At 70.1% G+C, this 113,788-nt stretch carries 110 protein-coding genes, 1 rRNA gene and 1 pseudogene (1 of these 112 cut by a window edge); 78 read left to right on the top strand and 34 right to left on the bottom strand.

Going from position 1 to position 113,788, the window contains the following annotated elements:
• A 5S ribosomal RNA gene (rrf, locus tag AB0J16_RS18010) occupies window positions 1–91 on the top strand; the annotation flags it as partial.
• Window positions 92–315: 224 nt separating this feature from the next.
• Here rrf and AB0J16_RS18015 read toward each other — a convergent pair.
• Together AB0J16_RS18015 and AB0J16_RS18020 are read right to left on the bottom strand one after the other, a co-directional pair.
• Entirely contained in the window at window positions 316–1,053 is a 738-nt protein-coding gene (locus tag AB0J16_RS18015) for a class I SAM-dependent methyltransferase (RefSeq protein ID WP_358540367.1), read from the bottom strand.
• A gap of 170 nt (window positions 1,054–1,223) precedes the next feature.
• Window positions 1,224–3,173: a hypothetical protein gene (locus AB0J16_RS18020; protein ID WP_358540369.1), complete on the bottom strand. Its 1,950-nt coding sequence runs from the start codon at window positions 3,171–3,173 to the stop codon at window positions 1,224–1,226.
• Between AB0J16_RS18020 and AB0J16_RS18025 the strand changes: the two genes are divergently transcribed.
• Window positions 3,123–4,358: a hypothetical protein gene (locus AB0J16_RS18025; protein WP_358540371.1), complete on the top strand. Its 1,236-nt coding sequence runs from the start codon at window positions 3,123–3,125 to the stop codon at window positions 4,356–4,358. The two genes, AB0J16_RS18020 and AB0J16_RS18025, sit on opposite strands and share 51 nt — an antisense overlap.
• A gap of 85 nt (window positions 4,359–4,443) precedes the next feature.
• On the opposite strand, the gene AB0J16_RS18030 is transcribed toward AB0J16_RS18025, so the two are convergent.
• Window positions 4,444–5,370, bottom strand: coding sequence for an MBL fold metallo-hydrolase (locus tag AB0J16_RS18030; RefSeq protein ID WP_358540373.1), 927 nt, complete (start codon window positions 5,368–5,370; stop codon window positions 4,444–4,446).
• Between the two features lie 108 nt (window positions 5,371–5,478).
• Here AB0J16_RS18030 and AB0J16_RS18035 point away from each other — a divergent pair, with 108 nt between their 5' ends.
• Complete coding sequence (locus AB0J16_RS18035; RefSeq protein WP_358540375.1) at window positions 5,479–6,024, top strand: single-stranded DNA-binding protein; 546 nt, start codon at window positions 5,479–5,481, stop codon at window positions 6,022–6,024.
• 391 nt (window positions 6,025–6,415) lie between these two features.
• Here AB0J16_RS18035 and cpt read toward each other — a convergent pair whose 3' ends face one another.
• From cpt to AB0J16_RS18055, 4 genes are all read right to left on the bottom strand, one after another.
• Entirely contained in the window at window positions 6,416–6,973 is a 558-nt protein-coding gene (gene cpt, locus AB0J16_RS18040; protein ID WP_358540377.1) for a chloramphenicol phosphotransferase CPT, read from the bottom strand.
• An 88-nt stretch (window positions 6,974–7,061) separates the two neighbouring features.
• Window positions 7,062–9,086, bottom strand: a complete 2,025-nt coding sequence (locus AB0J16_RS18045; protein ID WP_358540379.1) for a transposase — start codon at window positions 9,084–9,086, stop codon at window positions 7,062–7,064.
• Window positions 9,087–9,141: 55 nt separating this feature from the next.
• Entirely contained in the window at window positions 9,142–9,768 is a 627-nt protein-coding gene (locus AB0J16_RS18050) for an IS607 family transposase (RefSeq protein ID WP_358540381.1), read from the bottom strand.
• Window positions 9,769–9,982: 214 nt separating this feature from the next.
• Window positions 9,983–12,493 carry a DUF1015 family protein gene (locus AB0J16_RS18055; RefSeq protein ID WP_358540383.1) on the bottom strand — a complete coding sequence of 837 codons (2,511 nt, stop codon included), beginning with the start codon at window positions 12,491–12,493 and terminating at the stop codon, window positions 9,983–9,985.
• A 118-nt stretch (window positions 12,494–12,611) separates the two neighbouring features.
• Between AB0J16_RS18055 and AB0J16_RS18060 the strand changes: the two genes are divergently transcribed.
• The 3 genes from AB0J16_RS18060 to AB0J16_RS18070 all read left to right on the top strand — a co-directional run bounded on the left by AB0J16_RS18060 (window position 12,612) and on the right by AB0J16_RS18070 (window position 13,737).
• Window positions 12,612–13,034 carry a tetratricopeptide repeat protein gene (locus AB0J16_RS18060; RefSeq protein WP_357958326.1) on the top strand — a complete coding sequence of 141 codons (423 nt, stop codon included), beginning with the start codon at window positions 12,612–12,614 and terminating at the stop codon, window positions 13,032–13,034.
• A 50-nt stretch (window positions 13,035–13,084) separates the two neighbouring features.
• Window positions 13,085–13,234, top strand: coding sequence for a hypothetical protein (locus AB0J16_RS18065; protein WP_358540386.1), 150 nt, complete (start codon window positions 13,085–13,087; stop codon window positions 13,232–13,234).
• A 290-nt stretch (window positions 13,235–13,524) separates the two neighbouring features.
• A complete protein-coding gene (locus AB0J16_RS18070; protein WP_358540388.1) occupies window positions 13,525–13,737 on the top strand; it encodes a hypothetical protein in 213 nt (70 codons plus the stop codon).
• A gap of 62 nt (window positions 13,738–13,799) precedes the next feature.
• On the opposite strand, the gene AB0J16_RS18075 is transcribed toward AB0J16_RS18070, so the two are convergent.
• Entirely contained in the window at window positions 13,800–14,390 is a 591-nt protein-coding gene (locus AB0J16_RS18075) for a plasmid pRiA4b ORF-3 family protein (RefSeq protein WP_358540390.1), read from the bottom strand.
• 570 nt (window positions 14,391–14,960) lie between these two features.
• On the opposite strand from AB0J16_RS18075, the gene AB0J16_RS18080 reads away from it, so the two are divergent.
• Window positions 14,961–15,932 carry an HAD-IIA family hydrolase gene (locus AB0J16_RS18080; protein WP_358540392.1) on the top strand — a complete coding sequence of 324 codons (972 nt, stop codon included), beginning with the start codon at window positions 14,961–14,963 and terminating at the stop codon, window positions 15,930–15,932.
• Window positions 15,933–16,038: 106 nt separating this feature from the next.
• Here AB0J16_RS18080 and AB0J16_RS18085 read toward each other — a convergent pair whose 3' ends face one another.
• Window positions 16,039–16,386: an SCP2 sterol-binding domain-containing protein gene (locus tag AB0J16_RS18085; protein WP_358540395.1), complete on the bottom strand. Its 348-nt coding sequence runs from the start codon at window positions 16,384–16,386 to the stop codon at window positions 16,039–16,041.
• 127 nt (window positions 16,387–16,513) lie between these two features.
• Here AB0J16_RS18085 and AB0J16_RS18090 point away from each other — a divergent pair, with 127 nt between their 5' ends.
• From AB0J16_RS18090 to AB0J16_RS18150, 13 genes are all read left to right on the top strand, one after another.
• Entirely contained in the window at window positions 16,514–16,708 is a 195-nt protein-coding gene (locus AB0J16_RS18090) for a hypothetical protein (RefSeq protein WP_358540397.1), read from the top strand.
• On the top strand, window positions 16,705–17,517 hold the full coding sequence (locus tag AB0J16_RS18095) for a TlyA family RNA methyltransferase (protein ID WP_358540399.1): 813 nt from the start codon (window positions 16,705–16,707) through the stop codon (window positions 17,515–17,517). Before AB0J16_RS18090 ends, AB0J16_RS18095 begins: the two co-directional genes overlap by 4 nt.
• Window positions 17,514–18,413 carry an NAD kinase gene (locus tag AB0J16_RS18100; RefSeq protein ID WP_358540401.1) on the top strand — a complete coding sequence of 300 codons (900 nt, stop codon included), beginning with the start codon at window positions 17,514–17,516 and terminating at the stop codon, window positions 18,411–18,413. Before AB0J16_RS18095 ends, AB0J16_RS18100 begins: the two co-directional genes overlap by 4 nt.
• Before the next feature lie 64 nt (window positions 18,414–18,477).
• A complete protein-coding gene (gene recN, locus AB0J16_RS18105) occupies window positions 18,478–20,187 on the top strand; it encodes a DNA repair protein RecN (RefSeq protein ID WP_358540403.1) in 1,710 nt (569 codons plus the stop codon).
• A 73-nt stretch (window positions 20,188–20,260) separates the two neighbouring features.
• Window positions 20,261–21,457: a putative cytokinetic ring protein SteA gene (steA, locus tag AB0J16_RS18110; RefSeq protein WP_358540405.1), complete on the top strand. Its 1,197-nt coding sequence runs from the start codon at window positions 20,261–20,263 to the stop codon at window positions 21,455–21,457.
• Window positions 21,454–22,428: a copper transporter gene (locus tag AB0J16_RS18115; RefSeq protein ID WP_358540407.1), complete on the top strand. Its 975-nt coding sequence runs from the start codon at window positions 21,454–21,456 to the stop codon at window positions 22,426–22,428. The genes steA and AB0J16_RS18115 overlap by 4 nt, the downstream gene beginning before the upstream one ends.
• A 1-nt stretch (window position 22,429) precedes the next feature.
• Window positions 22,430–23,290, top strand: coding sequence for a hypothetical protein (locus AB0J16_RS18120; RefSeq protein WP_358540409.1), 861 nt, complete (start codon window positions 22,430–22,432; stop codon window positions 23,288–23,290).
• 143 nt (window positions 23,291–23,433) lie between these two features.
• Window positions 23,434–25,062, top strand: coding sequence for a lipid II flippase MurJ (locus AB0J16_RS18125; protein WP_358540412.1), 1,629 nt, complete (start codon window positions 23,434–23,436; stop codon window positions 25,060–25,062).
• A gap of 3 nt (window positions 25,063–25,065) precedes the next feature.
• On the top strand, window positions 25,066–26,157 hold the full coding sequence (locus tag AB0J16_RS18130; protein ID WP_358540415.1) for a glycosyltransferase family 4 protein: 1,092 nt from the start codon (window positions 25,066–25,068) through the stop codon (window positions 26,155–26,157).
• 181 nt (window positions 26,158–26,338) lie between these two features.
• Entirely contained in the window at window positions 26,339–27,319 is a 981-nt protein-coding gene (locus tag AB0J16_RS18135) for a TerC family protein (RefSeq protein WP_358447821.1), read from the top strand.
• Between the two features lie 104 nt (window positions 27,320–27,423).
• The gene (locus AB0J16_RS18140) at window positions 27,424–28,065 is read left to right on the top strand and encodes a phosphatidylserine decarboxylase (RefSeq protein WP_357958355.1); all 642 of its coding nucleotides are present in this window, start codon (window positions 27,424–27,426) and stop codon (window positions 28,063–28,065) included.
• Window positions 28,052–28,873 carry a CDP-diacylglycerol--serine O-phosphatidyltransferase gene (pssA, locus tag AB0J16_RS18145; RefSeq protein WP_357958358.1) on the top strand — a complete coding sequence of 274 codons (822 nt, stop codon included), beginning with the start codon at window positions 28,052–28,054 and terminating at the stop codon, window positions 28,871–28,873. Before AB0J16_RS18140 ends, pssA begins: the two co-directional genes overlap by 14 nt.
• A 38-nt stretch (window positions 28,874–28,911) precedes the next feature.
• Complete coding sequence (locus tag AB0J16_RS18150) at window positions 28,912–29,184, top strand: hypothetical protein (protein WP_357958360.1); 273 nt, start codon at window positions 28,912–28,914, stop codon at window positions 29,182–29,184.
• Window positions 29,185–29,196: 12 nt separating this feature from the next.
• On the opposite strand, the gene AB0J16_RS18155 is transcribed toward AB0J16_RS18150, so the two are convergent.
• Window positions 29,197–29,853 carry an MBL fold metallo-hydrolase gene (locus AB0J16_RS18155; protein WP_357958362.1) on the bottom strand — a complete coding sequence of 219 codons (657 nt, stop codon included), beginning with the start codon at window positions 29,851–29,853 and terminating at the stop codon, window positions 29,197–29,199.
• On the bottom strand, window positions 29,850–30,617 hold the full coding sequence (locus tag AB0J16_RS18160) for a maleylpyruvate isomerase family mycothiol-dependent enzyme (RefSeq protein WP_358540418.1): 768 nt from the start codon (window positions 30,615–30,617) through the stop codon (window positions 29,850–29,852). The genes AB0J16_RS18155 and AB0J16_RS18160 overlap by 4 nt, the downstream gene beginning before the upstream one ends.
• Window positions 30,618–30,835: 218 nt before the next feature.
• Between AB0J16_RS18160 and uvrA the strand changes: the two genes are divergently transcribed.
• The 8 genes from uvrA (at window position 30,836) to whiA (ending at window position 40,631) form a co-directional block, all read left to right on the top strand.
• Window positions 30,836–33,676 (top strand): excinuclease ABC subunit UvrA, encoded by a 2,841-nt coding sequence (uvrA, locus tag AB0J16_RS18165; protein ID WP_358540421.1) that lies wholly within the window; start codon window positions 30,836–30,838, stop codon window positions 33,674–33,676.
• A 523-nt stretch (window positions 33,677–34,199) separates the two neighbouring features.
• Window positions 34,200–34,625 carry a Rieske (2Fe-2S) protein gene (locus tag AB0J16_RS18170; RefSeq protein WP_358540424.1) on the top strand — a complete coding sequence of 142 codons (426 nt, stop codon included), beginning with the start codon at window positions 34,200–34,202 and terminating at the stop codon, window positions 34,623–34,625.
• Between the two features lie 104 nt (window positions 34,626–34,729).
• On the top strand, window positions 34,730–35,185 hold the full coding sequence (locus AB0J16_RS18175) for a Rieske (2Fe-2S) protein (protein WP_358540427.1): 456 nt from the start codon (window positions 34,730–34,732) through the stop codon (window positions 35,183–35,185).
• A gap of 44 nt (window positions 35,186–35,229) precedes the next feature.
• Window positions 35,230–35,670, top strand: coding sequence for a Rieske (2Fe-2S) protein (locus AB0J16_RS18180; RefSeq protein ID WP_358540430.1), 441 nt, complete (start codon window positions 35,230–35,232; stop codon window positions 35,668–35,670).
• Between the two features lie 96 nt (window positions 35,671–35,766).
• Window positions 35,767–37,677, top strand: coding sequence for an excinuclease ABC subunit UvrC (gene uvrC / locus AB0J16_RS18185; protein ID WP_358541384.1), 1,911 nt, complete (start codon window positions 35,767–35,769; stop codon window positions 37,675–37,677).
• 22 nt (window positions 37,678–37,699) lie between these two features.
• Window positions 37,700–38,566 carry an RNase adapter RapZ gene (rapZ, locus tag AB0J16_RS18190; RefSeq protein ID WP_357958376.1) on the top strand — a complete coding sequence of 289 codons (867 nt, stop codon included), beginning with the start codon at window positions 37,700–37,702 and terminating at the stop codon, window positions 38,564–38,566.
• A 95-nt stretch (window positions 38,567–38,661) separates the two neighbouring features.
• A complete protein-coding gene (yvcK, locus tag AB0J16_RS18195) occupies window positions 38,662–39,579 on the top strand; it encodes a uridine diphosphate-N-acetylglucosamine-binding protein YvcK (protein WP_357958576.1) in 918 nt (305 codons plus the stop codon).
• Window positions 39,580–39,650: 71 nt separating this feature from the next.
• Complete coding sequence (gene whiA / locus AB0J16_RS18200; protein ID WP_357656688.1) at window positions 39,651–40,631, top strand: DNA-binding protein WhiA; 981 nt, start codon at window positions 39,651–39,653, stop codon at window positions 40,629–40,631.
• Window positions 40,632–40,981: 350 nt separating this feature from the next.
• Here the strand turns inward: whiA and AB0J16_RS18205 are convergent, their stop codons facing one another.
• Window positions 40,982–41,593, bottom strand: coding sequence for a hypothetical protein (locus tag AB0J16_RS18205; protein ID WP_358540433.1), 612 nt, complete (start codon window positions 41,591–41,593; stop codon window positions 40,982–40,984).
• 186 nt (window positions 41,594–41,779) lie between these two features.
• Between AB0J16_RS18205 and gap the strand changes: the two genes are divergently transcribed.
• The 5 genes from gap to AB0J16_RS18230 all read left to right on the top strand — a co-directional run bounded on the left by gap (window position 41,780) and on the right by AB0J16_RS18230 (window position 45,493).
• Window positions 41,780–42,784, top strand: a complete 1,005-nt coding sequence (gap, locus tag AB0J16_RS18210; protein ID WP_358540436.1) for a type I glyceraldehyde-3-phosphate dehydrogenase — start codon at window positions 41,780–41,782, stop codon at window positions 42,782–42,784.
• Window positions 42,784–43,971 carry a phosphoglycerate kinase gene (locus AB0J16_RS18215; protein WP_358540439.1) on the top strand — a complete coding sequence of 396 codons (1,188 nt, stop codon included), beginning with the start codon at window positions 42,784–42,786 and terminating at the stop codon, window positions 43,969–43,971. Before gap ends, AB0J16_RS18215 begins: the two co-directional genes overlap by 1 nt.
• Window positions 43,968–44,750, top strand: coding sequence for a triose-phosphate isomerase (gene tpiA, locus AB0J16_RS18220; protein ID WP_358541387.1), 783 nt, complete (start codon window positions 43,968–43,970; stop codon window positions 44,748–44,750). The genes AB0J16_RS18215 and tpiA overlap by 4 nt, the downstream gene beginning before the upstream one ends.
• Before the next feature lie 99 nt (window positions 44,751–44,849).
• The gene (secG, locus tag AB0J16_RS18225; RefSeq protein ID WP_214636246.1) at window positions 44,850–45,080 is read left to right on the top strand and encodes a preprotein translocase subunit SecG; all 231 of its coding nucleotides are present in this window, start codon (window positions 44,850–44,852) and stop codon (window positions 45,078–45,080) included.
• 68 nt (window positions 45,081–45,148) lie between these two features.
• Complete coding sequence (locus tag AB0J16_RS18230; RefSeq protein ID WP_214636247.1) at window positions 45,149–45,493, top strand: RNA polymerase-binding protein RbpA; 345 nt, start codon at window positions 45,149–45,151, stop codon at window positions 45,491–45,493.
• A gap of 319 nt (window positions 45,494–45,812) precedes the next feature.
• Here AB0J16_RS18230 and AB0J16_RS18235 read toward each other — a convergent pair whose 3' ends face one another.
• The 5 genes from AB0J16_RS18235 to AB0J16_RS18255 all read right to left on the bottom strand — a co-directional run bounded on the left by AB0J16_RS18235 (window position 45,813) and on the right by AB0J16_RS18255 (window position 52,281).
• Complete coding sequence (locus tag AB0J16_RS18235; protein ID WP_358540442.1) at window positions 45,813–47,516, bottom strand: hypothetical protein; 1,704 nt, start codon at window positions 47,514–47,516, stop codon at window positions 45,813–45,815.
• Window positions 47,509–48,309 (bottom strand): hypothetical protein, encoded by an 801-nt coding sequence (locus AB0J16_RS18240; RefSeq protein ID WP_358540445.1) that lies wholly within the window; start codon window positions 48,307–48,309, stop codon window positions 47,509–47,511. Before AB0J16_RS18240 ends, AB0J16_RS18235 begins: the two co-directional genes overlap by 8 nt.
• A 27-nt stretch (window positions 48,310–48,336) precedes the next feature.
• The gene (locus AB0J16_RS18245; protein WP_358540448.1) at window positions 48,337–48,786 is read right to left on the bottom strand and encodes a hypothetical protein; all 450 of its coding nucleotides are present in this window, start codon (window positions 48,784–48,786) and stop codon (window positions 48,337–48,339) included.
• A 482-nt stretch (window positions 48,787–49,268) separates the two neighbouring features.
• Complete coding sequence (locus AB0J16_RS18250; protein ID WP_358540450.1) at window positions 49,269–50,873, bottom strand: amidohydrolase; 1,605 nt, start codon at window positions 50,871–50,873, stop codon at window positions 49,269–49,271.
• 16 nt (window positions 50,874–50,889) lie between these two features.
• Window positions 50,890–52,281 (bottom strand): FAD-dependent oxidoreductase, encoded by a 1,392-nt coding sequence (locus tag AB0J16_RS18255; RefSeq protein ID WP_358540453.1) that lies wholly within the window; start codon window positions 52,279–52,281, stop codon window positions 50,890–50,892.
• A 96-nt stretch (window positions 52,282–52,377) separates the two neighbouring features.
• On the opposite strand from AB0J16_RS18255, the gene AB0J16_RS18260 reads away from it, so the two are divergent.
• Window positions 52,378–53,400, top strand: coding sequence for a GNAT family N-acetyltransferase (locus AB0J16_RS18260; protein WP_358540456.1), 1,023 nt, complete (start codon window positions 52,378–52,380; stop codon window positions 53,398–53,400).
• A gap of 291 nt (window positions 53,401–53,691) precedes the next feature.
• Here AB0J16_RS18260 and AB0J16_RS18265 read toward each other — a convergent pair.
• A pseudogene (locus AB0J16_RS18265) lies at window positions 53,692–54,108 on the bottom strand (Clp protease N-terminal domain-containing protein); the annotation flags it as partial.
• A gap of 72 nt (window positions 54,109–54,180) precedes the next feature.
• Here AB0J16_RS18265 and AB0J16_RS18270 point away from each other — a divergent pair.
• The 4 genes from AB0J16_RS18270 (at window position 54,181) to add (ending at window position 57,634) form a co-directional block, all read left to right on the top strand.
• Window positions 54,181–55,047, top strand: coding sequence for a hypothetical protein (locus tag AB0J16_RS18270; protein WP_358540459.1), 867 nt, complete (start codon window positions 54,181–54,183; stop codon window positions 55,045–55,047).
• A gap of 40 nt (window positions 55,048–55,087) precedes the next feature.
• Window positions 55,088–55,957: an oxidoreductase gene (locus tag AB0J16_RS18275; RefSeq protein WP_358540462.1), complete on the top strand. Its 870-nt coding sequence runs from the start codon at window positions 55,088–55,090 to the stop codon at window positions 55,955–55,957.
• 11 nt (window positions 55,958–55,968) lie between these two features.
• Window positions 55,969–56,541: a TetR/AcrR family transcriptional regulator gene (locus AB0J16_RS18280; RefSeq protein ID WP_358540466.1), complete on the top strand. Its 573-nt coding sequence runs from the start codon at window positions 55,969–55,971 to the stop codon at window positions 56,539–56,541.
• Between the two features lie 73 nt (window positions 56,542–56,614).
• Complete coding sequence (gene add, locus AB0J16_RS18285; RefSeq protein ID WP_358540469.1) at window positions 56,615–57,634, top strand: adenosine deaminase; 1,020 nt, start codon at window positions 56,615–56,617, stop codon at window positions 57,632–57,634.
• Window positions 57,635–57,693: 59 nt separating this feature from the next.
• Here add and pgl read toward each other — a convergent pair whose 3' ends face one another.
• From pgl to tkt, 6 genes are all read right to left on the bottom strand, one after another.
• Window positions 57,694–58,467 (bottom strand): 6-phosphogluconolactonase, encoded by a 774-nt coding sequence (gene pgl / locus AB0J16_RS18290; protein WP_358540472.1) that lies wholly within the window; start codon window positions 58,465–58,467, stop codon window positions 57,694–57,696.
• 87 nt (window positions 58,468–58,554) lie between these two features.
• A complete protein-coding gene (locus AB0J16_RS18295; RefSeq protein WP_358540475.1) occupies window positions 58,555–59,469 on the bottom strand; it encodes a glucose-6-phosphate dehydrogenase assembly protein OpcA in 915 nt (304 codons plus the stop codon).
• Complete coding sequence (gene zwf / locus AB0J16_RS18300; RefSeq protein ID WP_358540478.1) at window positions 59,469–61,091, bottom strand: glucose-6-phosphate dehydrogenase; 1,623 nt, start codon at window positions 61,089–61,091, stop codon at window positions 59,469–59,471. The genes AB0J16_RS18295 and zwf overlap by 1 nt, the downstream gene beginning before the upstream one ends.
• 1 nt (window position 61,092) lies before the next feature.
• A complete protein-coding gene (locus AB0J16_RS18305) occupies window positions 61,093–62,706 on the bottom strand; it encodes a glucose-6-phosphate isomerase (protein ID WP_358540481.1) in 1,614 nt (537 codons plus the stop codon).
• The gene (gene tal / locus AB0J16_RS18310) at window positions 62,706–63,797 is read right to left on the bottom strand and encodes a transaldolase (protein ID WP_358540484.1); all 1,092 of its coding nucleotides are present in this window, start codon (window positions 63,795–63,797) and stop codon (window positions 62,706–62,708) included. Before tal ends, AB0J16_RS18305 begins: the two co-directional genes overlap by 1 nt.
• 5 nt (window positions 63,798–63,802) lie before the next feature.
• Window positions 63,803–65,833 (bottom strand): transketolase, encoded by a 2,031-nt coding sequence (gene tkt / locus AB0J16_RS18315; RefSeq protein ID WP_358540487.1) that lies wholly within the window; start codon window positions 65,831–65,833, stop codon window positions 63,803–63,805.
• A 334-nt stretch (window positions 65,834–66,167) separates the two neighbouring features.
• Here tkt and AB0J16_RS18320 point away from each other — a divergent pair, with 334 nt between their 5' ends.
• From AB0J16_RS18320 to AB0J16_RS18335, 4 genes are read left to right on the top strand one after another with little or no spacing between them, the layout of a single operon-like run.
• Window positions 66,168–67,112: a heme o synthase gene (locus AB0J16_RS18320; RefSeq protein WP_358540489.1), complete on the top strand. Its 945-nt coding sequence runs from the start codon at window positions 66,168–66,170 to the stop codon at window positions 67,110–67,112.
• A 48-nt stretch (window positions 67,113–67,160) separates the two neighbouring features.
• Complete coding sequence (locus AB0J16_RS18325) at window positions 67,161–67,544, top strand: metalloregulator ArsR/SmtB family transcription factor (RefSeq protein WP_357958414.1); 384 nt, start codon at window positions 67,161–67,163, stop codon at window positions 67,542–67,544.
• Window positions 67,544–68,479 carry a cation diffusion facilitator family transporter gene (locus tag AB0J16_RS18330; protein ID WP_358540492.1) on the top strand — a complete coding sequence of 312 codons (936 nt, stop codon included), beginning with the start codon at window positions 67,544–67,546 and terminating at the stop codon, window positions 68,477–68,479. Before AB0J16_RS18325 ends, AB0J16_RS18330 begins: the two co-directional genes overlap by 1 nt.
• A gap of 17 nt (window positions 68,480–68,496) precedes the next feature.
• Entirely contained in the window at window positions 68,497–69,678 is a 1,182-nt protein-coding gene (locus tag AB0J16_RS18335; protein WP_358540495.1) for a PrsW family intramembrane metalloprotease, read from the top strand.
• Here AB0J16_RS18335 and AB0J16_RS18340 read toward each other — a convergent pair.
• Both AB0J16_RS18340 and AB0J16_RS18345 read right to left on the bottom strand, forming a co-directional pair.
• Window positions 69,663–70,304 (bottom strand): ElyC/SanA/YdcF family protein, encoded by a 642-nt coding sequence (locus AB0J16_RS18340; protein ID WP_358540498.1) that lies wholly within the window; start codon window positions 70,302–70,304, stop codon window positions 69,663–69,665. The two genes, AB0J16_RS18335 and AB0J16_RS18340, sit on opposite strands and share 16 nt — an antisense overlap.
• Window positions 70,305–70,533: 229 nt before the next feature.
• The gene (locus AB0J16_RS18345) at window positions 70,534–71,535 is read right to left on the bottom strand and encodes a COX15/CtaA family protein (RefSeq protein WP_358540501.1); all 1,002 of its coding nucleotides are present in this window, start codon (window positions 71,533–71,535) and stop codon (window positions 70,534–70,536) included.
• A gap of 97 nt (window positions 71,536–71,632) precedes the next feature.
• Between AB0J16_RS18345 and AB0J16_RS18350 the strand changes: the two genes are divergently transcribed.
• From AB0J16_RS18350 to AB0J16_RS18385, 8 genes are read left to right on the top strand one after another with little or no spacing between them, the layout of a single operon-like run.
• Complete coding sequence (locus AB0J16_RS18350; protein ID WP_358540504.1) at window positions 71,633–72,874, top strand: FAD-binding oxidoreductase; 1,242 nt, start codon at window positions 71,633–71,635, stop codon at window positions 72,872–72,874.
• A complete protein-coding gene (locus AB0J16_RS18355) occupies window positions 72,871–73,113 on the top strand; it encodes a (2Fe-2S)-binding protein (RefSeq protein WP_225291383.1) in 243 nt (80 codons plus the stop codon). Before AB0J16_RS18350 ends, AB0J16_RS18355 begins: the two co-directional genes overlap by 4 nt.
• Complete coding sequence (locus AB0J16_RS18360; protein ID WP_358540506.1) at window positions 73,110–74,612, top strand: NAD(P)/FAD-dependent oxidoreductase; 1,503 nt, start codon at window positions 73,110–73,112, stop codon at window positions 74,610–74,612. The genes AB0J16_RS18355 and AB0J16_RS18360 overlap by 4 nt, the downstream gene beginning before the upstream one ends.
• Before the next feature lie 16 nt (window positions 74,613–74,628).
• Window positions 74,629–75,522, top strand: a complete 894-nt coding sequence (locus tag AB0J16_RS18365) for a dihydrodipicolinate synthase family protein (protein ID WP_358540509.1) — start codon at window positions 74,629–74,631, stop codon at window positions 75,520–75,522.
• Window positions 75,519–76,535: a proline racemase family protein gene (locus AB0J16_RS18370; RefSeq protein ID WP_358540512.1), complete on the top strand. Its 1,017-nt coding sequence runs from the start codon at window positions 75,519–75,521 to the stop codon at window positions 76,533–76,535. The genes AB0J16_RS18365 and AB0J16_RS18370 overlap by 4 nt, the downstream gene beginning before the upstream one ends.
• Complete coding sequence (locus AB0J16_RS18375) at window positions 76,532–77,497, top strand: proline racemase family protein (protein ID WP_358540515.1); 966 nt, start codon at window positions 76,532–76,534, stop codon at window positions 77,495–77,497. Before AB0J16_RS18370 ends, AB0J16_RS18375 begins: the two co-directional genes overlap by 4 nt.
• The gene (locus AB0J16_RS18380) at window positions 77,494–78,432 is read left to right on the top strand and encodes an ornithine cyclodeaminase family protein (protein ID WP_358540518.1); all 939 of its coding nucleotides are present in this window, start codon (window positions 77,494–77,496) and stop codon (window positions 78,430–78,432) included. Before AB0J16_RS18375 ends, AB0J16_RS18380 begins: the two co-directional genes overlap by 4 nt.
• 58 nt (window positions 78,433–78,490) lie before the next feature.
• Complete coding sequence (locus AB0J16_RS18385; protein WP_225291377.1) at window positions 78,491–79,162, top strand: GntR family transcriptional regulator; 672 nt, start codon at window positions 78,491–78,493, stop codon at window positions 79,160–79,162.
• A gap of 76 nt (window positions 79,163–79,238) precedes the next feature.
• On the opposite strand, the gene AB0J16_RS18390 is transcribed toward AB0J16_RS18385, so the two are convergent.
• A complete protein-coding gene (locus tag AB0J16_RS18390) occupies window positions 79,239–80,156 on the bottom strand; it encodes an EamA family transporter (protein ID WP_358540520.1) in 918 nt (305 codons plus the stop codon).
• 135 nt (window positions 80,157–80,291) lie between these two features.
• On the opposite strand from AB0J16_RS18390, the gene AB0J16_RS18395 reads away from it, so the two are divergent.
• Window positions 80,292–81,461, top strand: a complete 1,170-nt coding sequence (locus tag AB0J16_RS18395) for an MFS transporter (protein ID WP_358540523.1) — start codon at window positions 80,292–80,294, stop codon at window positions 81,459–81,461.
• A 66-nt stretch (window positions 81,462–81,527) separates the two neighbouring features.
• Here the strand turns inward: AB0J16_RS18395 and AB0J16_RS18400 are convergent, their stop codons facing one another.
• Both AB0J16_RS18400 and AB0J16_RS18405 read right to left on the bottom strand, forming a co-directional pair.
• Complete coding sequence (locus AB0J16_RS18400) at window positions 81,528–82,295, bottom strand: ABC transporter permease (protein ID WP_358447901.1); 768 nt, start codon at window positions 82,293–82,295, stop codon at window positions 81,528–81,530.
• On the bottom strand, window positions 82,292–83,200 hold the full coding sequence (locus AB0J16_RS18405) for an ABC transporter ATP-binding protein (RefSeq protein WP_358540525.1): 909 nt from the start codon (window positions 83,198–83,200) through the stop codon (window positions 82,292–82,294). The genes AB0J16_RS18400 and AB0J16_RS18405 overlap by 4 nt, the downstream gene beginning before the upstream one ends.
• A 181-nt stretch (window positions 83,201–83,381) precedes the next feature.
• Here AB0J16_RS18405 and AB0J16_RS18410 point away from each other — a divergent pair, with 181 nt between their 5' ends.
• The 11 genes from AB0J16_RS18410 (at window position 83,382) to AB0J16_RS18460 (ending at window position 94,197) form a co-directional block, all read left to right on the top strand.
• On the top strand, window positions 83,382–84,158 hold the full coding sequence (locus tag AB0J16_RS18410; RefSeq protein WP_358540528.1) for a VOC family protein: 777 nt from the start codon (window positions 83,382–83,384) through the stop codon (window positions 84,156–84,158).
• A 92-nt stretch (window positions 84,159–84,250) separates the two neighbouring features.
• The gene (locus tag AB0J16_RS18415) at window positions 84,251–85,471 is read left to right on the top strand and encodes a multidrug effflux MFS transporter (RefSeq protein WP_358540530.1); all 1,221 of its coding nucleotides are present in this window, start codon (window positions 84,251–84,253) and stop codon (window positions 85,469–85,471) included.
• Between the two features lie 91 nt (window positions 85,472–85,562).
• A complete protein-coding gene (locus AB0J16_RS18420) occupies window positions 85,563–86,276 on the top strand; it encodes a metalloregulator ArsR/SmtB family transcription factor (RefSeq protein WP_225291448.1) in 714 nt (237 codons plus the stop codon).
• On the top strand, window positions 86,273–87,685 hold the full coding sequence (gene sufB / locus AB0J16_RS18425) for a Fe-S cluster assembly protein SufB (protein ID WP_357958449.1): 1,413 nt from the start codon (window positions 86,273–86,275) through the stop codon (window positions 87,683–87,685). Before AB0J16_RS18420 ends, sufB begins: the two co-directional genes overlap by 4 nt.
• Complete coding sequence (gene sufD, locus AB0J16_RS18430; RefSeq protein WP_357958451.1) at window positions 87,685–88,809, top strand: Fe-S cluster assembly protein SufD; 1,125 nt, start codon at window positions 87,685–87,687, stop codon at window positions 88,807–88,809. Before sufB ends, sufD begins: the two co-directional genes overlap by 1 nt.
• Window positions 88,806–89,123 carry a non-heme iron oxygenase ferredoxin subunit gene (locus tag AB0J16_RS18435; protein ID WP_358540532.1) on the top strand — a complete coding sequence of 106 codons (318 nt, stop codon included), beginning with the start codon at window positions 88,806–88,808 and terminating at the stop codon, window positions 89,121–89,123. Before sufD ends, AB0J16_RS18435 begins: the two co-directional genes overlap by 4 nt.
• A 4-nt stretch (window positions 89,124–89,127) precedes the next feature.
• Window positions 89,128–89,874 carry a Fe-S cluster assembly ATPase SufC gene (gene sufC, locus AB0J16_RS18440; protein ID WP_358540534.1) on the top strand — a complete coding sequence of 249 codons (747 nt, stop codon included), beginning with the start codon at window positions 89,128–89,130 and terminating at the stop codon, window positions 89,872–89,874.
• Window positions 89,871–91,133, top strand: a complete 1,263-nt coding sequence (locus AB0J16_RS18445) for a cysteine desulfurase (RefSeq protein WP_358540536.1) — start codon at window positions 89,871–89,873, stop codon at window positions 91,131–91,133. The genes sufC and AB0J16_RS18445 overlap by 4 nt, the downstream gene beginning before the upstream one ends.
• A gap of 2 nt (window positions 91,134–91,135) precedes the next feature.
• Entirely contained in the window at window positions 91,136–91,576 is a 441-nt protein-coding gene (gene sufU, locus AB0J16_RS18450) for a Fe-S cluster assembly sulfur transfer protein SufU (protein ID WP_225291366.1), read from the top strand.
• On the top strand, window positions 91,573–91,932 hold the full coding sequence (locus AB0J16_RS18455) for a metal-sulfur cluster assembly factor (protein WP_357656615.1): 360 nt from the start codon (window positions 91,573–91,575) through the stop codon (window positions 91,930–91,932). The genes sufU and AB0J16_RS18455 overlap by 4 nt, the downstream gene beginning before the upstream one ends.
• A gap of 315 nt (window positions 91,933–92,247) precedes the next feature.
• On the top strand, window positions 92,248–94,197 hold the full coding sequence (locus tag AB0J16_RS18460) for a DEAD/DEAH box helicase (protein ID WP_358540538.1): 1,950 nt from the start codon (window positions 92,248–92,250) through the stop codon (window positions 94,195–94,197).
• A gap of 145 nt (window positions 94,198–94,342) precedes the next feature.
• On the opposite strand, the gene AB0J16_RS18465 is transcribed toward AB0J16_RS18460, so the two are convergent.
• The 4 genes from AB0J16_RS18465 to AB0J16_RS18480 all read right to left on the bottom strand — a co-directional run bounded on the left by AB0J16_RS18465 (window position 94,343) and on the right by AB0J16_RS18480 (window position 98,636).
• Window positions 94,343–95,188 carry a hypothetical protein gene (locus AB0J16_RS18465; RefSeq protein ID WP_358541390.1) on the bottom strand — a complete coding sequence of 282 codons (846 nt, stop codon included), beginning with the start codon at window positions 95,186–95,188 and terminating at the stop codon, window positions 94,343–94,345.
• A complete protein-coding gene (locus AB0J16_RS18470) occupies window positions 95,188–95,976 on the bottom strand; it encodes a MerR family transcriptional regulator (RefSeq protein ID WP_358540540.1) in 789 nt (262 codons plus the stop codon). Before AB0J16_RS18470 ends, AB0J16_RS18465 begins: the two co-directional genes overlap by 1 nt.
• Window positions 95,977–96,328: 352 nt before the next feature.
• Complete coding sequence (locus AB0J16_RS18475; protein WP_358540543.1) at window positions 96,329–97,519, bottom strand: MFS transporter; 1,191 nt, start codon at window positions 97,517–97,519, stop codon at window positions 96,329–96,331.
• 85 nt (window positions 97,520–97,604) lie between these two features.
• The gene (locus AB0J16_RS18480) at window positions 97,605–98,636 is read right to left on the bottom strand and encodes a cytochrome P450 (protein ID WP_358540545.1); all 1,032 of its coding nucleotides are present in this window, start codon (window positions 98,634–98,636) and stop codon (window positions 97,605–97,607) included.
• A 323-nt stretch (window positions 98,637–98,959) separates the two neighbouring features.
• On the opposite strand from AB0J16_RS18480, the gene AB0J16_RS18485 reads away from it, so the two are divergent.
• The 7 genes from AB0J16_RS18485 (at window position 98,960) to AB0J16_RS18515 (ending at window position 104,242) form a co-directional block, all read left to right on the top strand.
• Window positions 98,960–99,223 (top strand): phosphoribosyl-ATP diphosphatase, encoded by a 264-nt coding sequence (locus tag AB0J16_RS18485; protein WP_357958461.1) that lies wholly within the window; start codon window positions 98,960–98,962, stop codon window positions 99,221–99,223.
• Between the two features lie 62 nt (window positions 99,224–99,285).
• Window positions 99,286–100,131, top strand: a complete 846-nt coding sequence (gene hisG / locus AB0J16_RS18490) for an ATP phosphoribosyltransferase (RefSeq protein WP_358540548.1) — start codon at window positions 99,286–99,288, stop codon at window positions 100,129–100,131.
• Window positions 100,132–100,174: 43 nt separating this feature from the next.
• Entirely contained in the window at window positions 100,175–100,822 is a 648-nt protein-coding gene (locus AB0J16_RS18495) for a carbonic anhydrase (RefSeq protein WP_358540550.1), read from the top strand.
• Between the two features lie 69 nt (window positions 100,823–100,891).
• Window positions 100,892–101,776, top strand: coding sequence for an ABC transporter ATP-binding protein (locus tag AB0J16_RS18500; protein WP_358540552.1), 885 nt, complete (start codon window positions 100,892–100,894; stop codon window positions 101,774–101,776).
• Complete coding sequence (locus AB0J16_RS18505) at window positions 101,776–102,510, top strand: ABC transporter permease (protein WP_358540553.1); 735 nt, start codon at window positions 101,776–101,778, stop codon at window positions 102,508–102,510. The genes AB0J16_RS18500 and AB0J16_RS18505 overlap by 1 nt, the downstream gene beginning before the upstream one ends.
• Window positions 102,507–103,640 carry a sensor histidine kinase gene (locus AB0J16_RS18510; protein WP_358540556.1) on the top strand — a complete coding sequence of 378 codons (1,134 nt, stop codon included), beginning with the start codon at window positions 102,507–102,509 and terminating at the stop codon, window positions 103,638–103,640. Before AB0J16_RS18505 ends, AB0J16_RS18510 begins: the two co-directional genes overlap by 4 nt.
• A complete protein-coding gene (locus AB0J16_RS18515; protein WP_358540559.1) occupies window positions 103,637–104,242 on the top strand; it encodes a response regulator transcription factor in 606 nt (201 codons plus the stop codon). Before AB0J16_RS18510 ends, AB0J16_RS18515 begins: the two co-directional genes overlap by 4 nt.
• Before the next feature lie 15 nt (window positions 104,243–104,257).
• On the opposite strand, the gene AB0J16_RS18520 is transcribed toward AB0J16_RS18515, so the two are convergent.
• Entirely contained in the window at window positions 104,258–105,280 is a 1,023-nt protein-coding gene (locus tag AB0J16_RS18520) for an EAL domain-containing protein (RefSeq protein ID WP_358540561.1), read from the bottom strand.
• Window positions 105,281–105,526: 246 nt separating this feature from the next.
• Between AB0J16_RS18520 and AB0J16_RS18525 the strand changes: the two genes are divergently transcribed.
• From AB0J16_RS18525 to AB0J16_RS18565, 9 genes are all read left to right on the top strand, one after another.
• A complete protein-coding gene (locus AB0J16_RS18525; protein WP_358540563.1) occupies window positions 105,527–106,198 on the top strand; it encodes an acVLRF1 family peptidyl-tRNA hydrolase in 672 nt (223 codons plus the stop codon).
• 162 nt (window positions 106,199–106,360) lie between these two features.
• Window positions 106,361–107,428: a LacI family DNA-binding transcriptional regulator gene (locus AB0J16_RS18530; RefSeq protein WP_357958489.1), complete on the top strand. Its 1,068-nt coding sequence runs from the start codon at window positions 106,361–106,363 to the stop codon at window positions 107,426–107,428.
• Window positions 107,429–107,479: 51 nt separating this feature from the next.
• Entirely contained in the window at window positions 107,480–108,136 is a 657-nt protein-coding gene (locus tag AB0J16_RS18535) for a DUF1961 family protein (RefSeq protein ID WP_358540566.1), read from the top strand.
• A 123-nt stretch (window positions 108,137–108,259) separates the two neighbouring features.
• A complete protein-coding gene (locus AB0J16_RS18540; protein WP_358540568.1) occupies window positions 108,260–108,889 on the top strand; it encodes a DUF624 domain-containing protein in 630 nt (209 codons plus the stop codon).
• A complete protein-coding gene (locus tag AB0J16_RS18545; protein WP_358540571.1) occupies window positions 108,886–110,433 on the top strand; it encodes an extracellular solute-binding protein in 1,548 nt (515 codons plus the stop codon). Before AB0J16_RS18540 ends, AB0J16_RS18545 begins: the two co-directional genes overlap by 4 nt.
• 55 nt (window positions 110,434–110,488) lie before the next feature.
• Window positions 110,489–111,460, top strand: coding sequence for an ABC transporter permease subunit (locus AB0J16_RS18550; RefSeq protein ID WP_358540574.1), 972 nt, complete (start codon window positions 110,489–110,491; stop codon window positions 111,458–111,460).
• 11 nt (window positions 111,461–111,471) lie between these two features.
• A complete protein-coding gene (locus tag AB0J16_RS18555; protein WP_225291347.1) occupies window positions 111,472–112,356 on the top strand; it encodes a carbohydrate ABC transporter permease in 885 nt (294 codons plus the stop codon).
• Complete coding sequence (locus tag AB0J16_RS18560; protein ID WP_358540576.1) at window positions 112,353–112,988, top strand: rhamnogalacturonan acetylesterase; 636 nt, start codon at window positions 112,353–112,355, stop codon at window positions 112,986–112,988. Before AB0J16_RS18555 ends, AB0J16_RS18560 begins: the two co-directional genes overlap by 4 nt.
• Window positions 112,985–113,788 carry the start of a Tat pathway signal sequence domain protein gene (locus AB0J16_RS18565; protein WP_358540579.1) on the top strand. Its footprint extends 1,860 nt past the window's final position, so the window shows 804 of its 2,664 coding nt (coding positions 1–804); it begins with the start codon at window positions 112,985–112,987; the stop codon falls past the right edge of the window. The genes AB0J16_RS18560 and AB0J16_RS18565 overlap by 4 nt, the downstream gene beginning before the upstream one ends.

Below are 113,788 nucleotides of genomic sequence, written 5' to 3' on the forward strand. Positions count from 1 at the left end.
ACCCGGTTACATTCCGAACCCGGAAGTTAAGCTTCCCAGCGCCGATGGTACTGCACTCGGGAGGGTGTGGGAGAGTAGGTCACCGCCGGACAATCTTTGGTTGCAGAAAGGGCTCCACGCATGACGCGTGGGGCCCTTTCTGCGTTATCGGCTCTGGTGCAAGCAGTAGCGGGCTCTGCTCTACGGGACGTGGCCTGTTCGCGGCCAGGAGGCGTACAACTTTCGGATTGCAGTCCTGAACCGGAGTGGCCGATTCAGGACTGAGCCGACCGCACTGCCGAGCAGTCGCAGGCGCCGAATCGTACAATCAACGGCTTATCCGCGAAGAACGAAGACACCCCAGCCCATGTAGTCCCTGCCGTACTCGAGATAAGAGTCGCGCGCATGGTCCAGGAATTGCCGCAAGGCCGGCGCATCGGGGTCGTCCGGATTTTCGCGTAGCCATTCGCTCAGCGTCCACCATTGAGCGGCGACGTACCTGTCCCAGGTGTCGTGGTTCGCCAGGACCATTTCCACTAACTCATAGCCGGCGTCTTCGATGAGCTTGGCCGTACCGGACAGCGAAGCGAAAGAATCTTTCGGTACTTGGAGCGATGTACAGGCTTCGGGCGGTGGCGGGCTGATCCAGTAGCAGTCGCCGACCAGGGCGAGTCCGCCGGGGCGGAGCAGACGGCGCATCAGGGTGAGGGTGCCGGTGAGGCCGTCGCCGATCCACGTGGCGCCTATGCACGAGACGATGTCGTACGAGTGCGGCTCGTCCTCATAGGTTCCGGCGTCCGCCTCGATGAAGCGTACCTGGTCGGCCACATCGAGCTCGTCCGCGCGATCTCTGGCGGCGGTGAGAAAGACCTTGCTGATGTCCACACCTACCCCGTACGAGCCGTAACGGGCGGCCCATTGGGTGAACATTTCCCCCTTCCCACAGGCGAGATCCAGATGGCGCGTGCCTGGTGTGATGCGGCAGATTTCGCCGAGGAGGTGCAATTTTTCGTCAGTGATGGGGTTCAGAATGCGGTGCTGGGACTCGGCGATCTCATGGAAGCGGAGTGACATGTCGAGCAGTTTTCCCGAAGTGGTCAATCACCGCGACCGAATATGCGGGCCGGGCCAGGCTCGGTGACATGCTGCGGCTTGCTAGGCTGGTGGTACCGGGCCATCCCACCGCGGGTGGCCTTCGTCGCGTAAGGCCCGAAAATCGGGCGGCGACCTGCCACGGCGGACCGTCATGTGACGCACGGGTCTGCTGAGTGAGCCAACGAAATGGACCAGAAGTGAACAGTGATAACGGATCGGACGGCGGACAGCGCGAACGGGGCGACGGCGGAGACAAGCGTCCCCAGGGCGGCGACAGGAGCGGCGGGTATGGCTCCCGCGGGCGCGACCAGCGCGACTCCAGGGGCGACCGTCCGTTCCGTTCCGACGACAGGCCGCGCTCCGGCGACCGAGAGCCACGACGCGACGGCGGCGACCGAGGGGCGTCGCGGGATCGCGGATACGGCGAGCGTTCCGGATACCAGGGGCGCGGCGACCGGGGCACCGGGCGCGACGGCGGAGGATATCGCGGCCCGCGTCGTGAGGGTGCGTCCGGCGATGACCGGGGACCTCGTCGCGAAGGCGGGTTCAGTAGTGACCGCGGCCCCCGCCGCGAAGGTGGTTACGGCGGTCCGCGCCGTGAAGGCGGATTCAGCGGTGACCGCCGTGAAGGCGGTTACAGTGGCGGCCCGCGCCGTGAGGGCGGATTCAGTGGCGATCGTGGCCCGCGTGGCGAGGGGGGTTACCGCGGCGGCGACCGGGGTCCGCGTCGCGAGGGTGGCTTCCGTGATGACCGGGGCGGGCGCGGTGGCGATGACCGACGTCCCTTCCGTGACCGTGACGACCGGGGCCCGCGTCGTGACGCCGGCTCCGGCGATGACCGTGGCCCTCGTCGCGAGGGTGGTTACGCTGGTCCGCGCCGCGAAGGTGGTTACGGTGGCGGGCCGCGCCGTGAGGGCGGGTTCGGTGGCGATCGTGGTCCGCGTGGCGAGGGGGGTTACCGCGGCGGCGACCGGGGTCCGCGTCGCGAAGGTGGGTACGGCGGCCCGCGCCGTGAGGGTGGCTTCCGCGACCGTGATGATCACCGGCCGGGTGGGTTCCGTGATGATCGGGGTCCGCGTTCCGAGGGTGGCGACGATCGTCGTTCCTTCCGGGATCGTGACGACCGTGGCCCTCGTCGTGAGGGCGGATACGGTGGCGGTCCGCGCCGTGAGGGCGGATACAGCGGCCCCCGTCGCGAGGGCGGCTTCCGCGACCGTGACGGCGGCGGGGATCGTCGTGGTTTCCGTGACCGTGACGACCAGCGCCCGGGTGGGTTCCGCAGCGACCGGGGTCCGCGTCCCGAGGGTGGCGGTGACCGAGGTCCCCGCCGTGAGGGCGGCTTTGACCGGGGTTCGCGTGGCGGCGACGACCGCCGTCCGTTCCGGGACCGCGACGACCGTGGCCCCCGTCACGAAGGTGGGTACAGCGGCCCGCCCCGTGAAGGTGGGTTCCGCGACGACCGCGGCTCGCGTCCTGGGGGTGGCGACGATCGTCGTTCGTACCGGGATCGTGACGACCGTGGCCCTCGTCGCGAGGGCGGGTACGGCGGCGGTCCGCGCCGTGAGGGCGGTTACGGTGGTCCGCGCCGCGAGGGTGGCTTCCGTGACGATCGGGGTCCCCGGCGCGAGGGTGGCTTCCGCGACCGTGACGATCATCGGCCGGGTGGGTTCCGTGAGCGTTCTGAGGGTGGCGACGATCGTCGTTCCTTCCGGGACCGTGATGACCGTGGCCCTCGCCGCGAGGGCGGTTACGGCGGTCCGCGCCGTGAGGGCGGTTCCCGTGACGATCGGGGTCCCCGTGAGGGTGGTTACCGCGACGACCGGGGCCCGCGTGGCGATGACCGTTCCCGCCCGTTCTCGCGCGATTCTCGTGACGACCGGGCGTCCAGCGGCACCCGTGCCAGGTTCGGCCGTCCCGAGGACGACGCTCCGAAGCGCGAGCCGCTGCCTGAGGTCGCGCCCGACATCACCGCCGAAGAGCTCGACAAGGAAGTACGCGACGAGCTGCGCTCCCTCCCCGGCGACCTCGCCGAGCTGGTGGGCAGGCACATGGTCGCCGCCGAGCGTGCGCTGGAGGAGGACGACCCCGATCAGGCTCACGAGCACACCAAGGTGGCCCGCAGGTTCGCGGCCCGCATCGGTGTCGTACGTGAGGCGGCGGGAATCGTCGCCTATCGGGCTGGGCACTTCTCCGAGGCCCTCAGCGACCTGCGCGCGGCGAGGCGGATGACCGGTTCGGACGCCTACCTCGCGGTCATGGCCGACTGCGAACGCGGCCTCGGCCGTCCGGAACGCGCCCTCGACCTGGTCCGCTCGCCCGAAGCCGAACGCCTCGACAGGGCGGGACGCATCGAGCTCTCCATCGTCGAGTCGGGCGCCCGCCGCGACCTGGGCCAGAACGACGCCGCCGTCATCACCCTGCAACGCCTGCCCGAGCTGCGCGACCCGCAGGCCAAGCCCTGGTCGGCTCGTCTCGCGTTCGCGTACGCCGACGCGCTGGCCGACGCGGGTCATCAGGAGGCCGCGACCGACTGGTTCGCCAAGGCGATGGCCTTCGACGAGGACGGTGAGACGGATGCCGCCGAACGGTACGCCGAGCTGACGGGTGCCGTCATCGAGGACGTCGAAGAAGAGTTCGACGACGATGACTACGAGGACGACTCCGACGACGCGGGTACGGCCGGTCAGGCCGACGCCATGATCGAGGTGGACGAGGACGTCGACGAGGACGAGGCCCTCGCTGAGGCAGACGACCTTCTCGACGACTCCGAGCCCACCGACGATCAGGCTACGGAAGCCGAGCCGGTGGACCAGGAGGACGAGCCGGTCGGCCGGCAGGATGCCGGTGATGAGCAGGACGGCGCCGCGGACCGGCAGGGCGCCATCCGTGAGCAGGACGGCTCTGCCGACCGGGCGGACGCCGACGACGAGCAGGACGGGCCTGCCGGCGAGACGGAATCCACTCCTGAGCAGGCGGAATCCGCTTCCGAGCAGGAGGCCGCCGAGTCCGGCGACCTCCGGGACGGTTCGGCGAACGCCTCGAAGGACGTCCCGAAGGATGCTTCGAAGGACGGCTCGAAGGATGCCGAGCCCGACGAGCCGCAGGACGACGACTCCGGCACGGCAGAGTCGAGCGTCCCGGAGTCCAAGGCCCCTGCGGTGGAGACCCCGATGACGCTAGGCATCACTCCGGCGTTCATCGAGCCGAACTTCGGCGACATCCTGGACCAGCCCGACGAACCAGCCGACGACGCCGCCAAGCGCGACTCCAAGCGCGAAGACTGACGTCCTGCTCCGCCGTACACCTTCCACGGTGTACGGCGGAGTTCTGGTACGGCATTTCGTACCGGAAGCTATTTCGTACCAGAAGTCAGGGTGAGACGCGGTCGAGCCAGTGGTAGATGCCCGCGACGTTAGACGGAGCGCCACTAAGCAGCTCGAACTGCTCCGCTGTGTCATCGTCCGCCTTGAGCGCTTGGTACCGTTCCATGGTCCGGTCCCTGACCATGGCGACGGCGTGGTCGAGGTCGAGGCCCTCCGTGTGTACCTGGCGGGTGAGATCGACCCAGACGCGAAGTTCCTCCGCAGAGCGTTCGAGCGTCTCCTGTACGGCGCCGACCGGTCCGTAGTGGCTGAACAGCAGTCGCTGCGGGCCGAGTGCCTTGAACAGCGAGATCGAGTCGAGCGCCGTCTCCAGGTCGAAGTCCGGAGGCGGGGTGGCCGGGCGGAGATCCCCGGTCTGAGGCAGGTACACGCCAGCGGCGTCGCCTACGTACAGATCGCCAGTGGCGGAATCGATGAGACCCACATGGTGCTTGGCGTGGCCGGGGGAGTAATGGCTGTTCAGCGTCCTTCCGTTGCCCAGGTCGATGGATCCGGTGTCTCCGAGTGCGACGATGCGGTCGGCCTCGGTCGGCGATAGTTCACCAAATAGCGTGTCAAGGCGGTCACCCCACACCATCCTCGCGCTGGCCATCAATCTGGACGGATCGGCCAGGTGCCTGGCTCCCTTCTCATGCACCACGATCTGGGCGGATGGGAAGTACCTCGCCATGTCCCCAGCGCCGCCGGCATGATCTAGATGGATGTGCGTGACCACGACCGTGGCAAGGTCCTCCGGGCCCACGCCGAGCGAGGCGAGTGCGTCACGGACCACGGGCGCCGAGGTCGAGGTGCCGGTCTCGACCAGGCATGGGCGGTCACCCAGGATCAGATATCCAGCCGTGATGCCCGAATAGCCGGCCATCTTCGTATCGATCTCATAGACGTCGCCGCCCAGGGCGGTGATGTTGTCCACAGTCACTCCTGATCCGCTGCCGTTATCCCCAGAATGGCGTTCGAGCCGATCCGGCGTACCCCTCATCGTAAAGAGTGATCTCACCAGAACCCCGATGGGAGGACGACAGTGGACCGCAACGAGGTCGTACTGGTGGGAAGGCTGTCCGCGACGCCAGAGGAAAAACCCCTGCCGAGCGGCGACATCCTCACGAAATGGCGCCTGATCGTGCGCCGCCCGGAAAACAGACGTGGCCAAACGATGACGGACAGCGTGCCATGCGCGACCTTCGATCCCGAGGCGGCCGCCTTCGTCCGCAACCTCAGACCCCGCGACACCATGGAGATCAAGGGCGCTTTCCGCTGCCACGTCTACGGCCCGACCGCCGCCAAGATCTGGCGCTACGAAGTCGAGGTCACGATGGCGAAGGCAGCCCCACCTGACCCAGCTGACCGGCCGAGGCCGTCCCGACCGTGCCGAAAGCCTTTCCCACTCGCACAGAGCCGACGGCTCGGCAACGACCCGGAACCGCCGGACGCTCAGGAGTGCCGACGCGGGCCGGCCCCTCCGCCCACCCCAAAGCCATCCGGAAACGCGATGGCCGACGACAGACACGACATCCTCCTGTCCATCCCCTCGCCACGCCCGGCTCCGGACCTGGCCCCGGCCGGCTAGCTCGCTGTTCGGGTGTGGCACCTCGTGGAAGTGTCCGGCGATCGCCTGTCGATCGCCGGACGATCGACAACGGGGGTCCCGGGGTCAGGGACAGGGGAGCGCGCCCAGTCGCTCCGGTCCAACAGGTAGTCGCGCTGCGCGCGGCCCGCGCATTGCTCACTACCTGCGCATTGCTCGCTGCCCGCGCACTGCTCGCCACCAGTGCGCTGATGACATCCCGCAGACTGGTGTAGTTGCCTCAGCCACTCGGCCGTATTCATCCCTGGTAGAAGCCATACAGCGAGATCGTGGATCCACCACTCAGCGGGACACAAGCGTGCAGATCGGTGCAGGTAGCTCGTGGGGCGGCACAACTCAGGAGGTCGGCATCGTTATTGCTCGTCTAGTGCGGTCACCGGAAACGTTCGTCGGCTTGCGACATGTAATCGGCGATGGTCTTCGCGCACACCAGCGACTCGGTACGCGTGGTATCCACTTCCAGGTCATAGACCATACCGTCGTGTACCGCCTCCGCCTGGGCCACGGCCATGCCCGGGATGCGGTCTCCCCGAGCCCGCTCGCGCTCGGCGGCGACCGCGCTGTCACACCTGACGCCGACCCACAGGATGTCGAGCCCGCCAAGAACTCTCTGCCACTGCTGCTGGGACTCCGCGCCCCTGAGAAGGACGTCATCGATGATGACCCGGGCTCTGGCACGGGCCATCGTGGCGATGCCTTCCCGCCACGCCGTCTGCAGTTGCAGGAACTCCGGCCCGACGGTCACACCTCCGTCGGAGGCGATCTTGAGTCCCGTGTCCGATGTCATCATGGATTCGGGCATCGCCTGGATCATCGAGTCGACACCCCCGATGGCAAGCCAGGGCTGCGGCAGTATGGCCTGCAGGTTCCGGACGATCGAGGATTTGCCGGCGCTGGATCCGCCATTGAGCACGATCAACTGCGTTGTCACGGCGTACACAGTAGGGGCGCCGCCTCAAGGAAGTGAAACCATTTTCGGTCGACGGGCCCTGCTGCTGTGATTCGGTGAACGTTGCCGGTCACCGCACCAGCCGGGCCGTTGAGTCGCCGATCAGCGGCGGTACACGAGGACGGAGCAGTATGCTCTGGCCGCTCCGCCATTTCTCGTACTTGCAGCGTCTCTGATCAGCTGAGCGATCCCACGTCAGGCATGGTGTCTGGCGGGGGTTGTGCCCACCGTGGAGGGGGGCGTGAGCGTGGAGGTGGAATCCCGCGCCCAGGGCTGCCCCGCGTGGCCGGTGGCCGGTGGTGGGTGTGCTGATCGTGGTCACGTCCTGGTTCCGGTGGGCTGCGCGGGGCAGCCGGGCCCGGTCCGTGGGTGCGTGTCCCTCCGGACGCTTACCCGCCGAACCCTGGGGGCCGGTGGGGGAGGGTGCCCTGCGTCGCCTGGGCGCGGGGCGTGTTGGCCTGTGCCGAGTCGGTCCGGTCTTGGACCGGTCGCTGCGGCTGATGGTGGTGGTCGCGACGAGCACGGCTTTGGTTTCGAGTTTGTCCACGATGGTGCGGATGAGCATGGTTGCGCTGGCGCGGTCGATGACGGTCTTGGCCTGATGGGCCAGTCCGCGGGCGGCGATGCGGCGCCAGGCGCCCATGTCACGGTCGCCCTGCCAGCCGCAGGATGGGTTGGGGCAGATGGCCCACTTCCAGCCCGCGACCGTGGGGCGGTCGGGTGCCTTGCGGTGGCGCAGCGGCGTGAGGCAGTGGGGGCAGTGTTTGGAGGTGTTGCGGGCAGGGACGCTCACCACGGCGATGCCGGTCTCGGCGGCCAGGTGCCGCATGCGGTCGGTGATCTGCCCGCGCACCTGCTGGGACATGCGCGTGTTGTGCGTGCGGCCCATGCCCTTGGCCTCCATCGAGCGCAGGTCTTCCAGGTAGATGACGCCGGCGCCGGCGGCGATGGCCTGGTCCACGGCCCAGCGGGCGGCGGCCCAGGACAGGGCGTCGTTGAGGTTGGAGCGGCGGGCGCAGACGCGCTGGATCTCTTGCGACAGGAGCGTGTGGTTGGCTGCCAGAGCCGGATCGGGGGCGCGGCCGTCGATGAGCCGCTGGTAGTGGTCGATCTTGGCGTGCAGACGCTCTGACAGACGCCGGAGCCGGTGCTGCTTGGCCAGCACTCCAGCAGCCCGGAACTGCCCCCCGGCCCCTAGCGCGGTGATCTGCCCGTCGCTGTACAGCCGTAGCGCGCCCGCGCTCAGCAGCGTGTTGAGGCCCCAGTCCACGCCGAGCGCGACGGTGTGTCCGGTGCGCTGGGTCTTGGGGACGGGCAGGGTGAAAGCGAGATCGGCCCGCGCCTGAGCGCCGTGGATGCGCACGGTGGGCAGGTGCAGCACCGCACTCGGCGGGATCGTCGGGGGCAGGGTGATGGGGCAGGCGACCCACGTCCAGTCCGCGTATGCCCGCGGGTCGGGCCGGGTGGGGAGCTGCAGTCGCAGCAGCGCCCGCCTGGAGTCGTCGCCTGCGCGTTCGATGGTGGCCTGCTGGGCGTCGCATGCCGACAGCAGCAGTATCCGCGCCGCCCGGGGCGGGGGCTCCAGTTCGAACACATCGGCCGCAAGCCGTCCGTGCTCGGTGGTGAAGGCAGCCGCTTGGCGGGTGCGGGACTTGATCACGCTGGACGGCAGGAACTGCCCACCGGGTGCCGCCGCACGGACCTGCTCCCACTCCTTCGCGGTGCGCGTGTTCGGATCGGCGGGCCAGGTGGCCAGTATCGCGGCGGTCAGGTCGGCGCGCCACTTCGCCGACCGCAGCGTCCGCCCGGCCGCCTCTTGGGCCATGCGCACGATACGGTCGTTGACCTTGATGCCCTCGGGCGGGGCAGCCGTCCAGCCGAGGCGTCGCAAGGCCATCCAGGCATTCGACGGCAGTCTGCGGCCCCCGGCGTCCACACCACAGGCCAACCGGTCCACATCGGCGCTGTTCCAGTGCTCGGTGGTCAGCGCGCCGACCATGCCGGATACGAGGTCGACAGCCCATCCGACGCGCTCGGCCAGCACAGCGCAGGTCAGGAGTTCGCCGCTCTTCTCATCCACTGCGGTGCGCAGCATGCCTGGTGCGCTGCGGTGCGGGAGGTTTCGCCCTCGGCAAGCCGAAGTTTCCGGCTCACGCGGCACCATCCTCGCCGGCGCACTGGCCGGTCTCGGCCAGCAGTCGCTTGCGGGCCTCCGTCGAGCGCATGCCGTACAGGCGGCCGGCGAAGGTGGAAACCAAGGACACGAAGTCGTCGAGGAGTTCATCCCGGCCACCGGACTTGTTCGGGTGCAGGACTTCGAGCGTGACGCCGTACACGGACAACAGGCGCTTGAGCCATCCCACCCCGAACCGGGCCAGCCGGTCCTCATGCGTCACCCGCACCACCGACACCGAGCCATCGGAAACCATCGCCAACACCCGATTCAGGCCCGGCCGGTTCTCCCGCAGGCCCGATCCACGGTCCTTGACGACCTTCACGACCTCACCGGTGGACGTGGCCCGCAACTCCTCTTCCTGCGCTGCCAGCGAGGACTCCTGCCCGGACGAGCCGGACACGCGCACATACAGAACCTCTCGCCTTGGACGGGAGGTCGTGGAGCCGCTGCCGCGCTTCATGTTCTCCACATCCAGCGAGGAGAACCGGCGCTCACGACCGACCCAGGAAAACGGGATCTTGCCATCGATAGCCCACTGGCGAAGCGTCATCGGGTGGATACCCAGACGCTTCGCCGCCTTGGACATCCGCAGCAACTCCATACACACAATATACATACACAACACTAGGGATGACTAACGAAACTGGTGAGCGCTCTTCATAGCGCGAGCTGGGTGGTGTCCCAGCCAGTGGTGGATCAACGATCTCGTTGTGCGTTTCCTACGTGGGCGAACAGGGCTGAGCGGATGGGAAAGTACACCGCTCTGCGGGACGTCATCCAGTGCTGCTGCTGGGGGTCCAGGTCGATGTCCCGCCTCAACCGGTGGCGAAGGTACGGAGGACGAGGCCCGTAACGGGCTTGGGGCCGAAGGAGGTTGATTTGCGAGGCACGCGCTCGCCCCCCGCCGCGATTGCCAGCACGTCGTCGACGGCTAGCGGCTTCAGAATCACGGCGGTGCCGCCCGTATCGAGAGCCAGCTGCAGGGCGGCCTCCGGGTCATGATGCACGATCCGTACGGCCTGCTGATCGTCCTGCATGCCCCACACCTTGGGCAGGACGAACTCACTGAGGATGGAGATGTTCAGCGAGTTCCACCGATCGGAGCGGTCCGGAGGCATGGCACGGGCGAGTTGGACCGGATCAGGGTTGGTGAGCAGGTGGCAGCCACCTTCTCCGGCGAGCAGAAATGCGGGCTCCCCCGCGGCCTGAAGCGCGGCCAGGCCCTGGTCGAGGGTGGCATGGTCGTGGACACGCCACGATCCCTTGGCCTTGGCCGCCGCCTCGGTCAGAGACAGGCCGGGGATGACGCGGTGAATGGCCTTGAGATCGGGCGGGTACGCGGTCGAATCGACGAGCAACGCCAGCCCGAAGTCCCATGGACCCAAAGTGGGCTGCCCCTGCTCCCCGCCACGCGCATGCTGCCCCGTGGGGTGCTGGGCTCCGGGGGCTGATGTGGCGGCGGGTTCTGGCACCTGGCCTGGTTCGGTTTTGCTTGCTGGGCCCTGAGCTGGTTCCGCGTTGGCGGCTGGATCCGGAGCTGGTGTCGGATTGTTCGCTGGACCCTGAGGGGGTGCGGCATTGGGTGTTGAATCCTGAACGGGTGTGGCAGGGGGCGCTGAAGGCTGAGCGCCGCGGGGTGGCGCGGGTGTTGGTTCTGGTTGTGCGTCGAGGTGCGGTGGTGTGTTCAGCGGCGAGGTGAGTGGAGGCTGTGGGGTGGTGGATGCCGGTGTTGTGGGAGCGGGCCATGAGGTGGAGGTGGGGACCTGGCCGGCACGGGCCGCGTGCTCTTGGCGTTGTAGGACCCGATATGTCGCGTACCTGTGGTGGCCGTCGGCGATGAGGGCTTGGCGGTTTCGGAGGTCGGCGTTGACGGCGTCGACCTCGGCCGGATCCGTGATCGCCCAGAGGCGGTGGCGGAGACCGTCCTGGGTATCAGCCGTCACCAGAGGCGGGCGTGTCGACGCCACGTGATCCACCATGAGGGTTGCCGTGCCTTGGCCGCCGTCGTAGAGGAGGAAAATGGGTTCGAGGTTGGCCTGGGTGGTGCTCATGAGGGCGAGCCGGTCGGCGACGGGTCCGGGGAAGATGTCCTCGTGGGGGAGGATGATGCGTTGAGCCGGGTCCGCCAGGGCCACGTCGCCGATGAGGCCGCGCTGTAGGACGCCCAGTCCGTGCTGTTCGTACACATATAGGGCTGGTTGCTCGTCAGCGACCAGCACCCTCGCGTCCAGCCAGGCGAGGAGGGTGTCGCGGGCTTCGCAATAGCGCTCGTTCGCTGAGCGTTCGGGTATGTCGGCAGATGGCTGGACCGCTACATCCCCATGCGCGTCACCCTGGCGCTCATCGCCGGGTCGTATGTCGTTGAGTTGTTTGTCACTGTCAGCGAGCCGCTCGTCATGGGACCGTTCGTACTGCTCGGAACGAGGCTGCTCGTGCCTGGGCTGCCGGTCTTTGAGGTGCTTGCCCGTGGGCTGCTCGTCCTCGGATTGTTCGCCCCTGAGGTCCTCGGCCGATGGCGGCTCGTGCCCGGGCTGCCGGTCTCTTAGGTGCTTGCCCGTGGGCTGCTCGTCCCCGGACTGTTCGCCCCTGAGGTGTTCGTCACTGAGCTGCTCGCTCTCGGGCCGCTCGTCATCAGGCCGCCTGGCGCCGGGGTGGTCGTCGTGGAGCTGTTCGGCGGTTTCTTCCGGAGGGATGTCGTATCGGGTGGCGGCTGCGTTGTCGCGTGTTCCGGCGGGGTGGTGACCTATCGGGGCCGGAGATGTGTCGCTGTCGTGATCGCCGGCTGCGATTTCGGCGTCGTGCTTGTGGGCGCTGATGGAGTCGTGGGGTTGGGGGATGCTGACGGCCGTGTCGGGTGCGCTCTGATCGTCAGGTGCGCTCGGACGGGTGCTCACCGCTGGGCCCAGCGCGGGGCTCACGGCTGTGGCAGCGGGTTGTTCGTCGGCTGCCGTCGCAGCGGGGGCGGCGTGGTGGGAGGTGACGCCGGGCGTCGTGCTGTGGTGGGAGGTGACGCCAGGCGTCGTGCTGTGGTGGGCGGCGGTGCTGGAGGTCTTGTTGTGGTGGGGGGCGGCGCTGGGGGGCGTGTTGTGGGTGAGGGAGCCGGGAGCGGATGGGTGTCCTTCGGGGGACTGGGGTGGCGATGAGCAGGGAAGGATGAGGCGGACGACGTTGTTGGGATGGGAATCCAGGAGGGCGCGTACGTCACCTTCAGCGATCAGGTCGTACGGCGGGGAGGTCACCTTGGCGGGATCGTCGACCGTGAAGCGGACGCCGCGGAAGGGGCGTAGGAGCAGTCCATCAGGCACCGGCAGTTCAGGATTCCCCATACCGGGCATGCTCCCATAAGTGTCCGGGTCTTCCGAAAGTCGCCCCCAAGCTCCCAACGCTCCTGATTCCGCGGCGAATTCAACGGAACCCTGTCGGCCGATGAAGGAGGCCTCACGCATGGTCCAAGGTAGAAACGTGCACGATGAATCCCCTGGGGCTCCGGGGGGTGGCGTTTACGACTGGTATCAGCGCGGGGTGAAGCTTTTGAAAGAGGGCAGTCCGGCAGCTGCTGCCGCTCTGCTCGAGCGTGCCGCTGCTGCGGAGCCTGATTCGCGCAGCATCAGGGAGGCTCTCGCGCGAGCGCAGTTCAATTCGCGGCAGTACGCGGAGGCTGCGGCGAGCTTCCGCCAGATCGTCGACGCCAATCCGACTGAGGATTACGCCTATTTCGGGCTTGGGTTATCGCTGTGGCGAACGGGCGACATTGAAGGGGCCCAGGAACCCCTTGCGATCGCTGTGGCCATGCGGCCGGATGAGCGTCACTACGTGTCCGCGCTGAAGAGCGTCCGCGCCACTCTGCGGGCTCGGCGTGAGATGTAGACGATAGACAGGAGGCCGGCCGAGGCGGTGTCGGTCGGCGCTCGCACCGGTTGCGTCCTGGAGAGGGCGACAAGCCGTACGACAGGCTCGCGGTTCAGGCCGCCTCGGTGCTCGACGACGGTGTCGTCCTGCTGCGGGCCGCCGATTTCGGAGCCGCCATCTCCTACCACCGGCAGCAGCTCACTGGAGCCGCGCCCTAGGACCGTCCATCGCTGAGCGATTGGCAGCACTTCGCGTAGGCGCTCCGCGTCAACGGCGAGTTGGAGGAAGCCGTCCGGCGCGGCGGGCGGGCGCGCGGGACGCCATCCGGCGCCGTCGGGAGGCGCTGGGCGTCGCGGCGAGCTACCTGCGGAGCCAACGCCCGCCTGCTCGTGTCGCGCCCGCTCGTGTCGCGTCTGCTGTGTTGCGCCCGCTCGTGTTGCGCCCGCTCGTGTCGCGCCCAGGGGCGTGGTCATGCTGGAGATCCGTGTCGGGCTTGGCGAGAGTCTCCATGTCCTCGGTCGGCTGGCCGAAGCCGAGGCTGAGCAAGCACTGTGAGGCGTTCGATGGGTACGGGCTCTCCCTCAGGCCCGACCATCCGGATGCGCTCGTCCAGCGTGGGCGGCCGACGGATCTGCTCTATGCCCAGGGCGAGTTCGGCGAATGCTGGGCCTTGCTGAACAGCCACGACGGGTCAGATCCGGATGAACGCCGGAGCGTCTGATCTGCTTCGGTGCTGCGTGTTGATCGTGCGAGTGCTTCGATTTCGTTGGAGATGGCGGGTGGTCAGTCCTTGGTGAGGACGATCGCCAGGCCGGAGAGTACATCGTTGATCTTGTTGGCGTCGAAGCTGGCCGGGTTGAATTGGTCGGCTGAGTCGAGGCCGAGCCATTCCAGGCGCTCCTGGTGTTCGTCGTGGGTGGGATCGGCGAGGATTTCGAGGAGATATTCGTAGCCCCAGACGCCGCCGGAGTCCTCGGGTGGTCCCGCGCGGCGTCCGGTCAGGCAGCGTGGATAGGCCGTGCCGGGTTCGGCGTCGGTGATGGCTTCGACCAGGATGTCGTGTTCCCAATCGTCGCCGAAGTCGTAGGTGTAGCGGAGCCGGTCATTGGCCCGCGGGGCGACCTGGTCGAGTCGGGTGGAGGCCGCGCTGCGGATCTCCAGCTCGCGGTCGGTGTCGCCGAAGCGGCCGGTTGCGGTGTCGAAGACCCACATGTGGTAGTTCTGCCAGCCGAAGGACGCCTGGATGACGTCGTGCAGGTGCCGCAGCGTACTGTCCGAGGCGACCCCCAACCGGCGCCAGACCGGTGGTCGGGAACCGCGCAAGGTGACCTTGATCGTGTGAACTGTCTGCTTCGCGCTGGGGGTGTTCGTCACAGCGATTATTCTGCCGCGCGGCTGGGTTCGGCGTGGGCAGTGGGCTTAACTAGGCTGCTTGTGGACGGCTCTGAAATGGCATATTTGGGGTATTTAGCTCGTTCGGTCGCATGGGGCGCCGGCATTGGCGTTGCTGTGCGAGATCAAATCGCTGTGTGGTGTGTGGAAGTGGACCTGACATTACGGGCGGGCTGCTTTCAGGTGGCCGATTCGTGGCATCCATCTACCCGAATCCGTGCGCGACTCTCGACCTCCGCCGCCCCATGCACGCTTTCGCCCCATGAAACACCTGCGCCCCGTATGCCACCTCTGCCCCGTGCGCCCCGTGCGGCGGCATGCGCCCCGTGGGCTCGGGCGCCGCGTGCGGCCAGCCGCGTGCGCAGCTATCCATGCCGTGTAGCGCTCCTCGGCCTTCACCGCGTGCGTCGCGGGGTTGAGGTCGCCGAGCAGATCGGCGGGTTCTGGGAGGTTGACGGGGGAATCTGTGGACAGGGTCAGCCCTTCTCCAGATGAGTACGAAGGCGACGCTAAAGTCTCACGCGGTGCGACAAGTCAACGGGAAGAGGCGCAGTGCTGATCGACGGCTATGACACCCTGCTGCTCGACCTCGACGGGGTCGTCTATCTGGGCGCCCACGCGGTTCCCCATGCGGTCGAGTCGCTGGAGGAGGCGCGGGGCAGGAGTACGCGGCTGGCGTACGTCACCAACAACGCCTCACGTACCCCCGCCGCCATCGCCGAGCATCTGCGCGAGCTTGGCCTTTCCGCCAGGGCGGAAGACGTAGTGACCTCGGCGCAGGCCGCCGCCCGGCTGGTGGCCGAGCGGGTGCCGTCCGGTTCCCCTGTGCTCGTGGTGGGCGGGTCCGGACTGCGGCTGGCCGTACGGGATCAAGGACTGAGGCCCGTCACCACGGCGGCGGACGCGCCGGTCGCGGTCGTGCAGGGCATGGCGCTCGGTCTCGCGTACGGGCTGCTGGCGGAAGGCGCGCTGGCCGTACGGCAGGGCGCGTTGTTCGTGGCCGCCAACAGGGACAGCACGCTGCCGACGCGGCGGGGTGAGTTGCCCGGCAACGGGGCGATGGCGCGGGTGATCGCCACCGCGACCGGGGTGGAGCCGGTGTTCGCGGGCAAGCCGGATCCGCCGTTGCATCGGGAGTCGATGATCCGTACGGAGGCGAAGCGGCCGCTCGTGGTGGGCGACCGGCTCGACACCGACATCGAGGGCGCCGTCAACGCGGGGGTCGACGGACTGCTGGTGCTCACCGGGGTCGCCACGCCGCTCGACGTGCTCACGGCCTCTCCTCAGCAGCGGCCGACGTACGTGGCCGAGGATCTGTCCGCGCTGCTGCGGCCCTATCCGGAGGTACGGCAGGGCGTCTGCGCGGGATGGCGGGCCCAGTGGGTCGACGGAGTGCTCACGCTGGAGGGTGACGGGAGTCGCATCGACGGGTTGAGGGCCGCCTGTGACGCGGCCTGGACGTATGCGGGCGAAAGCCGGGCCGAGGAGGACGCGGTCAAACCGGTGCTGGATCGGATCGGCTGAGCCGGTGCTGGACCGGACGCGCCGCCCTCCTGCTCGGGCGCACTGCCTTGCTGCCTTACTGGGCGGCCTCACTGATGGGGTCCAGCGGGCCGGCAGCGACTGGAGGTCAGAGGAGGCGGCGTAGGCGGAGCAGGTCGCCGAAGCTGGCGTCGATCCGTACCCGGCCGCCGAGCAACGCGCGCGCCAGATCGAGCTCCCCGTCCACAAGGGCGATCAGGTCGTCGCTGACGATCGTCAGCTTCACATCGGCCGACCTGCCGTTCGAGGGCGGCTCTTCACTGAACGGGTCCAGTCCGTCAGGATGCAGCCGGCCGTAGAAGATCAAGTCGAGGTCGGAGATCCGGCAGCTCACCGTACGCTCGACCACGTGCTTGGCCCGGTCCTCCTCGCCGATCTCGTCGAACTGGTCGACGAGCTTGGCCAGTGCCGCCCGGCACTCCTCGACGCTTGCCATGTCGGGATCCTTTCTTCCATTTCAGGACGGTAGCGTTCCACATCAGTGGCACCCCCGTGTGACCCTTCAACGTGTGACACACCTGCCAAGGTGCCGGGTGCTCGCATGAGGCGTTACGGTCGTTGTCATGAGTGAGGTACCGGAGGAGACCGGCGACGAGCGAGTCGACGCGGTCCTCGCCGGTCTCGGTGACCTGGCCGGGCGGCCGGTGGGTGAGCACGTCGCGGTGTTCGACGAGGCGTTCTCCGGGCTCGAGGCCGCGCTGGGGGCCGTGGACGGGCAAGTGAACGGCCAGGTGGACGGCCGGACGGGCGACCGGTGAGCCGACGCATCCGGCTGGACAGCGAGTTGGTGCGGCGCGGCCTCGCCAGGTCGCGTGAGCAGGCCGGCCAGCTCATCGAAGCCGGCCGGGTCACGGTCGGCGGCCGGCGGGCGGGCAAGGCGGCGACCCAGGTCGACACCGCCTCGGCCATCGTCGTGGCCGAGTCCGCCGACGGTCCCGACTACGTCTCGCGCGGCGCGCACAAGCTGCTCGGCGCGATCGAGGCGTTCGGCGCGCTGGAGATCCGGGGCCGCCGCTGCCTCGACGCGGGCGCGTCCACGGGCGGGTTCACCGACGTGCTGCTGCGGCAGGGCGCCGAACGCGTGCTGGCCGTCGACGTCGGTTACGGCCAGCTCGCCTGGTCGTTGCGGACCGACGACCGGGTGACCGTGATGGAGCGCGTCAACGTACGTGATCTCACCCCGGATCTGGTCGGTGAGCCCCCTTCGCTGATCGTAGGCGATCTGTCGTTCATCTCGCTGCGGCTGGTGCTGCCCGCGCTGGCCTCGGTGGCCGCCGCTCAGGCAGACTTCGTGCTGCTGGTCAAGCCGCAGTTCGAGGTGGGCAAGGACCTGGTGGGTGCCGGTGGCGTGGTGCGAGACCCGGTGTTGCGGGCGGGCGCGGTGCGACAGGCCGCGGCCAAGGCGCGCGAGCTCGGCCTGGTGGTGCGCGGCGTGACCGCGAGCCCGCTGCCAGGTCCGTCGGGAAATGTGGAGTATCTGCTCTGGCTGGGCAAGGGGGAGGGCGAGCCGCCGGTCGCCGACCTCGAAGCCGAGATCGAGCGGGCCGTCGCGGAAGGGCCACAATGAACCGTACTGTGCTGGTCACCGTGCACACAGGGCGGGAGGCCGCGGTCGACAGCGCCCGCCTGGTCATCGACCGCCTGGTCACGGCCGGGATCCGGGTCAGGGTGCTCGATGTGGAGGCCGACGACATCGGCTGCCGCGGCGCCGAAGTGGTGCCCTGCGATCCCGGTGCCGCCAAGGACGCGGAGATGCTGATCGTGCTCGGCGGCGACGGCTCGCTGCTGCGCTCGGCCGACCTGGCCAGGCCCACCGGCACCCCGCTGCTCGGCGTCAACCTCGGGCACGTCGGCTTCCTGGCCGAGGCCGAGGTCGCCGACCTGAAGTCGGCGGTCGACAGTGTGGTCGCGGGCCGCTACGACGTCGAGGAACGCATGACCATCGACATTCTGGCCAGGCAGAACGGCCAGGTGCTCGCCGACACGTGGGCGCTCAACGAGGCCAGCGTGGAGAAGGGCGAGCGCATGCTGGAGGTGGTCGCCGAGATCGACGGGCGGCCGCTGTCCCGCTGGGGCTGCGACGGCGTGATCTGCGCGACCCCGACCGGCTCGACCGCCTACGCCTTCTCCGCCGGGGGCCCCGTCGTGTGGCCGGAGGTCGAGGCGCTGCTGATGGTGCCGATCAGCGCGCACGCGCTGTTCGCCAGGCCGATGGTGATCTCGCCGCGGTCCACGCTCGCCGTCGAGATCCTGCCCGACACACCCGGCGGCGTTCTCTGGTGCGACGGGCGGCGCCGTTTCGACCTGCCGTCCGGCAGCCGGGTGGAGGTACGCCGCGGCTCCCAGCCGGTACGTCTGGCCCGGCTGCACGGGGTGGAGAGCACCGGCGCCCCCTTCACCGACAGGTTGGTCGCCAAGTTCGAACTACCCGTCCAGGGCTGGCGCGGAAGGGTGCGTCCCTGACTCAATTACAGGTGCAGCGCGTACAGTTAGATCGCACAAGCGTTCGGAGCGACGGGAGTGGGCAGTGCGACCAAGGGTCGAGGAGGTCCGCATCCAGGGGCTCGGCGTCATCGATGAGGCCGTTCTGGAGCTTTCGCCAGGCTTCAACGTGGTCACCGGCGAAACCGGTGCCGGCAAGACGATGGTCGTCACCGGGCTCGGGTTGCTGTTCGGCGGCCGGGCCGACCCTTCCCGCATCCGGCCGGGCACCGACAAGGCCACCATCGAGGGCACGCTGGTCATCGAAGCCAACGGCCGCGTCTCCCAGCAGGTCGAGGACATCGGCGGCGAGATCGAGGACGGCGAGCTCATCATCTCCCGCACCGTCTCGGCCGAGGGCCGGTCGCGGGCCTGGCTCGGCGGCCGGACGGTGCCGGTCGGCACGCTGACCTACCTGGCCGACGACCTGGTCGCCGTCCACGGGCAGATGGACCAGCAGCGCCTCCTGCAGCCGGCCAAGCAGCGGGCCGCCCTCGACCGCTATGCCGGTGACGATCTGGTCAAGCCGCTGCGCGCCTACTCCCAGGCGTACAAACGGCACAAGCAGGTGGGGGCGCTGCTCGACGAGCTCACCACCAGGGCGCGTGAGCGCGCTCAGGAGGCCGACCGGCTGCGGTTCGGCCTTGAGGAGATCGAGAAGGTCGAGCCGAAGGCCGGCGAGGACGTCGAGCTGCGCGGCGAGGAGGAGCGGCTCTCGCACGCCGACGCGCTGCGCGGTGCCGCGACGAGCGCGCACACGGCGCTGCTCGGCGACCCGATGGAGGCCGCGAGCGGCGCGCACGACGTGATCTCCCTGCTGGGCGAGGCCCGCTCGGCCGTCGAGGCGGTGCGCGACTACGACACGCAGCTCGCCGGGGTGGCCGACCGGCTGGCCGAGGCCGGCTACCTCATCTCCGACGTCGCCACCGACCTGGCCGCGTACGCCGAGTCGATCGAGGCCGACCCCGCGCGGCTCGCCGCCGTGCAGGACCGCCGGGCCCTGCTGTCAGGACTGGTCCGGAAATATGCTGAAGACAGCGCTGGTGTCCTGCAGTGGGCTCAGGAGGCGTCCGCCCGGCTGGTCGAGCTGGAGGGCGATGACGAGCGCATCGACGAGCTGACCCGCGAGCACGACGAGCTGACCGCCCGGCTCACCGAGCTGGCCGCCGAGCTGACCCGGGTGCGCGAGGGCGCCGCCGAGCGGTTCGGCCAGGCCGTCACCGACGAGCTGACCGCGCTGGCCATGCCGCACGCCAGGGTCATCGTCCAGCTCACCCAGGTCTCGGACTTCGGCCCCGAAGGCGTCGACGAGGTCGAGCTGCGCATGGCCGCTCACCCCGCCGCGCCGCCGCTCCCGCTCAACAAGGGCGCGTCCGGCGGCGAGCTGAGTCGCGTCATGCTGGCGATCGAGGTGGTGTTCGCGGGCGCCGATCCGGTGCCGACGTTCGTGTTCGACGAGGTCGACGCGGGGGTGGGCGGCAAGGCCGCGGTCGAGATCGGGCGCCGCCTCGCCAGGCTGGCACGGACCGCCCAGGTCATCGTCGTCACCCACCTGCCGCAGGTGGCCGCGTTCGCCGACCAGCATCTGGTGGTCGAGAAGGCCAGCGACGGCAGTGTCGTACGCAGCGGCGTCCTCACCCTCAACCACGAAGGCCGGGTACGCGAGCTCTCCCGCATGCTGGCGGGGTTGGAAGACTCCGAGCTGGGCAGAGCACACGCCGAAGAACTCCTCGGGCTAGCGGCCGCCGATCGGTGATCCTGAGTGACATAGCGGACACGCCGCGCAGTGCGTGGCCTCTGCGCTGCTTCACTCTGGCAGGATGGTCTTGATGAAGGTTCCGGGGAGCAGGATGCCGGGCCTCCGCGCTAGGAAGGTCACGGACCTTCCCGGTGTCACGGCAGTGGCGAGAGTCGATCGGCGGACTAAGAGGCTGACCAAGCGCCTCCAGCCCGGTGAAATAGCGATTATCGACCACGTCGACGTGGACCGGGTCAGCGGGGAGGCGCTTGTCGCGTGCGGGGTGTCGGCCGTGGTCAACGTCGCCGCCGGCATCAGTGGACGCTATCCCAACCTCGGCCCGCAGATCATCATCGAGTCCGGGGTGCCCTTCGTCGACAACGCCACCCAGGATCTGTTCGAACGGGTCAAGGACGGCGATGTCGTCCGGATCCACGACGGGGTCGTCTACCTCGACGGTGACGTGGTCGGCAAGGGCGAGGAGCAGACGCCCGACGCGGTCGAGGCCGCCATGGCCGAGGCGCGTGCCGGTCTCGCGGTGCAGATCGAGGCGTTCGCCGTCAACACGATGGAGTACGTCCGGGGCGAGGGCAAGCTGCTCATCGACGGAGTCGGCGTGCCGGACATCCGCACCCCCATGGAGGGCCGGCATGTCCTGATCGTGGTGCGCGGCTACCACTACAAAGAAGACATCGCCACCTTGCGCCCCTATATCAGGGAATACCGCCCGGTGCTCGTCGGTGTCGACGGCGGTGCCGACGCGCTGCTGGAGGCCGGCTACCTGCCCGACGTGATCGTCGGTGACTTCGACTCGGTCTCCACCAAGGCGCTGAGCTGCGGCGCCGAGCTCGTCGTGCACGCCTACCGCGACGGCAGGGCGCCCGGCCTGGAGCGCGTCCACCAGCTCGGCCGCGAAGCGGTGATCTTTCCCTCCACCGGCACCAGCGAGGACATCGCGATGCTGCTGGCCGACGACAAGGGCGCCGAGCTGATCGTGGCGGTCGGCACCCACGGCACGCTGGAGGAATTCCTCGACAAGGGTCGTTCGGGGATGGCCAGCACCTTTCTCACCCGGCTGCGGGTCGGCAGCAAGCTCATCGACGCCAAGGGAGTGAGTAGGCTCTACCGAAGCCGCATCTCGACGCCCCAGCTGCTGCTGCTCGTGATCACCGCGTTGATCACGATGGGCGTCGCGCTCTTCCTGTCGCCGATCGGCCAGACCTGGCTGAACGGCATGCAAGATTTCTGGAACGCCTTCATCTTCTGGTTGGTCGGACTCTTCTCGTGATCGATTTCCGCTATCACCTCGTGTCCATCGTCGCGATCTTCCTCGCGCTGGCGGTCGGCATCGTCATGGGCACCACGCTGCTCCAGTCGCCCGCCATCGAGCTGGCCAGACGGACGAGCGACCAGATGACCAAGGACAACACCAGCCTCAGAGCCACGATCGACGCATTGCGGGGCAGGGAGGCGGGCAACGACTCCTTCGTCACCGCGCTCACCGCGCAACGCGTCGCGGGCGAGCTCACCGGCCAGCACGTCGTGCTCATCGAGGCGCCGGGCTCCAGCACCACCTACCGCGAGGCCGAGCAGCAGGTGCTGGCCCAGTCGGGCGCCGTGGTCACGGGGCGCGTCGTGCTGAGCGAGAAGTTCGTCGACACCAAGCAGAGCGGTGTGATCGACGGTCTGGCCAACACTCTTAAGCCGGACAACGTCACTTTTCCTGCCGCGATCACCGCCTACCAGAAGGCCGGCGCCGTGCTGGCCGCCGCCGTCATGACCGCCGACCAGGCCGTGGCCGGCACGGCCAACCCGGCCACCGGCGCGGTTCTCGGTGGCTTCGAGGAGGGCGGCTTCCTCAGCGTGGAGGGCGATCCGAGCAAGCGGGCCACGCTGGCCGTGATGTTCGCCCCGGAGAAGCCGTACGAAGGCGAGAACGCCGAGGCCCAGGCCGACGCCCTCATCTCGCTCGTGAGCGGCCTCGACGCCGGCGGAAAGGGCGCGGTGGTGACGGGCACCGCCGCCACCGCCGCCGTCTCCGGAGGCGTGGTCGGCGCGCTGCGCGACGAGGGCGAGATCGCCAAGCGCGTCTCGACCGTCGACACGCCCGACATGCCCGCGGGCCGGATCGTGGTCGTCGACGCGCTCCGCGAGCAGCTGAGCGGCCGCGCCGGCCACTACGGCATCGGCACGGGAGCCCCTACGTTCCAGCCCGCGGCACCGACCGCGACCCCGTCCCCCACCCAGTCAGGGAGCTGACATGGCTCGTGGCCTCCTCTACGCCCTCGCCGGCGCCGCGATCGGCGCCGTCGCGGCCCGCGCCGCCTACACCGCCTTCACCCGCCTGGCGCCGCGCGCCGACGAGAAGGAGCCGGGCCGCTGGACCCGCACCAACCACCGCGGCGAGCCGATCACGCTGCTGGAGGGCCCCGCGTTCGTGGCCGGCTCCGGCGCGGCGGCCGCGCTCGCGCCGGGTCTTCCGCCCCGCGTACGCCTGGCGGCGCTGCTGGCCGGGGTCGGCAGCGGAGCGCTCGGCGCCTACGACGACCTTTACGGCACGACCAAGTCCAAGGGCTTCAAGGGGCACCTGACCGCGCTGGGCCGCGGCGAGGTGACCAGCGGGGCGGTCAAGATCCTCGGCATCGGGGCCACCGGGCTGGGCGCGGCGGCGCTCGTCTCACGGGGGCCGGTCGACACGCTGGTCAACGGCGCGGCCATCGCGGGCACCGCCAACCTGGCCAACCTCTTCGACCTGCGGCCCGGCCGGGCGATCAAGGTGGGCCTGCTCACGGGTGGGCCGCTGCTGGCGGCCTCGCTCTTCCGTGACGCGCCGCTGACCGCCGCGCTGACCGCCGTGCCCCTGGGCGCCGCCGCCGCGCTGCTCCCCGACGACCTCGGCGAGCGGGCGATGCTCGGCGACGCGGGGGCCAACGCGCTGGGGGCGCTGCTCGGGCTGGCCGCGGTGACCAAACTGGGGCGTCCGGGGCGGTTCGTGCTGCTCGGTACGGTGGCGGCGTTGACGGCGGCGTCGGAGAAGGTCAGCTTCACCAAGGTCATCGCCGGTAATCCGGTGCTCAATCGGCTGGACATGCTCGGTCGCCGTCCCGTCGACCCGGCATGAGTCGCCGTCCCGTCGATGTGGTGTGTGGTGTCCTGCGGCGTGGTGTGAGTCGGTGTCCTGTTAGGTGATGGGGCGCCCTGCGCGATTGTCGGTGCGGCCTGCCAGGATGTTCGCGTGATCGGGTTCGGGGCGGGGCGGGTGTGGTGAGGGAGCGGCTCGTCCGCGGCGTCGCCGGTGGGGCGCTGCTCATCGGGGCCATCACCGTGCTGGCCCGGGTCGCCGGGTTCGCCAAGCAATACGCGTTCGCCCAGACGGTGGGCACCAACTGCCTGGGGACGGCCTACGCCACGGCCAATGGGATCCCCAACATCGTCTTCGAGGTGGTCGTCGGCGGCGCGCTCGCCGGGATGGTGGTCCCGGTGCTCGCGGGAGCCGGGCCGGGGCACGATTCGAGCGGCGGCCCGGACCGGGAGCGGATCGGGTGGATCAGTTCGGCGCTGCTGAGCTGGGTGCTCGTGGTGCTGGTGCCGCTCGGCGTGCTGACCGCGGTGCTCGCCGGGCCGATCCTCGGGCTGTTCTTCGGCAACGCGGTGCCTGACTGTGACCTGAGCGAGGTGACCGCGGTCGCCACCCGCATGCTGGTCGTCTTCGCCCCCCAGATCCCGCTGTACGGCGTCGCGGTCGTCCTCTACGGCGTGCTCCAGTCCCACCACCGCTTCGCCGGGCCCGCCGTCGCCCCGCTGGTGTCCAGCCTCGTGGTCATCGTCGCCTACCTGCTGTTCGTGCCGCTCAGCGGGGGCGTCACCGATCCTGGCCGAGTGCCCGTGCCCGCCGAGCTCGCGCTGTCCGTGGGCACCAGCCTCGGGGTGCTGGCCCTGGTGCTGACCGTGATCGGCCCGGTCGCCGGGCTCGGGTTGCGGTGGCGGCCCACGCTGCGCTTCCCCGACGGCGTGGCCGTCCAGGTGCGCAGGCTCGCGCTGGCCGGGGTGGCCGCGCTGATCGCCCAGCAGGCCGCCATGGCCATGGTGGTCGTGCTGTCCAACCGGGAGGTCGGCAACGGGGCCATCGTGGTCTACAACTACGCCTGGGCGATCTACCTGGTGCCGTACGCGGTGCTGGCCGTGCCCATCGCCACCAGCGCCTTTCCACGGCTGTCCGCGCAGGCGGGCAGCGGCGACACGGCGGGGTTCGCGGCGCTCGCGGCGCGGACCACGCGGGCGGTGGTGCTGGTGTCGGGGCTGGCCGCCGGGGTGCTCGCCGCGGTGGCCGAGCCCGGGGCGGTGGTGTTCCTCGGCTTCAAGAGCGACGTGCCCGCGCCGGATTTCGCCCGCGCGATCGCGCTGTTCGCGCCAGGGCTCGTCGGCTATGGGCTCATCGCGCAGCTGAGCCGGGTCCTGTACGCGGCCGGGCGCGGGCGGGCCGTGGCGACGGGCACCGTGCTGGGGTGGGGCGTCGTCATGGTGGCGCAGACCGTGTTCGCGCTGACGTTTCCCGGTGACTGGAAGCTCGGGGGGCTGGCGCTCGGCATGACCACCGGGATGACGGTGGGGGGCGCGCTGCTGCTCGCCTCGGTGGTGCGGGCGCGGGGGCACGTCGCGGTGGCCGGGCTGGGCCGGGCCGCGCTGGCCTCGGTCGCCGGCGGTGGCGCGGGTTACCTCGCCGGCGCGGCGGTCGTGGGGGTGCTGGGGGCGCGGGGCATCTGGCCCAATGTCGGGGCGACCGTGCTGGCGGCGCTCGCGGCGGCCGTCGCCGGGGGCGTGGTGGTGGCGCTGGTGGACCGGCCGACGGCTCGGGCGGTGGCCGGTTCGTTCAGGCGTGGATCTGGGAAGTGAGGGGTGGCTGTGCGGGTGGCGTTCGTGATGGGCACCGCGTCCGGGGGGACGGGACGGCATGTCCGGATGCTGGTCGAGGGGCTCATCCGGCGTGGCCATCGCGTGGTGGTCGTGGGGCCGGAGAGCGTCGAGGAGCAGTTCTCGTTCGCTGCGGCCGGGGCCCGGTTCGTGGCGGTGCCGATGTCGGATCGGCCGCATCCGGTCAATGACCTGCGTGCCGTGCTCGCGATCCGGCGGGTGACCAAGGACGCCGAGGTGGTGCACGCCCACGGCCTGCGGGCCGGGGCGCTGGCCGGGCTGGGGCTGTGGGGCCGGGTGCCGCTGGTGGTGACGTTGCACAACGCGCTCACCGCCGGGGGGCTGATCGGGGTCGTCTACGGCGGGCTCGAACGGGTTGTGGCCAGGCTGGCCGACCAGGTGCTGGTCGTCTCGCCCGACCTGGGGGAGCGGATGAGGGCGCTGGGGGCGCGGGAGGTAGGGCCGGCCGTGGTGCCCGCGCCGGTGCCGCGGGCCGCCCGGCGTTCGCCGCAGGAAGTCAGGGCCGAGTTGGGGGCGGGGCGGCGACCGATCGTGCTGACCGTCGCCAGGCTGGCCCAGCAGAAGGGCTTGGAGACGCTCCTCGACGCCGCTCGCGGGCCTTGGGCGGGCGAGGGTGAGACGCCGCTGTTCGCGGTGGCGGGGGATGGGCCGTTGCTCGGCGAGTTGCGGCGCCGGATCGAGGCCGAGGCGCTGCCCGTGGTGCTTCTGGGCAACCGGGATGACGTGCCCGACCTGCTCGCCGCCGCGACTGTCGTGGTGTGGGCGAGCAGGTGGGAGGGCCAGCCGTTGAGCGTGAGCGAGGCCCTCATGGTGGGGCGGCCGGTCATCGCGACGGCGGTGGGCGGGGTGCCCGATCTGCTGGCCGGGGCGGGGATCCTGGTGCCGTACGGGGACGTGGCGGCGCTGCGGGGTGCCGTACAGGATGTGGTCGGAGACGACGCCGGGGCGGCGCGGCTGGCCGCGGCGGCGGCGCTGCGGGGGGCCGAGCTTCCGGATGCCGACGAAGCGGTGGAAAGTGTGCTGAACGTCTACGGACGGTCAAGACAGCACGAATGATTAGGCGAGACTTACGCGTTCTCATATACTGCGTGCGTTAGGGAGGGGAGTATCCCTTCGCGGCAGCCTCGTCATCACGGTGTAGTCCCGCTCCACGGGGCCCCCGGGGCTGCCGGTCCGCGTGCTTGGCGGGCGGGAGAGACCTCCGGCGCTCTTTTTTTGCATGCCGGAGGTAGACCACGTGATCGTACCTGTTTGGGCCTGGATCGCCGTCATAGGCGGCCTGCTGGTCGTTCTCGCCATCGACCTCTGGATCGTCGACCGCGGTGAAGCCCGCGAGTTCTCGATGCGGCAGGCCGGATACTGGGTCACCTTCTATGTGCTGCTCGCCGTGGTGTTCGGCGGTCTGCTGTGGGCCACGCTCGGCGGTGCCAAGGCGGGGGAGTTCTTCGCCGGCTACATCACCGAATACAGCTTGAGCGTCGACAACCTGTTCATCTTCTTCATCATCATGAGCAGGTTCGCGGTGCCCAAGGCGTACCAGCACAAGGTGCTGCTCGTCGGGATCCTGCTGGCGCTGGTCATGCGCGGCATCTTCATCGCGCTCGGCGCGGCGGCGCTGGAGCGGTTCAGCTGGTTGTTCTACGTCTTCGGCGCTTTCCTGGTCTACACCGCGATCAACCTGATCCGGCAGCACCTCAAGGGCGACGAAGAGGAGTTCAACGAGAACATCCTGCTCAGGTGGGTGCGCAAGGCCTTCCCCACCACCGAGGGCTACGTCGGGTCGAAGGTCACCGTCAAGATCGACGGGCGTCGGATGGTCACCCCGATGCTCATCGTGATGGTCGCCATCGGCAGCACCGACCTGCTGTTCGCGCTCGACTCGATTCCCGCCATTTTCGGACTCACCAAGGACCCGTTCATCGTCTTCGCGGCCAACGCGTTCGCGCTGATGGGACTACGTCAGCTCTACTTCCTGCTGGGGGGCCTGCTTCAGCGACTGGTCTACATCAGCTATGGACTTGCGTTCATATTGGGCTTCATCGGGGTTAAGCTCATATTGGAGGCACTGCATGCCAGCGAGGTCTCCTGGGCGCCCGAAATCCCCATCTGGGTCTCGCTCACGGTCATCGGCGCCACCATGGTCATCACCACCGCGGCCAGCCTGATCAAGGCCCGTGTCGATGCGCGCAAGGGCGAGGAAGCCAGCAGGGCTAGCTAAATGGCTTTCGAGGCGCTTTGCTTGAGAAGTTGCGCCGTGTAATAGTTGCTGACTCTGTAACATCACGGCAAAGCGCCCAGTCCAGTCACCATCGAAGGTTGTACGTGTCAGACGATTCTGCCAAGACGGGCCGCGTGCGGCTCGCGCGCGGGGTGTCCCCGTGGCTCTTCCCCACCGTCGCCGCCGCGGCCACCACCGCGCTGCTGACGCGCCGGGACCGTCGATGGGCGCTGGCGGCTGTGCCGCTGGGCGCCCTCACCGGTGCCATGCTCTGGTTCTTCCGTGACCCGGACCGCACGCCGGGCGAGGGGCGGATCCTGTCACCGGCCGACGGCGTCGTGCAGAGCATCGACCCGCAGGCCGACGGGCGCACCCGCGTCGCGATCTTCATGAGCCCGCTGAACGTCCATGTGAACAGGGCCCCCCTTGCGGGAAATGTCACCTCCGTGCAGCATGTGGCGGGTGGGTTCCTGCCGGCTTTCAACAAGGACAGCGACCAGAACGAACGCGTGGTGTGGCATTTCGCGACGGCGCTCGGCGACGTCGAGATGGTGCAGATCGCAGGCGCGGTGGCGCGCAGGATCGTGCCATACGTGACCGTCGGCGCCAAGGTCTCGCAGACCGAGCGGATCGGGCTCATCAGGTTCGGGTCGCGGGTCGACATCTACCTTCCCGAAGGGATCTCGTCCGCGGTGTCCGTGGGCGAGAAGACGGTTGCGGGGGTGACCAGAATTGACCGCGGCTGACGCCGGCAGCTGGCAGGCCGACGACGAAGAACCTCGAGGACCCGTCGGCAAGGCGTTCCGCCTGTCCGCGGCGGACTCGCTCTCGCTGGGCAACGCCATCTGCGGGTTTCTCGCGGTGTGCGTCCTGGCCTCATCGGCGATCCAGTCGCTCAAGGCCGGGGGCGACTTCACGCCCGCGCCGAGCTACTTCGCGACCGCCGTGGTGCTGCTGCTCATCGGCGCCACCTGTGACCTGTTCGACGGTCTGGTCGCGCGGCGCTTCCGCGCCTCGGCCATGGGCGCCGAGCTCGACAACCTCGCCGACGTGATCAGCTTCGGGTTCGCGCCCGCGTTCATGGTCGTGATCTGGGGTGGTTTCACGGACAAGGTGCCGTTCGCCGCTGTGGTGGCCGCCGCCGCGGCGGTGCTGGTCGCCGGTGTCGTCCGGCTGGCGCGGTTCGCCTGCGTCAAGACCAAGAGCGGCGACTTCATGGGCCTGCCCATTCCCATGGGCGCCATGACCGTCATCTCGATCGTGATGCTGTTCCAGCCGAGCCTTTACTCGTTGCTCGCGGTGCTCGGCGTGGCCTGGCTGATGGTGAGCCGGATCGAATACCCCAAGCCCAAGGGGCAGCTCGCCGCGGTGGTGCTCGGGTGGATCATGATCAATGTGGCCTTCCTGACCTTCTGGGTGGCCTGGCCCGAGGGTGGCGACCTGCCCATCAAGATCGGCGCCACCATGCAGATCGCGCTCGTGGCGGCGATCCCGCTGCGGGTGCTGTTCTACAAGCGTGAGCAGCGCAGGGAAGCCGAGCGCATCGGCAGCTGAGCGGATACGTCCGCCGTTATCCGGGTGGTGATGCAGCCATGTCGGCCACGCCGCGCGAGCACACGCGTACGTACTTTCTCGCGAAGCTGGCCAGGGAGCTGGAGCTGCACGGGCTGACCACTACCCTGCTGCCCTACCCGCCCGCGCTGCGGGTCAGCGATCCCGACACCGCGATGCTCGTCGAGACCGTCGACTGCGTGCCGCTGCCGGAGGGTTGGTTCTACCGCTGGTCGTGGGGCGAGGTCGTCGGCCTCGCCGACGATCCCGCCCTGGCGGCCCAGCGGATCGCCCGAGTCCTGGCGAACCGCTGACGTTGGCGGGTCTTACCAGCCTCGGGCCTTCCATTCCGGCAGGGACGGGCGCTCGGCGCCGAGCGTGGTGTCCTTGCCGTGGCCCGGGTACACCCAGGTGTCGTCGGGCAGCCGGTCGAAGATCCGCTCGGCGACATCGCCGAAGAGCTGGGCGAAGCGCTCCGGATCCTTCTGCGTGTTGCCCACCCCACCCGGGAAGAGCGAGTCGCCGGTGAACAGGTGTCGCCCCTCGTCGCCGCCGTCGTACAGCAGGGCGATCGAACCGGGCGTGTGACCGCGCAAGTGGATCACCTCGAGGTCGGCCACGCCGACCGTGATCCTGTCGCCGTGCTCGACCGTGCGGTCCACCGGGATCGGCAGGCCGGGCGCGTCGAGCGGGTGCGCGATCACCTGGGCGCCCGTCACCTTGGTCACCTGCTCCAGCGCCTGCCAGTGGTCGCCGTGCTGGTGGGTCGTGACGATCGCGCTGATCGGCTGGTCGGTGATGAGCGCCAGCAGCCGGTCGGCCTCCGCGGCGGCGTCGATCAGCAGGCCGTCGCCGGTCTGGGTGCAGCGCAGCAGGTAGGCGTTGTTGTCGAACGGCCCCACTGCCAGCTTGCAGATCGACAGCTTCGGGAGCTCGCGTACGTCGGCGGGACCGCCGACCTGGACGTCACCTGTGTAGGTCATGGGTAGTCCTTCGGGGGCGTCGCGGGCAGATCAGCGGGGGCGGGCATCGTCATCCAGGGCGGCGCCACGGGAACCGGCGTTGACAGCCGCCCCTCCGTCACCACCCTAACGCCCGTGCCGTCGGATCTCCCGATGAGCCATGCCAGAACGTCGGCCGCGTCGCCCTCGACCGCCGGCCCGGGGCCCAGGTCGCCCCACGTCCGCCCACCGCGCAGGGTGATCTCGCTGACGGTGCTTCGCGCGTGCGGCCAGCACCGCATGCAGTCGTGGAGTTCCCGGTCGACGAACGTCTCGGGCCAGTCCGCCGGGCCGTACCCCGCGCCGAGATCCACGTGGTGCACTTCGACCTCGCGCAGCCGCCGTACGAGGATGTACCAGGCGGGGTGCGGCGGCGGGCGCATGGCCGAGACGGTCGCCCGCCACGCCGCCTCCGGGAGGTCGTGGATCTCGGCGGCCAGCCGGGCGTCGGCGGCCGCCAGCTCGGCGACGTGCTCGGCGGGAGTACGGCCCGCGCCGGCCTCGATGCCCGCCTCCCGCGCCGCGGCGGTCGGGTACTGCGGCGTCTCGACTCCGGTCCTGGCCCAGGTCAGCAGGTTGATGTGGCTGTCGGCGTTGCCCGCCACGTGGGCGAGCACGTGGCCCCTGGACCAGCCCGGAAGGAGCGAGGGGGCGGCGACGTCGTCCTCGGTAAGGGACGCCGCCGTGGCCAGAAAACGGGCGGTCGACGCGGCCAGCTCGGCCTGCAGCGTCAGCAGAACGGTCATGCCGGATATTTCATCATCCGGGGGGTTCTGGGGGCTGCTGGGGGCATAAAATGGCTGGTCACGCGGTTGACAGCTAAAGGCCACCTGCAGGGGTGGGAGTAGGCCGTAACCTGGTAGCGACGGATTTTCGGGGTTCGACGAGCGGGCCGCCGAAATTGTCGGAGCCCCCGTCTACCATCCCCCGTGGACCTATCCGCCTTTCGACATCCGGGATCGCCGTGGCAGACCGCCTGATCGTGCGTGGTGCACGAGAACACAACCTCAAAGACGTCTCGCTGGACCTGCCGCGAGACTCTCTGATCGTCTTCACCGGCCTGTCCGGCTCGGGCAAGTCGAGCCTGGCCTTCGACACGATCTTCGCTGAGGGCCAGCGGCGCTATGTCGAGTCGTTGTCGGCCTACGCCCGCCAGTTCCTCGGTCAGATGGACAAGCCCGACGTGGACTTCATCGAGGGCCTGTCTCCCGCGGTGTCGATCGACCAGAAGGCCACCAGCAAGAACCCCCGCTCGACGGTCGGCACGATCACCGAGGTCTACGACTACCTGAGGCTGCTGTGGGCGCGCATCGGCAAGCCCCACTGCCCGGTGTGCGCGCGGCCGATCGCCAGGCAGATGCCGCAGCAGATCGTCGACCGCGTGATGGATCTGGAGGAGGGCACCCGCTTCCAGGTGCTGGCCCCGGTCGTCAGGGGTCGCAAGGGCGAATACGCCGAGCTGTTCCGAGAGCTGCAGACCAAGGGCTTCGCCCGGGCGCGGGTCGACGGCGTGATCATCCGGCTGGAGGAGCCGCCCACGCTGAAGAAGCAGGAGAAGCACGACATCGAGGTCATCGTCGACCGGCTGTCGGTGAAGGAGTCGTCGCGCCGACGGCTCACCGACTCGGTCGAGACCGCGCTGCAGCTGTCCGGCGGCACGATCACGCTGGAGTTCGTCGACCTGCCCGAGGGCGATCCCAACCGCGAGCGCTTCTACTCCGAGCATCTCTACTGCCCCTACGACGACCTGTCGTTCGAGGAGCTGGAGCCGCGCTCGTTCTCCTTCAACTCGCCTTTCGGCGCCTGCCCGGAGTGCACGGGGCTCGGCACCAAGATGGAGGTCGACCCCGACCTGGTCGTCCCCGATCCGGAGGCGACGCTCCGAGACGGCGCGCTCCACCCCTGGTCGGGCGGCCACACCAGCGAATACTTCGTCAGACTCGTCGAGGCGCTCGGCCACACCATGGGCTTCACCCTCGACACGCCGTGGGAGAAGCTGCCCAAGGCCGCGCAGAAGTCCCTGCTGTTCGGCCACGACGAGCAGGTGCACGTCCGCTACAGCAACCGCTACGGCAGGCAGCGCTCCTACTACACGACCTACGAGGGCGTCATCCCGTGGGTCCAGCGCCGGCACGTCGAAGCCGAGAGCGACTCGACCCGCGAGCGGTTCGAGGGCTACATGCGCGAGATCCCCTGCCCGGCCTGCAAGGGCGCCAGGCTCAAGCCGGTCACGCTGGCCGTCACCGTCGCCGACAAGTCGATCGCCGACGTGTCGTCCATGTCGATCGGCGAGTGCGCGGAGTTCCTGTCCGAGCTCAAGCTGTCCGACCGCGACATGCAGATCGCCGAGCGGGTGGTCAAGGAGATCAACGCCCGCATGGGCTTCCTGCTCGACGTCGGCCTCGACTACCTGACCATGGACCGCGCCGCCGCCACCCTGGCGGGCGGCGAGGCCCAGCGCATCCGGCTGGCCACCCAGATCGGCTCCGGCCTGGTCGGCGTCCTGTACGTCCTGGACGAGCCGTCGATCGGCCTGCACCAGCGCGACAACATGCGGCTGCTCGACACGCTGATCAGGCTGCGCGACATGGGCAACACGCTGATCGTCGTCGAGCACGACGAGGACACGATCGCGGCCGCCGACTGGGTGGTCGACATCGGTCCGGGCGCGGGCGAGCACGGCGGCCAGGTCGTCGTGTCCGGCACCGTTCAGGAGCTGCTGGCCAGCGAAGAGTCGATGACCGGCCAATACCTGTCCGGGCGCAGGAGCATCCCGATCCCCGCCAAGCGCCGCAAGCGCGACAGGAAGCGGCAGATCACGGTCAAGGGCGCGCGCGAGCACAACCTCAAGGGCGTCGACATCGAGTTCCCGCTCGGCCTGTTCACCGCGGTCACCGGCGTGTCGGGGTCCGGCAAGTCGACCCTGGTCAACGACATCCTCTACAACGCGCTGGCCAAGGAGCTCAACGGGGCGCGCACCGTGCCCGGGCGGCACTCCCGGATCAACGGCATCGACCAGGTCGACAAGGTCGTCCACGTCGACCAGTCGCCGATCGGGCGCACCCCGCGCTCCAACCCGGCCACCTACACCGGCGTGTTCGACCACGTACGCAAGCTGTTCGCGGCCACCACCGAGGCCAAGGTGCGCGGCTACCAGCCGGGACGCTTCAGCTTCAACGTCAAGGGCGGCCGCTGCGAGGCGTGCGCCGGCGACGGCACCATCAAGATCGAGATGAACTTCCTGCCCGACGTGTACGTCCCGTGCGAGGTCTGCCACGGCGCCCGCTACAACCGGGAGACGCTGGAGGTCCACTACAAGGGCAAGACGATCTCCGAGGTGCTCGACATGCCGATCGAGGAGGCGCTCGGCTTCTTCGACGCGATTCCGGCGATCAAGCGCCACCTGCAGACGCTCAACGACGTCGGCCTCGGCTACGTACGGCTCGGGCAGCCCGCCACGACCCTGTCCGGCGGCGAGGCGCAGCGCGTCAAGCTGGCCTCCGAGCTGCAGCGGCGGCAGACCGGGCGGACGATCTACGTGCTCGACGAGCCGACCACCGGGCTGCACTTCGAGGACATCCGGCGGCTCCTCGGAGTGCTCGGGCGGCTGGTCGACGGCGGCAACACGGTGATCGTCATCGAGCACAACCTCGACGTCATCAAGACGGCCGACTGGGTGATCGACATGGGGCCCGAGGGTGGCTCGCGGGGCGGCACGCTGGTGGCCACGGGGACGCCTGAGGAGATCGCGCTGGTGGACGAGAGCCACACGGGGCGCTTCCTGCGCAAGATCCTCTCGCTCTGAGGTTCCCTTTTCTCCAGGGTTTTTCTGTACGGCGGGTAGCCGCCGTACGGAAACCCGGGGACCGGCCGTGTCCGTCGGGACGGGACGGTCGGGGGCTCGGCCTGGTGATGGACGGGGCCTGGGACCGTCGTGCGGGCCTGAGGGGGTGCGGGTCCCTAAGGGGCGCCATGGGGCCCGATAGCAATGTGTCACAGTCACCCCCTCGCAGGGGCGGGTCCGTGAGGTCCGGTAAGGCGGTCACAACCCCCGAAGGGCGGGCCTCTGAGGGGCGTCATGAGGTCCGGTAAGGCGGTCACAGCCCCGAAGGTGCGGGTCCCTGAGGCGGCGTCATGCGGTGCTGGCTGGGCGTTGAACGGTCGGGCGGGCCTGCGGGGCCTACGTCGGGCGAGGCGCGGTGGCTCGGGATTCTCTGCCTCGCGGCGATGACCCGGACGGGGGACCGAGGGGTGTCGGGAATAAAGTTGACCAGACGATAGCGGCCTGGCCTGCAGGGGGTCAGTGGCCACGGGGAAGGGCTCACACCATGGGGATTACGGAGCTGGGCAGCGCCATGCCCGAAATCGGGCGTCGCGAGGCGCTCGGCGCGGCCGGACTGGCGGCGTGCGGTCTCGCGGTCGCGGGGTGTGGCGGCGGCGCCAGCGCGGAGCCTGCCGGAATCAAGGGGCAGGTGCTCGCCAAGACCGCGGACGTGCCCGTGGGCGGCGGCGTCCTGGTGGAGAAGTACAAGATCGTCGTCACCCAGCCGGCGAAGGGCGTCTTCAAGGCGTTCAGCGCGGTCTGCACGCACAAGGGCTGCGCCGTCGGCTCGCCCGAGGAGAACGTGATCACGTGCGGGTGCCACGGCAGCGAGTTCGCCGCCGACAGCGGCAAGGCGCTCAAGGGCCCGGCGACCGCGCCGCTCGTGGCCTATCAGGTCAAGGTCGTGGGTGACGGCGTCGTGGTGGCCTGAACAGGTAATTCTGCGTGGTTCCCGGGATTGGCGTACGGCAGGCTGAACCGGCGCGAGGGCGCTGGCCGTACCTGAAGTGAGAACGAGACCTGGGAGGACGCAATATGACCGAAACGACGCGCCGGGCGGTGGTGCTCGGGGCCGGAGGCGCCGGGCTCGCAGTGGTGATGACCGCTTGCGCGAGCTACGGCTCGCCGACGACCCAGGCGAGTGAGGCACCTGCGGCCGACGAGCCGTCGTCCGCGGCCCCGAAGAAGAAGAAAGCCGCCGCCGGCAAGGCGCTCGCCGAAACCGGCGACATCCCCAGCGGGGGCGGGAAGGTCTTCGAGAGCCAGAAGATAGTCGTCACCCAGCCGACGGAGGGGGAGTTCAAGGCGTTCACGGCGGTCTGCACCCATCAGGGATGCACGGTCGACGAGGTCGCGGACGGCACCATCAACTGCCCGTGCCACGGGAGCAAGTTCAAGATTTCGGACGGTTCCGTCGCAGGTGGCCCGGCTTCCGAGCCGCTCGCGGAGAAGAAGATCAAGGTCAGCGACGGTAAGATCACGCTCGCCTAGCGGGTCCTCATGAATTTCTCACCTGTGTGCGGTTGGGTGAGCTCATGGGAGATGACTTTCAGAGTCGCAGAGCGATGATCGCCGGTGTGGGCGTAGGTGGTCTGACACTGGCGCTGACCGCGTGCGGCAGTAACGACGCCGCGAGCGGCGCGCAGACCTCGACCGCCGACACGCAGTCGAGTGCTCCGGCGGCCGCGGGCGGCGCATTGGCGAAGACCTCCGACATCCCCGTGGGCGGGGGGACGGTCTTCAAGGAGCAGAAAGTGGTGGTGGTGCAGCCCAAGTCGGGCGAGTTCAAGGCGTTCAGCGCGATCTGCACCCACCAGGGCTGTACGGTCGGCGGCGTCGCGAACGGGATGATCGACTGCCCATGCCACGGCAGCAAGTTCAAGATCGACGACGGATCCGTCTCCGCCGGACCGGCCAAGAAGCCGCTTCCTGAGCAGCAGATCAAGGTTGAGGGAGACCGGATCACGCTCGCCTAGGCGCACGCCCGCCGTACCAGGACGACTGGTACGGCGGGCCGCCTTGTCGGTGCGGCCCGTTAGTCTTTGAACGTGGCGAGATCAGCGCGCAGTCCCCTGAGTTTCCGCCCCCAATCGGGGTCCATTCCCGACTCTCCGGGGGTCTACCGGTTCAGGGACGCGCATGGCCGGGTGATCTACGTCGGCAAGGCCAAGAGCCTGCGGCAGCGGCTCAACTCCTACTTCGCCGACTTCTCCGCGCTGCATCCGCGCACTCAGACGATGCTCACCACCGCCGCCGACGTCGACTGGACGGTGGTCGGCACCGAGGTCGAGGCGCTGCAGCTCGAATACTCCTGGATCAAGGAGTTCGACCCCCGCTTCAACGTCAAATACCGCGACGACAAGTCCTACCCCTACCTCGCCGTCACCATGGGCGAGGACTTCCCGCGCGTGCAGGTGATGCGGGGCGCCAAGCGCAAGGGCACCCGCTACTTCGGCCCCTACTCCCACGCCTGGGCCATCCGCGAGACCGTCGATCTGCTGCTGCGCGTCTTTCCCGTCCGCACGTGCAGCGCGGGGGTGTTCAAGCGGGCCGGGCAGATCGGCCGGCCGTGCCTGCTGGGCTACATCGACAAGTGCTCGGCGCCGTGCGTGGGCCGGGTCACCCCGGACGAGCACCTGGCCCTGGCCGAAGACTTCTGCGACTTCATGGCGGGCAACACCGGCCGCTTCATCAAGCGGCTTGAGCGCGACATGCGCGAGGCCGCCGCGGCACAGGAATACGAGCGGGCCGCCAGGCTCCGCGACGACATCCAGGCCCTGCAGCGCGCGCTCGAGAAGCAGGCCGTCGTCCTCGGCGAGGGCACCGACGCCGACGTGATCGCGCTGGCCGAGGACCCGCTCGAAGCCGCCGTCCAGGTCTTCTACGTGCGCGGCGGCCGCATCCGCGGCCAGCGCGGCTGGGTGGTCGACAAGGTCGAGGAGAGCTCGCCGGGCGAGCTGGTGGAGCAGTTCCTGCTGCAGATGTACGGCGAGGCGGGCGCCGAGTCGATGCCCCGCGAGGTCCTCGTGCCCGTGCTGCCGCCCGACAACGAGGCGATCACCGAGCTGCTGTCGGAGCAGCGCCGCGCCCGGGTCGAGGTCCGGGTGCCGCAGCGCGGCGACAAGAAGTCGCTGATGGAGACCGTCGAGCGCAACGCCAAGGAGTCGCTCGCCCAGCACAAGATCCGCCGGGCCGGCGACCTGACCACCCGCAGCAAGGCGCTGCAGGAGATCGCCGACGCGCTCGACCTCGACCAGGTGCCGCTGCGCGTCGAGTGCTACGACGTCTCGCACCTGCAGGGCGAGAACGTCGTGGCGTCGATGGTGGTGTTCGAGGACGGCCTGGCCCGCAAGAGCGAATACCGCCGCTTCGCCGTCAAGACCAAGGAAGGCGACGTCGCCTCCATCTACGAGGTCATCCAGCGGCGGTTCCGGCGCTACCTGGAGGAGCGCTCGAACACTGGAGAGCTGGCGGCCGACGACGATGCCGACGGACCCAACGGGCCCATCGACCCGGAGACCGGGAAGCCGCGCAAGTTCGCCTACCCGCCCAATCTGGTCGTGGTCGACGGCGCCGGCCCCCAGGCGGCCGCCGCCCAGCGGGCGCTCGACGAGCTCGGCATCGATGACGTCGCCGTGTGCGGCCTGGCCAAGCGGCTCGAAGAGGTGTGGCTGCCCGGCGACGACCAGCCGGTGATCATGCCGCGCTCCAGCGAGGGACTCTACCTGCTGCAACGCGTGCGGGACGAGGCACACAGGTTCGCCATCACCTACCATCGTGCTAAGAGGTCCAAGACCGTGAAGGAGAGCGCGCTCGACACTGTGCCCGGCCTCGGACCGGCGCGTCGGCAGGCGCTGCTCAAACACTTCGGCTCCGTGAAGAAGCTGCGCGAGGCCACCGCCGCCGAAATGTGCGAGGTCCCCGGCATCGGCCCGGCCATCGCCGAGGTGATCGCGTCGACGCTGAAGGGGGAGGGACAGTGAGCCCGCCGAACGGAGTGAGGCAATGAACACCGAGCCGGCGTTCGTCATCGTCACCGGCATGTCAGGCGCGGGTCGCAGCACCGCGGCCAAGGCGTTGGAAGACCTGGGCTGGTTCGTCATCGACAACCTGCCGCCGGGACTGCTGTTCGCCATGGCGGAGGAGGCGGGCAAGGTCAAGCTGGCCGCCGACAAGGTGGCCGCCGTCGTCGACGTGCGCAGCCTGGCCTTCACCAGCGACCTCAACGCCGCCATCGAAGAGCTTGAGGGCCGCGGCGTGCGGGTGCGCGTGGTCTTCCTGGAGGCCAGCGACGAAGGGCTGGTACGCAGGTTCGAGAACGTACGCAGGCCCCACCCGCTCCAGGGCGAGGGCCGGCTCGTCGACGGCATAGCCCGCGAACGCGGCATCCTGCGCGAGGTGCGCGCCAACGCCGACCTGGTGATCGACACCTCCTCGCTCAACGTGCACGAGCTGCGCAACAAGATCGTCAACTTCTTCGGCGGCGAGGACCGGCCGGGGCTGCGGCTCAACGTGGTCTCGTTCGGCTTCAAGTACGGCCTGCCGGTCGACGCCGACCTCGTGGTCGACTGCCGCTTCCTGCCCAACCCGCACTGGGTGCCGGATCTGCGGCCGATGAGCGGGCTCGACGCGCCGGTGCGCGACTACGTGCTCGGCCAGCCGGGAGCCAAGGAGTTCCTCGACGCGTACGAGGAGGTTCTGCAGGTGATCGCCGCCGGATACGCGCGCGAGGGCAAGAGCTACGCCACACTGGCGGTGGGCTGTACGGGTGGCAAGCACCGCAGCGTGGCGATGGCCGAGCAGGTCGCCGGCCGACTGCGGGACCGCGGCATGGAAGTCCAGGTCAGCCACCGGGATGTGGGGCGGGAGTGACCGATGAAGGCCAAGACCAGGGTGAGGCGGCCGTAGCCGACGCGGCGCTGGGTGACGCCGTCGCAGCCGGCGCGCCGTCGGATGACCGGCCGCGGGTGGTGGCGCTGGGCGGGGGGCATGGGCTCTACGCCTCGCTGTCGGCGCTGCGCGGCGTGGTGGGCGACCTGACCGCGGTGGTGACGGTCGCCGACGACGGCGGCTCCAGCGGGCGGCTCAGGCGTGAACTCGGCGTGCTTCCTCCCGGCGATCTGCGCATGGCGCTGGCCGCGCTCTGCGGCGACGACGAGTGGGGGAGCACCTGGAGCGAGGTGGTCCAGCACCGCTTCCGCAGCGAGGGCGACCTGCACGGCCACGCCGTCGGCAACCTGCTCATCGTGGCGCTGTGGGAGCTGCTCGGCGACCCCGTGGCGGGTCTCGACTGGGTGGGCCGGCTGCTCGGCGCCCACGGCAGGGTGCTGCCGATGGCGTCGGTGCCGCTCGACATCGTGGCCGAGGTGGAGCTCGACGGCGTCACCTCGACCGTACGCGGGCAGGTGGCCTGCGCGCTGACCCCCGGCCGGGTGCAGGCGATCTCGCTGGTGCCGGAGGACCCGCCCGCGCGGCCCGAGGCCGTGCGCGCCGTGCTGGAGGCCGACTGGCTGGTGTTCGGGCCCGGATCGTGGTTCACCAGCGTTTTACCGCATCTCAAGGTGCCCGAGCTGGCTCGGGCGCTGCACGAGTCGAAGGCTCAGCGGCTGGTGACGCTCAACCTGGCGCCGCAGCCCGGCGAGACCGACGACTTCTCACCCCAGCAGCACCTGGAGGTGCTCCGGCAGCACGCGCCCGGCCTGCGCGTCGACGTCGTGCTCGCCGACACCGGCGTGGTCGACGACCGCGACGCTCTGGAGAAGGCCGCCACCGCGCTCGGCGGGCGGCTCGTCATGGCCGACGTCGCGGCCGCAGACGGCTCCCCCCGGCATGACTCACGACGTCTTGCCTCCGTCCTGGACGAGATTTTCCTCCAGAAGCGTTGATCCTGGTCGGCGCGGCGCAAAGGTGCGAGACACTGCTGAGAGCCGGTCTGAATGGGGGAGGACTAACGCTTATGGCGATGACGGGTGTGGTGAAGGACGAGCTGAGCCGCCTGCCGGTGCTGAAGCCTTGCTGCCGGAAGGCGGAGGTGTCGACGCTGTTGCGGTTCGCCAGCGGGCTGCACCTGGTGGGCGGGCGCATCGTGATCGAGGCGGAGCTCGACACCAACGCCACCGCGCGGCGGCTGATCAAGGACATCGGGGAGGTGTTCGGTCACAAGGCCGAAGTGCTCGTGCTGGCACCCGCCGGGCTGCGCAAGGGCTCGCGCTATGTCGTGCGCGTCTACCGCGACGGTGAGGCGCTGGCCCGGCAGACGGGTCTCATCGACAACCACGGGCGCCCGGTCCGCGGCCTGCCTCGTCAGGTGGTGGCGGGGGCCGCCTGCGACGCCGAGGCCGCGTGGCGCGGGGCGTTCCTGGCGCACGGCTCGCTGACCGAGCCGGGGCGCTCCATGTCGCTGGAGGTCACCTGCCCGGGGCCCGAGGCGGCGCTGGCGCTGGTGGGGTCGGCGCGGCGGCTCAAGATCCACGCCAAGGCGCGGGAGGTGCGGGGCGTCGACCGGGTGGTGGTACGCGACGGCGACGCCATCAGCGCGCTGCTGACGCGGCTCGGGGCGCACGACAGCGTGCTGGCCTGGGAAGAGCGCCGGATGCGCCGCGAGGTGCGGGCCACGGCCAACCGGCTCGCCAACTTCGACGACGCCAACCTGCGCCGCTCGGCGCGGGCCGCGGTGGCGGCGGGGGCGCGGGTGCAGCGGGCGCTGGAGATCCTGGGCGAGGAGGCGCCCGACCACCTGGTGATCGCGGGGCGGCTGCGGGTGGAGCACAAGCAGGCGTCTCTGGAGGAGCTGGGACAGATCGCGGATCCGCCGCTGACGAAGGACGCGATCGCCGGACGTATCCGGCGACTGCTGGCGATGGCCGACAAACGCGCCACCGACCTGGGCATCCCCAACACCGAGGCGAACCTCACCGTGGACATGCTCGCCCAGTGAGGGTTCTCAACGGCCGTTGCCTCTGTCTCTGGGCGGTGTGGTGGCCCCGTGAAGGTTCTGTGCGCGGTGTGGCGGCCCGGTGACCGCGGGCAAGTGACTGCGTGTGTCAGGAGTCTCTGAGAGCGCGGTAGGAGCGTTCTGAGGGTTCTGTTCGTGCGGGGTATCGCTTGCGTCGCTCTGCCGTGCGTGCCTTTCCGCCAAGGCGGTTCATGTGTTACGGCAGGCACGGTGGGCGCCGACCGCCGTTGTGGGCTGGGCCCTGTCCAGGGGGACGCTCCTCCGGTGGCGGGACTTCCCGCCGTGACGTGCGCATGCTTGGCCGTCTCCGTGGAATGGGCCGGTGAGCCGTTTCAGGCCTGGCCCGAGTCTCTCGGGGTGAAGAGGTCGCCCGTGGGGCGTGAGGGGCTGGAGGGGCTTTGGAGGGGCTCGAAGGGGGCCCGGTACTCCGGTTCGGCCGGGGCCGGGTCCTCCGGTGGGGTGAGGGAGGCTCGGCGGGCTCGGACGCGACGTACTCGTACGCGTACGAGGAAATAAGCCGTCAGGGCCGCCAACACCAGCGGGAGCCAGGGCTCCCACGAGTCCTTCAGCGAGGGCCAGAGGCCGGTCAGCTCGGCCGGGAAGTTGGTGATGAGGCGCTCGAGGCTCAGGTCGGGCCGGCCGCCGGTGGTCGTCGCGCGGGCGGTGGTCCATCCCAGGGCCACCGCCGCCGCCGAGCAGAGGCCCGACCACCATGGCAGGAGCCGGCTGCCCGGCCTGAACAGGCATACCAGGAGAGACAGGAGCAGGGCCGAGGCGAAGGCGATCGTGGTCATCGCCCAGAGGCCGTCGCCGGCGGTCAGGAAGGCAGCCGGGATGAAGCGGTCTCCGTACAGGAGTACCGCCGCTTGCGCGATGGCGCAGACGAGCGTGGCAACGAAACCCACGATCAGGCCAGACAGCAGGCCGGACCTAGGTTGTGACATCTCAGCCCCCAGAGAATGCCGGAACTTACTCCGATGAGTCGGGCACTTTACTCGAAGCTCACAAATTACGCCGCCTGATCGCGGATTCACGGTAGGGGGAGTCGAGTGGTCTAAACCAATTTGGTTCCGATAGGGTTTGGCATTGAGGTTTTTAGCTCGCCATCACGTACGAGGAGATCGGTTTCCGTGAGCATCCGCGTAGGCGTCAACGGCTTCGGCCGCATCGGTCGCAACTTCTGGCGTGCGGTGGCCGCCAGCGGCAAGGACATCGAGATCGTTGCGGTCAATGACCTGACCGACAACGCGACGCTCGCCCACCTGCTGAAGTACGACAGCATCCTCGGCCGCCTGCCGTACGAGGTGAAGGTCTCCGGCGACGAGATCACCGTCGACGGCAAGACGATCAAGGTCTTCGAGGAGCGCGACCCGGCCAAGCTGCCCTGGGGCGACCTCGGCGTCGACGTGGTGCTGGAGTCGACCGGCCTGTTCACCGACGCGGCCAAGGCCAAGGTGCACGCCGACAACGGCGCCAAGAAGGTCATCATCTCCGCCCCGGCGAAGAACGAAGACGTCACGATCGTGATGGGTGTCAACGACAACATCTATGACGCCGCCAAGCACACGATCATCTCCAACGCCTCCTGCACCACCAACTGCCTGGCTCCGCTGGCGAAGGTCCTGAACGACGCCTTCACCATCGAGAAGGGCCTGATGACCACCATCCACGCCTACACGCAGGACCAGAACCTGCAGGACGGCCCGCACAAGGACCTGCGCCGCGCCCGCGCCGCCGCCGTCAACGTGGTGCCCACCTCGACCGGCGCCGCCAAGGCCATCGGCCTGGTGCTGCCCGAGCTCAAGGGCAAGCTCGACGGGTTCGCGATGCGCGTGCCGATCCCCACGGGCTCGGCCACCGACCTGACCGTCGAGGTCGGCCGCGACGTGACCGTCGAAGAGGTCAACGCCGCGTACAAGGCCGCCGCCGAGGGGGCGCTCAAGGGCGTGCTCAGCTACACCGAGGACGAGATCGTCTCCAGCGACATCGTCACCGACCCGGCCTCCTGCATCTTCGACGCCGGCCTGACCAAGGTCATCGGCAACCAGGTCAAGGTCGTCGGCTGGTACGACAACGAGTGGGGCTTCTCCAACCGCCTCGTCGACCTCATCCAGTTGGTGGGCGCGGACCTCTGATGCGTACGCTCGACGATCTCGATGTGAAGGGTCGGCGCGTGCTCGTGCGCGCCGACCTCAACGTCCCACTCGACGGTGAGACGATCACCGACGACGGCCGCATCCGCGCGTCGGTGCCGACGATCAAGGCGCTGACCGGCGCGGGTGCGAAGGTCATCGTCTGCGCTCACCTGGGCCGTCCCAAGGGGCGGCCCAACCCCGGCCTCTCGCTGAAGCCGGTCGCCGAGCGCCTCGCCGAGCTGCTCGGCGAGGACGTGACCTTCGCCACCGACGTGGTCGGTGACAGCGCCCAGGGCGTCGCCGGCGCGCTGGAGGAGGGCCAGGTCGCCCTGCTGGAGAACCTCCGGTTCGAGGCGGGCGAGGAGTCCAAGGACGAGGCCGAGCGCGGCGCGTTCGCCGAGAAGCTGGCAGGGCTCGCCGAGCTCTACGTCGGCGATGGCTTCGGCGCGGTCCACCGCAAGCACGCCAGCGTCTACGACGTGCCCCGCCTGCTGCCGCACGCGGCGGGCAAGCTCATCGTGGCCGAGCTGGAGGTGCTCAGGAGGCTCACCGAGGACACCGAGCGCCCCTACGTGGTGGTGCTGGGCGGCGCCAAGGTCTCCGACAAGCTCGGCGTCATCGCCAACCTGCTGGCCAAGGTCGACCGGCTGCTGATCGGCGGCGGCATGGCCTACACCTTCCTCAAGGCCCAGGGCTATGAGGTCGGCAAGTCGCTGCTCCAGGAAGACCAGCTCGACCAGGTGCGCGGCTTCCTCAACGAGGCCGCCGAGCGCGGCGTCGACCTCGTGCTGCCCGTCGACGTGCTGGCCGCGACCGGCTTCGCCGAGGACGCGCCGCACGACGTGGTCGAGGCCACGGCGATCCCGGCCGACCGCGAGGGGCTCGACATCGGTCCCAGGACCCGTGAGCTGTTCGCGGCCAAGCTGGCCGACGCCAAGACCATCTTCTGGAACGGCCCCATGGGCGTCTTCGAGTTCGACGCCTTCTCCGGCGGCACCCGGGCCGTGGCCGAGGCGCTGATCGGGGCCGACGCCCTGACAGTGGTCGGCGGTGGCGACTCGGCGGCGGCCGTACGCAAGTTCGGCCTGCCCGAAGACGGCTTCTCGCACATTTCCACCGGTGGTGGCGCGAGCCTGGAATATCTCGAGGGCAAGACTCTGCCCGGACTCGCCGCCCTGGAGGACTGACCGTGAGAAAGCCGCTTTTCGCCGGCAACTGGAAGATGAACCTCAACCACCTTGAGGGCATCGCACTGGTCCAGAAGCTCGCCTTCGCGTTCACCGACAAGGACTTCGACAAGGCGGAGATAGCCGTCCTGCCGCCGTTCACCGACCTGCGCAGCGTCCAGACGCTCGTCGACGGCGACAAGCTGCGCATCGTCTACGGTGCCCAGGACCTGTCCCAGCACGAGGCGGGCGCCTACACCGGCGAGATCTCGGGCGCGATGCTGGCCAAGCTGAACTGCACGTTCGTCCTGGCCGGCCACTCGGAGCGGCGCCAGTATCACAGCGAGGACGACGACCTGGTCAACGCCAAGGTGCACGCCGCGTTCCGCCACTCGCTCACGCCGATCCTGTGCGTCGGCGAGGGCCTGCCCGTGCGCCAGGCGGGCGAGCACGTTTCACATTGCCTGGCTCAGCTTGACGGCGGACTGCGCAAAGTCTCCGCTGAGCAGGCACAATCGATGGTAGTGGCCTACGAGCCGGTGTGGGCGATCGGCACCGGCGAGGTGGCCACTCCCGAGGACGCGCAGGAGGTCTGTGCGGCGCTGCGAGGCAGACTCGCTGAGCTGTACGACGCCGAAGTGGCCTCCGCAGTACGTATCCTTTACGGAGGGTCAGTCAAGTCAGGCAACATCGCTGGGATCATGGCTCAACCCGATATCGACGGCGCGCTCGTGGGCGGTGCCAGCATCGATGCCGGGGAGTTCGTTAAGATCTGCCGTTTCTCCGATATGTCTGGCTAACTGAGTCGTTCCGGGGGTGCGACTTGACAACAAGCCGTACCCTCTAGAAGCAAGTTTGAATCGTCACGCGTGACAGAGCATTGAAGGACTAGGCATACCGTGGAAATCGGAATCTCCATCGCCCTCATCCTGGCGAGCTGTCTCATGATCCTGCTCGTCCTGCTCCACAAGGGCAAGGGTGGTGGCCTGTCTGACATGTTCGGCGGCGGTTTCTCGTCGAACTTCGGTGGTTCCTCGGTGGTGGAGCGTAACCTCGACCGGTTGACCGTGATCACGGGCACCGTCTGGTTCGTCTGCATCATCGCTCTGGGTCTGCTTCTGCGGCCCTGAGTCAGATTGACGCGTGACAGTGATTCTCCCCCCGTGTGTCACGGGGCGATCGAGCGAGGAGTTCATCCGTGGGTAGTGGCAACGCGATCCGTGGCAGCCGTGTCGGCGCCGGCCCGATGGGGGAGGCCGAGCGCGGCGAGGCAGCTCCGAGAGTGCGGGTCTCGTTCTGGTGCGCCAACATGCATGAGACGCGTCCCAGCTTCGCCAGCGATGCGGCGGTGCCCGAAATGTGGGACTGCCCGCGCTGCGGCCTCCCGGCCGGCCAGGACGAGCAGGCCCCGCCTGCCCCGCCCCGGAACGAGCCGTACAAGACGCACCTGGCTTATGTGAAGGAGCGCAGGAGCGACAAGGACGGCAAGGCGATCCTCGAGGAAGCGCTGGAGCGTCTGCGCAACAACAAGTCCCCCTGGTAGGACCTTGTTATCTCAGAGTTATCTCCGAAGGACCCCGGCACAACTGCGCCGGGGTCCTTCGCTGTTCGTGGGATGGGCTGTCATGGGCGACCCGGGTTTCGCCGGGTGGGGGTCGGCGGTGCTGTGAGTCGTGGGTGGCCGTTCGCGGCGTGGGGTTCGGCCGGGGCGTCGGGATCTGTGGGGTTCGCGGGATAGCGGGCCTTGCGGGGGGTATAGCGGGGTGCTGGGCCTCTACGGGTATGGCGGGGTACTGGGGCCCTCTACGGCTGGGTCTGTAGCGTTTGGCGGGGTTCGGGGTGCCGGGGTCTATGGGGTGGTCTCAGGGGTCTGGCTGGTGCCGGAGAGCTGAGACGCGGTCGCGGACCTGGGACAGGCGGCGTTCGATCTCCGGGAGGAAGCGCGGGTCGAGTGACTCCCGGTCCGTGCTCAGGCGGTGGGCGGCCTCGTCCGTGACCTGTTCCACCAGCCGCAGCACGTCGGCCCGGCCGCTGAGGTAGCCCTCGCGCACCGCGGCCGCGTGTTCGGCGGCCAGTTCGTGATCCACCCCGGTGGTGTCCAGGTCCAGCAGGTCGCGCACCGCCGAGGCGCCGATCGTGAACGCCAACGGCCACACCAGTCCGGCCAGGTCGGCCCAGTGCAGCGGTACGGGCAGCAGCCACACGCAGACGCACAGGATCGACGCCACCGAGGCCACGGCCGCGATCCGGCGTCCCAGCCCCAGGTCGCGCCAGTACATGACCGTCAGCGGGACGGCGAAGAGCATCGCGTGCAGGAACGGCATGCGGGTGAGCCCGCCGGCGGCCATCGTCCGCATGAGGGACGTCGAGACCAGCGCGTCCACCGCGCCGAAGCAGAGTCCCGCGGCCAGCACCCGCGCGTGCGCCGCCGTGCCACGGGCGAGGACGCGCCGATGCGCCCACAAGGCGACCAGCAGCCCGGTCACCGTGAGGGCCGCGCAGGCCGGGAGCGGCACACCGTCCATGTCGCGCCACGAGTGGCTGAGCGAGCCGACGGCGCCGAGGGCGATGGCGATCGGTCCCGCGTCGAACGGCGGAGTGTGCGGGCGGGCGTCCTCAGGCAGGACCACCTTGCTGGAGCCGATCCGCAGTTCCTGCCGTCGCCCGAGCGGCCGTGGCTCCTCCGCGGTGACGGTGAGCGAGCCTGTGGGTGCCAGGCGTACCAGGGCGTCGTGCAGTGCGGCCGTCTGGGCGGGGGAGAGCAGCAACGAGCCGCTCCCGTCCGTGGGACGGAACTCCACGTCGCGGGAGAGGTCCGGGCTGGCCAGATTGTGGCGCTGCTCCCAGCGCAGCAACGCGACCGCCAGGTACTCGGCGTGGTCGGCAGTCTCCTCCGCCAGCCGCTGCCGCCAGGCCGACAGAGGCGACGCCACCTGGCGGCCCGGCCCCGCCAGCAGCGGCCAGGTACGGGTCAGCAGGTCCACCACGGTGTCGGCGCCCATGGCCACGCTGTGCCGACCGGCCAGTTCGGCGCGGCTCCTGGCGGCCTGCCGCTCCGCCGCGGCCACGCGTAGCCGCTGCCGCAGCCGCCCACGCAGGTACCGGCCGATGAACACACCGCCCGCCACACCCCCGGCGGGCCAGAGAAAGGGCGCGGGACTGTACGACCAGCCCGCCACGGCCAGTGCCACGTTGGCCACCGCGCCCGACGTGAGCGGTACGGCCAGCGCCGTCCAGCCGTGCGCCAAGGCCAGCTCGTAGGCCAGGGGCGCGGCCAGCAGGGCGGGGGCGTCGATCGGGTCGCCGGCCAGCGCCGACCAGGCGGCCACGTCGGCGACGTCCAGCGCCAGCCGTACCGGGACGGGGATGCCGTGGCGTCTGAGGGCGCGGAAGACCAGCACGTCGTACAGGCATGAGGCGAGCAGGGTGAGCAGCGCCACGGGTGGCGTGAGGGTCTCCCAGAGGGTCACGCAGATCGTCACCCGCGAGGCCAGCCGCAGGTTGAGGAAGAGGCGGACGGCGGTGAACGAGGTGGACCGCGTGGCGCCCCTGAGCGGTTCACTCATCCGGTGGCGGCGACTGTGACCGGGAGGGGCGGGGTGGTCGCCGTGGTGACGGAGGTGGTGCGGGACATCGCGAGGGGGAAGGTGGTGGGGCTGGCGGTGGCGGGGGTGTTTTGACCCTTGTCGCCCAGGTCAGGAAGCGGGCGATCTGTGGCAGCGACGGCAGGGACTGGGTGCGGTCCGGAGCGCGGCCGTCGGAGGTCGTCGGCGCGAGCCGGGCCTGCCGGTTGAACCGCTCCCGTAATCGGATCCAGGCCCGCGACCGGGGGCTGGCCCGCTCGTCCAGCCGTTCCGGCAGATGCTCCGCCAGCGCGTGCGCCACGGCCGCGTTGACCCGGCTGACGGGGGAGACGCCGAGCCGGATCTCCTCTTCGGGGTCGGCGGGGCCGGGCACGCCCCCAGACGGCTGGAGTACGGCGGCGCGCAGGCGGGCCGCGTCGCCGAGCTGGCTGCGATGGTAGAAGTAGTCGGCCCTGGCCTCCCGCATGCGCCGCCGGACCGCGCCGTCGAGGAAGTGGCCGGTGAGCACGATGACCGTGGTCTGCTGACGGCTCCGGACGCGGCGGACGGCCTCCACGACCGCCACACCGGGGAAGTGGTCGTCGGGGCTGCGCTCGTCGGCGGCGTCCACCAGCACGACGTCGACGCCCTCGTACGACCAGCCGGCCGCCGCCCGGTGATCGAGTCCGGCGATCACCTCCACACCCGGTGTCTCGGACAGGATGGCGACGATGCCGGTGCGGCTGATGTCGTCGTCGTCCACGACGACCACGCGCTTGCCGTGTGTCCCCGTCACACGGTCATTACACTCCGGACCTGATGGCTAGTGCCAGATCCTGATGATCAGCGCGCCCGCGTTGTCGCCGAGGCACCGGTTCTGATCGTTGATCCTCATGAACAGCCGGCCACCGGAACCGGCCCGCCAGCTCCGGTGCGCGCCCAGGGCACGCGAGCCGTCGTTGATCCGGGACAGGAGCCTGCCGTACGGGGAGCTGTCGTGGATCTTGCAGCCCTGGTAGATGTGCGAGTCGGTGTCCCAGTCGTAGCCGTCGGCGCCCACCCACGGGAAGGAGTTGTTGTCGACCGTCCAGCTGCCGCCCACCTGCTCGACCCGGACGCGGTCGCCCGCGTAGACGTAGATCCCGGTGTCCTGCCAGCCGCGCCTGGACGTGATCACCACGTCCCTGCCGCTCTGGGTCGTCGCCTGTGCGACGCCGGGAATGGTCACCGTCATCGCGCAGGCGAGCGCCGCGACGGCCCACGTTCTCCGCATCACCATGTCAGTGTCTTCGATTCTCTGTGTTCACCTAAGTAAAACGGACATCGGCGTAGCCTCGTCGCATGCCGGCCGAGGCCGGGAAGCGATCCGGTGGAAGCCGGAGCCGCGTCCGCCCGGGAGCGGGGTGGACCGTGATGGAGAACCGCGTTGTCAGGGCCTGATTGCGCACTCCTGGAGGAAGTGCGCCTCTTGGGCCACCGCCCCGCCGGACACTGTCCCGTTGATGCGGACACCGACAGGGGTGGGGACCGAGCGCCAGTCAGGCACCCGGCTGTGACAGAAAATTACCCTGCGATTACCATCCGTCGCAACAGATCGCGTCGGAGAAATCCAACAACAGTTCTAACGGTAACCACCAGCTCGCATGGCGAATGCCGGCGACAGTTCATACCCTCCACTTGTGTCGGAGGCGACGGTACGCGGGAAGGGTGCGCGTTCCGTAGCGCCGGATCGCGCACCTACCTGTCCCGTCGGGGTCACCCGTCGTGGACGGTGACGCCGTCCACGAACGTCATGCGCACCCCGGTGGTCCAGATGTCGCGCTCCGGCAGTGTGAACGGGTCGCGGTCCAGGACGACGAGGTCAGCCGGGCGGCCCGGCTCGATCACCCCGGCGGGGGAGCGGTTGACCCAGGCCGAGCCGGCCGTGTACGCCGTCAGCGCGGTCGCCAGGTCAAGGCGCTGGCCGGGCAGGAACGGCGTCTGCGCCGTGGGATAGCCGGCGTGCACCGAGCTGCCGGGTTCCGTACGGTTGACGGCCACGTGCATGCCCTGCAGCGGGTCGGCGCTCGACACCGGCCAGTCGCTGCCCGCGCAGAACCGCGTCCCATGGGAGAGCAGTTCGGCGAAGGGGTACTGCCACGAGGAGCGGGGCTCGCCCAGGAACGGCAGGGTCAGCTCGTCCATCTGCGCGTGATGGGTCGCCCAGAGCGGCTGCAGGTTGGCCGTCACGCCGAGCGCGGCGAAGCGGGGCACGTCCGACGGCTCGATGATCTGCAGATGCGCGATGTGGTGCCGGTTGGCGGGCGAGGTGCCCTCGAAACTGTCCAGCGCCTCGCGTACGGCCCGTTCGCCGATCGCGTGGACGTGCGCCTGGAAGCCGAGGCGGTCCAGCTCGGCCACGTACGTCCTGAGCTTGGCCGGGTCGACGTAGGACAGGCCCGTGCCGCCGCACAGGCAGTAGGGCTCCAGCGTCGCGGCGGTGAAGTTCTCGGTGATGCCGTCCTGCATGATCTTCACCGAGGTCGCGCGGAACCGGTCCAGCCCCTGCGCCGAGGCGCGCCGCGCGATCAGGTCGTCGATCTGGTCGAGGCCACGGGTACGGTCCCACCACAGCGCGCCCACCACGCGGGCCCGCAGCCTGCCGGAGCCGGCCGCCGACAGGTAGGTGGGAAGCTGGTCCACCGAGCCCGCGTAGGAGCCGACGATGGCGTCCTGCCAGCCGGTGATGCCGAGCGAGAACAGGTATCGCTCCGCCTCCTCCAGCGCCAGGTCCAGGTCGCGAGAGGAGGGACGGGGGGTGAGGAGGCCGACGAGGTCCATCGCGCCCTCGTGCAGGACGCCGCTGGGGGTGCCGTCGGCGTCGCGTTCGATGCGGCCGTCGGCGGGGTCGGGGGTGTCGGCGGTGACGCCGGCCAGCTCCAGGGCGCGGGCGTTGACCCAGGCGGCATGATGGTCGCGCTGGATGAGGTAGACGGGCCGGTCGGCGAAGGCGAGCTGGTCGCGGTGCGGCAGCCCACCCGGGAAGGGCGACATGTCCCACCCGCCGCCATCAATCCACTCTTTTTCAGGATTTTTCGCCGCATAGTCGGCGATCTTCGTCAGATAGGCATCGAGTCCGTAAATTTCGGATAGATCGCACTTGGCGCGCTCCAGGCCCGCCTGCACCGGATGCACATGCGCATCGGTGAACCCGGGCACCAGCAGACCCCCGTCCAGGTCCACGGTCTCGTGCCCCGGCGCCAGCCGTACCAGGTCCCGCTCGTCGCCCACGGCGGCGATCACGCCGTCACGGACCAGCACGGCCTCGGCGAAGCCGGTCTTCGCGGTGAAGACCCGTCCCCCTCGAAAGAGCATGTTCATCCTGCTCCCAATCTTGTCAGTGACCGGTGATCAGATCGGCCATGCGGGCCAGCACGGACGTACCCGGCATCGACCGCTCCCGATGGTCCGCCACCCGGTACAACCGGTACATCGCGTGCACCCCCAGCCAGCGCAGCGGCTCCGGCTCCCAGGCCCGCACCCGGCGGCCCACCCACGGCAGCTCCGTCAGCGCCGTACGCTCGCCCAGGACGAGGTCCCGCATCGTCCGGCCGGCCAGGTTGGCCGTCGTCACCCCGTGCCCGGTGTAGCCGCCCGCCCAGCCCAGGCCGGTGGCCGGGTCGACGTGCACGGTCGAGCACCAGTCGCGCGGCACCCCCAGGACTCCCGACCACGCGTGCGCCACTGACGAGGACGCCGCGGCGGGGAAGAAGTCGATCAGCAGCCGCCAGAGCGCCTCGACCGTCTGCTCGTGCGTGTGCCCCCTGGCGTCCACCCGCGAGCCGTACAGGTACGGCCGGCCGCGCCCGCCGAAGGCGATGCGGTCGTCGGCGGTCCGTTGCGCGTACATGTAGTAGTGGGCCATGTCCCCGAGCAGCTCGGACCCCGCCCAGCCGACCGTCTCCCAGAACGAGGCGGGCAGCGGCTCGGTGACGATCAGCGAGCTGTTCATCGGCAGCCACTGCCGCCGCAGCCCCTTCAGCCGCGAGGTGAATCCCTCGGTCGCGCGGAGCACGTGGCGCGCCCGGACCGTCCCGAACGGCGTCACGGCCAGCCCCGGGGCGATCTCCGTGACGGGCGTCCGCTCGTAGACGGTCACTCCGAGCTCCCGTACGGCCCGCGCCAGCCCTCGTACCAGCTTGGCGGGCTGCACCCGCGCGCAGTGCGGACTCCAGGAGGCGGCCACCGCCCCCGCCACCCGCAGGCGTTCGGCGGGATCGACCAGCCGCAGGTCCGCCTCCTCGATGCCCCAGGCGCGGGCGGCCGACACCGAGGCCCGCAGCCGGGCCGCCTGGGAGGCGGTGCGGGCCACGTTGACCACGCCGCCCTTGACGACGTCGGCGTCGATGCCCTCCTTCTCGCAGACCTGGATCACCTCGTCGATCGAGGCGTACATCTCGCGCTGCAGCCGCCGCGCCCCCTCCACCCCGTGCGTCCTGGCGTAGCGCTGATGCGAGCCGGCCAGGTCGCCGGTCAGCCAGCCGCCGTTGCGCCCCGAGGCCCCGAACCCGGCGAAGTCCTTCTCCAGCACTACGACGTTCAGCGACGGCTGGGCCTGCTTGAGGTAGTACGCGGTCCACAGCCCCGTGTAGCCCGCGCCGACGATCGCCACGTCCGCCTGAAGGTCGCCGTCGAGTCGCGGACCAGGGGCCGGTACGCCGGAGGAGCGGTACCAGAAGGATACGTCGCCGTTCACGAATCCGGACGACAGGGAGACATGCGCGTTCATGGCCCGTATCCTCCTATACGCCGCATCTCGCTATGAAACTCGCATTCGAAACACGGCGTTAGCGGCCAGGTAACACCTCCCCGGCATCCTCTTCCTATGGGATTCTTGCGCATTCGCACGACGGTGGACGAGCGTCCGGGACGACTGGCCTCCCTGGCCGCGGCCCTGGCGGACAGGGGCGGCAACATCCTCGGCCTGAGCGTCCAGTCGGACGCGGACGGCACCGTCGACGAGTTCGTCGCCGACATCCCCGCCGCGCCCGAGGCCGTGCGCGCGGCTCTGGAGGCGGCCGGTGGCCGCCGCGTCCAGGTGGTCCCGGCGACGGCGCACGAGCTGACCGACGAGCCCACCCGCGCGCTGCTGCTGGCCTCCCGGCTGCGGTCGATGCCGTGGCGGCTGCCGGAGTTCCTGGCCGAGTTGCTGCGCGCCGACGATGCCAGGTGGATCTATGGTGAAGCGGTGAGTGATCTTCCCGACCCGACCCTGCTCGTGGTGCCCGTCGCACCCAGGCGTGCCGTCCGGCTGCGCCGCGCCGAGCTGCCCTTCACCCTGACCGAGGCGGCTCGGGCCGCCTCCTTCGTCCGGCTCGCGCAGCCGCCGGTCGAGCAGGGCGCCGCCGAGCCCACGGTCAAGCTGGCCGACGGCGAGGAGGTCACGGTCCGGCCACTCACCTCGATCTACCGCGAGGCCGTCCGCGACCTGCACGACCGGTGCTCGCCCGAGGCACGCAGGTTCCGCTACTTCACCTCGATGCCCGAGCTGCCGCCGCGGATGTTCGACCGGCTGTGCGACCGCAGCCGCGGCCGCTCGATCGTCGCCGGGCACGATGGCCAAGTCGTGGCCATGGCCAGTCTTATGTTCACGCCCGACCCCGGTATCGCCGAGATGGCCTTCCTGGTCGAGGACCGCTGGCAGGGGCGCGGCCTTGGCACGGAGCTGGCCAGGAGCCTGGTGCGTGAGGCGCGCGATCTCGGCTACGCCGAGGTCAGGGCCACGATGCTGTCCGACAACGTACGGATGCGGCGGCTGCTGCTGTCGCTGGGCGCCACGCTCGGCTACACCGAGGACCCGGGCGTGATCGAGGCCAGGCTGCCGGTCGGCGCGATGGCGTCGGCCTGAGGCGCTCTCGTCGCGTCAGCCTGACGCGCTCTCACCCCGTCCATCGTCCCGCTCGTCCTCGTCCGGCCCGGAGCCCCCTTCTGCCGGTTTCGGGGCGGAGTCCCTTTCCATCGGGTCCGGCCCGGAGCCCGGTTCTGCCGGTTTCGGGTCGGACACCGGCTGCTGGATGCCCAGGTGGCGCTCGATGCGTTCGAGGCTCTCCTGGATCTGCGTGAGCCGCTCGCCGAGCGCCATACCGCCGGCGAAGAACATCTCGGCCGGCCGGTCCTTCGTCGCCTGCCCGAGCCGCATGAGCACGCGGTGCCGCAGCTCGCCCAGCTCCACACCGGCGTCCACGATCGCCTGGGCGGCCAGCCCCTCACCCTCCCTGATCACCCCGAGCAGGATGTGCTCGGTGCCGATGTAGTTGTGGCGCAACTGCAGCGCCTCGCGCAGCGAGAGCTCCAGGACCTTCTTGGCGCGCGGGGTGAACGGGATGTGCCCGCTCGGCGCCTCGTCGCCCTGGCCAGCCTCGCGCGTGACGAAGGCGCGCACGCTCCCCAGCTCGATGCCGAAACTGTCGAGTGTCAGGCCCGCCACGCCCTCGCCCTCGTGGATGAGGCCGAGCAGGATGTGTTCCGTACCGATGTGGGCGTGGTTCAGCGTCCGCGCCTCCTCCTGGGCGAGGACGACGACCCGGCGGGCACGGTCAGTGAAGCGCTCGAACACCGAAGGCCTCCGTTCGAGTGGCGTGTCTCCACTATGCGCTACAAACCAGCGGATGTGGGGTAATTGACAGGTGTGGATCTTGACGAGGTGGCCGGTCGCCTGTACGGGCTCCCGCCGTCCGAGTTCACCGCCGCGCGCGACGCCGAGGCCCGCGCCGCCAAGGACGCGGGCGAGGTACGGCTGGCCCGCGACATCGCCGGGCTGCGCAAACCCACGGTCTCCGCGTCGGCGGTGAACCGGCTGGCCCGCGAGCACCCGGACGACCTCGGCGAACTGCTGGCGCTCGGGCAGGAGCTGCGCGAGGCGTGGGAGAGGCACGACGCCGAGGCGCTGGCGGAGCTGACCCGGCGGCGCGGCGAGCTGGCGGGACGGCTGTCCCGGCTGGTGAGGCGGGAGGCCGGGCTGTCGGCCGCCGCGGCGAGCGAGGCCGAGCAGACGCTCGACGCCGCCGTCGTGGACGCGGGCGCCGCCGAGGAGGTACGGCGCGGCCGTCTGGCCAAGCCGCTCAGCTACAGCGGCTTCGCCCCAGCCCCAGCACCAGCCCCGGCGCCGCGCGGCAAGCCCGTCAAGAAGCCGACGGACTCGACAACCTCCGCCGACTCGGCCTCGGCGGCGAAGGGCGCGGAAGCGAAGGGCGCGGCGGCCAAGAGTGCGGAGGCCAAGCGCGCGGAGGCCAAGGAGCGAGAAGAGGCGGAGGCGAAGAGGCGGGCGGAGGCCGAAGCCAGGAAGGCCGCCGAACGACAGGAGGCGCTGGACGCCCACCGGGAGTGGGTCGCCGCCCTGGAGCAGGCCGTACAGGAGCACGACGAGCGCGCCGAGCGGGTCGCCGGGCTGGAGCGGAAGCTGGCCAAGGCCCGCAAGCGGCTCGCCGAGAGCGCGCAGCGGCTGGAGGTCGCCAAGCGGGAGGAGCGGCACGCTCGGCACCGCGTGGATCGGTAGGTTAAGGTGTACGAAACGGTTTCGTACACCTGGAGTGGCGATGAGAACCTGGACCCCGGCCGACATGCCCGATCTGAGCGGCAAGACGGCCATCGTGACCGGCGCCAACAGCGGCATCGGCCTGCCCACCGCGCTCGAACTCGCCAGGCACGGCGCCCGCGTCGTCGTCGCCACCCGCTCGGCGACGAAGGGCGGCGCGGCCGTCGAGGAGATCCGCCGGGCCGTCCCCGGCGCCCAGGTCGAGCACGGCACGCTGGACCTGGCCGACCTCGCCTCGGTCAGGAGCTTCGCGGCCGGCGTCGATCGGGTGGACCTGCTGGTCAACAACGCGGGCGTCGGCATGATCCCGCGCCAGCTGACCCGTGACGGCTTCGAGATGCAGTTCGGCACCAACCACCTGGGCCACTTCGCGCTCACCGGACTGCTGCTGCCCCTGCTGCTGGCCCGGCCCGGCGCACGGGTGGTCAACGTCTCCAGCGACGCGCACAAGATGGGCACGCTGGACCTTGACGACCTGGGCCTGGAGCGCGGTTACAAGAAGATGAGCTCGTACGGCCGCTCCAAGCTGGCCAACCTGCTCTTCACCCTGGAGCTCCAACGACGCGCTCAGCGGGCCCAGGTGGACCTCGTCAGCGCCGCCACCCATCCTGGTGCCACCGCCACCAACTTCTTCAGTGTGGGGCCGCTACAGCCCCTCATGGGGGTGTTCCTGAAGAGCGCGGCGGCTGGTGCGGTGTCCTCCCTCTACGCGGCCACCTCGCCGGAGATCCACGGCGGGGAGTTCGTCGGTCCCAAGACCCAGCTGCTCACGCCGTCGGAGGCGGCCCGTTCCGAGCAGCTCGCCGCCGACCTGTGGGAGGTCTCCACGCGGCTGACCGGCGTACGATTCGAGGAGATCGCCTACAGCTGAGGGACGTGCACGTGCCACCACTCGACCCCGAGCGGGAGCGGGCCATCCTCGACGCGACGCTGGAGTTGCTGTCCGAGATGGGCTACGACCGTATGTCGGTCGACCAGATCGCCAAGCGGGCCAAGGCCAGCAAGGCGACCATCTACCGCCGGTGGGCGGGCAAGCCGGAGCTGGTGGTCGACGTCATCTGCCGCCGGTTCGACATGGACACGCCGGCCGCCGAGGACACCGGTTCGCTGCGCGGCGACCTCGCCTCGGTGCTCGGCGGCCTGTGCGGCGCGGTCGAGCGCAAGCACGGGCTCATCATGGGGCTGTCCTCGACGCTGGTCTCGCACCAGGAGCTGGCCAGGACGCTGCGCGAGCACATGCCGGCCAAGGACCTCGGCGGGGTCGAGGCGCTGCTGGAGCGGGCCAGGAAGCGCGGCGACCTGCCGGGGCCCGTGGACCCCGGCCGCCTGTTCGGAGTGGCGGAGGCGCTGGTCTGGCACCGCATGATCTTCCTCGGGCCGCTGTTCGACGAGTCCTTCGTCGCGGAATCGGTGGACGAGGTCCTGTTGCCGCTGGTACGGGCCTGGGCGCAGTAAACCTGACATTCTTGTGTGAAATTTCGCCTTAAAGCATGGCTTGGGGCGAAATCTCGGCCTTATGGTCGTCGCCATGACGACCCCCATGGACGCCTTCATCGACGCGCTCCCCAAGGTGGAGCTGCATGTGCACCTGGTCGGCTCCGCCTCCGTGCCCACCGTGCTGGAGCTGGCCCGCCGCCACCCCGGCGGCCCGGTTCCCACCACGGAGGAGGAGCTGCGCGCTTTCTACGCCTTCCGCGACTTCCCCCACTTCGCGCAGGTGTACCAGGCCGTCAACGCGCTGGTCCGGGAGCCGGAGGACATCGCGGCCCTCGTGCTCGGCCTGGCCCGCGACCTGGCCTCCCAGGGCGCTCGTTACGCTGAGCTGCAGGTCACGCCGTACGCCCACAGCATCGTCGGGATGCCCATGCGCGAGATCACCGAGGCGCTGGACCTGGCCGCCCGCCGGTCGGAGAGCGACCACGGGGTGGAGATGGCCTACATCTTCGACATCCCGGGGGAGTTCGGCGAGGAGGCGGCCAAGATCACGGTCATGCACGCCTTGGAAGAACCTCCCGCCGCTTTGGTAGGTTTCGGCCTGGGCGGGATCGAGCAGAGCCGCGCACAATACCGCGACGCCTACCGCGACGCGTTCGCGGCGGCGCGGGCGGCGGGCCTGCACAGCGTGCCGCACGGCGGCGAGATGACCGGTCCCGAGACCATGTGGGAGGTCATCGAGGGGCTGGGCGCCGAGCGCATCGGGCACGGCATCTCCTGCCTGGAGGACCCGCGCCTGGTGGCTCACCTGCGCGAGACGCAGCTGCCGCTGGACGTCTGCCCGACCTCCAACCTCCGTACGGGACAGGTGGCCCGCATCGAGGAGCACCCGCTGCCCAGGCTGCTGGAGGAAGGGCTGTTCGTCACGCTGAACAGCGACGACCCGCCCATGTTCGCCACCACCCTGACCGGTGAGTATCGCGTCGCCGCGCACGTATTCGGCCTCGGCGAGCCGGAGCTGGCCCAGCTCGCCCGCAACGGCGTGCACGCGTCCTTCCTGGCGCCGGAGCGCAAGCAGGCCCTGCTGGCCGAGATCGACGCGCTCACCGACTGAGGGCGCCACGAGGCGCAAGCAGATGCGCTGGGAACGCCCAGGGGGACGCGTAGGGGGACTCAGGGAGAGGCGATGCGGCCCAACCCCGGCGGGAGCTTGGCGGCGGCGGTCCGGTCGAGCAGGAACAGCGTCCGCACCCGCCCCCTGGCCCCGGCCGCGGGAACCTGCACGGGCCCGGAGTCGGACAGCGCCAGGCGTACGGCACCTGACTTCTCCTCGCCCGCCGCCACCACCCACACCTCACGCGAGGCCTGGATGGTCGGCAGCGTCAAGGAGATGCGGGTGGGCGGCGGCTTAGGGGCGCCGTGCACGGCCACGACCGGCCGCGTGTCGTACAGGGCGGGCATCCCGGGGAACAGCGACGCCACGTGCGCGTCGGGCCCGATGCCGAGCAGCATCACGTCGAAGCCGGGCACCGGTCCGTGGTCCTCCGGCCGGGCCGCCTTGCGCAGCTCGGCCGCGTAGGCCTCGGCCGACTCCTCCGCCGACATCCCCGAGTCGGGCCCGGCCATGACGTGCACCCGTTCGGGATCGAGGTCGACGTGGTCGAGCAGGGCCTTGCGAGCGCCCGTCTCGTTGCGCTCGGGGTCGCCGGTCGGCAGGAAGCGCTCATCGCCCCACCAGATGTCGAGGTGGTGCCAGTCGACCGCGTCGCGCGCCGGCGTGGCGGCGATCGCGGCCAGGGTCGCGTGGCCGACCGTGCCGCCGGTCAGGACCAGCGACGCCGACCCCTTGGCCGACTGCACGTCGACCAGCCGGGTGATGATCCGCGCCGCCACGGCCTTGGCGAGGACGTCGCCGTCACGATGGACGACCACATTGGGAACGCTCACGTACTCACTCTTTCACGATCGGTGCCCACCGGCCGTGCGCGCCCTCTCGCAAAAGACAGGGCCCGCCACGACCGGTGGGAGGAGGCGTCAGGACTTGTACGAGCGGGCCAGCCGCTTGACCGCCGCCCCGTAGATCTCGTCGGAGTCGAGCCGCCGCAGCTCCTCCGACAGCAGCTCGGCGGTCTGCCGCCGGGACAGGGCCACGTTCCGGTCCGGCTGGCCGGGCCGCGACAGCGTCGCCAGCCGGGCGTCGCTCCTGCACACCGCCAGCACCCCGTCGGCCGTCGTGAGCCGGACGGCGGTCAGGCCGGGCCCGTTGGAGTCGGCCACCTTGACCGGCGCGCCGAGACGTTCGGTCAGCCACGCGGCCAGCAGCGGCGCGCTGGGGTTGCCCGGGGACGCCTCCACGGTGCCCTTGCGCACCTTGCCCGTGGGCTGGTCGAAGGCCGCCGCCAGCAGGCTGCGCCACGGCGTCAGCCGGGCCCAGGACAGGTCCGTGTCACCGGGTGCGTAGCCCTTGGCCCTGGTAACCAGCGACTCGACCCCGCCGTCGCGCGAGCCCCTGGCGTCGGAGATGCGCCGCTGGGCGAGCATCCCGACCGGGTCCTTGGACATCACCTCGGGCGCCAGCCCCGGCCACCAGGCCACGACCGGCGTGTCGGGCAGCAGCAGCGGGCTGACCACCGAGTCGGCGTGCTCGGTCAGCTCGCCGTAGAGCCGCAGCACGACCACCTCGCCCGGCGTGGACTCGCCGATGCGCAGCTCCGCGTCGAGCCGGTTGGCCTCGTCGGGCTCGCGGTTGATCACCACGATGATGCGCGAGGGGTGCTCGCGCGCCGCCTCGCTGGCCGCGCGCAGCGAGTCGTACTGGTCGCGCTCCTCGCAGACCACGATCAGCGTCAGCACCATCCCGACCGCGGGCGCGCCCATCTGGTGGCGCAGCTGCGTCAGCTGCGCGGAGATCTTCCCCGCCGTCGTGTCGGTGAGCATGAAGGTGGTCATCAGAGTCTCCTCCATACGCGGCCGTCGCCCATCATCGCGTCGGCCGACGGCGGCCCCCACGAACCGGACGGGTAGCCCTCGGGCTGGCCCTGGGTGGCCCAGAACTCCTCGATCGGGTCGAGGATCTTCCACGACAGCTCGACCTCCCGCTGGTGCGGGAAGAGCGGCGGGTCGCCGATCATCACGTCGAGCAGCAGCCGCTCGTATGCCTCGGGGGACGACTCCAGGAACGACTCCCCGTAGGCGAAGTCCATCGAGACGTCACGCACCTCCATGGCCGTGCCCGGCACCTTGGAGCCGAACCGCACGGTGATGCCCTCGTCCGGCTGCACCCTGATGACCAGCGCGTTCTGGCCGAGGATCTCGGTGTCGTCCTTGCTGAAGGGCAGGTGCGGCGCCCGCTGGAACACCACGGCCACCTCGGTGACCCGGCGGCCGAGGCGCTTGCCGGTGCGCAGGTAGAACGGCACGCCCGCCCAGCGCCGGTTGGCGATCTCCAGCTTGATGGCCGCGTAGGTCTCGGTCGTGGAGTCGGCGGAGATGCCATCTTCCTGGAGGTAGCCGACGACCTTCTCGCCGCCCTGCCAGCCCGCGTCGTACTGCCCGCGCGCGGTGTTGAGCCTCAGGTCGGACGGAAGCCGCACGGCCTTGAGCACCTTCTCCTTCTCCCGCCGCAGCGCGGAGGCGTCGAAGGACGTCGGGTCCTCCATCGCCACCAGGGCGAGCAGCTGGAGCAGGTGGTTCTGGATCACGTCGCGGGCCGCGCCGATGCCGTCGTAGTAGCCGGCCCGGCCGCCGATGCCGATGTCCTCGGCCATGGTGATCTGCACGTGGTCGACGAAGCTACGGTTCCAGATGGGCTCGTAGAGGTTGTTGGCGAACCTCAGGGCCAGGATGTTCTGGACGGTCTCCTTGCCCAGGTAGTGGTCGATCCTGAAGATCGAGCTCTCCGGGAAGGCCGAGGTGGTGATCTCGTTCAGCTCGTGCGCCGACTTCAGGTCGTGCCCGAACGGCTTCTCGATCACCACGCGCCGCCAGGATCCGGGAGGCGCCTGGGACACGCCGGTCCGCTTGAGCTGCTCCACCACGACGGGGAAGAACTTCGGCGGCACGGAGAGATAGAACGCATAGTTGCCGCCGGTGCCCCGGGTCTCGTCGATCTCCTTCAAGGCCATCGCCAGCGCGTCGAACGCGCCGTCGTCGGAGAACTCGCCCGGCACGAAGTGGATGCCCTCGCGCAGCTGCTTCCAGACCTCCTCACGGAAGGGCGTCCTGGCGTGCGCCTTGACGGCGTCATGCGTCACCTGGGCGAAGTCCTGGTCCTTCCAGTCACGCCTGGCGAACCCGACCAGCGAGAAACCGGGCGGCAGCAGCCCTCGGTTGCCCAGGTCGTAGATCGCCGGCAGCAACTTGCGCTTGGCCAGGTCACCCGTCACGCCGAACAGCACCAGCACACACGGTCCGGCCACCCGGGGCAGCCGCTTGTCGCGCGGATCGCGCAGCGGGTTGGCGGCCGCCACTTCCAAGGTGGTGGAGGTGGCCGCGGCCGAGGTGGCTACCGTCGCCGCGATCGTCTCCTCAAAGTCGAGCGCCTCGTCCGAGGGTGTTTCCGGGTCTTTCATGTCAAGCCTCCTGTGCGGCTGCGAGCAGGTGCGCGACTCCGGCCGCGCGATCGGTCAGATGCAGGCGTACGACCGGCCGGCCGCGCCGCAGCAGTGCCCCGAGATCGCCGAGGGCCTGCGCGAGCTCGAGCCCGCCCAGCGTGTACGGCCTGCCGGGCACCGGCACGTCGTCGGCCACGGCACCGGTGATCTGCAGGAACACCCCGTTCTGCGGGCCGCCCTTGTGATACTGGCCGGTGGAGTGCAGGAACCGCGGCCCCCACCCGAAGGTGACCGGCCGGTCGGTGCGCAGGGCCAGCAGCGCCCGCAGCGTGGCCGGGTCGGCCGCCATCCACGCGTCGGTCATCTGCTCGAAGTCCGCGCCGTCCGGCACGAACACATCGAAGGCCGACAGCCGGTCCAGATACGCCATCACGGCCAGGTAGCCGTCTTCGGGCACCGCTTCGAGCAGCTCGGTCAGCACGCCCGGCAGATCCCTGGCCTTGGTGGCGCCGTACACCTCCACGGGCCCGTCGATGAAGGCCGGCTCGCCCAGCGGCAGCGCCTCCATGTCGAGCAGCGCGGCCGTGTTGTCCTTGGACTCGGCGACGTTCGGCTGGTCGAACGGGTCGATCCCCAGCAGCAGCCCGGCCACGGCCGTGGCGTACTCCCAGATGAGGAACTGCGCGCCGAGCGGCCCGTCGACGCGCACGTCGCCGTCGTCGGAGTCGATCCCGACGACCAGCTCGTCACGGGCGCCGTTCGGCTCGGCGCCGGCGACCGGCAGGATGCCCAGGCCGTTCTTGCCCGTGGACTCGGCGACGAGCTGCTCGATCCAGTCCGACAGCCCGCTGATCGCCGACAGCCGGTCGTCGACGATCAGCTTGTCGCGTCCGGCCAGCGCCGCCCCGCCGAGCGCCACGCCCAGGCCGAGCCCGGGGTTGCCGGCGTCGAGCGAGAGCAGCGGCAGCACCTCGTCGGCGTCGTCGAGCAGCCGTTCGACGTCGGCCCCGGCCAGCGCGCTGGGCACCAGGCCGAAGGCCGACAGCGCCGAGTAGCGGCCGCCCACGTCGGGCACGGCCGGGACCAGGCGGTAGCCGGCGTCCACGGCTGCCTGCTCCAGCGGCGAGCCCGGGTCGGTGACGACCACGATGCGGTCGGCCGGTTCGATGCCCGCCTGGCGGAAGAGCTCCTCGTAGACGCGCAGATGACTGTCGGTCTCGACCGTCGAGCCGCTCTTGCTGGCCACGACCACGATCGTGGCCTCCAGCGGCTCGGCCAGCGCCCGGCGCACCTGACTGGGGTCGGTGGTGTCCAGGACCGTCAGCGGCACGTCGGCGCTCGCGCAGATCACCTCGGCTGCCAGCGACGAGCCGCCCATCCCGGCCAGCACCACGTTGGTCAGGTGCTCGGCGCGCGCCCGCTCGGCCAGCTTGCCGAGCTCGGGCAGCAGCTCGCGCGAGGTGCGGGGCAGGGTCAGCCAGCCCAGCCGGACGGCTGCCCCCGCCTCCGCGTCGCTGCCCCACAGCGTGGGATCGCCGGCGGCGAGCCGCGCGGGCACGCCGTCGGCGACGAGCCGCCCCGCGGCGGAGGAGGCGGCGTTGGCCACCCCCTCCTCGCGGTACGAGACGGTCATCAGCGGGCCAGGTTCTTGCTGACGCTCTCGAGGAGTTCGTTCCAGGACGCCTCGAACTTCTCGACGCCCTCGTCCTCCAGCACGTTGACGACGTCGTCGTAGTCGACGCCGGCCTCCTTGAGCGCCGCCATGGTGTTCCACGCGTCCTCGTAGAAGGGGCGCACGGTGTCACCGGTGATGTTGGCGCCGGCGGCGGTCGCGTCGACCGTCTTCTCCGGCATCGTGTTGACGGTGCCGGGGGCGACGAGCTGGTCGACGTACAGCGTGGGCGAGTAGTCGGGGTTCTTGACGCCGGTCGAGGCCCACAGCGGGCGCTGCGGACGGGCACCGGCGGCGCGCAGCCGCTGCCAGCGCTCGGAGTTCATCACTTCCTCGAACGCCGCGTAGGCCAGGCGCGCGTTGGCCACGCCCGCCTTGCCCTTGAGCTCCGGCCGGCCGAGCTGGTCGAGCCGCTTGTCGATCTCGGTGTCGACCCGGCTGACGAAGAACGACGCCACCGACTCGATCGTGCCCAGGTTGAGGCCCTTGGCCTGCGCGGCCTCCAGACCGGCCAGCCAGGCGTCCATGACCGCGCGGTAACGCTCCAGCGAGAAGATCAGCGTGACGTTGACGCTGATGCCCTCGGAGAGCGCCTGCGTGATCGCGGGCAGTCCCTCGACGGTCGCCGGGATCTTGATGAACAGGTTGGGCCGGTCCACCAGCCACCACAGCGCCCGCGCTTCGGCCACGGTCTTGTCGCTGTCGCGGGCCAGCCGCGGGTCCACCTCCAGGGACACGCGGCCGTCGACGCCGGCGGTGGCGTCGTAGACCGGGCGCAGCACGTCGGCGGCCCAGCGGATGTCGTAGGCGGTGATGGCGCGTACGGCCTCGCCGAGGTCGACCCCGCGCACGGCCAGGTCGTGCAGCTGGGTGTCGTAGGCGTCGCCCTTGCTGAGCGCGCCGGCGAAGATGGTCGGGTTGGAAGTGACGCCGACCACGTTCTTCTCGCGGATCAGCTGTTCCAGGTTGCCCGTGCGCAGGCGCTCACGGCTGATGTCGTCCAGCCAGATGGACACGCCCTGGGCGGACAGCTTCTTGAGGTTCTCGCTCATTTCGTTCAGTTTCCCGTCGTCTCGCCTTTGTCGTGGCCCAGCTTGGCGAGGCTCGCCTTGGCCGCGGCGGCCACGCGCTCCGCCGTCAGCCCGAATTGCTCGTACAGCGTCTTATACGGCGCCGACGCGCCGAAGTGTTCAAGGCTGACGACCTCGCCCCTCTCGCCGACGAACTCGCGCCAGCCCAGAGCGATGCCCGCCTCGACCGCGACCCGGGCCTTGATCGCTGACGGCAGAACAGTCTGCCGATACGCAATGTCCTGCCCTTGGAACCACTCCACACACGGCATCGACACGACCCGCGTCGGGATGCCTTCGGCTTCGAGGAGTTCGCGGCCGTTGACGGCCAGCTCCAGCTCGCTGCCCGTGGCGATGAGGATCACCTGGGGCTGCCCGCCGGAGGCCTCGTGCAGGACGTAGCCGCCCTTGGCCACGCCCTCGGCGCTGGTGCCCTCGAAGATCGGCAGGTTCTGCCGGGTCAGGGCCAGCGCGGCGGGCCGGTCGTCGTGCTCGAGCACGGCCTGCCAGGCGTACGCCGTCTCGTTGGCGTCGCCGGGGCGCACCACGTCGAGGCCGGGGATCGCGCGCAGCGCCCACAGGTGCTCGACCGGCTGGTGGGTCGGGCCGTCCTCGCCCAGTCCGATGGAGTCGTGCGTCCACACGTAGGTGACCGGCAGCTTCATCAGCGCCGCCAGGCGCACGGAGGGGCGCATGTAGTCGGAGAAGACCAGGAACGTGCCGCCGTAGGGCCGGGTGCCGCCGTGCAGGGCGATGCCGTTGAGAATCGCGCCCATGCCGTGCTCGCGGATGCCGAAGTGCAGCGTGCGGCCGTAGCGGTTACCGGGGAACTCCTTGGTCTGGTATTCCTCCGGGATGAAGGACGGCTCGCCCTTCATCGTGGTGTTGTTGGACTCGGCCAGGTCGGCCGAGCCGCCCCACAGCTCGGGCAGCACCGGCGCGAGCGCGTTGAGCACCTCGCCGGAGGCCTTGCGGGTGGCCATCGAGCCGCCCTTGTCGAAGGCGGGCAGCGCCTCGGTCCACCCGGCGGGCAGCTCGTGGCGGGAGATGCGGTCCAGCTCGGCGGCCCGCTCGGGGTTGGCCTCGCGCCAGGCGTCGTAGCCCTTCTGCCAGGCGGCGTGCGCCTCGTGGCCCCTGCGGGCCACCTGGCGCGCGTGCTCCAGCACCTCGGCGGGCACGTCGAAGCTCTTTTCCGGGTCCATCCCGAGAACCCGCTTGGTGGCGGCGACCTCGTCGGCGCCGAGGGCGGAGCCGTGGATCTTGCCGGTGTTCTGCTTGTTCGGGGCGGGCCAGCCGATGATCGTGCGCAGCCGGATGAACGTCGGCCTGTCTGTCTCGGCGCGGGCCTCCTCCAGCGCCGCGTGCAGCGCCTGGATGTCCTCGACGTACTCACCGGACTCGGTCCAGTCGACGCTGAGCGTGTGCCAGCCGTAGGCCTCGTAACGCTTGACCACGTCCTCGGACTTCGCGATCAGCGTGTCGTCCTCGATGGAGATGTGGTTGTCGTCATAGATGACGGTGAGGTTGCCCAGCTTCTGGTGGCCGGCGATCGAGCTGACCTCGTGGCTGATGCCCTCCTCGATGTCGCCGTCGCTGACCATGCACCAGATGTGGTGGTCGAAGGGCGAGGCGCCCGCCTCCGCGTCGGGGTCGAACAGACCGCGCTCACGGCGGGCCGCCAGCGCCATGCCGACGGCGTTGCCCAGGCCCTGGCCGAGCGGGCCCGTGGTGGTCTCAACACCGACCGTGTGCCCGTGCTCCGGGTGACCGGGGGTCAGGCTGTCCCACTGGCGCAACCCCTTCAGGTCGTCCAGGTCGAGTCCGTATCCGGACAGGAACAGCTGGATGTACAGGGTCAGGCTGGAGTGCCCGCACGACAGGACGAAGCGGTCACGCCCCAGCCACGTGGGGTCCGTGGGGTCGTGGCGCATCGCGTGCTGGAACAGCAGGTACGCGGCGGGAGCCAGGCTCATGGCGGTGCCCGGGTGACCCGAACCCGCCTTTTCGACTGCGTCCATGGCCAAGGCTCGAACGACGTCGACCGCTTGCTTGTCTAGGTCGGTCCATTCGAGGTCTGGCACGAGTTCGGTGCTCAAGTGCTCGGTCTCCGGAATCTAGTTGTCATTGGTGGTACCGGTTGGCATATCCCGCCACACCGGACCCTAACTGAGTGGAGTCGGCGAAAGATTCCCCTTCCACCCCCGTGCGTGTCCCCCCATTGGCCGGACCGGACGACCCTGCTACTACAGTTTGGTTGTTCTCGTTGTCATCACAGGGACGCCGTGGCGTCCGTCCATGAGATTCCGCTCCAATCAGAGGTTACGCGTTGACTCCGCACGTGCTGGAAGCGCCTTGACGGTGCTGACGAACAGGCAGACGACGGCCCCCGCTCCCGCGGCCGAGCCGCCGAGGACGATCGGCATGCTCGTCAAGGCCTACATCGCTCTGACCAAGCCGCGGATCATCGAGCTCCTGCTGATCACGACTCTCCCCGTGATGTTCCTCGCGGCCGGCGGGTTGCCGCCGCTGTGGACGTCGATATCGGTCATGGTGTTCGGCACCCTGTCCGCGGGCAGCGCCAACGCGCTCAACTGCTACGTGGACCGCGACATCGACCAGAAGATGCGCCGCACCAGGCGGCGTCCGCTGGCCAGGCACCAGGTCTCGCCGACCGGCGCGCTCGTCTTCGGCATCGTGCTCGGCCTGCTGTCCTTGTTCGGCCTCTGGCTGACCACCAACTGGCTGGCGGCGGCGCTCTCCACCGGAGCCATCCTGTTCTACGTGATCGTCTACTCGATGATCCTCAAGCGGCGCACCGCCCAGAACATCGTCTGGGGCGGCATCGCGGGCTGCATGCCGGTGCTGATCGGCTGGGCGGGCATCACCGGGCGGCTCGACTGGGCGCCGCTGGCGCTGTTCGGGGTGGTGTTCTTCTGGACGCCGCCGCACACCTGGACGCTGGCCATGCGCTACAAGGAGGACTACGCGGCGGCCAAGGTGCCGATGCTGCCCGTGGTGGCCACCGAGCGCCGGGTGATCCTGGAGTCGATCGCCTACACCTGGGCCACCGTGCTCTGCTCGCTGGCCCTGTGGCCGGTGGCGCACACCACGCTGTTCTACCCGATCGCGGCCGCCGCCCTGGGCGCCATGTGCCTGTGGGAGGTCCATCGCCTCCTGGCCCGCCTCAACTCCGGCAAGACCGGTGTCGACCTGCGCCCGATGCGCTTCTTCCACTGGTCCAACGCCTATCTGGCGCTGCTGTTCCTCGCCGTCGCCATCGATCCGCTGCTGAGCTGAGCCCACCGCCCGTTGCGCTGGGCTTCGTCCTGTCGTTATGGTGAACACATGAACAGCTCTTCAGGTGTTGTGGCTTCGCTCGACGGCTGTGTCGTTCAGGAGCCCGACGCCGAGCGCGTCGCGGCCACCCGCGACCGGCTGGTGACGCCGGACGAGGCGACCCGGCTCGCCGACCTGTTCCGCCTGCTGGGCGACGCCACGCGGGCCCGCCTGCTGTACGCCCTGCTGGAGGCGGGCGAGCTGTGCGTGTGCGACCTGGCCGACGCCGTCGAGGTGACCGACACGGCCGTGTCCCACGCCCTGCGTCTGCTGCGTACGGCGGGCATCGTGGCCAGCCGCCGGGCGGGCCGCATGATCTACTACCGCCTGGCCGACGCGCACGTACGGATGCTGCTCGACCTCAGCCGCGAGCACATGAGGGAGGAGCGCTGATGGGCCACGGCCACGGGCACGGCCACTCGGCCGACGCCGACAAGCGCTACCTGTTCGGCGCGCTCGCGCTGATCGTCGGCTACATGGCGATCGAGGTGGTCGCCGGGCTGATCGCCAACTCGATCGCGCTGATCTCCGACGCCGCCCACATGCTCACCGACGCCAGCGCGATCGCGCTGGCCCTGGTCGCGATGCGCTTCGCCGCCCGGCCCGCCCGCGGCGCCTACACCTTCGGCTGGAAGCGCGCCGAGATCCTCTCGGCCCAGCTCAACGGCCTCACCCTGCTGCTGCTCGTGGCGTACTTCTGTTACGAGAGCGTGCGCAGGCTGCTGGAGCCGCCTGAGGTCTCCGGGCCCATCGTGGCCGTCACGGCCGTGGCCGGCATCGTGGTCAACGCGCTGGCCGCCTGGCTGCTGTCCAGGGCCGACCGGCGCAGCCTCAACGTCGAGGGCGCCTTCCAGCACGTGCTCAACGACATGTACGCCTTCATCGCCACCGCGATCTCCGGCGTGGTGGTGTGGCTGACCGGGTTCCGGCAGGCCGACGCGATCGCCGCCCTCGTGGTCGCCGCGCTCATGCTCAAGGCCGGCTGGGGGCTGCTGCGCGATTCGTCCAGGGTGCTGCTCCAGGCCGCGCCGAGCGACCTCGACCCCGACGAGATCGGCGGGGTCCTGGCCGGCGACCCTGATGTGGTCGAGGTGCACGACCTGCATGTCTGGACGGTGACCAGTGGCTATCCGACGCTGTCGGCGCATGTGATCGTGGCCCGCGGGTCCGACTGCCACCAGGTCCGCACCCGCCTGGCTGACCTGCTGCACGATCGCTTCGAGATCGGCCACACCACGCTGCAGGTGGACCACGGTCTCAAGGGCCGGACGGAGCATTGCGAGGACCCGCACGGACCGCGCCACCTGGGCAGGACAGCGCCTTTTTGATCCGTTACAGTCACGGTATGGCGTCCCGTGATCCACGCTGGGTGTTGAAGGACCGCCCGTCGTTCGCGTTGATCATCGGGCTGATCGTGACCGGCCTGTGCGCGCTCGTCTCCTTCGCCTTCGACGTGCTCAACGGCGCGCCCGTGCAGTTCTTCATCTCGCTGATCCTGGCGCTGGCGCCGGTGCCGCTGCTGCTGGCCGCCGTGCTGGCGCTGGATCGCATGGAGCCGGAGCCGCGCAGCAACCTCATCTTCGCCTTCGCCTGGGGGGCGGGCGTGGCGGTGCTGGTCGCGGGCGTGATCAACTCGCTCAACCTGCACTACATCATCGACGCGGCCAACCTCAGCGCGGCCAGCGCGCGCAACGTCGCCGCCACCTTCGGCGCCCCGGTGGTCGAGGAGACGATGAAGGGGCTGGTGCTGCTCGGGCTGCTCAGGTTCCGCCGGGCCGAGTTCGACGGGCCGACCGACGGCATCATCTACGCCAGCATGGTCGGCCTCGGCTTCGCGATGAGCGAGAACGTCAGCTACTACATCGCCGCGCTCAACTCCGACCAGGGCGGCATCGGGCTGGCCGTCACGGTGGTGCTGCGCGGCGTGCTGTCGCCGTTCGCGCACCCGCTGTTCACCTCGATGATCGGCGTCGCGGTCGCCTACGCCGCCCAGCGTCAGGGGTCGGACCGGGTCTTCTCCATCCTGGCCGGCTGGGTCGGCGCGATGCTCCTGCACGGCCTCTGGAACGGTCTGAGCTCCTACGGCGGCTTCCCCGGCCTGGTCATCGCCTACCTGGTGCTGCTGGTCGTGCTCGTGGTGCTGATCTTGCTGGTGATCAGGGATCGGCGGCGCATCGTCGCCCTGATCCAGCGCTACCTGCCGCCGTACGAGCCGACCAAGCTGGTCAACCGGGCTGACATCCACATGCTGTCCGCCCTGTCACGGCGCCGGCAGGCCAGGCAGTGGGCCAAGGTCCACGGCGGCAAGCGCGGGCTGCGCGCGATGAGCGACTACCAGCTCGCGGCGACCGAGCTGGGCCTGCTGCACGAGCGGGCGGCCCGGCGGATGATCGACGAGCAGACCTTCCACGAGGAGCAGCGGGCCCTGCTCGAATGCATGAGCACCGCCAAGGCGAGCTTCCCGGTGCCCGCCCACCTCGGGGCCGGGGCGCGAGGCACCCCGCCACCGGGCTACGCGCCCGGCTGAGCCAGGATCGCGCGCAGCGAGGTCTCCCGCGGGCCCGGATAGACCGGGTCGGAGTGCAGCACAAGCGCGTCGGCGAACGCCTTGCCGGTGGCGAACACCTCGCGGGCGGCCGAGGCGTAGGTGGTCGCGGCCCACTGCTTGACGGAGTCGTCGCCCACGCCGAAGGTCGTCAGTCCCGCCGTACGGCAGAGCGTGACCGCTCTCGGCAGGTGGAACACCTGCGTGACCACGGTCAGCCGCTCGGCGCCGAAGACCTTGCGGGCCCGCACGCACGAGTCCCAGGTGTCGAACCCGGCGTAGTCGAGCACCATTACCGCGTCCGGCACGCCCTTGGCCCGCAGATAGTCGCGCATGGCCGACGGCTCGTCATACTCCTTGCGACTGTTGTCGCCCGACAGCAGCAGCGCCTTGACCTTGCCCGCGTGGTAGAGCTCGGCCCCGATGTCGAGCCTTCGGGCCAGGAAGGACGAGGGACGGCCGGCGTACAGGCCCGCGCCGAGCACGAGCGCCACCTGCGAGGTGGGCACCCGCGCCAGCCAGCCGGCGGTGTCGGCCACCTCGCGGTGGTCCGAGCTGTCGAGCCACGCCCAGGTCATCGGCGCCAGGACGAGCACGCTGAGGAGCACCAGTCCTTGGTACAGGCGTCGCAGGGTCTTCCGAGCGGGACGGGCCAAAGCCACTCAGGGACCTCACAAGGAAGAGGGAGGTAGTCCCTCACACCTTGACACAACGGCTCAAAAACCGGCTGGGGTTTCAGTGGGGGAGGGGCTCAACGGCTCAGATCGTGGCCGGCGTTTCGGTGGGGGAGGGGGTCATGCCCTGGCCCGCGTTTCGGCGCGGGAGGGGTTCAGAGGCTCAGACTCTGGCCGGCGCTTCGGCGGGGGAGGGGGTGGCGGGGGCCGTCAGCTGGTCGCGGGCGCGCAGTGAGGTGACCACCCTGAGCGTGGCGATCCAGACCAGGGTCGAGCCGAGCACGTGCAGGCCCACCAGGAGCGCGGGCACCGCCAGGAAGTACTGGATGTAGCCGATCACGCCCTGGGCCAGCTCCACCACGAGCAGGGCCAGCGCCGCCCGGCGGGCCGCCCTGGGCGAGTCGGTCACGTGCAGCGCGAACAGCAGCGCGAACGACAGCCCCAGCACGATGTAGACGATGTCGGAGTGCAGGCGCACCACGCTCTCGATGTCGAGATCGAAGCGGGAGGCCACCGCGTCGCCGGAATGCGGCCCCGTGCCGGTCACCAGCACCCCGGCCAGGAGCAGCACCGCCACCGCCGCGACCAGCACGAACCCGAGGCGCCGGATGTCGCGGTGCGTCACCCGGCGGGCCGGGCCGTCGCCTTCGCCGGCTCGCGCGTAGAGCGTCCAGCAGGCGGCGATCAGCGCGATGGAGACCAGGAAGTGCACGCTGACCGTGAACGGGTTGAGCAGGCTCCTGACCACCAGCCCGCCCCACAGCGCCTGGAAGACGATGCCCGCGGGCTGCAGCAGGGCCAGCCACAGCAGCGGACGGCGCCGCGGGGCCAGCCGCATCGCCGACACCACGCAGGCGAACCCCACCGCCAGCACCAGGAACGTCAGCAGCCGGTTGCCGAACTCGACGGCCATGGTGACGGGCGAGATCTCGGGATGCGCGACGGGAACGAAGCTGTCGGGCGTGCACCTCGGCCAGGTCGGGCAGCCGAGCCCGGAGCCGGTGAGCCGCACGGCCGCGCCCGTCACGGTGATGCCCGCGTTGACCACCACGGACGCCAGAGCCCAGCCCCGCATCGACTCGGCGGTCGGTGCCCAGAAGGAGAACAGGCGCCGGACCAGGGCATTGGGGTGGTCCGTGGGTAGTTTCACGTCGGCGAACTTCACGTCATCGATGGTAAGGGCCTGGTTGTCCGGTCCTTAACCCGGGAACGTGCTTCTCAAGCAGCATGGGTATGTGACATATTACAGATGGGAGGTGAGGATGTCGGATGTGATCGTCATCGGCGCCGGAGTGGTGGGCGCCGCGTGCGCCTATTACGCCGCACGGGCCGGGCTGGACGTGACCGTGGTGGACCGTGGCCCCGTGGCCGGCGGCACGACGGGCGCGGGCGAGGGCAACGTGCTGGTCTCGGACAAGGAGCCGGGGCCGGAGCTGGACCTCGCGCTGCTGTCCAACCGCCTGTGGGGGGAGCTGGCCGCGCTGGGCGGGTTCGAGTACGAGCCCAAGGGCGGCCTGGTCGTCGCCGAGACCGACGAGGTCCAGCGGCAGCTGGTCGGGCTGGCGGGCAAGCAGGGCGTCGAGTACACCGCCGTGCCCGCCGCCGGGCTGCGCGACTACGAGCCGCACCTGGCCGACGGGCTCGCGGGCGGCGTTCACTATCCGCAGGACGCCCAGGTGCAGCCCATGCTGGCCGCCGCGCAGTTGCTCAGGCACGGCGCGGAGAGCTACGGCCACGGCACGCTCCACCTGCGCACCGGCGTCACCGTGAGCGGGTTCACGCGGTCCGGGGAACGGGTGACGGGCGTACGCACTGACCAGGGCGACATCCTCGGCGGCGCGGTGGTCAACGCGGCCGGCACGTGGGGTGGCGAGATCGCCGGGCTCGCGGGCGTGGCGCTGCCGGTCCTGCCCAGGCGCGGGTTCATCCTCGTCACGGAGCCGCTGCGCGAGCCGCTGATCCGGCACAAGGTCTACACCGCCGCCTACGTCACCAACGTGGCCAGCGACTCCGCCGACCTGGAGACCTCGGCCGTCGTCGAGGGCACCCCGGCGGGGACCGTGCTCATCGGGGCCAGCCGGGAGCGGGTGGGTTTCGACCGTACGACCTCGCCCCGGGTGCTGGCCCGGCTGGCGGCTCAGGCCGTCGCCCTGTTCCCGGCGTTGCGGGAGGTGCGGGTGATCAGGTCGTACTGCGGGTTCCGGCCGTACTGTCCGGACCACCTGCCGGTGATCGGTCCGGATCCGCGCGCGCCTGGCTTGTATCACGCGTGCGGGCACGAAGGGGCCGGGATCGGGCTCGCGCCCGCGACCGGGCTCCTGCTGTCCCAGCTGCTGACCGGCGCCCGCCCCGAACTCGACCTGACCCCCTTCCGCCCGGACCGCTTCGCGACCTCGTCCGGATCCCCGGCCGCGACCCAGGGCGGGTCCCCGACCGAGACCCAGGGCGGGTCCCCGACCGAGACGTCCGCCGGGTCCTCCCGTACGACCGAGGAGTCCGCGTGACCTTCCAGATCACGATCGACGGCCGGGCCGTGCCGGTCGAGCCGGGGCAGACGATCGGCGCGGCTCTGCACGCCGCCGGGGTCCGCGCCTGGCGGACCACCCGCTTCGGCGGGCGGCCGCGCGGCCTGTTCTGCGGCATCGGCGTCTGCTTCGACTGCCTGATCACGGTGAACGGCCGCCCACCAGAACGCGCCTGCCTGCTGGAGGCCCGGCCCGGAGACGAGGTGACGACCGCATGAGCCCGACCGATGACCGTGTGGGCGCACCCCACGACCGCAGCCCCGACGACGGCGTCCGCGACGACCGCGCTCGCGACGACCGTGTTCGCGACGACCGTGTTCGCGACGACCGTGTTCGTGGCGACGGGGTTCGTGGCGACGGGGTTCGCGACGACCGCGTTCGGGACGACTACGTGCGTGTGAGCTGCGATCTCGCCGTTATCGGTGGTGGGCCCGCCGGAGTGGCGGGGGCCCTGACGGCGGCGCTGCGCGGCCTGAGCGTGGTCCTCGTCGACTCGGGTGCCCGCCTCGGCGGCCAGTACTTCCGTCACCCCGCCGGAGCCGCGCGCGGCGGCACACCGGGTCTGGAGCGGTTCCTGAGGCAGGCCCGCGCGCTCGACGAACGGGGCCAGGTCCTGCTCGGGCACCAGGTGTGGACCGTGACGCGGGACGGCGACCGGCTGACCGTCTACTGCCGGACCCCGGACGGCCGCGCGGTGGCGATCCGCTGCCGCGACCTCCTGATCGCCACCGGCGCCCACGACCGGCCGCTGCCGTTCCCCGGCTGGGACCTGCCCGGCGTCCTGACGGCGGGCGGCGCCCAGGCGCTGCTCAAGGGCAACGGCGTCGTCGCGGGCGGCCGGGTGGTCGTCGCCGGCACCGGGCCGTTCCTGCTGCCCGTGGCCACCGGCCTGGCGGGGGCGGGGGCCGAGGTGCTGGGCGTGTTCGAGGCCAACGGCGGCCTGGGCCTGGCCCGGCATCCGCTGCTGGCCGCGGGCAAAGCGGGGGAGGCGGCGGGCTACGGGCTGGCCATGGCCCGGCACCGCGTGCCGTACCGGACGCACCAGGCGGTGATCGCCGCCCACGGCGAGCGCGAGCTGGAGGCGGTCACCGTCGCGCGGCTCGACGCCGACTGGAACGTGCTCGCCACCCGCGAGCTGCCCTGTGACACGCTGGCCGTCGGCTACGGCTTCGTCCCCCAGATCGAGCTCGGCGTCGAGCTCGGCTGTGAGACCCGCCAGGACGCGGACGGCATGCCCGTAATCGCGGTGGACGGCCGCCAGCGCACCACGGCGGACGGCGTCTGGGCGGCCGGCGAGCCGGTCGGCGTGGGCGGGCGTTACCTGGCCGAGCTGGAGGGCCGCATCGCCGGCCTGGCCGTGGCCGGTGAGCCGGTGCCCGGCGTGCTGGCCAGACGGCGCCGGCGGATGCGCGCGTTCGGCGAGGCGCTGCATCACGCGTATCCGGTCAAACCGGGCTGGCAGGGCTGGCTGCGCGACGACACGCTGGTGTGCCGGTGCGAGGAGGTGCCGGTCGCCCGCGTACGCGCGGCGCTGGAGCTCGGCGCCACCGACGCGCGCTCGGTCAAGCTGCTGGCCAGGCCAGGAATGGGCTGGTGCCAGGGCCGCGTCTGCGGCTACGCGGTCGCCTGCCTGGCCGGGGAGTCGCCCAGGCCCCCTCGCCGCCCCATCGCGCAACCCATCTCTCTCGGCGCTCTCGCCGAGCTCGATAAACCCTGATTTGGAGGACTCTTTAATGACAAATCGCATTAAATCCTGGCACGGTGTCATGGTGGCCACGGCTCTCCCTCTGCGTGAGGACCTGTCCGTCGACTTCGACGGCTATGCGGAGCACTGCCGCTGGCTGGTCGAGAACGGCTGCGACGGGGTGGTCCCCAACGGGTCGCTGGGCGAGTACCAGACGCTCACCGCCGAGGAGCGGGCCAAGGTCATCGAGACGGCCGTCGAGGCCGTCGGCGGGGCGAACGTGATGGCGGGCGTCGGCGCGTACGGCGCGGCGGAGTCGCGGCTGTGGGCCGAGCGCGCCGCCGCGGCCGGCTGCGGCTCGGTGCTGCTGCTGCCGCCCAACGCCTACCGGGCCGACGAGCGCTCCGTGATCGCGCACTACCGCGAGGTGGCCAAGGCCGGGGTGCCGATCGTGGCCTACAACAACCCGTACGACACCAAGGTAGACCTGACGCCCGCGCTGCTGGCCACCCTGCACGGCGAGGGCCTGATCGTGGCCGTGAAGGAGTTCAGCGGCGACCCGCGCCGCTCCTACGAGCTCGGCGAGCTGGCCCCCGGCCTCGACGTGCTGATCGGGTCCGACGACGTGCTGCTGGAACTGGCGATCGCCGGGGCCGTCGGCTGGGTCGCCGGCTACCCCAACGCGCTGCCCGCCTCCAGCGTCGCCCTCTACCAGGCCGCGCTGGCCGGTGACCTCGAGACCGCGCTGCCCCTGTACCGTACGCTCCACCCGCTGCTGCGCTGGGACTCCAAGACGGAGTTCGTGCAGGCCATCAAGCTGTCGATGGACATCGCGGGCCGTCACGGCGGGCCCTGCCGCCTGCCGCGCGTGCCGCTGACCGAGACGCAGGAGGCGGCCGTGCGCGGCGCGACGGAGAAGGCACTCGCGGAGGGCATGCGATGAGGACGAAGCGGGTCTTCCACGCGGTCGACTCGCACACGGAGGGCATGCCCACCCGCGTGATCACCGGCGGCGTGGGCGTGATCCCCGGCGCGAGCATGGCCGAGCGGCGCGTCTACTTCCGCGACCATCTCGACCACATCCGCAGGCTGCTGATGAACGAGCCGCGCGGCCACGCCGCCATGAGCGGCGCCATCCTGCAGCCGCCCACCCGGCCCGACGCCGACTGGGGCGTGCTGTTCATCGAGGTGTCCGGGCTGCTGCCGATGTGCGGTCACGGCACCATCGGCGTGGCGACCGTGCTGGTGGAGACCGGCATGGTGGAGGTGGTCGAGCCGGTCACCACCGTGCGCCTGGAGGTGCCCGCCGGGCTCGTCGAGGTGGACGTGGCCGTCAAGGACGGCATGGCCATGTCGGTGACGCTGCGCAACGTGCCCGCCTACAGCGACCGGCTCGACGCCGTCGTCACGGTGCCCGGCTTCGGCGACATCCGCTACGACCTGGCGTACGGGGGCAACTTCTACGCGATCGTCGACCTCGACGACTACGGCCTGCCCTTCGACCGCAAGGCCAAGAACGAGATCCTGGCCGCCGGGCTGGCCACGATGGCGGCGATCGACGCGGCCGACGAGCCCGTGCACCCCGAGGACGACCGCATCCGGGGCTGCCACCACGTCTACTTCGCCGCGCCGGGCTCGGACGCCCACCACTCGCGGCACGCGATGGCCATCTACCCGGGCTGGTTCGACCGCTCGCCGTGCGGCACCGGCACCAGCGCCCGGATGGCCCAGCTGCACGCCCGTGGCCAGCTGGCCGTGAGCGAGGGGCCGGGTAGCGGGGAGTTCGTCAACGAGTCGTTCATCGGCACCCGTTTCATCGGCCGGTTGCTGGGGGAGACCACCGTCGGCGGACGGCCCGCGGTCGTGCCGGCCATCACCGGGCGCGCCTGGGTCACCGGCACCGCCCAATACTTCCTCGACCCGCGCGACCCGTTCCCCGAGGGATTCGAGCTGTGAGCGTCACCACCGTCGACTACCACACCGCCGGCGAGCCGTTCAGGATCGTCACCGGTGGCGCACCGGACATCCCGGGCGCCACCGTCCTCGAACGCCGGGCCGCCGCACCTGACGGCCCGGCCGAGCGGGTGCGGCGGCTGCTCTGCCACGAGCCGCGCGGCCACGCCGACATGTACGGCTGCTTCCTGGTCCCGCCCGACGACCCCGGCGCCCACTTCGGCGCGCTGTTCTGGCACAAGGACGGCTATTCCACCGCCTGCGGCCACGGCACGATCGCGCTCGGCGTGCACGCCGTCCGCGAGGGCCTGGTCGAGGCGGACCCCGGCGGCGAGACGGACGTGGTCGTCGACGTGCCCTCGGGCCGCGTCACGGCCCGCGTACGCGGCTCACGGGACCGCGTCGAGTCGGTGACCTTCGTCAACGTCCCGTCGTACGCCATCGCGCGCGCCCTCCCCGTCGCCGGGGTCGAGGTCGACCTCGCCTACGGCGGAGCCATCTACGCCACCCTGCCCGCATCGGCGGTCGGCCTGTCCGTCGAGGCCGGGAGCCTGACGGAGTTCGTCGGTCACGGCCGCCGGATCAAGGCCGCCCTGGCGGGCCACCCGGCCACGCGGCACCCGTCGGACGAGCGGCTGTCCGGCGTCTATGGGGTGATCTTCTACGAGGACGTCCCGGGCGATGGACCGCACCAGCGCAACGTGACCGTGTTCGCCGACGGCGAGGTGGACCGCTCGCCGTGCGGGTCCGGCACGGCCGCCCGGCTCGCCCTGCTCTACGACGACGGTCACCAGGGTCCGCTGATCCACACCGGCATCGCGGGCGGCACGTTCGTCGCCACCGTGGGTAAGGTGACCGACCAGGGCGTCGTCGCCGAGATCGAGGGCATGGCCTACCGCACCGGCCGGCACACCTTCGAGCTCGATCCGGAAGACCCCCTCGGCACCGGGTTCGTGCTGCGGTGAACGCGCTGCCCTACCTCGACGCCGCCACCATCGAGCGGCTGGTGCCCGTGGCGCGGGCCGTACGCATCCTGGAAGAGGCCCTGCGAGACGGGCTCGATCCGGAGGAGACGCCGCTGCGGCCCATCGTCGAGCTGCCCGCCGGGCAGCTCCTGCTGATGCCCGCCGCCGCGGGACGGTACGCGGGCGTGAAGGCCGTCACCATCGCGCCGGGCAACGCCGAGCGCGGGCTGCCCCGCATCCAGGGGACGTACCTGCTGCTCGACGGCGACACCCTGAGCCCGCTGGCCGCCATGGACGGCATCACGCTCACCTCGCTGCGCACCCCGGCGGTCTCGGCGCTCGCCGTCAAGCATCTGGCCGGGCCGGACGCCCGTAACCTGGTGGTGTTCGGTACGGGCCCGCAGGCGTGGGGGCACATTCTCGCGCTGGGCGCGGTCCGGCCGGTCGAACGGGTCACGGTCGTCGGCCGCGACCCCGAACGTGCCGAGAGCCTGGCCGCCCGCTGCCGCGACCTCGGCCTGTCGGCCCGCGCGGTGCACGGCCAGGCTCCGGACCTGAGCGCTGTGGCGGAGGCGGATCTGATCGCCTGCTGCACCACGGCCAGGGAGCCGCTCTTTCCCGGTGAGCTGGTCCGCGACGACGCCACGGTGGTCGCGGTCGGATCGCACGAACCGGAGGCCCGTGAGCTGGCCGGGGACCTCGTCGCCCGCGCCACGGTCGTCGTCGAGGCCAGGTCGGCGGCACTGGCCGAAGCGGGGGATGTGGTCATCCCGGTGCGCCAAGGTACGATCACCACCGGTCATCTCGCCGGGAACCTCGCCGACCTGATCGCCGGCCGGGTTCCTGCGGGCTCCGGTCCCCGCGTGTTCAAGAGCACCGGGATGGCGTGGGAGGACCTGGTGGTCGCCGCCGCCGCGTACGAGGCGTGGGTTTAGCGGGGTACCCCCAGCGGGGGGTGATCAGCGGGCGTGTACTGAGCGAAGGGATGGCGGGATGGCTGCCGAGGACCGGCTCGACCTGCCGATGGTGGGCGAGCGGCAGAGCTTGCGCGAGCAGGTCGCGCACGCGCTCCGCGCCGCGTTGATCACGGGTGAGATGCGCCCGGGGGTGGTCTACTCCGCGCCGGTGCTGGCCGCGCAGTTCGGCGTCTCCGCGACGCCGGTCCGTGAGGCCATGCTCGACCTGGCCAAGGAGGGACTGGTCGAGGCGGTGCGCAACAAGGGCTTCCGGGTCACCGAGCTGTCTGACCGCGATCTCGACGAGCTGACCGAGATCCGGCAGCTCATCGAGGTGCCCACCGTGACCCGGCTGGCCGACAGCTCGCGCGCGGCCGACTTCGAGCGGCTGCGACCCGTCGCCGAGGAGATCGTGGCCGCCGCCGAGCGGGGTGACCTGCTCGCGTACGTGGACGCCGACCTACGCTTCCACGTGGAACTGCTGACGCTGTCGGGCAACGCCCACCTGGTCGAGGTGGTCAAGGACCTGCGCAACCGGGCCCGGCTCTACGGCCTGTCGCAGCTGTCGGAGCGCGGCACGCTGTCGGACTCGGCCCGCGAGCACGTGGCGTTGCTCGACGCGCTCAAGGCCGGTGACACCGAGGCGGCCCGCCACATCATGTCCGAGCACATCCAGCACGTCCGCGGCATCTGGGCCGACCCACACTGATCACTTGTCCGGGCCGGCCCGCACTGATCACGTCCGCGGCATTCGGACCGGCCCGCACTGATCACGTCCGGGGAGGCTACTTCGTCTTCGTCGCGCGGGTCGTGCCCAGGCTCGCGGCCACGATGCAGATGATCGCCGCCCACTGCTGCGCGTGCAGCATCTCGCTGAGCACCAGCACGCCGACCAGCGCGGCCGCCGCGGGCTCCAGGCTCATCAGGATGCCGAACACGTGCTTCGGCATCCGCCGCAGCGCCTGCAGCTCCAGCGAGTACGGGATCACCGACGACAGCAGCCCCACTCCCAGCCCGATCAGCAGCAGGTGCGGCTGGAGCAGGTCACCGCCGCCCGACGCGATGCCCACTGGCGCGACCACCACGGCCGACACGATCATCGCGACCGACAGCCCGGTGGTGCCGGAGAAGCGCCGCCCCACCGAGGCCGACAGCAGGATGTAGGCCGCCCAGAACACTCCGGCCCCCAGCGCGAACCCGATGCCGGCCCAGCTCACCGACGCCGACTGGCCCCAGGGCGCGAGCAGCGCCACGCCCGCCGCCGCCAGGCCGATCCACACCAGGTCGAGCCGCCGCCTGGAGGCCGCCACCGCCACGCCCAGCGGCCCGAGGAACTCGATCGCCACCGCGATCCCCAGGGGCAGCCGCGCTATCGCCTCGTAGAACGACAGGTTCATCAGCGCCAGCGTCACGCCGAAGGTGAGCCCGACTCCCAGGTCACGCCACGACATGCCCTTCAGCTTGGGCCTGGCCACCGCGCCCATGATCAACGCGCCCGCGGCGATGCGCAGGAACACCACCGCGCTCGGCGGCAGCGCCGCGAACAGCTCCTTGGCGAAGCCCGCCCCCAGCTGTACGGAGAAGATCGCCAGCAGCACCAGCCCGGAAGGCGGGATGGAGTCGGCGGCGCCGCGCAGCACACTGCCGGGTCTGGGCAGGCCGGATCCCCGGTCGAAGGGATCATCCAGGGCGAAGGCGCTCACGGCACTCCTCAGTAGGCATGACGGGCTCAGTAGCGGGACGGCGGGTAGAACGGTACCGAGCTGGGCGGACATTCCCCCACTAGGGTGGTACCTATACGCACTTAACCGTTGAAGCCGACAATTGACCATGGAGCCATGACCGCACCCCCGGCCTCCCTCGTCCGTCCCCCGCTCGTGCTGTCCGTGGCCACCTTCGTCAGCAGCTTCGACCGGTTCGCCGTCAACCCCATGCTCGTCCTGATCGCCGCCGACCTCGGCGTCCCGCTGTCGGCGGCGGTCGCGGTCGCCAGCGGCTACTACCTGGCCTACGGCCTGACCCAGCCGCTGTGGGGCGTGCTCTCCGACCGGTTCGGCCGGGTGCGGGTGATGCGGGCGGCGATGTTCGGCGCCGCGCTGGCCGGGGTGGCCTCCGCGCTGATGCCGGTGCTGGGCGCGCTGGTGGTGTCGAGGATCGTGGCCGGCGCCTGCTTCGGCGCGGTGATCCCCACCTCGCTCACGTACGTCGGTGACACGGTCGCGCCCGTCGTACGGCAGCGCGCCCTGTCGGACCTGATGGGCGCGGGAGCCCTGGGCATCGCCATGGCCACCGGTCTCGGCGGCGTGCTCGCCGACCTGGTGGACTGGCACGTGGCGTTCACCGTGCCCGCGGCCTGCGCGCTGGCCTGCGCGCTCGCGCTGCGCTCCCTGCCCGAGCCGCCCCGGGCCGAGATCGGCGGGCTGGGCAGGCACGTGGGCGCGGTGCTGCGCGAGCCGTGGGCCCTGCTGGTGTTCGGGCTGGCCTTCGTGGAGGGCGCGGTGCTGCTCGGCACGATGGCCTTCCTCGCCACGGCCCTGGAGCACGACGGGGTCAGGGCGGCGGTCGCCGGTCTGGCCACCGCCACCTACGGCGTGGGCCTGTGGGTCTTCACCAGACTGGTCAAACGCCTGTCGCGGACATGGTCCCCGCCCGTGCTCATCGCCGTCGGTGGAGCGCACCTCTGCGCCGGGTACGCACTCGTGGCCGTCCACGTCAGCCTGGCGACCGTCGGCGTCACCGCGCTGCTGCTGGGCGTCGGGTGGTCGTTCATGCACTCCTCGCTGCAGACCTGGATCACCACGGTCGCGCCCAACGCCAGGGGGACCAGCGTGGCCTTCTTCGCCGCGGCGCTGTTCGTCGGCAGTGCGGTGTCGTCGTGGGCGGGCGGCCCGGCCGCCCAGGACGGCAGGTACGCGCTGCTGTTCGGCGTCTCGGCGGCCGTGGCGGTGCCGCTCACCGTGGTCGCCGTCATCGGCCGCCACCGCTACGGCGTCACCGGCCGGGCCTGACATCCCAGCTGAACCCCGCTCGTCCGGCGCGGGCCCGCCCAGCTCAGGCCCCGCTCACTCCCACGCTCACTCCCAGCGGAACGTGCGCGCGGCGATGCCCAGCGACAGCACCGCCCAGGCGGCCAGCACCCCCAGCGCCCCCAGCGGCACGGCCGCGCCCCCGGCGAGCACGGAACGCAGCCCGCCGGTCAGCGCCGAGATCGGCAGCACCTCCAAGGCCGGCCGCATCCCGGCGGGGAACTTCGCCAGCGGGAAGATCACCCCGCCCGCCCCGAGCAGCACCAGGTAGACGAGGTTGGCCGCGGCCAGCGTCGCCTCGGCCCGCAGCACGCCCGCCATGAGCAGCCCCAGCCCGCTGAAGGCCGCCGTCCCCAGCAGCACGAGCAGCAGCGCGCCCACCGGCGAGCCCTGGGGCCGCCAGCCGAGCGCCAGCGCGACCGCCACGATCACCACGACCTGGACGCCTTCGACCGCGAGCACCGCCACCGTCTTGGCCAGCAGCAGCCCGGCCCTGGACAGGGGAGTCGCGCCGAGCCGCTTCAGCACGCCGTAGCGGCGCTCGAAACCCGTCGCGATCGCCTGACCGGTGAACGCCGTCGACATGATCGCCAGCGCGAGCACGCCCGGCGCGAGGAAGTCGATCCGCCGCCCTCCGCCGACGTCGATCAGCGGAGCCAGCGAGAACCCGACGAGCAGCAGCACCGGGATGATCAGCGTCAGCAGCAGCTGCTCGCCGTTGCGCAGCGTCGCGCGCGTCTCGGCCGCCGCCTGCGCCAGCACCATGCGGGCGAACGGCGCCGCAGCCGGGGCGGGGGTGAAGTCGAGCGTGGTCATCGCAGCTCCCTGCCGGTCAGCTCCAGGAAGACGTCTTCGAGCGTGCGGCGCTCGATGCTCAGGTCGTCGGCCATGACGCCCTCGGCGGCGCACCAGGTCGTCACGGTCGCCAGCAGCGCCGGGCCCACCTGGCCCTCGATGATGTAGTGGCCGGCGGGCGACTCCTTGGCCGCGCTGCCACCCGGCAACGCGTGGAGCAGCTCGTCCAGCGAGAGCCCCGGCCGGGCACGGAAGCGCAGCTGCCGCTCGGCCCCGGTCAGCGAGGCCGGGCTGCCCTCGGCCACCACCCGGCCCCGGTCGATGATCACCACGTGGTCGGCCAGCCGTTCGGCCTCGTCCATGTGGTGGGTGGTGAGCACCACGGAGACCCCCGCGGCCCGCAGCTCGCCCACCAGGTCCCAGCAGGCGTGCCTGGCCTGCGGGTCGAGCCCGGCCGTCGGCTCGTCGAGGAACACCAGCTCCGGCCGGCCGATCACCGCCGCGGCCAGGGAGAGCCGTTGCTGCTGGCCGCCCGACAGGCGGCGGTAAGGGGTGCGGGCGTGCTCGGCCAGTCCGAGCCGTACCAGAAGGGCGCCGGCGTCGAGCGGGTGGGCGTAGAAGCGCGAGACCAGGCGCAGCCACTCGCCGCAGCGCACCGCGGGCGGCACGCCGCCCGCCTGGAGCATCACACCCACCCGGGGCCGCAGCTTGGGCTGGTCGGGCGGCAGGCCCAGCACGCGTACGGTGCCGGAGTCGGCCTCGCGGAACCCCTCGCAGATCTCGACCGTGGAGGTCTTGCCGGCGCCGTTGGGGCCGAGCACGGCGGTGACCGCGCCCCGCTCGGCGCGCAGCGTCAGGCCGTCGACCGCCGTGGCGCCGCCGTAACGCTTGACCAGGTCGATGAGCTCGACGGCTGGGGATTCCATGGCCACGAGTTTAGGGACTGTCCGCGGCGGTCCGCCTGGCAACCCTGCCCGGCCCGCACAAGGCCGATCGCGTGGTCAATCGCGTGGCCGGATATGGACAGCCGTTGACCCGGTCGTTTCCCGGAAAGTCCCCACCAGGAGTGAAAGTCTGAGAGTGACGTCCACATCACAGGAGGTTTCCATGTCACAGCGTAGTGGCTATGAGCCCGGTGTTCCGTGCTGGGTGGATCTGTCGAGCACCGACGTCGAGGCGTCCGTCCGCTTCTACGACGACGTCTTCGGCTGGCAGGCCGAGATGATCGACGACCCGGCGGCCGGGGGCTACGGCCAGTTCACCTACGACGGCGAGAAGGTCGCCGGAGTGGGCCCCGTCATGGGGGAAGGCATGCCCTCGACCTGGAACACCTATATCGCCATAGAAGACGCCGCCGCCACCGCCGACCGGGTCAAGAACGCGGGCGGGACCGTCGTCGTGGAGCCCATGCAGGTGTTCGAGGAAGGCACCATGGCCGTCTTCCAGGCGCCCGACGGGTCGTTCGTGTCGGCCTGGCAGGCCGGCCGCCACAACGGCGCCGAGCTGGTCAACGAGCCGGTCTCCTTCTGCTGGAACGAGCTCGTCACCCGCGACGTCGCCAGCGCGGAGCGGTTCTACCCGGCCGTCTTCGGCTGGACCCCGCACCACCAGGAGATGGACGGCGTCAAGTACACCGAGTGGCACCTCGGGGACGCGAGCATCGCCGGCATGATCGAGCTGTCGCCGAACTATCCGCCGCAGACGCCGTCCCACTGGATGACGTACTTCGCCGTCGACGACCTCGACGCCACCGTCGCCGCCGCCGAGCGCGCGGGCGCCACGATCCTCGTCGGGGCCATGGACGCGCCTCCCGGGCGCTTCGCCATGCTCACCGACCCGCAGGGCGCGGCACTGTCCGTGATCCAGCTCCACGAAGTCAGCTAAATATCCCATAACCGGGAATTAGGTAGACCGGATCTTGGTTTCATCCCTCGGCCCTCGTGGGCCACACGCCTGCGAGGGAGAGGGGTTCACGCATGTCCGTGGCACAAGCCACGCCACTCACGTCACCTGTCGTCAAGGGGAACCGCCGCGGACTGCTGTTAATCATTCTCGGAGCGCTCTCGGCCATCGGCCCGCTCTCGATCGACATGTACCTGCCCGCGCTGCCCGCCATCACCGGCGAGCTGGTCAGCACGCCCGCCCAGGTACAGCTGACACTGACCGCCTGCCTCATCGGCGTCTCCGTCGGCCAGGTGGTCGCCGGGCCGGTGAGCGACGTACGCGGCCGCCGGCTGCCGCTGATCGTGGGCGTGGCCGGCTACACCCTCGCCTCGCTGCTGTGCGCCTTCGCCCCCTCGGTGCCGGTGCTCATCGTGTTCCGTCTGCTGCAGGGCATTCTCGGCGGCGCGGCCCTGGTCATCGTCCGGGCCGTCGTCCGCGACCTTTACGACGGCGCCGCCATCGCGCGCATCTTCGCCACCCTCATGCTCGTCAGCGGCCTCGCGCCGATCCTGGCCCCGATCGCGGGCGCGCAGCTGCTCGCCTTCACCTCCTGGCGCGGGGTGTTCGTCGCGCTGAGCCTGGCCGGGATCGTGCTGCTCATGGCCGTGCTCGGCGGGGTGCGTGAGACGCTGCCCGCGTACGAGCGGGAGAGCGGCGGGCTCGGTCACACCGTGCGCACCTTCTGGCAGCTGCTGCGCGACCGTTCGTTCATGGGCGGCGCGCTGACCGCCGGGCTGGCCTTCGCCGCCATGTTCGGCTACATCTCCGGCTCACCGTTCGTGCTGCAGGAGGTCTACCACGCCACACCGCAGCAGTATTCGCTCATCTTCGGGCTCAACGCGCTCGGCCTGACTCTCATGGCCCAGGTCGGCGGGCGGCTCTCGGGGCGGGTGCCGCCGGCCCGGCTGGTGGCCATCGGCCTGTGCGTGGGCCTGACCGGCGCGGCGCTGCTGCTGGCCGCGGCCATGATCGGCATGGGGCTGGCGGGCATCGTCGCCGGGCTGTTCGTCATCATGTGCGGCCAGGGCCTGGTGCTTCCCGGCACCGGCGCGCTGGCGCTGGCCAGCCAGCCGCAGCAGATCGCGGGCAGCGCCTCCGCCCTGCTCGGCGTGCTCCAGTTCGCGCTGGGCGCCCTGGCCGCGCCGCTGGTCGGGCTGGTGGGAGCGGGTACGGCGGTGCCGATGGCGTCGGTGATGCTGGGGCTCATCGCCTGCTCGGCCGTGTCGTTCCTGGTCATCGGCAGAGTTAGGTAAGCCTACCCTGCGTGAGAAATTCCATTCCCCGTCTTCCTGGATCCATTTGTGAACTGGGAAGGAATTACGGCACACTGATGTTGTGAAAAACGTGCCCACGTCGATCGAGCCCGGACACGAGCGCGGCACCCGCGCCCGTGTGGCTCGGCTGATCCTTGAGCACGGTCCCGTCGCGGCTGCCGCGCTGGGCGAGCGGCTCGGGCTCACGCCCGCCGCCGTCCGTCGTCACCTCGACGCGTTGCTGGCCGACGGGATGATCGAGCCTCGCACCGTGCGTCCGCACGGACAGCGCGGGAGAGGGCGGCCGGCCAAGCTGTTCGCCATCACCGACGCGGGGCGCAGTGCTTTCGAGCACGCCTACGACGACCTGGCCGGCAGCGCGCTGCGTTTCCTGGCCGAGCGCGTGGGTGAGGAAGCCGTGACCGACTTCGCCCGTTCGCAGGTGTCCAGCCTGCTGCGGCGCCTGGAGCCGGTCATGCGGACGGTGCCGGCCGACCAGCGCGTACAAGTGCTGGCGCAGGCGCTGTCGGCGGATGGATACGCCGCCTCGGCCACCAAGGCCAATCTGGGCGGTGACCAGCTCTGCCAGCACCACTGCCCGGTGGCGCACGTGGCCGCGGAGTTCCCGCAGCTGTGTGAGGCCGAGACCGAGGCGTTCGCGCAGCTGCTCGGCACCCCCGTGCAGCGCCTGGCCACGATCGCGCACGGCGACGGGGTCTGCACCACACATGTGAGCCCGCACGCGCTGGGTCTTGCGACGAGCAGGGCCACCCATAGCGACAAAAGCAAGGAGACCGGAAGGTGACTGTCACCGACCGCCCGGAGCTGGAAGGCCTCGGGAATTACAAGTTCGGCTGGTCCGACTCGGATGCCGCAGGCGCGGTTGCCAAGCGCGGTCTGTCCGAGGAGGTCGTCCGCAACATCTCCGCGCTCAAGAACGAGCCGGAGTGGATGCTCGACCTTCGCCTGAAGGGCCTCCGCCTGTTCGGCAAGAAGCCCCTGCCCACCTGGGGCTCCGACCTCACGGGCATCGACTTCGACAACATCAAATACTTCGTGCGCTCGACCGAGAAGCAGGCCGCTTCCTGGGACGAGCTGCCCGACGACATCAAGAACACCTACGACAAGCTCGGCATCCCCGAGGCGGAGAAGCAGCGCCTCATCGCCGGTGTCGCCGCCCAGTACGAATCCGAGGTCGTCTATCACAAGATCCGTGAGGACCTCGAGGAGAAGGGCGTCATCTTCGTCGACACCGACACGGGCCTGAGGGAGCACGAGGAGCTCTTCAAGGAATACTTCGGCTCGGTCATCCCGGTGGGCGACAACAAGTTCGCCGCCCTCAACAGCTCCGTGTGGTCCGGTGGCTCGTTCATCTACGTGCCGCCGAACGTCGAGGTCGAGATCCCGCTGCAGGCCTACTTCCGGATCAACACCGAGAACATGGGCCAGTTCGAGCGGACCCTGATCATCGTCGACGAGGGCAGCTACGTCCACTACGTCGAGGGCTGCACCGCGCCGATCTACTCCTCCGACTCGCTGCACTCCGCGGTCGTCGAGATCGTCGTGAAGAAGAACGCCCGCTGCCGTTACACGACCATTCAAAACTGGTCCAACAACGTCTACAACCTGGTCACCAAGCGCGCCGTCGCCTACGAGGGCGCGACCATGGAGTGGATCGACGGCAACATCGGCTCCAAGGTCACCATGAAGTACCCGGCCGTCTACCTGATGGGCGAGCACGCCAAGGGCGAGACGCTGAGCGTCGCCTTCGCGGGCGAGGGCCAGCACCAGGACGCCGGGTCCAAGATGGTGCACCTGGCTCCGCACACCAGCTCCACCGTGATCTCCAAGTCGGTGGCGCGCGGCGGCGGCCGCACCTCCTACCGCGGTCTCGTGCAGATCGAGGAGGGCGCCCACGGCAGCGCCAGCACGGTCAAGTGCGACGCGCTCCTGGTCGACCAGATCAGCCGCTCCGACACCTACCCCTACGTCGACGTCCGCGAGGACGACGTCTCGATGGGTCACGAGGCCACGGTCTCCAAGGTGAGCGAGGACCAGCTGTTCTACCTCATGAGCCGCGGTCTCAACGAGGACGAGGCGATGGCGATGATCGTGCGCGGCTTCGTCGAGCCGATCGCCCGCGAGCTCCCCATGGAGTACGCCCTTGAGCTCAACCGCCTCATCGAGCTGCAGATGGAAGGAGCCGTCGGCTGATGGGCCTGACCGAGAAGCCCTTGTCGACCCTGCACGAGAAGGCGTCCTACGACCTGGACGACTTCGAGGTCCCGACCGGGCGCGAAGAGGCGTGGCGCTTCACGCCGCTGTCGCGCCTGAAGGGCCTGCACAGCGGCAAGGCGGAGATCACCGGCCGGGTGCTCACCCAGGCCTACACCCCGGCGGGCGTCACCGCCGAGTGGGTCGGGCGTGAGGACGCGCGCATCGGCAAGGCGTACGTGCCGGCCGACCGCGTCAGCGCGCAGGCCTACAACGCCTTCGAGAAGGCGCTGGTCGTGACCGTGCCCAAGGAGGCCGTGCCCGCCGAGCACATCCGCATCGAGGTGCGCGGCGGCGGCAACGACGGGGCCACCTACGGCCACATCGTGGTCGTGGTCGAGCCGCTGGCCGAGGCCGTGGTCGTCATCGAGCACCAGGGCAGCGCGGTCTACGCCGACAACATCGAGTTCGTCGTCGGCGACGGCGCCACGCTCAAGGTCGTCAGCCTGCAGGACTGGGACGACGACGCCGTACACGTCTCCCACCACCACGCCCAGCTCGCCAAGGACGCCACCTTCAGGGGCTTCGCGGTGACCCTGGGCGGCGACCTGGTGCGCCTGTCGCCGAGCGTGTCCTACACCGGCCCCGGCGGCGACGCCGACCTGTCCGGCGTCTACTTCGTCGACGCGGGCCAGCACCTGGAGCACCGCCTCCTGGTCGACCACTCGCAGCCCCACTGCAAGAGCAACGTCGACTACCGCGGCGCCCTGCAGGGTGAGGACGCGCACGCCGTGTGGATCGGCGACGTGATCATCAGGGTCGAGGCCGAGGGCACCGACACCTACGAGCTCAACCGCAACCTGATCCTCACCGACGGCGCCCGCGCCGACTCGGTGCCCAACCTGGAGATCCTCACCGGCGAGGTGGCCGGCGCCGGCCACGCCAGCGCCTCCGGGCGCCTCGACGACGAGCACATCTTCTACCTGCAGGCCCGCGGCATCCCCTTCGACGAGGCCCGTCGCCTGGTCATCCGGGGCTTCCTCGGCCAGCTCATCGAGAAGATCCAGGTGGCGGAGATCCGTGACCGCGTCATGAACGCGGTGGAGGCGGAGCTCGCCCGATGACTTTTGAGAAGGTGTGCAAGGTCGAGGACATCCCCGACGGGGGCGTACTCGGCCTCGAGGTCGGGGAGACCCCGGTCGCGCTCGTCCGCAAGGGCGGCGAGGTGTTCGCCCTGCACGACGTCTGCTCCCACGCCGAGGTGAAGCTCAGCGAGGGAGAGGTCTACGACGGCACGCTCGAGTGCTGGCTGCACGGCTCGTGCTTCGACATCCGCTCGGGCAAGCCCACCGGCCCGCCCGCCACCAGACCCGTGAACGTCTACACAGTCCAGATCGACGGCGACGACGTCCTCGTCTCGCTCTCGAAGGAGTCATAAACACATGTCCACCCTTGAGATCCGTGACCTGAAGGTCGCCGTCGAGGACAAGGAAATCCTGCGCGGCGTCAACCTCACCGTGCAGTCGGGCAAGACCCACGCCATCATGGGGCCGAACGGCTCGGGCAAGTCCACGCTCGCCTACGCCATCGCCGGTCACCCGAAATACACCATCACCGGCGGCCAGGTGCTGCTCGACGGCGTCGACCTGCTGGAGCTGACCGTCGACGAGCGGGCCCGCGCCGGCCTGTTCCTCGCCATGCAGTACCCGGTCGAGGTGCCCGGCGTGTCGGTCTCCAACTTCCTGCGCTCCGCGGTCACCGCGGTCCGCGGCGAGGCGCCCAAGCTGCGCCAGTTCGCCAAGGACCTCAAGACCGGCATGGACGCGCTGGCCATCGACGCCGAGTTCGCCCAGCGTAACCTCAACGAGGGCTTCTCCGGCGGCGAGAAGAAGCGCCACGAGATCCTCCAGCTGGAGCTGCTCCAGCCGAAGATCGCGGTGCTCGACGAGACCGACTCCGGCCTCGACGTCGACGCGCTGCGCGTGGTGTCGGAGGGCATCAACCGCTTCCGCGCCGCGGGCGACACGGGCGTCCTGTTGATCACGCACTACACCCGCATCCTGCGGTACGTGAAGCCCGACTTCGTCCACGTCTTCGCCGGCGGCAAGATCGTGGAGGAGGGCGGGCCGGAGCTGGCCGACAAGCTCGAGGCCGAAGGCTACGAGCAGTACACGAAGGCGCTTGCATGACTTCCACCAGCTTGGACGTGGAGAGGATCAGGAAGGACTTCCCGGTTCTCTCCCGCGAGCTGCCCGGCGGGCGTCCGCTCGTCTACCTCGACTCGGGCAACTCCTCACAGAAGCCCACCGCGGTCGTCGAGACCGTCCGTGAGCACCTGGCGATGCACTACAGCAACGTCGGGCGGGCCATGCACGCGCTCGGCGCGGAGTCGACCGAGGCCTTCGAGAGCGCGCGCGACAAGGTGGCCGGTTTCATCGGCGCCCCGTCGCGCGACGAGGTGATCTTCACCAAGAACGCCTCCGAGGCGCTCAACCTGGTCGCCTACTCCTTCGGCAACCCGGGCAACACCGACCCCCGCTTCACTCTCGGCCCCGGCGACGAGGTGGTGATCTCCGAGATGGAGCACCACTCCAACATCGTGCCGTGGCAGTTCCTGGTGCAGCGTACGGGGGCGACCCTGAAGTGGTTCGGCGTCACGGACGACGGCCGCCTCGATATTTCGGATATTTCAGGACTGATCACCGAGCGCACGAAGATCGTGTCGATCGCGCACCAGTCCAACGTGCTCGGCACCATCAACCCCGTCGCCGACGTGCTGCGCCGGGCCCGCGAGGTGGGCGCGCTGGTGATGCTCGACGCCTCCCAGTCGGTCCCGCACCACGCCGTCGACATGGTCGCGCTGGGCGCCGACTTCGTGGCCTTCACCGGCCACAAGATGGTCGGCCCCTCGGGCATCGGTGTCCTCTGGGGCCGGGCCGAACTGCTCGAGGCCATGCCCCCGTTCATGGGCGGCGGCGAGATGATCGAGGCCGTCTGGATGGACCACTCGACGTACGCGCCGGTTCCGCACAAGTTCGAGGCGGGCACGCCGCCGATCGTCGAGGCCATCGGCCTCGGCGCGGCCGTCGACTACCTGACCGGTGTCGGCATGGAGGCCATCGAGGCGCACGAGCGCGGCCTGACGGCCTACGCGCTCGACGCGCTGCGCCAGGTCCCCACGCTGCGCCTGATCGGGCCCGACTCGCTCGACCAGCGGGGCGCCACCCTGTCGTTCACCCTTGAGGGCATCCACCCGCATGACGTCGGGCAGCTGCTCGACGACGAGTTCGGCATCGCGGTGCGGGTCGGCCACCACTGCGCGCGACCGCTCCACCTGCGCTTCGGAATACCGGCGACCACCAGGGCGTCGTTCTATCTGTACAACACCACGGACGAGATCGACGCCTTGGTCCGCGGCCTCCATCACGTTCAGAAGGTGTTCGCATAGCCATGATCGGCGAGTCGATGTACCAGGAACTGATCCTGGAACACTACAAGCACCCGCAGGGGCGGGGGCTGCGTGATCCCTACGACGCCGAGGTTCACCACGTGAACCCCACCTGCGGCGACGAGATCACGCTCCGGGTCAAGCTGGGCGACGCCGGCAAGATCGAGGACGTCTCCTACGATGGGCAGGGCTGTTCGATCAGCCAGGCCGCCGCCTCTGTGCTGCACGAGCTGACCACCGGCTCGACGGTCGAGGAGACGCTGTCCGTGGTCGACGAGTTCACCCGCCTCATGCAGGGCAGGGGCAAGGTGGAGGCCGACGAGGACGTGCTCGGCGACGCGGTGGCGTTCGCGGGCGTGGCCAAGTTCCCCGCGCGCGTGAAGTGCGCGCTGCTGTCGTGGATGGCCTACAAGGACGCTGTAGTGAGGAGTGCTGCCCGATGAGCAAGCCGGTGGAGACACCGACCGGGTTCGACGGTGAGGCCACCGTCGACGAGGTCATGGAGGCGCTCAAGGACGTCGTCGACCCCGAGCTCGGCATCAACGTCGTCGACCTGGGCCTGATCTACGGGCTCAATCTCGACCCCGCCGAGGGCGGCCAGCCCGTGGCCACCATCGACATGACGCTGACCAGCGCGGCCTGCCCGCTGACCGATGTCATCGAGGATCAGGCGCATTCCGCGCTCGAGGGCATGGTTTCCGATGTTAAGATCAATTGGGTCTGGCTCCCGCCGTGGGGACCGGACAAGATCACTGACGAAGGGCGCGAGCAGCTTCGTATGCTAGGCTTCAACGTCTGATCGTTGCTGTACGGCTGGCATCTCGGTGTCAGCCGCTTCAGCCTGCCAAAGTCTGAAATTCAGACAAGTCGGGGAATACATGGTGTCTTCCCCGTGTTGGCAACACGTGCACCTAGCGCACCAATGTGCGTTTCAACGCCGCCTGCGGCCGGCAAATGGGTGCGCGTAGACGGCCTGTCCTCCGGGCCAGTCCCCACCCAGCAGGTGCCGACCACCTGCGCCTCGCAATGAAGTACGGCACCGCCGTACGTCCCGGCTCGTCCTTTTCGCAGAAGTGACGCGCCACTTCGACTGAAAGGCACGAAGTTCGTGACCATGCTTGACGCTGTCCTGCCCGAGTTCAACGAGGTCCTGCCCGAGCTCGACGAGAGCACCCCCGAGGCGGGTCCCGGGTTCGAGGAGCTCGGCCTGCCCAAGCCGCTCGTCACCGGGCTGGCCAAGCAGGGCATTGCCAGCCCGTTCCCCATCCAGAGCGCGACCATCCCCGACGTCCTCACCGGCGCCAACGTGCTCGGCCGCGGCCAGACCGGCTCCGGCAAGACCCTCGCCTTCGGCCTGCCCCTCATGGCCCGCATCTCCGGCGTCCGGCCCACCCCGGGCCGCCCCCGCGCGATGATCCTCGTCCCCACCCGTGAGCTCGCGCTCCAGGTGCACGACGCCCTTGAGCCGCTCGGCCGGGGCCTCGGCCTGCGGATGAAGGTCATCGTCGGCGGCATGTCGATGGGCAAGCAGATCGAGGCGCTGCGCCGCGGCGTCGACGTCGTCATCGCCACCCCCGGCCGCCTGGGCGACCTCATCCGCCAGGGCGAGTGCTCGCTGGGCGACATCGAGGTCAGCGTCCTCGACGAGGCCGACCACATGTGCGACCTGGGCTTCTTCCCCGTCGTCACCGAGCTGCTCGCGCAGACTCCGGCCGACGGTCAGCGGCTGCTGTTCTCGGCCACGCTCGACGGCGACGTCGACAAGCTGGTGCGGCGCTTCCTCAAGGACCCGATCACCCACTCGGTGGCTCCCGCGACCTCCCCGGTCGAGCTCATGGAGCACCACGTGATCCAGGTGACGCGCGACGACAAGTTCGACGTCACCGCGGAGATCGCCAACCGCGAGGGCCGTACGATCATCTTCGTCCGCACCCAGCACGGCGTCGACCGGCTCTGCAAGCAGCTGGCCCGCGTCGGCATCAAGTCGGGCGGCCTGCACGGCGGCAAGCGCCAGAACCAGCGCACCCGCATCCTGGCCGAGTTCCGTGAGGGCTCTGTCAACGTGCTCGTCTGCACCGACGTCGCGGCGCGCGGCATCCACGTCGACAACATCAGCCTCGTGCTGCACGTCGACCCGCCGCAGGATCACAAGAGCTACCTGCACCGCGGCGGCCGCACCGCCCGCGCCGGCGAGAAGGGCACCGTGGTCACCCTGGTGCTGCCGAGCGAGCGCCGGTCGACCGACCAGCTCACCCGCCGGGCCGGGATCCACCCGTTCCGCCTCAAGGCCGAGCCGGGCCACCCCCGTCTGGCCGAGGTGACGGGCGCCCGCGTCCCGAGTGGCGAGCCCATCCCCGTCTGGGAGCCCGACGTCCGCAAGCCGCTGCGTCCCCGCCGCGAAGGCGGCCACAGTGGCTCCGACCGGCGTGGACGCCGTCCGCGCCGCGAGTTCGACGGCGAGCGCCGACCCCGTCGTCACGACGACGGCCAGCGCCCCTTCGTCGCGGGCGACGACCGGCGCCCCCGTCGTCACGACGGTGACGACCGCTACCCGCGCCGGCACGCCGAGGGCGGCTCGCAGGAGCCCCGCACCTCCGGTGACGACCGGGGCGGCGACCGCGGCCAGGGCGGCGGCTACCGTGGCGGTGACCGTGGCCCGCGTGGCGGCGGCTACCGCGGCGACGACCGCCCGGCCCGCTCGGACGCCCCGCGCGGCGGCTACCGCTCCGACGACCGTCAGAGCGGACCGCGCTCGGACGACCGTCAGAGTGGCGGCTACCGTTCCAACGACCGTCAGGGCGGCTACCGCTCGGACGACCGTCAGGGTGGCTTCCGTTCCGACGACCGCGGCCCGCGTGGCGGCGGCTACCGCACGGACGACCGAGGCACCCGCGCCCCCGGTGGCGACCGTGGCCGCCCGTTCTCGGCCGACCGCGACCGTCCCGCCCGCACCGACGACCGTCAGGGTGGCGGCTACCGTTCCAACGACCGTCAGGGCGGCTACCGCTCCGATGACCGTCAGGGCGGTTTCCGCAGCGGCACCGGCCGCCGCTTCGACCGCTGACCCCGGCGGACCACCGGTGAGCGCCGGTGGCCGACGCTGATCAACGCACGGCGCTGCCCGCCGTACCCCTTCATCGGGGCTACGGCGGGCAGCGCCGTTTTCTTGCATCGGGGGTACGGCGGGGCCCGTTTCCTGCTGATTGGTCTCAGGATTCGGGCGCGTGTTCCCGGCGGGATCGCAGCGCGTGGATCGCGGCTCCTGGATCGTCGGCGAAGAAGCGGATCACCCTGGCCTCGGCGCGGCGGCCGAGGGGACGGACGGCGATGATCGGTTCGGTCAGTTCGAGGATCAGGTTGGTCTGGGAGGCCACCGCCACGACCAGGCGGTCGCCCTCCACCTTGATCGTGCCGTTCTCGTTGAAGTCGCGGACCTGGCGTACCTGGGCGATCCGCTCGCGGGGGACGCGCAGGTCGAAGAACGCGCCGTAGCGGATGCGTACCTCGTCGGCGGAGACGACGTGGGGCCGGGTGACGCAGGCCGCGATGGCCGCGAGCACGATCAGGACCGTATAGGCGTCGGCCACGAGGAACACGGTGCGCAGGCCGACCGGCGCGCCGAACGCCCGCAGCAGGATCTCCGCGACGATCAGCTCCACGACCATCGCGAACAGGAAGATCATCATCGTGGTGGTCTGCGCGCGGGAGTAGGAGAGGGCGGTGGCGCCGTACGGCACGCCGTGGCGACGCCGCGCGACCCACAGGACGAGGCTGACCATGCCCTTCACGTCGAACCCCATGATCCGCCGCACCTGGTCGGGGACCAGCCGCCCATAGGCCGCCCGTAACGCCGTCCGCCGGTCCGCGCCGCCTCGGCGCTCGGCTCCGAACAGCCGGTACAGGGTCGCCGCCTCCAGGACGAGCACGGCGACGACGGCCGCCTCGGCCGCCGCGACCAGCGGGCCGGGCAGCGACACGCCGGACACGAGCAGGACCGCGAGCAGCAGCTCCATGGGCACCATGGCGAACAGCACGGCGCGCGCGATCCGCACCATCACGCTCGCTCCTTCAGCATGACCATGACCAGCCGGAACACCTCGGCCTGGGCGGCGGGCAGCTCGCCGTACATCGTCGTCAGCCACTGCCCGCCATCCGCGTCCCCGGGGGTGGGCGGGCGCAGGTGGTCGGGAGCCGCGTCCAGGTTCGCGAGCATCGCCGTCGCCATCTCGTCGGGAAGGTGCGCGGCGAGGTCGGCGGCGAGCGTGGTGACGCGGGGGTCGCCGGGGTCGGCGTCGGCGATCTCGTCCAGCCGCGCGTAGAGGGCGTGTCCCCGCGCGAGCGCCTCGGGCTCGGTGAGCGGGCGGAACAGATCGATGAACTCGGCCCGGTCGGCGGGGTCGGCCACGGTGTCCATCAGCGCCAGCAGCTCCCGGTCCATTTCGGCGAACTTCGAGCCCTCGACGGAGAGATCGCGCAGCACCGTCGCCATTTCCGGCGACACCGTCGAGTCGGGATGCAGGTTCGTCTCCGCCAGGAGCGCGGCCAGCCGGTTCCGTCTGAGGCCGATCGTCTCCTGCTGCCGGGCCAGGTCGGCGTCCAGCTCCAGGAGCACTTCCCGCAGCTCCCGGCCCTGGTCGTCGGCCAGGACGTCGCGGATCTCGTCCAGGGACATGCCCAGCTCGGCCAGCCTGCGTACGCGGGTGAGGGCCACGGCGTCTCGCAGTCGGTACTCTCGGTAGCCGTTGGCCAGCCGTTCGGGCTCGGGGAGAAGGTTCAGGTGGTGGTAGTGGCGCACGGTCCGGGTGGACACCCCGGCCAGCGCGGCAAGCTCGCCGATCCTCATGGGCCCTATTGGACACGTTGACGCTACGACAAGGTCAAGCGGTCACGGTCCGTCGTGGCTGGGGTCCTTTAAGGGGGAAATCCCCTTCGGGGGGAAGGAGCGGGTCCGTTGTGGTTGGCGTCCCTTTGGGAGAGGTGCCTCCCTCGGGGGAGGGAAGGAGCGGGTCCGTTGTGGTTGGCGTCCCTTGGGAGGGGCGCCCCCTTCGGGGGAGAGGAAGGACTCGGCCCGTTGTGGTTGGCGTCCCTCGGGGGGTGCCCCCTTCGGGGGTATCTAGCGGGGGCGGATGGGAGGGATGCTCCCTTCGGGGGTGCGGGCGGAACCGGTTCGTTGTGGCCGGCGTCCCGTGGGAGTGCTAGCGGGGGCGGAGCAGCGGTACCAGGGCGAGGCCGGCTACCGCAGCGGCCGTGATGACCACCGGCGGTGCGAGCAACTGGGCGGCCGAGCCCGCCACAGCGAAGCCGATGCCCTGCCAGAACATCAGCCCCGCCGTCTGGATGCTCAGCGCCCTGCCCACCACCTCCTCCGGGGCCGCGTCCATGAGGAGCTGGTCCAGCCCCAGGTGATGCGCCAGGCCCATGCCCGACAGCACGAGCAGCCCGAGCGCGAGCGACAGTCCGGGGCGCAGGCCGAAGGCGAGTTGCGGCAGGAACATCAGCAGTGCCAGCGGCACGACCAGCCGCAGCCGGCGGGCGGGCGAGGGGATCCACAGGCACAGGAGCTCACCCAAGACCGTGCCGACCGGCAGGGCCGACATCAGCAGCCCCAGCCCCACCGTCCCGAACCCGGCCAGGTGGGCGTACGGCGCCGCCAGCGCCTCGGGTGTCACCCCGATGGCGGGCACGGCCCAGCCGAACACCAGGACGCGGCGCAGCCGTACCAGCCGGAAGACCCGCCCGAGCCCCGCCAGCGAGTCGCGTACGAGCGAGAGCGACCGGGCCGAGGCGGCGGCGGGACGGGCCTCGACCCCCACGGTGAGCAGCGCCGCCGACGCCAGGAAGGCGCCCGTGTTGAGCAGGAGGGCGGCGCGCGGGGCCAGCGCGATGAGCAGCAGCCCGCCGAGCGCGAACCCGCCCACCTGCGCGCCCTGTGCCACCAGCCGGAACAGGCTGCGGCCCGCGATGTAGACCTCGCCGTCGAGGACGCGCGGCAGCACCGCGGCCCGCGCGCCCGCGAAGACCGGAGCCACCAGGCCCATCCCGAACGCCAGCGCCAGCACGACGCCCACGGGTAAGCCGGGCAGCGCCATGGCCGCGGCCAGTGCGGCCGTCGTCAGGTTGCAGCCCACCAGCAGGCGCCGGATCACCACCCGGTCGGCCAGCGCCGACAGCAGCACTCCGCCGAACAGGTAGGGGACGAACGCCACGGTGAACACCAGCGCCGCCAGGAAGGGCGAGCCGGTCTGGCGGTAGATCAGCACGGTGAGGGCGAACTGGGTCACGATCGTGCCCAGCATGCAGACGACGTGCGACAGGAAGATCGCCCGGAACTCGGGCACGGCCAGCGCGTCCCGGTATCGGGCGCGGGCGGGCGCCGGCTGGTTCATCGAGTTCCCCCCAGGTGAAGTGTCGGTCGCCGTGGTCTGCCCCGACCACGGCGACCGTCGGTCAGTAGGCGTATCGCATGGCTGGTCACCTCCCCAGCTCGACGGGCAGAGTCCGTACCCCGCGCAGGGTGCCGCTGTCCCACATCACCGGCTCGGCGCACGGCCCGATGGCCGGGTAGCCGCGGGCGAGCTCCGTGAACAGCGCCCTGGTCTGCATGGCGGCGACACCGGCCCCCAAACAGGCGTGCAGGCCGCGGCCGAAGCCGAGGTGGGGGTTGGGGGTACGGTCCAGTCGAAGGGCGTCGGGGTCGGAGAAGGCGGCGGGGTCGCGGTTGGCGGCCCCGATGATCAAGGTCACACCCTCTCCCTTGCGGACCTTCCGGCCGCCGACCTCGGTGTCGGTCAGGCAGCCGCGGGCGAGCACCTGGACCTGGCTGGTATAGCGAATCAACTCTTCAACCGCTAAATCGGGATTTTTGGAGAATTCGCGGAGGCTGTCGGGATTGTCGGTCAGGGCCAGGAGCGAGAGCGTCAGCAACCGGGCCGAGGATTCGAAGCCGGCGTGGAAGGTGGAGCGGAGCGAATTCAGCACCAGGCGGCGGTCGACACTAGCGCTGGGGAGCTTTTTGCTGATATATGCGAACATGCCGTCCGGGCGATGCTCGACCATCCAGCGTTCTATTAACGCGTCGAGTTCGGCCCGCGCGGCCAGGCCCGCCGGTATCACCTCGGGGCGCAGACCGCCGTCCATGGTGTCGATGACGGGTGGGGAAACGGAGTTGAGCCAGTCGAGGTCCGGCGGATCCACTCCCAGGACCTCACAGATCGTCTCCACGGTCAGCGGGATGGCCAGCCGGTGGACGAAGTCGAACTCGGTGCCCGCCAGCGCCGCCAGGTGCCGCCGTACCCGCTGCTCGGTGCGTTCGGCCAGCGCCGCGTGGTCCTGGGCCCGGTAGGCGGCGGTGAGCAGCCGCCGTACGGGCGGGTGGTCGGGCGGATCGACGGTCTGCAACATGACCAGCTCGGCGGGCGTCCGCTCGCCGAGCCGCCGCCAGTCGGAGGTGAAACGGTCCAGCCCTTTGAGTACGGCGGCGCAGTCGGCATACCGGGTGAGCACCCAGGTGCCGAGTTCGCCATACCAGAAGAACGGCTCCGTTTCTCGCCAGGCGGCATAGACGGGTGCTGGATTTCGGAGTACTTCCGGTTTTAGTAGAACACGGAGCGAATGCGGAAAGGGACTTTCCGTCGACACTAAGTCTCCATAAATCGCTAAAAATTGCGCCAAACAATTGATTTAGCCGGTGTGACAATAGAGGAGTAAGAAGTGGTAGTCAACAGCGCTATAGCCGCGCGGGCGTCTCGCGTGGCGGACAGGGGTCCGTTGACCCACGCGCGCAGACTAGGCTTGTCACGCATGCCAGCCGACCGACGAGAGAGATCATGAAGACCTTCGAAGAGCTGTTCGCCGAGCTGTCAGAGAAGGCACGCACCCGACCCGAGGGTTCGGGCACCGTGGCCGCCCTCGACGCCGGCGTCCATGCCATCGGCAAGAAGGTCGTCGAGGAGGCCGCCGAGAGCTGGATGGCCGCCGAGCACGAGTCGAGTGACCGAGCCGCCGAGGAGATCTCCCAGCTGCTCTACCACGTTCAGGTGCTCATGCTCGCCAAGGGCATCGGGCTGGACGAGGTGTACAAGCATCTCTAGGGCGCCCGCGCCCGTCAGCCCGTACACCTAACAGCCCGCGAGACACCAAGGACACCACGGACATGTTGCGTCTGGCCGTACCCAACAAGGGCGCGCTCAGTGAGGCCGCCCAGACCATGCTCAAGGAGGCCGGCTACCGGACCCGCAAGGACAGCAAGGAGCTCGTCGTCGTCGACGAGGACAACGGTTGCGAGCTGTTCTTCCTGCGCCCGCGCGACATCGCGGTCTACGTCGGCGAGGGCACGCTCGACGCCGGCATCACCGGCCGGGACATGCGCATCGACTCCGGCGCCCCCGTCGAGGAGATCATGCCGCTCGGCTTCGGCGGCTCCACCTTCCGGCTGGCCGCCAGGGCGGGTGCCATGACGTCGGTCAAGGACCTCGACGGCCTGCGCATCGCCACCTCCTACGCGGGGTTGCTCGGCAAATATCTGTCGGAGTCCGGCGTCGACGCCCGCGTCATCAAGCTCGACGGCGCGGTCGAGACGGCCATCAGGCTGGGCGTCGCCGACGCGGTCGCCGACGTCGTGGAGACCGGCACCACCCTGCGCAACGTCGGCCTGGAGGTGTTCGGCGAGCCGATCATGCGCTCCGAGGCCGTGCTGATCAGGCAGCAGGGCAACGGCGCCGACACCGGCATCGAGCAGCTCGTGCGCCGCCTGCAGGGCGTCGTGCACGCCCGCGACTTCGTGATGATGGACTACGACATCCGCGCCGAGCGGATCGAGGAGGCCATCGCGCTCACGCCCGGCATGGAGGGGCCCACGGTCTCGCCGCTGCACCGCGAGGGCTGGGTCGCCGTCCGGGTGATGGTCCGGCGGCGCGGGCACCAGCAGGTGATGGACCAGCTCTGGGAGATCGGGGCAAGGGCCATCCTGGCCACCGACATCTACGCCTGCCGCCTCTGAGATCTGTCCGCTAGGTGATGTCCCGTCCGGGAATCACCTAGCTGTGGGTGACGAAACGCTTGCTCGTAGTTATGTCCCGTTCTGTGATGCCGCCGCCTTGCAGGCCTGGGCGGCACTGCAGCGCGGTAACCGGCGCTGGGCGGCGGGCGCGTCCCGCCGCCCCCGCCAGGATCCCGCCCGCAGGAAGCAGGTGGCGGCGGAACAGTCTCCCTACGCGGTGGTGCTGTCGTGCATCGACTCGCGGGTGCCGCCCGAGGTCGTCTTCGACGCCGGGCTGGGCGATCTGCTCGTCGTCCGTACGGCGGCGCACACCGTCGACCGGCTCGTCACCGCGGCGGTCCAATTCGGCCCGCAGGACTTACGCGCCAGCCTCGTCGTCGTCCTGGGACACCAGCGCTGCGGCGCCGTCATCGCGGCGGCCAGGGCGCTGCGCGAGCGGGAGACACTGCCCGGAGAACTGCCCAGCATCGTCGCCGCCCTCGAACCCGTCTACACCGGCTCCAGCGGCGAGGTGGACGACGGCGAGGTGGACGACGGCGAGGTTGACGACGGCGAGGTGGACGACATGGTTCGCGCGCACATCGTACGGACAGTGTTGGGGCTGAGGGCCGACACCCTGTTATCCCGCAAGGCCACCGTGGTCGGCGCCTACTACAGCCTCGACACCGGGCTGGTGCGGCGCGTCGCCTGACAAATGTCACCGTCAACCCCGGAAGTAACGCACTAACCAGGCAAGATCCACCGCCCTAGCGTTGATGTCATGAACGCCATCGTGTTCGACCACGTCAGCAAGGACTACGGGGACGTCCTTGCCGTCGATGATGTGTCCCTGGAGATAGAGCCCGGCAAGACCGTGGCCCTGCTCGGCCCCAACGGCGCCGGCAAGTCGACCTCCATCAACATGCTGCTCGGCCTGCTGCGGCCCTCCAGGGGGACGGTCAGCGTGTACGGCCGCACTCCCCGCCAGGCGGTCGCGGCCGGCCAGATGGGCACCATGCTGCAGAGCGGCCAGCTCATCCCCGAGCTGACGGTCCAGGAGCTCATCGACCTGGTCCGCAACCTGTACCCCCAGCCGCTGGACCTGGCGGAGATCCTCAAGCTGGCCGACCTCACCGACCTGGTGAAGCGGCGCGCGAACAAGCTGTCGGGCGGCCAGTCCCAGCGCGTCAGGTTCGCCCTGGCGATCGCGGGCGCGCCCAAGACGCTGCTGCTGGACGAGCCGACCGCGGCCATGGACGTGGAGTCCCGGCTGCGGTTCTGGGAGAGCATGCGCGCCTACGCGGCGGGCGGGCGGACCGTGCTCTTCGCCACGCACTACCTGGAGGAGGCCGACGAGCACTCCGACCGGGTGATCGTCATCGCCAGGGGCAAGGTGGTCGCCGACGGCACCGCCGCGCAGATCAAGGCGGGCGTCGGCGGGCAGGTCATCCGCTTCACCCTCGGCGAGCAGCCCGCGGCCGGGCTCGACCTGCTGCCCGGCGTCACGGCGGTGGAGATCGCCGCGGGCACGGCCACGCTGCGTACCTCCGACGCCGACGCGACCCTCGCCGGCCTCTACCGGGGCACCACGCTCGACGTGCGCGGCCTGAACCTCGCCGGCGCCGACCTAGAGGACGCCTTCCTCGCCCTCACCAGGGAGTCCTGATGCTCTACTACGCCAAGACCGAGGCGCTGCGGATGTTGCGCAACCGCCGGTACATCATCTTCGTGGTGTTGTTCCCCGTCGTGTTCTACCTGATCAACGCCAACATCTACGGCACCCAGACGGACTCGGCCGGCGTGCGGATGAGCACTTACCTGCTGGTGTCGATGGCCGCCTACGGCGCGCTCGCCTCGTCCATGATGAGCTCGGCCGTGCCCTGGGCGCAGGAGCGTCAGTCCGGCTGGCTGCGTCAGCTGCAGATCACCCCGCTGCCGAGCTGGGCGATCATCGTCACCAAGCTCGGCGCCGCGATGGTCCTCGTGCTGCCGTCCCTGCTGCTGGTCAGCGTGGCGGCCGTGCTGCAGCAGGGCGTGTCGATGCCCGCCGGCCAGTGGGTGGCGCTGCTGCTGTCGTTGTGGGTGGGGGCGATCCCGTTCATCGCGCTCGGGTTGTTCATCGGCTCCCTGCTGAGCGCCGACGCCGCCCAGCCCGCCGCGATGATCTGTATGTTCGCCCTGTCGCTGCTCGGCGGCCTCTGGTTTCCCATCGACGCCATCGGCGGCACGATGCGGACCATCGCCGGCTTCATGCCTTCCTACCACTACGCCAGCCTCGGCTGGAACGTGATCGCGGGCCACGGCGTGTCCATGTCCGACGCGCTGATCGTGGTGGCGTGGGGGATCGTGCTCGGCGGCGCGGCCGCCTACGCCTACCGGCGGGCTACTGTTCGGGCATGAGCTGGACCAACCGGTTTACCTTCGGCGGGACGGGTGAGACCTCGTCCCGCTACCGGCGGCTGTACGGGATCTGCTTCGGCATGGTCTACCTGTTCCTCCTGGTGGGGGAGATCCTGAGCGGGGAGTTCCACGGGGCCAAGGCCGTCTGGGCGTGGCTGTCTCTGATCGCGTTCGTGATCTCGTACCTGGCGACCGTCGTGAGCCCGCGCAGCATGACGGAGCGGTCGCGGTCGACGTACCCGCTGCTCGCCCTCACCACGGCGCAGGCGGTGGTCGGCGCGTTGGTCTTCGGCGGCGGCTGGCTGGCCCTGCCCATCTACTCCACGGTGCTCTTCGCCATGATCCTCCCGCCCCGGCGGGCGGGCTTCGGCATCGCCGGAATGCTGGCGGTCGTCGTCGGCGGCGGGCTGCTGCACCATTCCGACAGCACCACCCTCCTCATCCTGGGGATGGAGGTGGTCACGCTGGGCGTGCTGTTCATCGGCGTACGCAACACCAGGCTGCTGGCCGTGCAACTTCGCGAGGCGCAGGGCGAGGTGGCCCGGCTCGCCGCGGCGGACGAGCGGCTGCGCATCGCCCGCGACCTGCACGACCTGCTCGGCCACAGCCTGTCGCTGATCGTGCTCAAGAGCGAGCTGGCCGGGCGGCTGGCCGAGGACTCCCCGAAGGTGCACCAGGAGATCCAGGACATCGAGACCGTCGCCAGGAAGGCGCTGACGGAGGTGCGCGAGGCCGTCACCGGTTACCGGCAGCGCAGCCTGCCGGAAGAGCTCGACAACGCCAGGGCCGTGCTGCGGGCGGCGGGCGTGGAGCCACTGGTGCGGGTCTCGGGCACGCCGCTGCCCGGCCTGCTCGACGGCCTGTTCGGCTGGGCGGTACGCGAGGGCACCACCAACGTCGTACGGCACGCGCGGGCGCGTCGCTGCCGGATCGAGGTGACGCACGACGGCGAACACGCCATCCTGGAGATCATGGACGATGGGCAGGGCGAGGAGCCGGTCCGGCTCGGCAGTGGTTTACAGGGGCTGACCGAACGGGTGCGCGAAGCGGGCGGGAACGTCGAGGTGGGCCCGGGGGCCAAGGCGGGCTTCCGGCTGCGGGTGCTGGTCCCCGTGGGAGCGGCGGCGTGATCCGCGTGATCCTGGCCGAGGACCAGGCCATGGTACGCGGCGCCCTGGCGTCGCTGCTCGGCCTGGAGCCCGACATCGAGGTCGTCGGCGAGGCGGCCGACGGCGAGGCGGCCGTGGCCGTCGCGGTCCAGAAACTCCCTGACATCGCGCTGCTCGACATCGAGATGCCCGGCATGGACGGCCTCAGCGCGAGCGCCGAGATCACCTCACAGGTGCCCGGCTGCCGGGTGATGATCCTGACCACGTTCGGCCGTCCCGGTTACCTGCGGACCGCCATGGAGGCGGGGGCGGTGGCCTTCCTGGTCAAGGACAGCCCGGCCCGGGAGCTGGCGGCGGCGATCAGGCGCGTACACGCGGGGGAGCGCGTCATCGACCCGGGCCTGGCGGCGGCGGCGCTCAGCGCGGGGCCCAATCCGCTGTCGGCGCGCGAACGGGACGTGCTGGCCGCCGCGGTGGACGGCTCGACCATCGGCGACATCGCCCGGCACCTGCACCTGTCGGAGGGCACCGTGCGCAACTACCTGTCGTCGGCCATCCAGAAGACGCACGCCCGCAACCGCATCGAGGCGGTCCAGCGCGCCAAGTCACAGGGGTGGCTCTGAGACCGTCTGGATTGATCATCCTGCCCAGGCCACGTGCCGGATGAGGTCCGACACCCGCACGATGCCCAGGCAGCGGTTCAGCTCGTCGGTCACCACCAGGTCGTCGTAGACGCGGCCGGAGTCCTGGCCGGCCGCCCGCATGGCCGCCACGGCCGGGGTGGTCTTCGGCACCGTGCGCGGCGGGTCGGCCAGGCGCTGGGCGGGCTTCGCGCCGTGCAGCGCGTGCCCGTAGCGGGCCGCGAACGACAGCAGGAACCGGCTGCGGTCAAGGCTCCCCTTGGGCCGCTGGTACTCGTCCACCAGGATCACACTGGTGATCGACGGCTCGTGCCCGAACGCCGCCACCACCTCCTCCGCCTTGGCCCCGGCGGGCAGCGTCACGGCGGGCAGCAGGAACTCCTGCACGCGCGGCCCGAGCTGTACCGTGGCCGACGGCTCCTCGGTGGGCGGGAGCGGCACCCGTACCTTCCCGTCGGGTCCCGGGCTCAGCAGCGGCCCGCAGGCCAGCCGCACCTCCCAGCCGCGCACCGCGGCCAGCTGCGCCTCGCGCTCGACCCCCGAGACCAGCGCGTGCGCGCCGAGGCCGCGGGCCAGCGCCACGACCGACCGCGCCACCGCCGCCGGCCGGCGGTCGCCCGGCAGCCCTCCGATGGGCTCCGGGGCCAGGGCCAGCAGGTACGGGGAGGCGTCGGCGATGACGTCGAGCGGCACGCTCTCCGCGCCCACGTCGGCGAAGCCCAGCAGGTAGCCGAGGTTGCGCAGCCCGTTGAGCGTCACGGTCAGCAGCGGCCGGTCGGCGGGCCCGCACGGGCCGGTGAGCAGCACGATGGCCTCGCGCGGGTGCCTGCCCGACCGCCGCAGCGCTTCGTGCAGCGGAGCCAGCGCCCCCGCGCCTCCCAGGACGATCCGCATGGGCAGTTCCAGTACGACGGGCAGCGGGTCGGGGCGGAGGTAGCCCGCCGCGTCGATGACCGCCGGGCGCGCGATGACGGCTCCCGTGTCGAGGTCCACCACGGGGCTGGTGAGCAGGGAGGACACGTAGTGATGATGGGCTTGTGACAGGTTCGGCAGAAGTGACTTGAAACGAAATTCACCGATATTTCGTTCAGAGTTCCCGGCCTCCAGGCAGGGGTGGGCGCGGACCTTGGTCGGCTGGATTTTCGGCCACGCGAGCGGCCCTTTTGTGGCGCGCGGGCTGATTGGCTGCTCTTCCAGTCACGCGGGCTCCGGTTGGCCGGCCTTTCGGCACGCGGGCTCCGGTTTCCGGTCGGCTAACCTTCCCCCATGAGCGCGCGACCGGCCAAGGGCGGCGGACGGTGGGTGTCCGTCGTGCCCGAGCGCGTGCACCCGTGGATCGACGGCTTCGCCGATCGGCACGGTCCGTTCGAGGCCACCGGTGACGAGCAGGTCGTGCGCCTGGTGGCCGCCGACGGCGCGCTGGCGGAGCTGCACGTGCCCTTCCCACCCCTGCCACTGGGGCCACCGTACGTGACCAGGCTTGTCACCCACGCGCGGGCCGATCGGCGCGTGGGGGTGATCCTGGTACGGATGGGCGGCTACGCGACGGGCATGTTCCACGGGTCGCGGCTGGTGGTGTCCAAGGTCGGGTCTCGCCTGGTCCAGGGGCGTACCGCGGCGGGCGGGTGGTCGCAGCAGCGCTTCGCCAGACGCCGCCAGAACCAGGCGGACCAGGCATTCGAGGCGGCGGCCGAGACCGTGGCGCGCGTCCTGTCGCCGTGCCTGGGCGAGCTGGACGCGGTCGTGCTCGGCGGCGATCGCCGGGCCGTTGACGCGCTGCGCGCCGACCGGCGCCTGGCCGGCCTGCTGGCGCTGGAGACGGAGCCGTTCCTCGTCGTCCCCGACCCGAGGCTGGCCGTACTCAAGGACACGCCCGCGCTGTTCCGCGCGGTACGCATCCGCGTGGTGGACCCACCCACCACGGGCGGTGAATCGTAGGCGACATCGTCAGCGATGACCCCTGAGAGTGACGCCCGTCGGGGGAGCACTGACCGTGCGTGTATGCTCGCCGGAAGATCGGTGTCTTGAGTCGATTCAAAAAGATCATGAGTAAGGCTATGATAAGCCGCGTTCAACAATGGAGCGGCCTCGTGAGGATCAATGTCGACCACGAACATCAAGGAGGTCGCGCAGCGGGCACGCGTCTCCGTGGGCACTGTGAGCAACGTGCTCAACCGCCCCGAGATCGTCTCCCCCGCCACGCGTAAGCGCGTCTTCGACGCGATCCGCGAGCTGGGTTTCGTCCGCAATGAGGTGGCCCGCCACCTGCGGGTCGGCCGCAGCCGCACGGTCGGCCTGATCGTGCTCGACGTGGCCAACCCGTTCTTCGCCGACGTCGCACAAGGCGCCGACGCCCTGGCGGACGAGCACGACACCATGGTGGTGCTGTGCAACAGCGCCGCCGACCCGGCCCGCGAGCTGCGCCATCTCGACCAGCTCGAACAGCAGCGGGTGATGGGCATACTGATCACGCCGGTCGACGCGAGCAGCCCGAGACTGGCGGAGCTCGCCGCCAGGGGTACGCCCGTGGTGCTCGTCGACAGCGCGGCCACCGGGCTCCAGTGCTCGGTGGCGGTCGACGATCGGCTCGGCGGCCACATCGCCGGAGTTCATCTGATCGAGCGGGGACACCGCAAGATCCTGTTCGTCGGCGGGCCGCGGTCGATCAAGCAGGTGGGGGACCGGCATTTAGGGATAACGAGCGCCGTCTCCGAGGCGCGGGACACCGAGCCGGGCGGGGGAGTCGAGCCCGGCGGTGGGCCGGGTGGCGGGGTCGAGCTGATCGCCTGGTTCATGCCCGCGCTGAGCGTGGCCCACGGGCGCATCGCGGGCGAGCGGGTGGCGGCGCTGCCCGTTGAGGAGCGGCCGACGGCCGCCTTCTGCGCCAACGACCTGCTCGCCCTGGGATTCCTGCAGGCCATGGCCGCGCACGGGTTGCGGGTTCCGCATGACATGGCGATCGTCGGCTACGACGACATCGACTTCGCCGCGGCGGCGACCGTGCCCCTGTCGTCGGTCGGCCAGCCGCGCGAGCTGCTCGGGCGTACGGCCATAGACCTGCTGCTGGAGGAGGTGGCGGAGCCTGAGCTGCACCGGCACCGGCAGGTCATCTTCCAGCCGGACCTGGTGGTGCGGCAGTCCAGCGACCTGCACAGGAGTCCACCTTGACAGATACCGCAACCCGGTCGCCGGCCCCGGCGACCCGCGCAGGAGCCCACCTTGACGGAGATCTACCACAACCCGCTCGCCGGCCCCGATGACCTGGCGGGATTCCGGCTGGAGGGGGACGGGGCGACGACGTTCCCGATGGGGCGGATGCGGCTGGAGAGCCTCAGACCGCCCGCTGACGGGCAGGCGGCCAACGTGGTGCTGTGGTGCCCCGAGGACCTGCCCGCCGACGTACGGATCGAATGGGACTTCTGGCCGGTCAGGGAGCCGGGGCTGTGCATCATGTTCTTCCATGCCCGCGGCCGGGGTGGTGAGGATCTGTTCGATCCGGGCCTCGCGCCGCGTAACGGGCCGTACGAGCAGTATCACCACGGCGACATCGATGCCTACCACGTGTCCTATTTCCGGCGGATGTGGCCGTCGGAGCGCGCTCTGCACACCTGCAATCTGCGTAAGAGCCACGGGTTTCACCTGGTCACGCAGGGTGCCGACCCGCTGCCCGCGGCGCTGGACGCCGTCGGGCCGTACGCCGTGCGCCTGGACGTCCTGGGCGGCGAGATCACCTTCTCGATCAACGATGTGGTCTCGTTCCGCTGGACGGACGACGGGAGCACGGGTGGCCCCGCGCTGCGTGGCGGCAAGATCGGATTCCGGCAGATGGCCCCGATGATCGGGGAGTATGCGAATCTGCGGGTTTCACGTCATTGACATTGAGTCGATTCAACACTAATTTCGCACCAACCGCCGTTCACCCGTACGAAACGGACTAGGAACGGCGGCGCAACACTCCACCCCCGTGTCCGCGCACACGCCACGAGAAGGTGGTGCCGGATGAACCATCCCGCCACGTCGATCAGAATTCAAGCTGCCTGCTCAGAGCTCATCTGGGCGGCCCGGCTGAACCTCCTCTGGATCGTGTTCACCCTCCTGGGTGGCGTGATCCTCGGGCTCGGGCCCGCCACCGTCGCCGCCTACACGCTGGCACGGCGGCACAGCCAGGGTGAATCGTTTCAGGCTTGGCCGGAATTCTGGACCGTCTACCGGCGGGAGTTCGTCCGCGCCTCGCTGCTGATCCTGCCGGTGGCGGTGCTCGGCACCATTCTCGTGGGCAACTACCTGTACTTCTCCGCTCTCGGGCCCGGCTCGGAAGCGTTGCGGCTCGCGACCTTGGTGGCGATGGTGGCGCTGGCCGGGGTGGGGACCTATCTCGGGCCGCTCTACGCGCACTATGAGCTACCGCTGTGGGCCTACCTGCCCAAAGCGTCGCTGTTAGCGCTCACTCGGCCGGCCTCGTCAGTGGTGCTGCTGTTCGCGCTCGCAACCATCGTCTTCGTGACCTCGGCGGCGCCCGTTCTCACCGCGGTGATCAGCATCGGTGCGTGGATCTATCTCAACACGTGGCTCTGCCTGCGTTTCTTCGAGGAGAACGAGGCGCGCCTGCATTCGAAAGGGAACTCATGAGCGCATCTCGTCGCCGGCTGGTCGCCGGTGCACTAACGCTGACGGCGGCGCTACTCGCGTCCGCGTGCTCCAGCGGCGGTGGGGGGAGTGAGGCCGACAGCGGCACGGTGACCATGATGGTCCCGCTGTTCGGCACGGCCCCCGACCCCAAGGGCGAGATGCAGCAGGCGGTCGAGAAGCTCGTCGGCAAGAAGCTCCAGATCACCTGGGTGCCCAACGCCGACTACAACGACAAGACCAACGTCACGCTGGCCTCGGACAAGATGCCGCAGATCATGGTCATCCAGGGCGACAAGACCTCGTCGTTCGTCCGCGCCGCCCAGGCTGGGGCGTTCTGGGACCTGACCGACAAGCTGGACAAGTATCCGAACCTGAAGAACCGGGACGCGCAGACGGTCCGGAACTCCTCCACCAACGGCAAGATCTACGGTCTCTACCGGATCCGCCCCCTGCTCCGCTCGGCGGTCGTGATCAACAAGCAGTGGATGGAGAAGCTCGGGCTGAAGACGCCTGAGACCGTCGACGACCTCTACGACATCGCCAAGGCGTTCACGGAGAAGGACCCCGACGGCAACGGCAAGAAGGACACCTACGGACTGATCATCCCGAAGTGGCCGTCCCCGCAGTACGCCAGCTCCAGCCCGTACGACGTGATCGAGACCTGGTTCGGCGCCCCGAACGGCTGGGGTGAGCGGGGCGGCAAGCTCGTCCCCGGCTTCGACACCCCCGAGTTCGTCGAGGCGAACAAGTTCGTCAAGAAGATGGTCGACGAGGGCCTGGTCAACCCCGACTACGCCACCCTCGACTCGGCCAAGTGGAACGACCCGTTCATCCAGGGCAAGGGCGGCATCATCATCGATGTCAACGTCCGCGGCACCAACCTCCTCGACCTGCTCAAGGAGCAGGACCCCAACGACTTCGACAAGGTCCTCACGGTCGGCAACCTCAAGCGCTCGGACGGCAAGAAGTTCTCCTCCCCGTTCACCGGCTACAACGGCGTCATCGCCATCCCGCGGCAGAGCGTGCAGACCGAGCAGCAACTCGACGACGTGCTGACGGTCCTGAACAAGATGGCCTCCAAGGAGGGCGGGATCCTGCTGAGCAACGGGCTCGAGGGCCGCAACTTCAAGGTCCAGGACGGCTACGCCGCCCGCGTCAACCAGGACGACCCCAAGGTCAAGCAGATCCAGCAGGACGTGGACAAGGCGTTCATCCAGCTCGGCACCACCGCCAGCGTCGGCCTCGGCGCCTACCCGGACCTCTACCCGGACAAGCCGCACCAGGACCAGGTCACGCTGCGCACCAAGCTGGCCGAAGAGGACCTGAAGACCGCCGTGCACAACCCGGCGCTCCCGGTCATGGCGCCCACCACCATCGCCAAGGGCCAGACCCTTGACCCGATCATCACCGACGCCCGGATCAAGTTCATCTCCGGCGCGATCGACGAGGCGGGGCTGAAGGCGGAGATCAAGCGCTGGTACGACAACGGCGGCACCCAGATCGCCGCCGAGACCAACGACCTGGTCTCCAAGCTCGGCAACTGATCTCGCCCAAGGGGCCCGGGACATTCCCGGGCCCCTTCTGTGAAAGGAGGTGGCTGTGGCCACCGACCTGGCGCCGCCTCCCGTGAAGGCGGCCACCAAGCCCGGGCGTCCCCGCGAGAAGCTGACCTTCCGGACCGCCATGCTGCGTTACCGCTGGCTGTACCTGATGCTGTTGCCCGGTCTCGCGTACTTCGTCGTCTTCAAATACCTGCCGATGTACGGCGTGACCATCGCCTTCCAGGACTTCCTGCCGTTCCTCGGCTACTCCGGCAGCCCGTGGGTCGGCTTCAAGCACTTCGAGGAGCTGTTCAACGGGCCGGACTTCGGCCGCCTGATGTTCAACACGCTCATCCTGGCGCTGCTGACGGCGGTCTTCGTCTTCCCGGCGCCGATCATCGTCGCGCTCATGCTGAACGAGCTGCGGCACAGCGTGCTCAAGCGGTCGATCCAGTCGCTGGTCTACATCCCGCACTTCCTGTCCTGGACGATCGTCGCCTCGCTGACGTACCTGCTGTTCTCCGTGGACTTCGGGGTGATCGCCACCTTCTTCCACGAGCTGCTCGGCGGCAAGAAGGTCGACTATGTGGCCCAGCCCGACTGGTTCCGGCCGATCATCGTCTTCCAGCTGCTGTGGAAGCAGACCGGCTGGGGCACGATCATCTACCTGGCCGCGCTGGCGGGCGTGAACACCGACCTGTACGAGGCGGCCCGCATGGACGGTGCCGGGCGCTTCCGGCAGTTCTGGCACATCACGCTGCCCGCGATCCGGCCCACGATCGTGGTGATGGCCGTCCTGACCTCGGGTCACCTGCTCGACACCGGTTTCGAGCAGATCTGGCTGATGACCGGCGCGCTGAACCGCTCGTCGGCGGACGTGTTCGACACCTTCGTCTACTACATGGGCATCACCCAGGGCGCCTTCAGCTACTCCACGGCCGTCGGCCTGTTCAAGGGACTGGTGGGCGTCCTCCTGATCTTCGGCTCCAACTGGCTGGCCAAGCGCCTCGGCCAGCGTGGCCTGTTCTAAGGAGCGCTTGAATGCCCAACCAGTCGCCCACACACCAGCACACGCTCAGCAGCCGCGTGTTCGATGTGCTCAACATCGCCGTGCTGCTGTTCCTGGCGCTGATCACGATCCTGCCGCTGCTGTACGTGCTGGCCGGATCGTTCGCCTCGGAGGCGGAGATCGCCTCGCGGCCGTTCTTCCTGTGGCCGGAGAAGTTCGTCACCACCACCTACGAGTACATCTTCGACTCGGGCACGTTCGTCCGGGCGCTGCTCACCACGATCTGCGTGACGGCGGTGGGCACGGTGGTGCAGGTGCTGCTGACGTTCACGATGGCCTACCCGCTGGCCAAGCGGTACCTGCCGGGACGGACGCTGGTCCTGAACCTGGTCATCTTCACGCTGGTCTTCACCGGCGGCATGATCCCCACCTACCTGGTGGTGCGGGACCTGGGGCTGCTCGACAGCTACTGGGCGCTGATCCTGCCGCTGGCGATCAACCCGTTCTATCTGATCATCGTGAAGAGCTTCTTCCAGGAGCTGCCGCAAGCACTGGAAGAGGCGGCGCGCATCGACGGCTGCAACGAGATGGGCGTCTTCTTCAAGATCGTGCTGCCCCTGTCGAAGCCGATCATCGCGACGTTCTCGCTGTTCTACGCGGTGGGCATCTGGAACGACTACATGTCGCCGCTGTTGTACATCGACGACTCCAAGAAGTGGACGCTGCAGGTGCTCGTCAGGCAGCTGACCAGCCCTGACGCCCAGAACGCGATGGCCATGCTGGAGTCGGTGTTCTTCCCCACGCAGGGACTGAAGTTCGCGGTGGTCGTCATCGCGACGCTGCCGATCCTGTTCTTCTACCCGTTCCTGCAGAAGCACTTCTCCAAGGGCGTGCTGCTCGGGTCGGTCAAGGAGTGACCCGCACCGTGCTGCTGGCCGGTGACTCGACGGTCGCCTCCTGCCCGGCGTTCGAGGCGCCGATGTCGGGCTGGGGGGCGCAGCTCGGCGCCCATGTCGGCGGCCCGGTGCGCAACTTCGCCAAGGGTGGCGCCACCACGGCCAGCCACCGGGCAGAGGGGTTGTGGGCGGCGCTCCTGCGGGAGGCCGCCCTCGGCGACGTCGTGGTGCTCCAGTTCGGGCACAACGATCAGAAGGAGCCTGACCTGCCGTACCGCGACAACCTTCGCGTCTTCGTCGAGGAGGCGCGTGGGGCGGGCGCGCTGCCGGTGCTGTGTACGCCGGTGCAGCGGCGCAGGTTCGACGGCGATCGGCTGGTGCCGACGCATGGCGACTATCCCGGCCAGGTGCGTGAGCTGGCGGCGGCCGAGGGTCTGCCGCTGATCGACCTGACCACGGCGACCACTGAGCTGTACGAGCGGCTCGGTCCCGAGGGCTCCAAGGCCCTGTTCACCCATTTCGCGTTCACCCATTTCGGGTCCGGCGAGCACCCGCTCCATCCCGACGGCGTCGCCGACGACACCCACTTCTGCTTTCGCGGCGCCGACGAGGTGGCGGCGATCGTCGCCGGGCGACTCAAGGAGATCTGTTGACCGCGCTGAACTGGCTCGACCGGCCCAAGGAACAGGGCGTGACCTGGGGGGTCCCGTGGGCGCGCGGCACGGTGGAGCGCGACTCCCCGTTCGCGCTCACCGATCCCGAGGGCCGCGGGGTGCCGGTGCAGAGCTGGGTGACCGCCACCTGGCCGGACGGGTCGGTCAAGTGGTCGGCGCACGCCATCGGGCCGCAGGCCCAGCCCGCCGCGTCGTACGAGCTGACGGCGGGACGGCTGGCCGCCGACGCGGTCGACAAGGACGATGCGGCGAGACGACCGGGCGCCGACCAGGACGATGCGGCGGGGCAACCTGGCACTGTGCCGGAGCGGCCCGTCACCGTCGTCCGTGCGGGCGGCGTGCTGCGGGTCAGCACCGGGCCCGTCACCTGGACGATCGAGGAGGCGGGCGACACGCTGGCCCGCTCCGTCTCCCACGGCTCCCGCGAGATCGCCAGGGACGTCCGCCTGGTCAGCCTCCACCAGGACGGCCCCACCCCGGACGAGGGCGGTACCGTCACCCGCGAGCAGGCCACGGGCATCGTCCGCGAGGTCACCGTCGAGCAGGACGGACCCGTCCGGGCCGTGATCCGCCTGACGGGCGACCACGGCGGCCGGCTGCCGTTCACCGTCCGCCTGTACTTCTACGCGGGCGCCGAGGACGTACGCGTCATGCACACCTTCGTCTGGGACGGCGACCCGGAGCGCGACTTCCTGGCCGGGCTCGGCCTGCGCGCCGACGTGGTCATGCGCGACGAGCTCCACGACCGCCACGTAAGGCTGGCCGGGCAGGACGGCTTC

Origin of the sequence: Nonomuraea sp. NPDC049750, from assembly GCF_040659625.1 — a bacterium.
Lineage (GTDB): Bacteria > Actinomycetota > Actinomycetes > Streptosporangiales > Streptosporangiaceae > Nonomuraea.

Coding starts and splice junctions, on each gene's coding strand:
- AB0J16_RS18015 (WP_358540367.1), bottom strand. CDS start 1,053: ATGTCACTCCGCTTCCATGAGATCGCCGAGTCCCAGCACCGCATTCTG.
- AB0J16_RS18025 (WP_358540371.1), top strand. CDS start 3,123: ATGGTCGCCGCCGAGCGTGCGCTGGAGGAGGACGACCCCGATCAGGCT.
- AB0J16_RS18045 (WP_358540379.1), bottom strand. CDS start 9,086: ATGCTGCGCACCGCAGTGGATGAGAAGAGCGGCGAACTCCTGACCTGC.
- AB0J16_RS18050 (WP_358540381.1), bottom strand. CDS start 9,768: ATGGAGTTGCTGCGGATGTCCAAGGCGGCGAAGCGTCTGGGTATCCAC.
- AB0J16_RS18055 (WP_358540383.1), bottom strand. CDS start 12,493: ATGGGGAATCCTGAACTGCCGGTGCCTGATGGACTGCTCCTACGCCCC.
- AB0J16_RS18060 (WP_357958326.1), top strand. CDS start 12,612: ATGGTCCAAGGTAGAAACGTGCACGATGAATCCCCTGGGGCTCCGGGG.
- AB0J16_RS18070 (WP_358540388.1), top strand. CDS start 13,525: ATGTCCTCGGTCGGCTGGCCGAAGCCGAGGCTGAGCAAGCACTGTGAG.
- AB0J16_RS18085 (WP_358540395.1), bottom strand. CDS start 16,386: ATGGCAAGCGTCGAGGAGTGCCGGGCGGCACTGGCCAAGCTCGTCGAC.
- AB0J16_RS18090 (WP_358540397.1), top strand. CDS start 16,514: ATGAGTGAGGTACCGGAGGAGACCGGCGACGAGCGAGTCGACGCGGTC.
- AB0J16_RS18100 (WP_358540401.1), top strand. CDS start 17,514: ATGAACCGTACTGTGCTGGTCACCGTGCACACAGGGCGGGAGGCCGCG.
- steA (WP_358540405.1), top strand. CDS start 20,261: ATGAAGGTTCCGGGGAGCAGGATGCCGGGCCTCCGCGCTAGGAAGGTC.
- AB0J16_RS18120 (WP_358540409.1), top strand. CDS start 22,430: ATGGCTCGTGGCCTCCTCTACGCCCTCGCCGGCGCCGCGATCGGCGCC.
- AB0J16_RS18150 (WP_357958360.1), top strand. CDS start 28,912: ATGTCGGCCACGCCGCGCGAGCACACGCGTACGTACTTTCTCGCGAAG.
- AB0J16_RS18155 (WP_357958362.1), bottom strand. CDS start 29,853: ATGACCTACACAGGTGACGTCCAGGTCGGCGGTCCCGCCGACGTACGC.
- AB0J16_RS18160 (WP_358540418.1), bottom strand. CDS start 30,617: ATGACCGTTCTGCTGACGCTGCAGGCCGAGCTGGCCGCGTCGACCGCC.
- AB0J16_RS18170 (WP_358540424.1), top strand. CDS start 34,200: ATGGGGATTACGGAGCTGGGCAGCGCCATGCCCGAAATCGGGCGTCGC.
- AB0J16_RS18175 (WP_358540427.1), top strand. CDS start 34,730: ATGACCGAAACGACGCGCCGGGCGGTGGTGCTCGGGGCCGGAGGCGCC.
- AB0J16_RS18180 (WP_358540430.1), top strand. CDS start 35,230: ATGGGAGATGACTTTCAGAGTCGCAGAGCGATGATCGCCGGTGTGGGC.
- rapZ (WP_357958376.1), top strand. CDS start 37,700: ATGAACACCGAGCCGGCGTTCGTCATCGTCACCGGCATGTCAGGCGCG.
- whiA (WP_357656688.1), top strand. CDS start 39,651: ATGGCGATGACGGGTGTGGTGAAGGACGAGCTGAGCCGCCTGCCGGTG.
- AB0J16_RS18205 (WP_358540433.1), bottom strand. CDS start 41,593: ATGTCACAACCTAGGTCCGGCCTGCTGTCTGGCCTGATCGTGGGTTTC.
- AB0J16_RS18215 (WP_358540439.1), top strand. CDS start 42,784: ATGCGTACGCTCGACGATCTCGATGTGAAGGGTCGGCGCGTGCTCGTG.
- AB0J16_RS18235 (WP_358540442.1), bottom strand. CDS start 47,516: ATGAGTGAACCGCTCAGGGGCGCCACGCGGTCCACCTCGTTCACCGCC.
- AB0J16_RS18245 (WP_358540448.1), bottom strand. CDS start 48,786: ATGCGGAGAACGTGGGCCGTCGCGGCGCTCGCCTGCGCGATGACGGTG.
- AB0J16_RS18250 (WP_358540450.1), bottom strand. CDS start 50,873: ATGAACATGCTCTTTCGAGGGGGACGGGTCTTCACCGCGAAGACCGGC.
- AB0J16_RS18255 (WP_358540453.1), bottom strand. CDS start 52,281: ATGAACGCGCATGTCTCCCTGTCGTCCGGATTCGTGAACGGCGACGTA.
- AB0J16_RS18260 (WP_358540456.1), top strand. CDS start 52,378: ATGGGATTCTTGCGCATTCGCACGACGGTGGACGAGCGTCCGGGACGA.
- AB0J16_RS18275 (WP_358540462.1), top strand. CDS start 55,088: ATGAGAACCTGGACCCCGGCCGACATGCCCGATCTGAGCGGCAAGACG.
- add (WP_358540469.1), top strand. CDS start 56,615: ATGACGACCCCCATGGACGCCTTCATCGACGCGCTCCCCAAGGTGGAG.
- AB0J16_RS18295 (WP_358540475.1), bottom strand. CDS start 59,469: ATGACCACCTTCATGCTCACCGACACGACGGCGGGGAAGATCTCCGCG.
- zwf (WP_358540478.1), bottom strand. CDS start 61,091: ATGAAAGACCCGGAAACACCCTCGGACGAGGCGCTCGACTTTGAGGAG.
- AB0J16_RS18305 (WP_358540481.1), bottom strand. CDS start 62,706: ATGACCGTCTCGTACCGCGAGGAGGGGGTGGCCAACGCCGCCTCCTCC.
- tal (WP_358540484.1), bottom strand. CDS start 63,797: ATGAGCGAGAACCTCAAGAAGCTGTCCGCCCAGGGCGTGTCCATCTGG.
- tkt (WP_358540487.1), bottom strand. CDS start 65,833: ATGGACGCAGTCGAAAAGGCGGGTTCGGGTCACCCGGGCACCGCCATG.
- AB0J16_RS18325 (WP_357958414.1), top strand. CDS start 67,161: ATGAACAGCTCTTCAGGTGTTGTGGCTTCGCTCGACGGCTGTGTCGTT.
- AB0J16_RS18330 (WP_358540492.1), top strand. CDS start 67,544: ATGGGCCACGGCCACGGGCACGGCCACTCGGCCGACGCCGACAAGCGC.
- AB0J16_RS18335 (WP_358540495.1), top strand. CDS start 68,497: ATGGCGTCCCGTGATCCACGCTGGGTGTTGAAGGACCGCCCGTCGTTC.
- AB0J16_RS18350 (WP_358540504.1), top strand. CDS start 71,633: ATGTCGGATGTGATCGTCATCGGCGCCGGAGTGGTGGGCGCCGCGTGC.
- AB0J16_RS18360 (WP_358540506.1), top strand. CDS start 73,110: ATGAGCCCGACCGATGACCGTGTGGGCGCACCCCACGACCGCAGCCCC.
- AB0J16_RS18365 (WP_358540509.1), top strand. CDS start 74,629: ATGACAAATCGCATTAAATCCTGGCACGGTGTCATGGTGGCCACGGCT.
- AB0J16_RS18370 (WP_358540512.1), top strand. CDS start 75,519: ATGAGGACGAAGCGGGTCTTCCACGCGGTCGACTCGCACACGGAGGGC.
- AB0J16_RS18385 (WP_225291377.1), top strand. CDS start 78,491: ATGGCTGCCGAGGACCGGCTCGACCTGCCGATGGTGGGCGAGCGGCAG.
- AB0J16_RS18395 (WP_358540523.1), top strand. CDS start 80,292: ATGACCGCACCCCCGGCCTCCCTCGTCCGTCCCCCGCTCGTGCTGTCC.
- AB0J16_RS18400 (WP_358447901.1), bottom strand. CDS start 82,295: ATGACCACGCTCGACTTCACCCCCGCCCCGGCTGCGGCGCCGTTCGCC.
- AB0J16_RS18405 (WP_358540525.1), bottom strand. CDS start 83,200: ATGGAATCCCCAGCCGTCGAGCTCATCGACCTGGTCAAGCGTTACGGC.
- AB0J16_RS18410 (WP_358540528.1), top strand. CDS start 83,382: ATGTCACAGCGTAGTGGCTATGAGCCCGGTGTTCCGTGCTGGGTGGAT.
- AB0J16_RS18415 (WP_358540530.1), top strand. CDS start 84,251: ATGTCCGTGGCACAAGCCACGCCACTCACGTCACCTGTCGTCAAGGGG.
- sufD (WP_357958451.1), top strand. CDS start 87,685: ATGGGCCTGACCGAGAAGCCCTTGTCGACCCTGCACGAGAAGGCGTCC.
- AB0J16_RS18435 (WP_358540532.1), top strand. CDS start 88,806: ATGACTTTTGAGAAGGTGTGCAAGGTCGAGGACATCCCCGACGGGGGC.
- sufC (WP_358540534.1), top strand. CDS start 89,128: ATGTCCACCCTTGAGATCCGTGACCTGAAGGTCGCCGTCGAGGACAAG.
- AB0J16_RS18445 (WP_358540536.1), top strand. CDS start 89,871: ATGACTTCCACCAGCTTGGACGTGGAGAGGATCAGGAAGGACTTCCCG.
- sufU (WP_225291366.1), top strand. CDS start 91,136: ATGATCGGCGAGTCGATGTACCAGGAACTGATCCTGGAACACTACAAG.
- AB0J16_RS18455 (WP_357656615.1), top strand. CDS start 91,573: ATGAGCAAGCCGGTGGAGACACCGACCGGGTTCGACGGTGAGGCCACC.
- AB0J16_RS18460 (WP_358540538.1), top strand. CDS start 92,248: ATGCTTGACGCTGTCCTGCCCGAGTTCAACGAGGTCCTGCCCGAGCTC.
- AB0J16_RS18465 (WP_358541390.1), bottom strand. CDS start 95,188: ATGGTGCGGATCGCGCGCGCCGTGCTGTTCGCCATGGTGCCCATGGAG.
- AB0J16_RS18470 (WP_358540540.1), bottom strand. CDS start 95,976: ATGAGGATCGGCGAGCTTGCCGCGCTGGCCGGGGTGTCCACCCGGACC.
- AB0J16_RS18475 (WP_358540543.1), bottom strand. CDS start 97,519: ATGAACCAGCCGGCGCCCGCCCGCGCCCGATACCGGGACGCGCTGGCC.
- AB0J16_RS18485 (WP_357958461.1), top strand. CDS start 98,960: ATGAAGACCTTCGAAGAGCTGTTCGCCGAGCTGTCAGAGAAGGCACGC.
- hisG (WP_358540548.1), top strand. CDS start 99,286: ATGTTGCGTCTGGCCGTACCCAACAAGGGCGCGCTCAGTGAGGCCGCC.
- AB0J16_RS18500 (WP_358540552.1), top strand. CDS start 100,892: ATGAACGCCATCGTGTTCGACCACGTCAGCAAGGACTACGGGGACGTC.
- AB0J16_RS18505 (WP_358540553.1), top strand. CDS start 101,776: ATGCTCTACTACGCCAAGACCGAGGCGCTGCGGATGTTGCGCAACCGC.
- AB0J16_RS18510 (WP_358540556.1), top strand. CDS start 102,507: ATGAGCTGGACCAACCGGTTTACCTTCGGCGGGACGGGTGAGACCTCG.
- AB0J16_RS18525 (WP_358540563.1), top strand. CDS start 105,527: ATGAGCGCGCGACCGGCCAAGGGCGGCGGACGGTGGGTGTCCGTCGTG.
- AB0J16_RS18530 (WP_357958489.1), top strand. CDS start 106,361: ATGTCGACCACGAACATCAAGGAGGTCGCGCAGCGGGCACGCGTCTCC.
- AB0J16_RS18540 (WP_358540568.1), top strand. CDS start 108,260: ATGAACCATCCCGCCACGTCGATCAGAATTCAAGCTGCCTGCTCAGAG.
- AB0J16_RS18545 (WP_358540571.1), top strand. CDS start 108,886: ATGAGCGCATCTCGTCGCCGGCTGGTCGCCGGTGCACTAACGCTGACG.
- AB0J16_RS18555 (WP_225291347.1), top strand. CDS start 111,472: ATGCCCAACCAGTCGCCCACACACCAGCACACGCTCAGCAGCCGCGTG.